The organism is Arundinibacter roseus (genome assembly GCF_004348825.1).
GTDB lineage: Bacteria > Bacteroidota > Bacteroidia > Cytophagales > Spirosomataceae > Arundinibacter > Arundinibacter roseus.
On the sequence record NZ_SMJU01000017.1, the window covers coordinates 1 to 87,047 of the forward strand.

Annotated in this window: 71 protein-coding genes; 15 read left to right on the forward strand and 56 right to left on the reverse strand. The window is 46.6% G+C overall.

Going from position 1 to position 87,047, the window contains the following annotated elements:
* Positions 1-184: 184 nt before the first annotated feature.
* Positions 185-1,561 carry a M16 family metallopeptidase gene (locus tag EZE20_RS20770; protein ID WP_132121358.1) on the reverse strand — a complete coding sequence of 459 codons (1,377 nt, stop codon included), beginning with the start codon at positions 1,559-1,561 and terminating at the stop codon, positions 185-187.
* Between the two features lie 37 nt (positions 1,562-1,598).
* On the reverse strand, positions 1,599-2,918 hold the full coding sequence (locus tag EZE20_RS20775; protein ID WP_132121360.1) for a M16 family metallopeptidase: 1,320 nt from the start codon (positions 2,916-2,918) through the stop codon (positions 1,599-1,601).
* A 220-nt stretch (positions 2,919-3,138) separates the two neighbouring features.
* Between EZE20_RS20775 and EZE20_RS20780 the strand changes: the two genes are divergently transcribed.
* Positions 3,139-3,888 (forward strand): DUF6503 family protein, encoded by a 750-nt coding sequence (locus tag EZE20_RS20780; protein ID WP_132121362.1) that lies wholly within the window; start codon positions 3,139-3,141, stop codon positions 3,886-3,888.
* On the opposite strand, the gene EZE20_RS20785 is transcribed toward EZE20_RS20780, so the two are convergent.
* Positions 3,885-4,367, reverse strand: a complete 483-nt coding sequence (locus EZE20_RS20785) for a hypothetical protein (protein ID WP_132121364.1) — start codon at positions 4,365-4,367, stop codon at positions 3,885-3,887. The two genes, EZE20_RS20780 and EZE20_RS20785, sit on opposite strands and share 4 nt — an antisense overlap.
* A 244-nt stretch (positions 4,368-4,611) precedes the next feature.
* Entirely contained in the window at positions 4,612-5,118 is a 507-nt protein-coding gene (locus tag EZE20_RS20790) for a hypothetical protein (RefSeq protein ID WP_132121366.1), read from the reverse strand.
* A gap of 240 nt (positions 5,119-5,358) precedes the next feature.
* Here EZE20_RS20790 and EZE20_RS20795 point away from each other — a divergent pair, with 240 nt between their 5' ends.
* The 3 genes from EZE20_RS20795 (at position 5,359) to EZE20_RS20805 (ending at position 10,053) form a co-directional block, all read left to right on the forward strand.
* On the forward strand, positions 5,359-8,232 hold the full coding sequence (locus tag EZE20_RS20795; protein ID WP_132121368.1) for a M4 family metallopeptidase: 2,874 nt from the start codon (positions 5,359-5,361) through the stop codon (positions 8,230-8,232).
* A gap of 133 nt (positions 8,233-8,365) precedes the next feature.
* Complete coding sequence (locus tag EZE20_RS20800) at positions 8,366-9,592, forward strand: NADP-dependent isocitrate dehydrogenase (RefSeq protein ID WP_132121370.1); 1,227 nt, start codon at positions 8,366-8,368, stop codon at positions 9,590-9,592.
* Between the two features lie 125 nt (positions 9,593-9,717).
* On the forward strand, positions 9,718-10,053 hold the full coding sequence (locus EZE20_RS20805; protein WP_132121372.1) for a n-acetylglutamate synthase: 336 nt from the start codon (positions 9,718-9,720) through the stop codon (positions 10,051-10,053).
* A 22-nt stretch (positions 10,054-10,075) separates the two neighbouring features.
* Here EZE20_RS20805 and EZE20_RS20810 read toward each other — a convergent pair whose 3' ends face one another.
* From EZE20_RS20810 to EZE20_RS20905, 20 genes are all read right to left on the reverse strand, one after another.
* Positions 10,076-11,593 carry a tetratricopeptide repeat protein gene (locus tag EZE20_RS20810; RefSeq protein ID WP_132121374.1) on the reverse strand — a complete coding sequence of 506 codons (1,518 nt, stop codon included), beginning with the start codon at positions 11,591-11,593 and terminating at the stop codon, positions 10,076-10,078.
* 108 nt (positions 11,594-11,701) lie between these two features.
* Complete coding sequence (locus tag EZE20_RS20815) at positions 11,702-12,004, reverse strand: hypothetical protein (protein WP_132121375.1); 303 nt, start codon at positions 12,002-12,004, stop codon at positions 11,702-11,704.
* A gap of 5 nt (positions 12,005-12,009) precedes the next feature.
* Entirely contained in the window at positions 12,010-12,498 is a 489-nt protein-coding gene (locus EZE20_RS20820; RefSeq protein ID WP_132121377.1) for a hydrogenase maturation protease, read from the reverse strand.
* 72 nt (positions 12,499-12,570) lie between these two features.
* Positions 12,571-14,166 (reverse strand): nickel-dependent hydrogenase large subunit, encoded by a 1,596-nt coding sequence (locus EZE20_RS20825; RefSeq protein WP_132121379.1) that lies wholly within the window; start codon positions 14,164-14,166, stop codon positions 12,571-12,573.
* Positions 14,167-14,196: 30 nt separating this feature from the next.
* Positions 14,197-15,180: an NADH-quinone oxidoreductase subunit B family protein gene (locus tag EZE20_RS20830; protein WP_132121381.1), complete on the reverse strand. Its 984-nt coding sequence runs from the start codon at positions 15,178-15,180 to the stop codon at positions 14,197-14,199.
* A 177-nt stretch (positions 15,181-15,357) separates the two neighbouring features.
* Entirely contained in the window at positions 15,358-15,975 is a 618-nt protein-coding gene (locus tag EZE20_RS20835; protein ID WP_132121383.1) for a TetR/AcrR family transcriptional regulator, read from the reverse strand.
* A 6-nt stretch (positions 15,976-15,981) separates the two neighbouring features.
* Positions 15,982-16,341, reverse strand: a complete 360-nt coding sequence (locus EZE20_RS20840; RefSeq protein WP_132121385.1) for a hypothetical protein — start codon at positions 16,339-16,341, stop codon at positions 15,982-15,984.
* 69 nt (positions 16,342-16,410) lie between these two features.
* The gene (locus tag EZE20_RS20845; RefSeq protein ID WP_132121387.1) at positions 16,411-17,043 is read right to left on the reverse strand and encodes a TetR/AcrR family transcriptional regulator; all 633 of its coding nucleotides are present in this window, start codon (positions 17,041-17,043) and stop codon (positions 16,411-16,413) included.
* A gap of 9 nt (positions 17,044-17,052) precedes the next feature.
* Positions 17,053-17,610 (reverse strand): bifunctional nuclease family protein, encoded by a 558-nt coding sequence (locus tag EZE20_RS20850; RefSeq protein ID WP_132121389.1) that lies wholly within the window; start codon positions 17,608-17,610, stop codon positions 17,053-17,055.
* Between the two features lie 16 nt (positions 17,611-17,626).
* Positions 17,627-17,842 carry a hypothetical protein gene (locus EZE20_RS20855; protein ID WP_132121390.1) on the reverse strand — a complete coding sequence of 72 codons (216 nt, stop codon included), beginning with the start codon at positions 17,840-17,842 and terminating at the stop codon, positions 17,627-17,629.
* Positions 17,843-17,845: 3 nt separating this feature from the next.
* Positions 17,846-18,463 carry an urease accessory protein gene (locus EZE20_RS20860; RefSeq protein WP_132121392.1) on the reverse strand — a complete coding sequence of 206 codons (618 nt, stop codon included), beginning with the start codon at positions 18,461-18,463 and terminating at the stop codon, positions 17,846-17,848.
* 44 nt (positions 18,464-18,507) lie between these two features.
* Positions 18,508-19,635, reverse strand: coding sequence for an NHL repeat-containing protein (locus EZE20_RS20865; protein WP_132121394.1), 1,128 nt, complete (start codon positions 19,633-19,635; stop codon positions 18,508-18,510).
* Between the two features lie 30 nt (positions 19,636-19,665).
* A complete protein-coding gene (locus EZE20_RS24565; RefSeq protein WP_262709667.1) occupies positions 19,666-19,791 on the reverse strand; it encodes a GxxExxY protein in 126 nt (41 codons plus the stop codon).
* A gap of 84 nt (positions 19,792-19,875) precedes the next feature.
* Positions 19,876-20,916, reverse strand: a complete 1,041-nt coding sequence (gene hypE, locus EZE20_RS20875) for a hydrogenase expression/formation protein HypE (RefSeq protein ID WP_228713929.1) — start codon at positions 20,914-20,916, stop codon at positions 19,876-19,878.
* Positions 20,917-20,940: 24 nt separating this feature from the next.
* Positions 20,941-23,178: a TonB-dependent receptor gene (locus tag EZE20_RS20880; protein ID WP_132121396.1), complete on the reverse strand. Its 2,238-nt coding sequence runs from the start codon at positions 23,176-23,178 to the stop codon at positions 20,941-20,943.
* A gap of 71 nt (positions 23,179-23,249) precedes the next feature.
* On the reverse strand, positions 23,250-24,341 hold the full coding sequence (gene hypD, locus EZE20_RS20885; protein WP_132121398.1) for a hydrogenase formation protein HypD: 1,092 nt from the start codon (positions 24,339-24,341) through the stop codon (positions 23,250-23,252).
* Between the two features lie 32 nt (positions 24,342-24,373).
* Positions 24,374-24,664: a HypC/HybG/HupF family hydrogenase formation chaperone gene (locus tag EZE20_RS20890; protein WP_132121400.1), complete on the reverse strand. Its 291-nt coding sequence runs from the start codon at positions 24,662-24,664 to the stop codon at positions 24,374-24,376.
* Positions 24,665-24,685: 21 nt separating this feature from the next.
* Complete coding sequence (hypF, locus tag EZE20_RS20895) at positions 24,686-26,998, reverse strand: carbamoyltransferase HypF (RefSeq protein WP_132121402.1); 2,313 nt, start codon at positions 26,996-26,998, stop codon at positions 24,686-24,688.
* A 48-nt stretch (positions 26,999-27,046) separates the two neighbouring features.
* Positions 27,047-27,751: a hydrogenase nickel incorporation protein HypB gene (gene hypB, locus EZE20_RS20900; protein ID WP_132121404.1), complete on the reverse strand. Its 705-nt coding sequence runs from the start codon at positions 27,749-27,751 to the stop codon at positions 27,047-27,049.
* A gap of 20 nt (positions 27,752-27,771) precedes the next feature.
* Complete coding sequence (locus EZE20_RS20905; RefSeq protein WP_132121406.1) at positions 27,772-28,110, reverse strand: hydrogenase maturation nickel metallochaperone HypA/HybF; 339 nt, start codon at positions 28,108-28,110, stop codon at positions 27,772-27,774.
* A 221-nt stretch (positions 28,111-28,331) separates the two neighbouring features.
* On the opposite strand from EZE20_RS20905, the gene EZE20_RS20910 reads away from it, so the two are divergent.
* Positions 28,332-28,592, forward strand: coding sequence for a hypothetical protein (locus tag EZE20_RS20910; RefSeq protein ID WP_132121408.1), 261 nt, complete (start codon positions 28,332-28,334; stop codon positions 28,590-28,592).
* Here EZE20_RS20910 and EZE20_RS20915 read toward each other — a convergent pair.
* A complete protein-coding gene (locus EZE20_RS20915; protein WP_132121410.1) occupies positions 28,581-30,167 on the reverse strand; it encodes a bifunctional aminoglycoside phosphotransferase/ATP-binding protein in 1,587 nt (528 codons plus the stop codon). The two genes, EZE20_RS20910 and EZE20_RS20915, sit on opposite strands and share 12 nt — an antisense overlap.
* Positions 30,168-30,340: 173 nt before the next feature.
* On the reverse strand, positions 30,341-30,739 hold the full coding sequence (gene tnpA, locus EZE20_RS20920; RefSeq protein WP_132121412.1) for an IS200/IS605 family transposase: 399 nt from the start codon (positions 30,737-30,739) through the stop codon (positions 30,341-30,343).
* Positions 30,740-30,797: 58 nt separating this feature from the next.
* On the opposite strand from tnpA, the gene EZE20_RS20925 reads away from it, so the two are divergent.
* Positions 30,798-31,895: an RNA-guided endonuclease InsQ/TnpB family protein gene (locus EZE20_RS20925; RefSeq protein WP_228713931.1), complete on the forward strand. Its 1,098-nt coding sequence runs from the start codon at positions 30,798-30,800 to the stop codon at positions 31,893-31,895.
* Between the two features lie 53 nt (positions 31,896-31,948).
* On the opposite strand, the gene EZE20_RS20930 is transcribed toward EZE20_RS20925, so the two are convergent.
* Positions 31,949-33,277: a rhamnogalacturonidase gene (locus tag EZE20_RS20930; RefSeq protein ID WP_132121416.1), complete on the reverse strand. Its 1,329-nt coding sequence runs from the start codon at positions 33,275-33,277 to the stop codon at positions 31,949-31,951.
* A 174-nt stretch (positions 33,278-33,451) separates the two neighbouring features.
* On the opposite strand from EZE20_RS20930, the gene EZE20_RS20935 reads away from it, so the two are divergent.
* Positions 33,452-34,588: a cysteine desulfurase family protein gene (locus tag EZE20_RS20935; protein ID WP_132121418.1), complete on the forward strand. Its 1,137-nt coding sequence runs from the start codon at positions 33,452-33,454 to the stop codon at positions 34,586-34,588.
* Positions 34,589-34,602: 14 nt separating this feature from the next.
* Here EZE20_RS20935 and EZE20_RS20940 read toward each other — a convergent pair whose 3' ends face one another.
* Genes EZE20_RS20940 through dndC form a run of 8 tightly spaced genes read right to left on the reverse strand, consistent with a single transcriptional unit; the run spans position 34,603 to position 43,597 of the window.
* On the reverse strand, positions 34,603-35,817 hold the full coding sequence (locus EZE20_RS20940) for a DGQHR domain-containing protein (protein WP_132121420.1): 1,215 nt from the start codon (positions 35,815-35,817) through the stop codon (positions 34,603-34,605).
* A complete protein-coding gene (locus tag EZE20_RS20945; protein ID WP_132121422.1) occupies positions 35,807-36,319 on the reverse strand; it encodes a GIY-YIG nuclease family protein in 513 nt (170 codons plus the stop codon). Before EZE20_RS20945 ends, EZE20_RS20940 begins: the two co-directional genes overlap by 11 nt.
* A gap of 14 nt (positions 36,320-36,333) precedes the next feature.
* The gene (locus EZE20_RS20950) at positions 36,334-37,584 is read right to left on the reverse strand and encodes a DGQHR domain-containing protein (protein ID WP_132121424.1); all 1,251 of its coding nucleotides are present in this window, start codon (positions 37,582-37,584) and stop codon (positions 36,334-36,336) included.
* Entirely contained in the window at positions 37,568-38,188 is a 621-nt protein-coding gene (locus EZE20_RS20955) for a hypothetical protein (protein ID WP_132121426.1), read from the reverse strand. The genes EZE20_RS20950 and EZE20_RS20955 overlap by 17 nt, the downstream gene beginning before the upstream one ends.
* 23 nt (positions 38,189-38,211) lie before the next feature.
* Complete coding sequence (locus tag EZE20_RS20960; protein ID WP_132121428.1) at positions 38,212-39,786, reverse strand: helicase HerA-like domain-containing protein; 1,575 nt, start codon at positions 39,784-39,786, stop codon at positions 38,212-38,214.
* A gap of 15 nt (positions 39,787-39,801) precedes the next feature.
* Entirely contained in the window at positions 39,802-41,901 is a 2,100-nt protein-coding gene (locus EZE20_RS20965) for an AAA family ATPase (protein WP_132121430.1), read from the reverse strand.
* Entirely contained in the window at positions 41,883-42,263 is a 381-nt protein-coding gene (locus EZE20_RS20970; protein WP_132121432.1) for a hypothetical protein, read from the reverse strand. The genes EZE20_RS20965 and EZE20_RS20970 overlap by 19 nt, the downstream gene beginning before the upstream one ends.
* On the reverse strand, positions 42,260-43,597 hold the full coding sequence (gene dndC / locus EZE20_RS20975; RefSeq protein WP_132121434.1) for a DNA phosphorothioation system sulfurtransferase DndC: 1,338 nt from the start codon (positions 43,595-43,597) through the stop codon (positions 42,260-42,262). Before dndC ends, EZE20_RS20970 begins: the two co-directional genes overlap by 4 nt.
* Before the next feature lie 227 nt (positions 43,598-43,824).
* Here dndC and EZE20_RS20980 point away from each other — a divergent pair, with 227 nt between their 5' ends.
* From EZE20_RS20980 to EZE20_RS21005, 6 genes are all read left to right on the forward strand, one after another.
* Entirely contained in the window at positions 43,825-45,357 is a 1,533-nt protein-coding gene (locus tag EZE20_RS20980) for an RtcB family protein (RefSeq protein WP_132121436.1), read from the forward strand.
* 377 nt (positions 45,358-45,734) lie between these two features.
* Positions 45,735-46,859 carry a DUF4249 domain-containing protein gene (locus EZE20_RS20985; RefSeq protein WP_132121438.1) on the forward strand — a complete coding sequence of 375 codons (1,125 nt, stop codon included), beginning with the start codon at positions 45,735-45,737 and terminating at the stop codon, positions 46,857-46,859.
* Positions 46,860-47,098: 239 nt separating this feature from the next.
* Entirely contained in the window at positions 47,099-47,329 is a 231-nt protein-coding gene (locus EZE20_RS24680) for a transposase (protein ID WP_132121440.1), read from the forward strand.
* Between the two features lie 169 nt (positions 47,330-47,498).
* A complete protein-coding gene (locus tag EZE20_RS20995) occupies positions 47,499-48,614 on the forward strand; it encodes a DUF4249 domain-containing protein (protein ID WP_132121442.1) in 1,116 nt (371 codons plus the stop codon).
* The gene (locus tag EZE20_RS21000) at positions 48,611-51,028 is read left to right on the forward strand and encodes a TonB-dependent receptor (RefSeq protein ID WP_132121444.1); all 2,418 of its coding nucleotides are present in this window, start codon (positions 48,611-48,613) and stop codon (positions 51,026-51,028) included. Before EZE20_RS20995 ends, EZE20_RS21000 begins: the two co-directional genes overlap by 4 nt.
* A 118-nt stretch (positions 51,029-51,146) precedes the next feature.
* Positions 51,147-52,889 (forward strand): family 43 glycosylhydrolase, encoded by a 1,743-nt coding sequence (locus EZE20_RS21005; RefSeq protein ID WP_132121446.1) that lies wholly within the window; start codon positions 51,147-51,149, stop codon positions 52,887-52,889.
* Positions 52,890-52,900: 11 nt separating this feature from the next.
* On the opposite strand, the gene EZE20_RS21010 is transcribed toward EZE20_RS21005, so the two are convergent.
* The 5 genes from EZE20_RS21010 to EZE20_RS21030 all read right to left on the reverse strand — a co-directional run bounded on the left by EZE20_RS21010 (position 52,901) and on the right by EZE20_RS21030 (position 58,445).
* Complete coding sequence (locus EZE20_RS21010) at positions 52,901-53,731, reverse strand: aminotransferase class IV (protein WP_132121448.1); 831 nt, start codon at positions 53,729-53,731, stop codon at positions 52,901-52,903.
* 66 nt (positions 53,732-53,797) lie between these two features.
* The gene (locus EZE20_RS21015) at positions 53,798-54,733 is read right to left on the reverse strand and encodes a sugar ABC transporter substrate-binding protein (RefSeq protein WP_132121532.1); all 936 of its coding nucleotides are present in this window, start codon (positions 54,731-54,733) and stop codon (positions 53,798-53,800) included.
* A 128-nt stretch (positions 54,734-54,861) separates the two neighbouring features.
* The gene (locus EZE20_RS21020; RefSeq protein ID WP_132121450.1) at positions 54,862-55,845 is read right to left on the reverse strand and encodes an ABC transporter permease; all 984 of its coding nucleotides are present in this window, start codon (positions 55,843-55,845) and stop codon (positions 54,862-54,864) included.
* 40 nt (positions 55,846-55,885) lie between these two features.
* Positions 55,886-57,385 (reverse strand): sugar ABC transporter ATP-binding protein, encoded by a 1,500-nt coding sequence (locus EZE20_RS21025; RefSeq protein WP_132121452.1) that lies wholly within the window; start codon positions 57,383-57,385, stop codon positions 55,886-55,888.
* Between the two features lie 175 nt (positions 57,386-57,560).
* Positions 57,561-58,445, reverse strand: a complete 885-nt coding sequence (locus EZE20_RS21030; RefSeq protein ID WP_132121453.1) for a hypothetical protein — start codon at positions 58,443-58,445, stop codon at positions 57,561-57,563.
* A 116-nt stretch (positions 58,446-58,561) separates the two neighbouring features.
* Between EZE20_RS21030 and EZE20_RS21035 the strand changes: the two genes are divergently transcribed.
* On the forward strand, positions 58,562-58,804 hold the full coding sequence (locus tag EZE20_RS21035) for a hypothetical protein (RefSeq protein WP_132121455.1): 243 nt from the start codon (positions 58,562-58,564) through the stop codon (positions 58,802-58,804).
* Positions 58,805-59,120: 316 nt separating this feature from the next.
* Positions 59,121-61,535 carry an outer membrane beta-barrel protein gene (locus EZE20_RS21040; protein ID WP_132121457.1) on the forward strand — a complete coding sequence of 805 codons (2,415 nt, stop codon included), beginning with the start codon at positions 59,121-59,123 and terminating at the stop codon, positions 61,533-61,535.
* A 103-nt stretch (positions 61,536-61,638) separates the two neighbouring features.
* On the opposite strand, the gene EZE20_RS21045 is transcribed toward EZE20_RS21040, so the two are convergent.
* The 16 genes from EZE20_RS21045 to EZE20_RS21120 form a co-directional block, all read right to left on the reverse strand.
* Entirely contained in the window at positions 61,639-62,802 is a 1,164-nt protein-coding gene (locus EZE20_RS21045; protein ID WP_132121459.1) for a Gfo/Idh/MocA family protein, read from the reverse strand.
* 171 nt (positions 62,803-62,973) lie between these two features.
* The gene (locus EZE20_RS21050; protein WP_132121461.1) at positions 62,974-64,008 is read right to left on the reverse strand and encodes a sugar phosphate isomerase/epimerase family protein; all 1,035 of its coding nucleotides are present in this window, start codon (positions 64,006-64,008) and stop codon (positions 62,974-62,976) included.
* Positions 64,009-64,118: 110 nt separating this feature from the next.
* Positions 64,119-65,342 carry a class I mannose-6-phosphate isomerase gene (locus EZE20_RS21055; protein ID WP_132121463.1) on the reverse strand — a complete coding sequence of 408 codons (1,224 nt, stop codon included), beginning with the start codon at positions 65,340-65,342 and terminating at the stop codon, positions 64,119-64,121.
* A gap of 7 nt (positions 65,343-65,349) precedes the next feature.
* Positions 65,350-66,432, reverse strand: coding sequence for an aldose 1-epimerase family protein (locus EZE20_RS21060; protein ID WP_132121465.1), 1,083 nt, complete (start codon positions 66,430-66,432; stop codon positions 65,350-65,352).
* 17 nt (positions 66,433-66,449) lie between these two features.
* Positions 66,450-67,247 carry an alpha/beta fold hydrolase gene (locus tag EZE20_RS21065; RefSeq protein ID WP_132121467.1) on the reverse strand — a complete coding sequence of 266 codons (798 nt, stop codon included), beginning with the start codon at positions 67,245-67,247 and terminating at the stop codon, positions 66,450-66,452.
* Between the two features lie 40 nt (positions 67,248-67,287).
* Positions 67,288-68,118 carry a sugar phosphate isomerase/epimerase family protein gene (locus EZE20_RS21070; protein WP_132121469.1) on the reverse strand — a complete coding sequence of 277 codons (831 nt, stop codon included), beginning with the start codon at positions 68,116-68,118 and terminating at the stop codon, positions 67,288-67,290.
* 80 nt (positions 68,119-68,198) lie between these two features.
* Positions 68,199-69,269 (reverse strand): ThuA domain-containing protein, encoded by a 1,071-nt coding sequence (locus EZE20_RS21075; RefSeq protein ID WP_132121471.1) that lies wholly within the window; start codon positions 69,267-69,269, stop codon positions 68,199-68,201.
* Positions 69,270-69,309: 40 nt separating this feature from the next.
* Complete coding sequence (locus EZE20_RS21080; RefSeq protein WP_132121473.1) at positions 69,310-70,164, reverse strand: sugar phosphate isomerase/epimerase family protein; 855 nt, start codon at positions 70,162-70,164, stop codon at positions 69,310-69,312.
* A 102-nt stretch (positions 70,165-70,266) separates the two neighbouring features.
* Positions 70,267-71,037 (reverse strand): 3-keto-disaccharide hydrolase, encoded by a 771-nt coding sequence (locus EZE20_RS21085; RefSeq protein WP_132121475.1) that lies wholly within the window; start codon positions 71,035-71,037, stop codon positions 70,267-70,269.
* A gap of 143 nt (positions 71,038-71,180) precedes the next feature.
* Positions 71,181-73,892 (reverse strand): c-type cytochrome, encoded by a 2,712-nt coding sequence (locus EZE20_RS21090; protein ID WP_199879933.1) that lies wholly within the window; start codon positions 73,890-73,892, stop codon positions 71,181-71,183.
* Positions 73,893-74,183: 291 nt separating this feature from the next.
* Positions 74,184-75,695: a RagB/SusD family nutrient uptake outer membrane protein gene (locus EZE20_RS21095; RefSeq protein WP_132121477.1), complete on the reverse strand. Its 1,512-nt coding sequence runs from the start codon at positions 75,693-75,695 to the stop codon at positions 74,184-74,186.
* Positions 75,696-75,750: 55 nt separating this feature from the next.
* Positions 75,751-78,897, reverse strand: coding sequence for a SusC/RagA family TonB-linked outer membrane protein (locus tag EZE20_RS21100; RefSeq protein WP_228713933.1), 3,147 nt, complete (start codon positions 78,895-78,897; stop codon positions 75,751-75,753).
* A gap of 605 nt (positions 78,898-79,502) precedes the next feature.
* A complete protein-coding gene (locus EZE20_RS21105; protein ID WP_132121479.1) occupies positions 79,503-80,930 on the reverse strand; it encodes a DUF1501 domain-containing protein in 1,428 nt (475 codons plus the stop codon).
* A 66-nt stretch (positions 80,931-80,996) separates the two neighbouring features.
* Positions 80,997-83,282: a DUF1549 domain-containing protein gene (locus EZE20_RS21110; RefSeq protein WP_199879934.1), complete on the reverse strand. Its 2,286-nt coding sequence runs from the start codon at positions 83,280-83,282 to the stop codon at positions 80,997-80,999.
* Between the two features lie 118 nt (positions 83,283-83,400).
* Positions 83,401-84,333, reverse strand: coding sequence for a ThuA domain-containing protein (locus EZE20_RS21115; protein WP_132121481.1), 933 nt, complete (start codon positions 84,331-84,333; stop codon positions 83,401-83,403).
* An 80-nt stretch (positions 84,334-84,413) separates the two neighbouring features.
* Entirely contained in the window at positions 84,414-85,871 is a 1,458-nt protein-coding gene (locus tag EZE20_RS21120; protein WP_132121483.1) for a cellulase family glycosylhydrolase, read from the reverse strand.
* Positions 85,872-87,047 lie beyond the last annotated feature (1,176 nt).

Genomic DNA, 87,047 nt, shown 5'->3' on the forward strand with positions numbered 1-87,047 from the left:
TCAGCAGAGTGAAATAAAAATACGCACTTATAAAAAAGAAAGCCGCTGCAAAAATAATGTTGCAACGGCCTAAACAATCTAAATTAAACTAATCTTAAATCTGTATCTCTATTTTAGGACTAGTCAAAATCCTATTTTTTGACGTCTCGCCGAACGCAAATAGCGCGCAGCGAGACGTCTTTTTTTAAAACCCTTCTTCTTTCAATTCTTTTTCAGAAACAGGGCCGTATTTCTTCACTGATTCCCGGATTTCTTCGGCTTTACCTACAAGTACAAACTGCAAATTCTCTTTTGGAAAGTACGTTTTCACAATGTCGTTGGCCTGCGCTACGGTCAGTCCGTCTACTTTTTTCTGAAAGGTGTTGATAAATTCTTCGGTAAATCCATACACAAACATATCGGTCAACAAGTCGGATAACGCTCCGGCAGACTCGTAGTTGGGGGGAAAATCGCCTTTAACGTAAGCTTTGGCCGAAGCCAGAATTTCTTCATTCAGTCCCGTGCGGTGCAGGCTGTCCACCACTCCCAGCGCCATGTCAATAGCCGGAACCGTCGTAGAATTTTTGGTAAAGGTGCTGATAAAAAACGTTCCACCTTTTTTGTAACGGCCAAAACGACTTCCTGCCCCATAGGTCAATCCCGAATTAACCCGAAGTGCGTCGTTGAGCCATGACGTAAACCGTCCGCCCAAAATCGTATTCACGACCAACACCGGCACGTAGTCCGGGTTATCATACGCAATGCCCTGCCCGCCAATCAGGAATGTGGTTTCGCGGGCATCGGGCTTATTGACAAGCAACACACGGCTTTGATTCAGCGTAACTTTGGGAGCCGGCACAGGTTTGCTTGCTGATTTGGCCGTCTTCCAATCGCCCAAAAGCGCCGTAATTCGTTTCTTCATATCGGCCGTTTTAAAATCACCCACAAGGGCAATTGCGGCGCGGTCGGTGGTGTAGTATTTCTTATAAAATGCCTGCACATCAGCCGGTGTTATCTTTGAAACCGTCGAGCCGACGCCCGAAGTTGGGGTAGCATACGGGTGCGCACCAAAAAGCATGGAGTTAAAATAATTTCCAATAACTGCCCGGGGGCTTTCTTTCTGTTGTATGAGTTCGAGCAGCGTGCGTTGTTTGTGTTTTTCAAATTCTGCGGCATCAAATACGGGCGCCGTCAGCACCTGCTGCAACAGGTCAAACATCAGATCGGCGTCTTTAACGGCAAACGACATATTCACTTTGGCGGTTTCTTTTCCTGCGCCGCTGTTCAGGCTTGCGCCTACAAAGTCGGTCATCTCTTCCAGCTCTTCCTTTTTATACTTTTTTGTACCAAAAAGCAGCGCATCTGCCGTCAGGCTAGCGAGACCGTAGCTTGCCCCATCCTGAACAGAACCCGCATCAAACACCGCCGAGGCATAGATGAGCGGCACCTCGTGCTGCTCCATGAGGTAGACCGTCAGGCCATTTTTGAGCGTAAATTTTTCGTAGGCCGGAACCTTAAAATTATTTTGGGCGGAGACGGAGAACGTCAGGAGGGCAAGCCAAATCCCTAGTATATTTTTCATAGATGTATCGTTTTTTATGGAAAAATGAAGGGCTATATTATTCGCCTTTTTCAGGTAGTAAATAACCAACGGTTCGGTTGCGGGCCGTAAAGTATTTGGCTGCTACACGCTTAATGTCTGCGGGCGTAACTTTTTCATACAACTTTGGCGCTTCGTACAATCGGCGATAATCTCCAAAAAACACGTCGTAGGTACCGATACTATTGGCTTTGCCATTGATGGTTTCCATCGTGTGATAAAACTCCATTAGTTTTTGATTCTTCACTTTTTGAAGTTCTTTCTCAGGCACTTCCATGGCAATCAACTGATCCAACTGCGCCAGAACCGCCTTTTCCAACGTTTCGGCAGACACACCTTCCCCGGCTATGGCATAGATATTGAACAAATTAGGGTCGAAGCCTTCGGCCATAAAACTAAATACCCGGCTCGCCAGCGTCGTATCCATCACGAGCGATTTGGTCAGACGTGACGAATTGCCCGAACTGAGCAGGTTATTAAGCAAATCCAATGCATAGTAATCTTCGTGGCCGGTTTCGGGAGTATGAAAAGCTAATAAAATGTTTGGCGTAGAAATATCTTTATACGTAGTGACCCGCCGCTCGCCATTTTGAACCGGCTCAACCGTCCTTACTTTTGGCGGCAGTCCGCGGGCCGGAATAGGCGCCATGTATTGCTCAGCGAGTTTTTGTACCTGTGGTAAAGTCACATCTCCGACTACTACAACTGTCACATTGTTAGGCGAATAGTACGTTTTGAAATAGTTTTCAAGATCGCTCTGCGTCCAGCTTTTTATATCCGATTCAAAGCCAATCACCGGAAACATGTAGGGGTGTTCCTGAAAAGCCGCTCCCTGAACCAGTTCGCCAATTGTGCGGTAATTGCTGTTTTCGAGTCCGGTACTCCGCTCGGAAAGTACCACGCCCCGCTCACTTTCAACCATCATAGAGTCAATACTGAGATGGGCAATTCGGTCAGATTCGAGTTTAAAGATCGTTTCCAGTGCATCTTTCTGAAACCAATCGGTATAAACTGTTACATTTTCAGTCGTGTACGCATTATTTGACCCTCCGTTTGCTTCCATGACGCGGTCAAATTGTTTGGGGCCATAGTTTTTGGAGCCATTGAACATCATGTGTTCAAAAAAATGAGAAAGCCCGGTGATGCCATGTACCTCATTTTGGGAACCAACTTTCCAGAATAAGTACATGTTGGCCGTTGGAATGGAATGATCTTCCAGCACCAGGAATTTCATGCCGTTGGGCAAGGAAAACGTCTTGACATCGTCAGGAGAACTTTGGGAAACAGCGACGAACCCTGTGAGACAAAGCAGAAGTCCGGGAATAATTTTTCGCAGCATTGGCTAAATTGTTTGTTGAATGGAGGTTTAAATGTATAAAAAAAGTAACATAACAGGAAGACCGTAGGTCAGGCGTTAAACGACTATTGGCAAAACCGTCTGCTTTTGGAAACACAACCGGCAGAATTCGTGCAAAGGATGAACTTTGTCGTAAGATTATATAGTTTAGTTTTCATTAGCTATTTTACCATCTGATTCTTAACCACTCACATTTATCTGTATGCAACGTTCCTTACCTGCCCTTCTGCTACTGTCGCTACTTTTTGTAGCCTGCCAGCCCACCGATCCTGCCGAACGTGCCTTAGAAAAAGCCATCAAATTTCATGGAGGTGAGAGTTACGATTCTTTTTCGCTGGAATTCGAGTTTAGAGATATGCGCTATCTGATTCAGCGGGATGGAGGCACTTTTGAATACATTAGAATTCAGAAAGATTCGACGGGAACAGAAATTCGCGACGTTCTTACCAATACCGATACCTACCGAACCATCGGAGGTGAGCGGCAAAGTGTGCCGGACTCGCTCATGGATAAATACAAATATTCTGTAAACTCGGTAGCCTATTTTTTACTTCTGCCACAGCCGCTGCAAGACCCCGCCGTTCAGAAAGAATACATTGGAGTTGTAGACATTAAAGGAAAAAAATACGACAAAATCAAAGTTTTTTTTGCGCAGGAAGGAGGCGGAAAAGATCATGACGACGTGTTTGTCTACTGGTTTGATCAGGAAGACGGCTCCATGGATTACCTTGCCTATCTGTACCACGTCAACGAAAGCGGCATGCGTTTCAGAGAAGCCTATAACCCGCAGCGGGTAGGTGGAATGTTGATGCAGGACTACATTAATTTTGCTCCCAAAGATTCAACGCTTGCCGTAACTGACGAAAATCTGCTGTCAATGGACAAGTTGTACCTTGGCGGAGAACTGAAACAATTGTCACGGATTGAAAACAAAAACTTCATTCTTCACTAACCTTCTTTTACAAATCGATCCGTGATTGTATACGTTTTTCGATCCAGCGTATTGAAGAACGTATACCGAAGCGTCATGTGTTCGGAGGTCAGCTCCACTAGTTCGGCATTTGGAAAACTCTTGACAAAAAATTGGTGCGTCAGGGTAAAATACAAGATGCTTCCCTCGTCGTTCAGTGTACAGGTGCCGCCCTGATTAAACTGCGTGGTGAAGTAAGTGGTACATGCCTGCCCGGCCTGAAATTGAAAGGTATTGTCGGCATTGAAAATGATTTTACTTCCTTGATAACAATCTCCTTGTAACCTTTCGAGCCGAGCATGTAACGTGTCCAGCGAAACACTTTCGATGAGCCGATCGGTGGTATCTCCCTGCGCATTTACCCGATCTGACTGAATAAGTACCCACGTACCGATCATCTCCGGTTTCAGGTCAAAAGAATGGGATTTGGCGCTTGAAAGGCATAATAATGCCAAAAGCATATAGAAATAGACAGGCTGCTTTTTCACTCCACGAAATTTAAAAATACGACTGTTTTTGGGCGTTTGTAAGAATCGTGTGTGTGTTGCTTTCTGGTAATTTTCTTTGGTAGGTGGATTTTCAAATATAAAAAATTTTCTTATTTTTCTTACTGATGGTTATATTTTATTTTTATCAAAATGTCACTTTTATTTTCAAAAATAAGCTTCTCTTCCCCATGAAAGGTTTTGAGAGAAAAGTAGTTGGCTAGCGCAGGAAAGTATCTGTAACCGTATATTTTTTCTTATCCACAGGACTCACAAACGGATACCGAAGTTGAAGTTTCTCAAATGTTAGTTCCTGAATAGTAGCATCAGGAAAAGTCTTGACGCTAAAAGTGGTTTTGCCCGTAAACACAATGGATTTCCCATCTGCAAGCACCCGGTAGGTACCGCTTTGAGTAAAAAAAGAGGTGTTATTTCTGGTACAGGCACTCCCTGCAACCGTCGCAAATGTACTGTCTGGCAAAAGCAAAAGCCGGCTTCCCACGTAACAGTCCGCCTGTTGTTTTTCGAGCAAGGCCGAGATGGCGCCGCTGGAAATATCTACGGACAAACGATCAGAAACCGTTCCCTGCTCATCTACACGAGTGGAGGCGGTCAGTTTCCATTCTCCCGCAAGGGAAGGCTGCGGTTCTGCCTCCTGATCTTTTTTGCAGGCAGTCAGAATGGCGCCAAATAAAAGCACTAGACACAGAATATAGTAATTTTTCATGAAGGGTTTTTTCTAATCAAAATCCAAAACCGTGCCACTTTTGTAGCCGATTGATACCTTTGACCATCCATCCAAAAAGAATCTCCAAAACTTACGACAATTCAGATTCATGCAGTCACTCATTGTGAGTAGCCAACGACTCAGTGGATTTCTTCTCCCTTTTATTTTTATAGTAAATTCCGGTCAAAGCCCATACGTGAGCGATTGATTTTTTATTCGCCTACTTTATTAAAACATTTCATGAAACGGACCTTATTTTTTCTTAGTTGTGTACTTCTGCTTGGCCTTCCTACGCTCTCGGAAGCTCAGTTGAAAGTGAACCGAAAGTCTGCGCCTCAACAAAAAACGGCCGAAGAAAAAGAGCAGGAAGAATTGCTCCAAAAGTATCAACAGGCGATGCATCCGGATACGTTGATTAAGCAGCTTGACCTGCAACTTAGTGAGTTTAAAAAACAGGGCCTTGCCACACCCGAACTGATTCAGGAATTTGAAAAAGCCAGGGAAGAAATCCGAAAGCAGTTTGGTGGAACACGGCAACCACCCCGACAAGAGGAAGTTGCCGAATCCGAGCCTGAACCACTGGAAATAGCAGCGGCTCCCACTCCGGCCCAACCTGAATTTGAAGTTGCTTTTGATACACAGTCCAATCCCGCGTCGGAGGTTCCGCTTTCGGTACGTTTTTATACCGAAGCCGCTATGAATGCTGCAAAATTTGTGAAGTGGATGGAAAAGCAGCACAAAGTGACGCTTCGGGTGACGGATAGCCTGCAAACCGGAGACGGCCCCCGCTACGTGCATTTTCAACAGGAAGTAGATGGATATGTAGTTGAAGGAACACGATTTACTTTTACAGTTCAACCAAAAACCGGGGCGTTTGCTACGGGTATGGCCTTTACGCCCTTTACCAAAAAGAACCAGCTAAAACTCAGTGAAGCCCAGGCTTTTCAGAAAGTACAAGCGGTGGTCAGCGGTGGTTCGGCACTTAGGCTTACCAAAAAAACTACGACCGCATTTGCTGAGCCAATCGCTCTTGCTTCGTGTCAGGCAGAAGGTTTGGCATGGGTTCAGAAGGATCCGGGAATTTCCAGGCCTGAATTTTGGCTTTGCCATCGATTTTATCTCATGAAAAGTGATGAAAAAATATATATCAATGCCGAAACCGGGGAGGTTTTCCGCCGGGAAAATACCTTGCTGGAATGCCTGCCAACGATACAGCCCGAACAACATTTACCTGCTTCCGGGCCAGGCGTACCTGCACGGGTAAACACGCTTTTCTATGGTGTGCAGCCCATCGCTACGTTGCAAAAAGATACGGCCTTCCTCCTCGCCGATCCGCAAACGCCACGCATTGCGGTTTTTTATACCGATACGCTACAAGGTGTAAGGCAACCGTTTTGGGATAAATCCAATAGCTGGGCCAACGCTGCCCTGCGCGAAACGGGCTCTTTGGATGTACATTGGGCCTATCGGCAGGTTGCCAATTACTACTACACAAGGCACAACTGGATGGGTACTGATAATTTAGCCTCGGATATTCACATTTTCTATGACCCAGAGTACGTAGGTGCGTCCTTTAATCCCAATGATTTTACGTTTAAATATGGGGTAATTAGCCCGACCATTATTGATAATCTGGCGGCTGATAAAAATTGGCTGGGCGGCGGCCGCTCGGGCTGGATGAAAGGCTCATTGGGGCGGTCGAAACCTTTTGCTTCACTGGATGTGTGCGCGCACGAATTTACCCACGCCGTAGTAGAAAGTATGGGAGGAATGAACCGCGCCGGAGAATCTGGTGCACTCAATGAAGCCATTGCAGACGTGATGGCGGCAGCGGCAGAAGCGGCTATTGACCCGATGGGTTCTAATCCATGGCTAATTGCAGAAAAACTCTTTATCGGGACAGGAATTAGAAATCTTGCCACGCCCAAAAGCAGTACGATTCAGGCACAACCCGATACGTTTGAAGGGAAATTCTGGATAGAGAATTCTGGAACCTGTGATTCAGGCAACGACAGGTGCGGCATTCACGTCAATTCCGGGGTAATTGCCCGCTGGTTTTATCTGATTTGTAATGGTGGCATGGGCACCAACGATTTCAACGAAAAGTATTCCTTAAAAGACGGCGAACAGGTGAGTATTGATGAAGCCGCCAAGCTTGTTTTCCAGACGATTCCCCTACTGCATCCGGCTTCTGATTTCGAGCATTTTTCGGATATGACCCTTGAAGTTGCCAACAATCTATTTGGCAAATGTTCCAAAAAAGCACGTGCCATAGAATACGCCTGGTATGCCGTGGGCGTTCGCGAAGATCCGCCCGCCCGCTGCGGCGACTGGACGTTTGACCTGGTCATTAGTATGGAAGGCCAAAGTTCAACCATTAATTTTTTTGTGAAAGATGAACGCATGGTCATGACTACGCAATCGGAAGACGGCCCCACCAAAGTATATACCTCCCGCCACAGTGCCCTGATGACGGCGGTTGTCCGAAACGAAGAGGGTGGTTATGAGAGCCATACGTTGCCAAAAAATATCTTGAAATACAACCTTGAAAAAATGGATGAAATGATGCCTGAAATGGAAAAACAGGCAGAAGAAGAGTTTGCCCAAATGCGCCGGAGCATTGCAGCGGAAGAAGATCCGGCCGCAAGGGCCATGAAGCAGAAAGCACTGAATCAGAGTATGGCAGAATATGAAAGAATGAGAGCTGAAACTTTGCCTGAAATGCGTAAAAATATGGAAGAAGGATCCAAAGAAGTAAACATTAGCGAGTCGGAGTTTTTTGGCGCCAATAGCCGCAAGTCGCGCCGAAAAGCGAAACGTGAGTTTGACAAGCAATTCGTAAAAGGCTTTGGAGAAGTAGAAGGCTACAAATCCAAACATTATGTCATGAATGAAGGCATGGATTGGTGGTCTACGCATGAAATTCCGCTGAAATTTTCTGACCTGTCCCTTTTGGCACCGGGCTTTTTTGGGTCGGGCTCAGGCCTGCCCCTCGATCACTACATGCGGGGCTTTCCGCTGAGATTTGGACAAATGCTTAAAATCACCAAAATCCGGAATTCTGCGGCTGCCAATTTTGAACAGTTGTATTCTTCGAGCCCGGTTTTTAGGTGATGCTCACGCAAAGTCCCGGAATTTTATGCCCATGAATTCTTTTATAGCTTCGGCTTTTAGCTTAGTTTTTGTACTTTTGCGCGGTCTTTTGTACAAATCTTATTTGGCATTTATTCCTAATTAATTTACAAGCATGAACAAAATTAAAGTAGCTAATCCGGTCGTTGAACTCGACGGCGATGAGATGACCCGTATCATCTGGAAATTTATCAAGGAAAAACTCATCCTTCCTTATCTTGATCTGGATATTAAATATTATGATTTAGGTGTTGAATATCGCGACGAAACCAACGATCAGGTTACGATTGACGCAGCACACGCCATTAAGCAATATGGAGTTGGGATTAAATGTGCGACAATTACGCCCGACGAAGCCCGCGTAAAGGAGTTTGGCCTCAAACAAATGTGGCGCTCACCCAATGGAACAATCCGGAATATTCTGGACGGAACCGTTTTTCGTGAGCCAATCGTAATGAATAATGTGCCTCGCTTGGTTACTACCTGGACCGATCCCATCATTGTGGGTCGTCATGCCTTTGGTGACCAATACCGCGCGACTGATTTTGTGGTTCCCGGAAAAGGAAAACTTACCATGAAATTTGAAGGCGAAGACGGAACGGTTCAGGAGTTTGAAGTATTTAACTTCCCCGGCGGCGGTGTGGCTATGGGCATGTACAACCTCGACGATTCGATCATCGGTTTTGCCCGTGCGTGTATGAACATGGGTCTGCAAAAAGGCTGGCCGGTGTACCTTTCTACAAAAAATACCATCCTGAAAAAATATGACGGTCGCTTCAAAGATCTGTTTGAAGAAGTGTACCAAAACGAATTTAAGGCCAAGTTTGAAGAAGCCGGTATCGTGTACGAGCACCGCCTGATTGACGACATGGTTGCTTCTGCTTTGAAATGGAGCGGCAAGTTTGTGTGGGCCTGTAAAAACTACGACGGCGACGTACAGTCTGACTCCGTAGCACAGGGCTTTGGTTCATTGGGTCTGATGACTTCTGTGTTGGTTACGCCCGACGGCGGCACAATGGAAGCTGAGGCAGCGCACGGCACCGTGACTCGCCACTACCGTCAGCATCAGCAAGGCAAGCCTACATCAACCAATCCGATTGCCTCGATTTTTGCGTGGACGCGTGGGTTGGCATTCCGTGGCAAACTTGATGACAATCAGGAGCTTATTGCCTTTGCTGACGCCCTGGAAAAAGTATGTATTGATACTGTACAGAGTGGCAAAATGACCAAAGATCTGGCCATCATTGTTCATGGCAATGACGTGAAACACGGGGAGCATTACCTATATACAGAGGAATTCCTGGATGCAATTGATGAAAATCTGAAAGCTGTTCTGGCCTAAGCATCCCGTTTTTCTTTACTAAAAAAAGCCGTTGGTTTCTTTCTGAGACCAACGGCTTTTAGGTTTAAAAAATATTTATACTATCCTGATTTTAAACAAAATACAATTTAATTTACTCCATCCACATGAATTATCATAACAAACGATTCCGGCCCGTTCAGAACACAGAAAATGGCGAAACTTCTGCCGAAACTATCTTTCACTACATTCAGGAAGGAAACATCCTGACGTCAGAATATAGCGGCGGGCGCATTCGCAAGGGCCACCTCATTGGGCTAGTTGATCCACAAGGGAACATCAACATGCGTTACCATCAGATTAATGACCGGGGCGAACTACTAACCGGCATCTGCGAATCCCGACCGGAACAAATGCCAAATGGCAAAATCAGGCTGCACGAAACCTGGCAGTGGACTTCGGGCGATCACTCGGCGGGAAGCTCTGTTTTGGAAGAGATTTGAAAGAACTTAATTTCTGCCTTTCCTACGAAAAAGTAAGCGATTCTTTCACTTTTTCCAATCTCTCCTGATGAATCTGCGCTTCTTCCCCTAATTTTGGATCAGGTACGAGGGTCGGGATCTCCCGGCAAAAAGCGCTCATCTCAGCAAACAATTGCTGTTGTTGCTCTTTTTCGGGCACAGCCACAAACCACGCTGCTTCCAGAAAATTCAGGATCGTCAGGGCGCGCTCGTACGGATACTCATCGGCGGTACGCACTTCCAGCGCTTCGCGGTAAAATGTAAGGGCTTTGGTGTAATTATCGACGAGTGCAGAGTCCGGAAATTTGGTCAGCGCGTTGGCATAGCTTGTGCAAATGCGGGCGTATTCGTACGGATTTGTTTCACGGGTAAAATAGCTCAGCGCTTCTTTGAACGAACTAACCGAAACGGCCGCCCAGATACTCTTCACTTTTACTTCGTCGGGTACTTCGCTGTAAATTACCCCCAAATGATGCTGGATTTCGGCAAAAACTTCCGGGCTTGCCTCCTTCGTAAATACCTTAATTGCCTGCTGATACGCCTCCATTGCCGGACGAAAAAACTGCGGATTTCCATTTTGCGCCCAGGTGTACAGCAGCGTTGCCTTGCGGTATTGCGCATTGGCCACCAACTCCGGGATTTCGGCGGCTTCCAGCAGCTGCACTGCCCGATTGATATAGCCCAACGATTCCGAAAAGCTATCCGAAATATTGGCCACCTGCGACGCATCAATCAGCAGCAAAGCCGTTTGTACCGGGTTATTTCGTTGCTCATTGTATTGCAAAATAGCCCACAGGCTTTCTTTAATTTTGGCCAGCAACGCTGCGTCGTACGGAACGGTGAGCTGTTTCATCCACACACCATACTGCACATTCATCAGCTCAAAAGTGGCTTCTTCCGAAATGGCAAAATCAATACATTCCGTCAGCAGGCGTTCGGCAGCGGTTAGCTCATCGGCATCGAGCAACAGCGTGGCCCAATGCTTGCCGGTAAAAGCCTTAAACTCATCGTTTGGCGCTAAATCATACGCCCGTTCGTAGTAGCGACGAATCACGCTGAAATGCACAAAGTGCGTCAGTTCGGCATAGTGCGCCATGATGGCGAGATTGTGCCAGAAGCGATATTCATCAAAAGCCGTATCAAACGTTTCCGGTTCCGGCGGCAGCCCTACCGCAACTCCATGCTGAATGCTGTTGATCCGGTCAATGTCACGCAACAGTTCCGGGACGGATTCTGCTCTTGGATAGGCTTTTTCGTAATTAAATAGCCGGGCATATACCACCGCCAGCAACGTATCTGCCGAAAACGGGATAGGATTAGGCAACAAATAAGGCGGTGCTTCATTGTACCAGTCAATGGGTACACCAATTGATTTATTTCTCAGGATCAAGTGCTTATGTTCTCCATCCGTTCCAACATCGGCGAGATCCTTCACATCGACTACTTCGTTCAAACGAAATTCAGAATCAATTATATGTTGAACGAGCGCCTTTTCGTCAGAAGTTACGTACAGGGAAAGCATACAGTAAAGGAGTTTTGATTGAATGAAAATTTTTCAAAAACGTACCCGAATTCAGGTTGATACTATTCCAGAAAACAAAAATAAGTGGCTGTTCAAATGCTCGCTTTCTTACAATTCTACCGCAATAATTGACGTATTTTTCACAGAATAAGTCAAGGGTCGGTCAGAATCATCAAGGTCATAGTCAAGCAGAATTTCCCGGACAAAAAGCGCTTTATCGCCCTGTGCATTTTTACTTTTCAGTCGCATCCATTTGGTTGCGTGCAATTTTTCAAAAAACGTTTTTGATTTACCCGCAAACAACAACTGACTGCGCTCGGGATAGTACACAAGGTTGATCTGTTCCTCGCCCTGCAAAACCTGTTCTACAAGGCTCACGGGAATAATGATATGACCATTTTTCAGTTCCATGTGCGTCAGGCTATATCTTGTAAAATGTACTGCACCACGGTATCTCCTGCTGTTTTTACTTCCTCCGACAGTTCAATTTCCAGCTTTGTATTTTCGACCGCAATCAGATAGACTGTAATATCTTCGGGGTAATCGTCCCGCATAATTTTGCGGGCGTAGCTCAGGGCCTGATCCCATTTGATACTGTGCAGGAAAACCATCGGGTCGTCAATCAAAGCCGATTCTATTTCCTGTGCAGGCACTTTGTAAAGCGTACCGATGGGCTCATTGGTATTGACAACTGCATCCACGATGATAATACGCTGATGTCCAAGCAGTTTGAATAACACCTCAAAAGCCCCCGTACCCATGTCGAAGAGACTGATCAACTCAGAGGCTACTCCCTTTTTTTCTAACTGTTCAATCACATAGCAGCCGACGCCATCGTCGGAGCGCACGGGATTTCCGAAGCCCATGATGGCCGTCCTTTTGGTAGTTATCACTTCCTGATTCATAGAGTTTACGAACTAAAACACCCGCAAATAACTTTGCGGGTGCGAGTTACACGCCGGGTGTAATGTAGTAGATTATAACTTAAATTTCGCCAATTGTTTCCCTGTTTTCTGATCGTGTGCGTGTACAGTACAGACCAGGCAGGAGTCAAACGAGCGGGCCACCATGCCTACTTCTACGGGATCGTGCGGATCTTCGATTTCGGTTCCTTCGAGGGCTGCTTCAATTGGGCCGGGGTTGTTCTTTTCATCGTTCGGGCCAACATTCCAGGTCGTGGGAGCCATTACCTGATAGTTTTTGATGACGCCGTTTTCTATTTCAATCCAATGTGCCAACGCCCCACGAGCCGCTTCGGTAGCCCCAAACCCTTTGCCATCGCGCTCTTCGGGTTTGATATAAAACTCGCCGTTGAGGTCAATTTGCCGCAGCCATTCGTCGATATTTTCATACAAACGGCAGGCTTCGTGCATTCGGGCCAACACACGGGTAAAGATATTCGGGCCCATTTTTTCCATCACATCCCCAAACAGCGGGTCGTAGATTTGGTGCGGCAGCAAATTATCAGGATTTGCATTCATGAGCACGCGCGCCAACGGCCCGGCCTCGGCGGCATAGTCCATGTAGCGGGGTGCTTTGGACCAGGAATATTTTCCGGCAAAATCCGAATGTTCCAGCGGTTGCGATACCAGCGGCGTAGGCAGCGGCTCGTCCCAGGGGTGAGCAGCGGCTACATCCTGATACCACGCATGATTGACGTGTTCTTTGATTTGGAGGTGGTCAAATTCATGGTATTTTTTTCCATCATAAAAACCGGAACGGCTAATCAGCGCGGCGTTGCGGCCTTCTATGGTTGGTTTTTGGTAATGATCTTTGTGCAGGTAGGTGCCCGTAGCAATAAATTTACCCACACCCTGACCAAACTTGTGCAGGCCAAATTCGATTCCTGCCCGTAAGAACAGCCCTAAATCTGAATTGCGCTGCGATTCATTTTCTTCGGACCAGGCCATCAGGTCATCCCACGACTGAATCTGCATATAGCGCTCAATAGAGCAACCCAGCCAAATAGATTCGAGCCAATCTTTCCGAAACTGATTCATGATCGCATGCGCCCGGGTTACATCTTTCAACGTAGGAGCGCACATGACGCCACCGGGCACCATGTAGGATGAGTGCGGCCACTGTCCGCCAAAAATAGCGTACACCTCCACCGGACGGCCTGATGCTACTACGCCCTGCTGAAACGACGTGCCGACGTAGGCTGCAAATCGCCGGACTACTTCATCGTACAACGGCTTATTGGCAAACTTTTTATTGGCCATATCCGTAGCAAAAATGGCATAAAACCAGCGCGGAATAGACTGAATCGTTTCTGTTGCCTGACCAATTGCCCGCAGCAGGAGTGCATTGGGTGGCAGGGTAGTTTTCCATACGGTATCAAGCGCCGAGGACGCGCAGTAAAGGTGAGAACCCCCACAAATGCCACAAATACGCGGCGTTACGATCAGGCCCGCCTGCGGGTCTTTTCCGGCCATAATGCGTTCAAAACCACGAAACATAGCCGCTTGCGTATGCGCACGCGTCACGACACCGTCTTCCATGTACACCTTTACATCGAGGTCGCCCTCTACCCGTCCAACGGGCGATATATTAAGTTCTTTTTTGATTGCCATTGTCTTTTTTATATATTAATTCCGTACGAATTATTTAGAACCATCAGAATGAGATTTTTCAACGCCCACCGCCACTTCCAGAGCATGCATGGTTTTTTCAAAGCCTGCGCGCATGTAGTAGCCCAGTTTTGAATTTCCCGACGGAACTTCCTGCGGCAGAACTCCCAAATACTTCATGGTTTTGAAAATACTTCCTTTGACAAGATCATTGTGCGGAAAGCCCGGTTCGGTACAGCCCAAACACGGGTGATTGGCTCGGGTTTTGGACGAATGACGGTTCCACAAAATCCGATTACAGCTTGCGCGGGTCATGGGCCCACGGCAACCGACTTCATAGAAAAGACAGCCGTTGCCACGTTTTCCAAAACCACCATCTATTTTATTGGCAAAATTGACAACGTTGGTACAGCCGGTTTGTACAAAATCAGTAAAAAACGTTTTAGGGCGATGGTATTCGTCGAGCAGTACGTCGCCGATGCGGCCGGTAGAAATTGCTACCAGAATCTGCGTAATCCAGTCGGGGTGAGCCGGACAGCCGGGAATGTTGATGACCGGAAGACCACCTTTGGAGGTGTAGCCTGCGCCCAGAAAACCACCTTTTTCTTTTTTCAAAAACTGCATTCCGGTAGATTCGGATGGATTAGGCTCCACGGCCGGAATCCCTCCCCAGGTAGCACAGTCGCCAATAGCTACCACAAAGCCCGAAACGGCGGCCAGCTCTTTTACCCAGTCTTTCATGGGGCGGTCGCAGAAGTAGTTCATGGTACCGGTGCCGTGCGGGCCTTCAATAATACTGCCTTCATAGACAAGAATATCACAGACGACAGTTCCGGCGATGATGTCGCGCAATAGTTGAGTAACCTGTTCTCCGATTTCGAGACCAATGGATGGATGCCAAAGAATGTTTACGCCAAAATCTGTAACCAGATCGATGACGGTGGGCTCTTCGGCATTGAGAAAGGACATGGTATTGCCACTACACGCGCCTCCCTGAAGCCATAAAACGTTTGCCATAAGTTGCAAGAGGGTTTAAGATGATAGCCAATCGTTATTGTACTTTGGTGATAACATTTATCACTTGTGCAATTTAGAAAATGGTTTCTAAATTTAGAAATTATTTTCTAAATATTTTGACAATTTATCTTTTCCCCGAATTCTATGGAATGACGCGTATCAGTTTTGTAAAAATTATTAGTGCAATTGCGGAAGAATAGTAGAGGTATATTCGCTGGTTCCCTCTGACGTAAAGTGCGGCTGAACGAGATTCCAGACGCTTTTCTTGTAATGCGCCAGTTCCAGCGGTTGACCAATCATATTGCATTTTGGAATATAAAATACCAGCGACATCCAGATTTGTTCTGCCAATTGCTCATACTGACCAGGCTGTGTAGCGGGTAGCATGAGGCCGTTCATGACAAAAAACTGAATCCGGCTACGCAACTGAATCATCATTTTGACTACGTACGTTTGCCATTGCTGCAATTGTGGGCTTTTGGTAAGGCTAGCTTTAAAAAATTCGGAGAGGTAAAAATGGTTTCTGGTAAAAAAGTGATAAAAATTTGTAACCTGATTATCGAAATCATGAAGCGTTGGCGCAGCCAGGTAGTTTCGGAAAATCTGATCAAATTCTTCAAATACCTGCTCGTATACGGATTCAATAATCGCTTCTTTGTTCTTGTAATGATAGGCCAAATTGCCAACACTGATGCCTACCTCCTCAGCAATTTGCTGAAGCCTGACGCTATCAATGCCATTTTCATTAAAAAGGCGAACCGATGCTTCCAGTATTTTTTGTTTGGTATTATACATTCCTGTTCAATTCTGACACATTTCCAACGATTGAATACTGACAATTAACGTTCCGCGCTGATCTTTGGCCGCCAATCGCCGCATAAATTCTGCTTTCTGCGCGGCTCTTTTGGGGCAGGGATGCGACGTAATGTAGCGCCTGATAAACTTCAAGGGATTGTGAATATTTGCAAAAATTAAATCTACGGCCCATTCGCCTTTGCTGCGGTGAACCACATCAACGACAGCCGTGTCGGCCAGCCACAAGTCATCGTAGTATAATCTGAAATCCAGAAGATTCCCTTTTTTTTCCACAAAGTACTGCTCGTTCATACCCTGCATGAGGGCAGTGTAGGCAGCAGCATCCATTTGGAATTTGGGTTTCATAGACTTTCGGGTGCGTTAAGTAAACAAAGCTAAACAATGCCCGGCTAAATTGGAAAATTTTTTCTAAACTTACCCTTGCCCATCAAATGGCAGATTTCTCATCTGCTGATATTCATTCAGGCCGGTAAGTGAAAAATACGGGGCTAGAAGTGCCCATACGGCAGATTTAAAAATTTCGGCTGAAATATCCTGCATGCTATGCCCCGACACGATTTCATAACTTAGCCAGGCATTGGTATAAAATACGTAGCGACTAGCCAGTTGCCCCAGGCTGTCGGGTTCTTTGGAGGGGAGCAACGCCCCACGCGCTACATTGAATTCGAGAAAAAGACGGGTTTGGATCGTCTGCCACTGCAAATGCTCGCGGTGCTTGCGCTTGATGCTGCCGTAGGCCCGGAGGACTTCCAGCGAATCGGTAAAGAAAAAGCTGTATTTCTGCTGAATCTGAAAGATATTTTGCAAATGTTCATCCAGGTTTACGAATAGCGGAATCATGCGCAGGTCTGAAAGCAGACGTTTTTGTTCTTCCACAATTTCTTCGTAGATATGCTCCACGATGTCATCCTTGGTTTTGAAATGATACGCCAAATTGCCCACACTGATACCGGCTTCGTCGGCAATGTGTTGCAGGCGCACATTCACAAACCCAAAGCGGTTGAATAAAAATAAGGCTGATTGAATGATAAGTTGGCGGGTAGTCATGCCACAAAGTTAGGACATCCCGCCCGCTTTTCGGCGCTCGATTGCTTCTCTTACACGCACAGCGCTTTCGTAGTCTTCTTTGGCAATAATTTTTTTGAGCAATTCTTCCAGTTCATCCAGCGTATACTCGGCGTAAGAACCTTTTTTGTCCCGGGTTTTTTCATCAAAATAGTAGGCCGATTGCTCAATGATTGCTTCTTCTGCAAAAATCGAACAGCCCATTCGTACCGCTAACGCAATGGCGTCGGACGGGCGGGCGTCTATTTCCATAAGTACAGCTGATTTTTCTAAAAAAACAGAGGCAAAAAACACGCCCTGCTCAAAGCGATTGATGACCACATGCTTCACCGTCGCATCGAGTTGACGGATTACCGTAGCCAGCAAGTCATGCGTTTGCGGGCGACCGGGCGTCATTTTTTCCATCGGAATCGCAATCGCCTGCGCTTCGGCCACGCCAATAATCAGTGGAATACGGCGTTTGGAAACCGTGTCTTCCAAAATCAGTGCGTAGCGATTGGGCACCGATTGGCTTTCTGAAAGCGCTACAATCCAAAGTTCGTGAAGCATTGGCAGGTTGTTTAGATTAGCTTGCATTGGCCTTTATGAAATTACAAAGAGCGCCAATGTCGTGAAAAGGAGAAATGACCCAACCGGCATTGGAGAGCCGGTACAAATCTTTTCCCTCAACTTCTACCTCAAAATTATTGGCCAGAAAAAAGTACTTGCCCTCCCGTTTCAAAATGGATATTCCCATTTCTTTAAAGGCATATTCGACAAAATCGGCTTCGTTATATTCCATTTTTTACAACAAATTTTCAAGTAACACCTTTCCTCCCAATCCAATACAAAGTACCGACGAGAAGATCGTCAGCGCTTTTTGCACCACCGGATTCTGCATTACTTTTTCTGAAAATGGAACGCTGAAAATCCCCGCAGCAAGGATCATTCCGGCCACCGAACCTATACCAAATATCAGCAGGTAAGCCATAGAACTGGCAGCATCGGTGAGTGTAGCCAACACGGACATCATCAGGGCCCCGCTTCCGGCCAGGCCGTGCAGCAGGCCCACGCCATAGGCCAGCGAGTGCTGGGAGTCATGTGCGTGATTGTGGCTATGGGTATGGGATTTTCGGCCCATCTGCATCAGACGAAATCCACCCAAACCAATGAGCATGAGGCCAACTCCTGCTTCCAGAAATCGAAATAATTCTTCCTGAACAACGAGCCGGCCCAACACAAATATACTGCCAATCAGTAAAAGCGTGGACGTGTGCCCAAGTCCCCAGAAAAAGCCATCTTTAACAGCCAGGCGGGCGTTGTTTCGGCGGGTAACGAGCGTACTTACCGCCACGAGGTGATCGGCCTCAAAGGCATGACCAAACCCAACAAGTGCCGCAAAAAGTAAGGGAGTTGCTTCCATTCTGTAATCAAAGTTGAGGGTTAGATTTTTGGGTTAAAGGTTAACTAAGCAGGATCATTGAGTTCATAAAGCATAATCCGGTGGTTTCCGGTATCGGCTACGCCCATCCACGACCCGGCAACGCTCAGGGAAAACGGCCAGTAAAGCTGATGTTCCGTTCCGTAGCGAGAGTTTGAATTTTCGCTGCCGGTAGCAAAATTCAGGTGCCCAATCAGGTTGTCGGCAGGCGCTGCGTTGTGCGTGGGAACCTTCTCAAACCACAGCAAACGGCTATTGCCTGTATCGGCCACGAAAAGTCCATTTTTATAAAAAAAAGCATCATACGTCCAACTGAGTGAGTTTTGTTTAGGAATAAGACTAAACTGATTCATTCCATTGGCGTCAAAATCAGGTTGGCCAATAATCACATCGGCGGGTTTCAGGGGTGCATCCTGCCAGCGATTCCAAAGCAAAACCCGGTAATACTGTGTATCAGCAATTATCAGGCTCCCTGCCTCATTGAGTCGTACAGAATACGGCCAAATGGGCTCATGATTTTCATAATCCCGTACATTAAAGGCTGGTTTTCCGATGACTCCACTTGCGGCGGTAAAATTTTGAGTCGGAATTTCTTCAAAAAACAGCACCCGCCGATTTCCGGTATCAGCGATCCACAGGCTTTTGCCATCCGAAAAAACACCATACGGCCAATGCAGCGACTGCGCAGAGGGTATACTGCCGATGCCCATCACATTGGGTTGATTTTGTTCAAAATCCGGCTGCCCCAGTACTACATCGGCGGCCTGCCCGTGAGTGGTCGGAAACGAATTCCAGATCAGCACCCGGTGATTCCAGGCATCGGCTACGATTAATCGCGTTCCGTCGGACCATACACCGGAAGGATATTGCAACGTATGGCTCGTTACACCGGAGCCGGAGTTTCGTCCGGTGTCGGTTGTATCGAGTTGCCCAAGCACCACATCGGCGGTGGCATATTCTGTACCAGGAATTTTATTCCAGATAAACACCCGATTTTGACCAGTGTCAGCCACGATCAGCCCGTTTGTGTGTAACCAAACACCCCGGGGTGCCAAAAAAGGACTGTCAGGATCACCCTTAAAAACCGTTATTTGGCGCACAACAGGAGGCAGGGTGTTCAGCGAAGCAGTGTAGGTTTCGGAAGTAATGGTCATTGATTAGTCTGGTAAAGCTCTATAAATTCATTAACCATTGGTTTTAAACTGCTGGTAATTGATATTTTCCATAAGTCCGGGGCCCAGTTCTTTATGCACCTGAATACTGGCACCTACAATGTCGTAGGAGAGTTGAGTTACTTCTTTTTTTGTCATTTGAGGAGTTTTTGAGGGTTTAATTTTTTCTTTGAAACAAGTTGTGCTTACTTTTCTTAATTCCTTAATGGTGAAAAAGACCTATTAACAAATACGCGGGAGTTGCTCACCTACCAGCATATTAACAACCCGTTTGCCGCCAATGCGGCTTGTCAGTACTACCTGTGCGGGGTGCTCCGGCACTACTTCGCCAATGATTGCGGCCTGTTTGCCCACGTCAGTTTCACGCAACTTTGTCAATACCTGATCGGCTACGTCAGCGGCAACCAACGCCAGAAAAATGCCTTCATTGGCTACATACAGCGGATCAAGTCCCAGCAGTTCGCAGGCTCCGGCGACATCGTCCAAAACCGGAATTTGCTCTTGCATAATATCAATTCCCAGGCTACAATCGCGCGCAATTTCGTTGAGAACCGTGGCAACGCCGCCGCGCGTAGGATCGCGCAGGAGATGAATAGCGGAACCAAATTCGTCCAGAAGACTCTTGACAGCATGATTCAAATTGACCGTATCACTCACTAGATCCGTCTCAAAATCAAGCCCTTCCCGCACCGACATAATGGCAATGCCATGCGTAGCCACGTAGCCCGACACAATCAGTTTATCGCCCGGCTGAATATAGGTTGTCGAAATTTTTGCCTGCGGATGCACTTGTCCGATACCCGAGGTATTTATAAAAATCTTATCACCTTTTCCTTTCTCCACCACCTTGGTGTCGCCCGTCACAATGGAAACTCCGGCTCGTTCGGCAGCAAATTTTATAGCGACCAGAATCTCCCAGAATTCGCTCATGGGCAGACCTTCTTCAATAATAAAACTAAGGGAAAGATACTTCGGTACGGCCCCGCACATGGCCAGATCATTCACGGTACCGTTCACGGCTAGTTCTCCAATGTTTCCTCCCGGAAAAAAAATCGGTGAAATGACGTAGCTATCGGTAGAAAAAGCCAACGGGCCGGACAGTTCAAAAACGGCGCCGTCGTGGTGCGTGTCGAGTAGCGGGTTTTTGAGTAAGTCAAATACACCCGCTGCAAGTAATTTGGACGTCAGAATACCACCGCTGCCATGACCGAGGGTAATCACATCAAAATCAAGCTGAGGCATGGGGCAGGTAAGAGCGATCATAGGAAGGTTTTGAAGTGGAGTTGATTAAAAGAATTTGGTAAATGAAAGCCGGGCAAAAAAAGGACTTCCTGCCGTAAAATGAATCTCTTCCACGGGTTGTGCTTCGTCAAACAATCGGCTTTCGGTCGCAAATTGAGTTTCTTTCCATTTGGTATTGAGCAGGTTATTGACCGTCAGCCCGAGCACATAATTTTTGCGGGTATAGTTGAGTTGTGCGTCACTGATCAAATACCCTTTTGCTATCAGGCTATTGTCTTCATTGGCGGGGCGGTCGGCCATGTAGCGGTAGCGCAGCGAGCCACTGAATGCTTTTTTACCCTGAATCGTGAGGCCGCCAATGGAAGTAAACGTTGGAGCAAGTGGAATATAATTTTGTCCCGCTTCCTCGCCCAAAGCGCGCGGTTTGGTCAGATTTACATCGACATCCAGAAAAAGTACCGGGAGAATCTGATAGCGGGCCGAAAGTTCTACGCCCTCCCGCCGGGTTTTTCCGCCGGGCTCCACTACGCCCGCATCGCCTACGTACACAAATTCCTGATCCATCCATAAGTACCAGGCGGCGGCATTGATATATAACCGTGGAAAAGGTTTCCAGTTAAGCCCCAGGTCGGTGCCATAGGCAGGGGGTAAAATCTGCCGGCCTCCCTGCGGCACTACCACCCGCGTATCGTTGGAGTGGTACCCTTTGCCGCTATTGACGTAAAATTGCAGCGTGGAATTGGGTGTATAATAGACATTCAGTTTGGGCAGGAAAATTCCACTCGACGCCCGCCCGGAAATTACTCCGAGTTTATCTTCATAGCGATTAGTAAAAATATCATATCGCAGGCCAATATTGACACCAAGCTGAGAATTTATCGTCAGGTTATGATCTACATAAACTCCCACAGCGGCCTCATTGACATCGCCATATTGCAGGCGATTTCGGATTTGGGTTCGGTTCAGAGTTTGCGAAAGTTCCGAATCCTGCGTCAGATCGTGGCGGTAGGTGACGCCCACGGTGCTTTCTGAACGCTTTCCCTGCACGGTGTAGCTGCCGTTGTAGCCAAAAAGGTTTCGTTTTTCAAATTGCCTGATCTGATCACCGTTGATGGGATCATCCAGAAAAAAAGTGAAATTGGAAAAAAGCTCAAACGTATAGTTGGTGTAATAAACCTGATTTTTCATTAAATGCCCCCGAGGCGTAGTCGTCAAAAATTGCAGGTTGACATTCGTCCGTGACGTTTCGCCTCCTTCGGTATCGTCAATTGCGCCATAGTGCGAGATTTGCCCGGACTCAACCGCCCGGTCCGGAATTTGTCCGGAGTGATTCCACTTGCTCCAAAAGGCCGAAAAAGAAGCGTTCAGGTACGTAGATGGGCTGATTTTCCCAAAATATTTCCCCAAAGTATTGAACCGATTAAATCGTTGCGGAGAATCAAAATAGCTATTTGAGAAATTGTATTCCGTAGCGAGAAACGCCGATTGGTTATTTTGTTTGGCTTTTTGACTCAGCAAATCAACCGCACCCAGCACGCGAAAAGTATCAAACTGCCCGATTTCGGCTTTCACAAAACTCCGGTCCAGTACGTCCCGGGTGCGAAAATCGACCCAGCCTGCGGTGGCAAAATTGCCGTGTTCTGCCGAGTAAGGCCCTTTTTTGAACGCTACCTGTTCAATCAACTCAGGGATAATAAAGTGCAAATCGGCATAGCCCTGCCCGTGCGCATGCGAAACCATATTGACCGGCATGCCGTCGGCGGTGAGTTGTACGTCTGTGCCGTGGTCAATATCAAATCCACGCAAAAAAATCTGCTCTGCCTTGCCGCCACCCGCATGTTGCCCAATAAAAAGCCCCGGTACCTGCCGAAGCACTTCCTGAGAATTAATGATCGGCCGCAGGCTAATATCAATTTTATTGATTAGCTGTCGCTGATGTGCCTGTTGGGTATGCACTTTAACCTCTTCCAGTTCAACGGATTGGGTTGTAAGCGAAAAAAGGACGGGTTGCTTTTGCGGAACACTCACACTTTTTTGCACACGTTCAAAGCCAATAAACGTTACCTGCACCTGATAAGAGCCTGCCGGAATATCCTGAAAAACAAATTCCCCTACTTCGTTGGTCGTACGAATCAAGGCCGGATCATCGTCTAGCTGAACGGTGGCTCCGGCCAAAGGCTTGTTGGTAAGTCCCTGAAAAACAATCCCTTTTAATGGAAAGTTTTGAGCGTAGGCGACCACACCAAAAAGTAAAAACAAAACTGTGGTACAACCTTTTCTCATACGTAAGTGCATCTCCTTTTAACTAGTATTTCAAGAAAAAATTTATTCATAAAACATTGACTATCATTTTATTAAAGCCCAACTCCCGAAAAGTGAAAATAAGCTGCGCAGGCTCCTTCCGACGATACCATGGGTGCGCCTAGCGGATTTTCGGGGGTACATTTTTTACCAAACTGACTACATTCATAGGGTTTTTTGATCCCTTTCAATACCTGTCCGGCAATACAATCGACGCACTCCGGTACTTTCGGAATCGAGACCGAAAATTTACGGTTCGCATCAAAAGCCGCAAGCTCAGGCCGCACTTCCAGGCCACTGTGCGGAATGGTGCCAATGCCCCGCCACTCGCGGTCGGTAACTTCAAAAACCTGCTGTATGACCCGCTGCGCTTCGGGGTTTCCTTCGGCAGGAACTACCCGACTGTATTGATTTTCAAGCGTAGCCCGTCCTGCTTCCAGCTGCCGGACGGTCATCAAAATGCCCTGCAAAAGATCTACGGGCTCAAAACCCGTGACGACCATCGGGATTTTGTGTTTTTCTACCAATCCATAATATTCGCTGATTCCCATAATAGTACAGACGTGGCCCGCTGCCAGAAAACCCTGTATCCGTACGTCTTCGTCATTCATGACGGCATCAATTGCGGGCGGCACGAGTACGTGCGAGGCCAAAATGGAGTAATTGGTGAGACCCAAACGCTGGGCGTGAACGACCGACAGTGCATTGGCAGGAGCCGTAGTTTCGAAGCCAACAGCAAAAAACACAACCTCGCGGTCCGGATGCTGCTGCGCTATTTTGACGGCTTCGAGCGGCGAGTACAAAATACGTACATCAGCCCCGCCGGCTTTGGCTTCCAGCAGGCTTTTTCGGGAGCCCGGCACGCGAATCATATCCCCAAACGAGCACATAATGACACCTTTTTCCTCCGCCAAATAGACCGCTTTGTCGATCAAATGAACGGGAGTTACGCATACCGGACAGCCCGGCCCGTGCACCATCCGTACATTTTCGGGTAGTAAATCGAGCAGGCCGTTTTTGACAAGACTGTGGGTTTGTCCACCGCAAACTTCCATGATGGTCCAGGGGCGGGTCGTGATTTTGTGCAACTCACCAACGTAGCTTTCGACCACTTCGGGGTCGCGGTATTCCGTTAAGAATTTCATAGGGTAAGGAGAAAATAAGGTTCAATCGATGATTACTGATCCAGACCGGGGCCGTCGTGGCGGTCAATTTGCGAAGCTTCCACCAGTTCGTCCAGTTCTCCGATTTCTTCCAGATACCGGAACGTCTTTTGGGCTTCCTCTTCATTGACCACACTAATGGCCACGCCCACGTGCACAAGCACATAGTCGCCGATTTCGGCATGCGGAACCATTTCCAGACTAGCCTCTTTGGTTATTCCTCCAAAAAGAATTTTAGCCATTTTTACGGCTCCATTATACTGATAATCAATTGATTTTATTTTTCCGGGAATTGCCAGGCACATACGTATAAGGGTTTAATGAGATTAGAAATAAGTAAGAAGTCCATAGGCCATTTGACCATACGAAACCGATTCATCATTGGGTGATAATTCTTTGTGAAAATAAAGTTCAAACTCCTTTCCCAGGGTAGCCAACAGCAAGTCAACCAAAACGGCATTCTGAAAAACACCGCCACTGCATGCAATTTTCGTTACCGCCTGCTGCCGCGCAAATGCTGCAATACACCCAACGAGCGACAGGTGGAATTTTGCGGCGATCCAATCCTTCGGCTTTTCGTCTGCTAAATCCTGTACAACGCCCCGAATCATTTGCTGCGTGGATAGTAGCCCGGTAGCGGTAAAATCCGGGAGGTATGAATCCAAAGACGACAGCCCGTGCGTACGAAAATAGCCCGCTGCCAGTTGTTCCAGCCGAAGGGCGGCTTGTCCCTCGTAGCTTTGGCGGTCGCCCAGGCCGAGGAGCGAGGCGACGCCGTCAAAAAGCCTGCCTGCTGAACTGGTTTTAAGCGTATTTTGTGCAAGCATTTTTTGATAAATCTGTCGTTCTTTTTCGGAAAATTTAGGTTTCAATAGTTCTGTTGCCTGCGGAATATTTTTACAAAGACACAGCGCCGAAATGCGTGGTTCGCGCGCCATTTTGTCTCCCAGCATCGACTCGAAATAATCGAAATGTGCAACCCTTTCTATTTTTTTATTGGAATAAATAAAAAACTCGCCGCCCCAAATCTGCCCATCGTCCGGGCCAAAACCGGCACCGTCCCAAACAATGCCAGCCACGGACTCAGAGATATTCAGCAGATTATTTTCGGCAAGTACGGCACAAAAATGAGCCGCATGATGCGGAACTTTATGAACCGGTACCGACCATTTTTTACCTAATTCCAGCGCCAGCTGCGTAGAAAAGTAACCTTCATGTGCATCGGCAAAAATACCTTTTACCTGTTGTTCAGGAGAAACAGCAAGAATATGCAGCAAATGAGCCAGCGATTGACGGAAACTTTGCTGCGTTTCGTAGCTTTCAAGGTCACCCATGTACTGACTTACGTACAATTGTTTCAAAGTATAGAGCGCAAAAGTCCCTTTCATAGAAGCACCCATGCTCAAAAAACAACCCGAATGATCCGGCACGCCCGCAAGGTTCAGCACAAGTGCCGCCCCGCGACTCCGGCGAACTACAATTTTCTGGCCACTTCCTTCCGTGAACCGTACCACCGAATCATCCTGCGGAACCACAATCCGGCGATTATGCGTCAGGATAAAATCCGCTACCTGCGGAAGTTGCGCCAGCGCTTTTTCGTCCTCAAACACAATCGGATTTCCGCTGAGATTGCCGCTTGTCGCTACGAGTGGTTTGCCAAAATCAGCCGAAATAAGCGCCAAAAGCGGCGCATACGGCAACATGACCCCCAACTGTTGCAGGCCGGGCGCTACGTCTTCTACCACCGTAGCTCCCGACAAACGCCTCAGCAGCACTATCGGCGCCGCCGAACTTAATAGAGCTTCGGCTTCCTGCTCACGCACAAGTACCTCTCGCTGAGCAGCTTCCAAATTGGGATAGAGTAGCGCAAAAGGTTTAGTGGGCCGATGCTTACGGGATCTGAGCTGCTGTACCGTTTCGGCGTTAGTAGCGTCACCAAGCAACAGATACCCGCCAATCCCTTTGACGGCTACGAGTTTACCCTGATTGAGTACCTGCGTCACCTGCTTTAAAATCATGTTTGAATCCTGCCCTATGGAAAGAACCGCCTCGCCATTTTGCACTTCGTACCAGGCTAGTTGAGGCCCGCAGGCCGGACAAGCCGTGGTTTGGGCATAAAACCGCCGCTCGGTGGGCGCATCGTATTCGGCCTGACATGCTGCACAAAGCGGAAACTCGGCCATCGTTGTTTGCGGTCGGTCGTAGGGTAGCTGCGTGATGCTCGAAAACCGGGGCCCGCATTGCGTACAACTGATAAACGGGTACCGAAACCGGCGGTCGGTCGGGTCGGTTAGCTCGTGTTGGCAGGCCGGACATAGCGCAAAATCGGGCGTAAGCAGGAGCGTAACCTGCGCTGTTTCGTGGCTTTGAACGATTGCAAAATTTTCAAAGAACTGATTATTAATTTCTTTTACAGTAACTTCTGTAATTTGGGCCAAAGCCGGTGCCCGGAGGACAATCTCGTCTACGACCTGTTGGGCGGCTTGCTCGTCTTTCAGCAAGAGCGTCAGACGTACGCCTTCTGACCCGTTACTCACCGTGCCCCGTAACTGCTTTTCACGCGCAATCTGATAGACCAAAGGCCGAAACCCCACTCCCTGCACAAGTCCTGAAAGCTGAATGAGGAAGGTCTTTGTCACGCTGAAAAGGAAAAATTGGAGGTTCGTTTTTAATTAAAAAAGTACACACTATGCCGGTATGAGACTCGCCTTTTTTTCCTGCACTTTTTCTTCCAGCCATGCGCACCAGGCGTCCATTCCTTCGCCTTTCAGGCTCGAAAGAGTAATTACCTCAATATCAGCATTCACAGCGCGGGCATCTTCCGTTACGGCCTCTACCGAAAAAGGAACATACGGCAGCAGATCGGCCTTGGAAACCAGCAGCAACTCGCTTGTCAAAAACATGCGGGGATATTTGCGGGGTTTGTCGTCGCCTTCGGTACTCGCCAACACCGTCACGCGGTAATCTTCGCCCAGATCAAATGCAGCCGGACAAACCAGATTGCCCACATTTTCGATGATGAGCACATCTACACCCGTCAAATCCAGGTGATCGAGCGCCTGATAAATCATCTGCGCTTCGATGTGGCACATGCCGCCGGTAACAATTTGCAGCGCATTGATCCCGACGTCACGCATGCGAATGGCGTCGCGCTCGGTTTCGGGGTCGCCCACGAGAACGGCCATATTCAGGCGGTCTTTCAGCCGTTTGCCGGTTTCCTGCAGCAGCGTAGTTTTGCCGCTACCGGGCGATGAACAAATATTTACCACCAAAATACCCGGCAGTCGGTCGCGGATAGCTTTGGCCACAAAATCGTTGACTTTCAGCAAGTTCATGGTGGTGTTGTCGCACTGCACCGACCCCACCGCTGCTTGATTTGATTTAGGTTTCATAGATATTTTTTGTAATTAAATTAGTCAAAATCAATGGTACTGATCAACAACTCTTCGCCCTGCACCACCTGTCGGCTGGGTTTGCCACAGCTGCACGCAAAGCGGTAATTATGCACTTCGGTGGTTTTGTCGCAGACGTCACAATAAATCAAAATGGGCAGAACCTCAACTTCCAGGGACGTTTTGCGATAGCGGGGTTCGTCTTCGAGCACTGCCTGAAAAGCATTTTGCATCAGAATCGGCTGCACATTGGAAAGCAGACCAACTTTAAGCCGAATGGTTCGTACTTTGTCAATATCGTTTGGAAACTCTTCTTCAAGCGTGCGAAAGACGTTTCGTACCAAAGAAATTTCGTGCATAAAAATGTAGGAATTCTGTTTCTTCAAAATTATCTCTTTTAAAAAGGATGGCGAAATAAAAAACGGCACATTAGAAAACTTTTTCTAATGTGCCGTTTAGCCTGTAAATTTTTAATAATCGTAGAAATCTACGCTATCCGCGGGCAAGCTCGCCATCACCTCAAAAGTACGGGTATGACTTTTGAACAAAATCAATTTTTACTCACCTTACTATTTTATATATGACAAATTACCTGAGAATCGACGGCGAAGACGAACTGTACAATATGGACTATATCCGCAAAATGTGGAAAGCAGATGAGCCAACGGAGGATTCTGAGACGGGTTTGGCCGTTATTTATATGGAATTGGATACAGCCACAAAACTTCACATCAAGTTTGAAAACCGCCTCAAACGTGACTCCACCTTTGATGAACTGTTGACCAAAGTCTCAGTTGTAGAAATTACCACCAAAGCCGAGGAAAGTTTTTCAATTGTTTAACTCGCGAAACCACGGCAAAACTGTTTGAAGCAGCAGGTCTTCGGGAGGTCGTTCGGTGCTGACGGTGAGTACCTGCGGCGCAAGGGAATCCGGCTCATAGCCAACCTGAAAGATTTCGGGCGAATAGTCCGAAAGCCGCATATCCGACACGCCCGGCTCCGTTTCTCTTTTTTTAAGCCGTGTCAGCACCACCGCTTCGGGAGCCGTCGTGTGCAAAATCAGCAGGCAAATTCCGTGCGTGTGGCAATTGGCGACAAGCGTTTGGAGGTATTCCTGTTGCCGAAAAGTTGCGTCCAGCACGACCAAACCTTGTTTGTCGATTTGTTGTCGGGCTTGTTGCCAAAGTGCCTCGTACACGTGTTGGGTATTTTCGGGAGTATAAAGTTTGGCGCGCAGGTGATCCGGCAGCCGCGTAAGCGGATCAAGCCCGGCCTGCTGCTTGCGAATCTGATCAGAGTTAAGATGTTGACAGTTAAACCATTGGGCGAGCCTGGCGGCAAGGGTTGACTTGCCGCTTGCCACGCCACCCATGCAAAGCAACACGGTTGGCCCCGCACCCAGTACAGCGTAGCGCAGCGCCAGTTGATAGTAGCCGTAGGCCTTCTGCCGACTTTCTTCGCGCTTTGCGGCGGGCACTTCCTCTTCAACCGAAGTCAGCCCGTTGATCTTCGCCCGCACACAGGCTCGGTACGTTTTGTAGAAAGTCAGGAGATTGGTTACGGGTTCGGTTTCCAAAGCCGACAACCAGGTGGTTTCGAGCCGCCGCGACAGGTCGTTGCGGTGGCGGTAGTCCAGGTCCATCAGCAAAAAAGCTACATCATTAAGCCAGTCTACGGTTCTTAATTTCTTGTCAAATTCGAGGCAGTCGTACACATTGATCTCTTCTGCCCAGGTAGTATGAATATGCTCCGTGCGCAAGTCGCCGTGGCCTTCAACAATCCGGTGTTGTTGTTCGCGTTGGGCAAACAGGATTGCATGCTGATCCAGAAAATCAAACAAATACTTCTTAATTACCTGCGGTATCGGCGCCGACTGAGCGGGCGTTGGCCGTAGCTCAAAGCCGTGAAAAACGTCTTCGATGGTGTGCCGAATATGCGAGTGATTTCCGTAAGGCGTTAATTCCGGTTTGCTAAGTTGAGTTTGGTAAAAGTCCAGCAGGCGGGCCGCAATGTTGTCCAGCCTGTGCAGCGGAAAATCGTCCTGCCGAATCTGATGTACGAGCATTCCTTCCTCCGGCAGGCGGTGCATCTGAATCACGTAGTCGACCAACCTGCCGCCCGGTTCAAAGCTCAGTTGGCCGTTCGCAAAATAAAGCGGCAACAGCCCTACGTACAGCTGTGGACTCAGCCGACGGTTCAGGCGGATTTCTTCTTCGCAGTAGTACAGCCGTTTTTCGAGCGTCGAAAAATCCAGAAAATCAAACAGCACCGGTTTTTTTAACTTATACACATACCGATCCGTAAGCGCTACGACCGAAATATGCGTCTGCCGGATCTCAACCGTTGCGGTAGGTTCCGAAAAAGAAGACGGATTTGTCAGAAAATCAATGCGGTCAGAAAGACTTGGATCATTCATGAGGTACGTTGGCGTAGGTGAAGCGTACCTAAATGTAGTAAAATTTGGCCGGTCAACTTATGACTTTACGATATAAGAGCGTAAAGCCCCCAAGCTTTAGCTGGGGGATATCAGCGATAATATGCCGAAGGATATTGAGGTTGTGTGCAAGCCCTCCGCGCTACATTTGGGGACTATTTTATTTTTTGGTCTTCAATATATTTTTTGATACTATCCTCTGAAATGTGTCCTATACTTTCAACATAATAGGAACGAGTCCAAAGGGTCGGTAAACGAGATTTCAGCCAATCAAATTCCTTTCTCAATACGGAAGAGGTGTAACCTTTGAGTTGGCTGACGATAAAAATAGGAGAATCATTTGGAGTAGTTTTAATGAAAATATGCACATAGTCGGGCATAATTTCCATTTTTTCAATAGTCCATCCATGTTCAGCGGACTTTTGAAGCAGTAACTCTTTTAATCGAATATCCACGCCATTGATTAAAACTTTTCTACGGTATTTAGGACACCAAATAAAATGGTAGGCACAGTTAAAAGTAGCGTAAGAATTTTTAGCCCAACGAGTATCCATCGAATTTTTAGTTATATGTATGACACAAAGATATTGTTATTTTTGTTATATTTGTGTCATGGAAGTCATACAAACCTACAAGTACAAACTCAAACCCACTACCCAACAGGCAAACCTGCTGGATAATTGGATAGGTACTTGCCGTTTTGTTTATAATTTGGCTCTTGATTGTAAAATTCAGTCGTATCAAAAAGGCGTCAGGCTTTCCAAATATGATTTGATGAAGCAACTACCCGGCTTAAAAGAGGTTGAATGGATACAGTCGGTACCTTCTCAAAGTCTGCAAAATGTCATTGAACGCTTAGATGTGGCCTATCAGAAGTTTTTCAGCGGCGGCGGTTTTCCCAAATGGGCCAAGCGAGGGGAGTACAATTCCATACTCTTCAAGTCAGTTAGTCAAACAGCTACGGGCTTTGTATTGCCCAAAGTAGGGCAGTTAAAAGTTTTCAAAGACCGAATGCCCACGGGCAAGTTAAAAACAGCAATTATCATAAAAGAATCAAATGGCTATTTCATGTGTGTAACCTTTGGCATTGAATCAAAAAATCTCTATCCTACTGACGAGAACCAAGTGGTAGGAATAGATATGGGCATTGCCCATTTTTTGACAGATTCCAAGGGTTGTTATGTTGAGAATCCGAAATATACCAAGAAGTACCAGGCAAGATTAAGGGTAAAAAATCGCTCTTTGGCACGAAAGAAAAAAGGCAGCGGTCGGTTCAAAAAGACAAAATCGGAATTAAGTCGGCTGCATTCAAAAATTGCCAACGTGCGCAAAGATTTCTCCCACAAAGTCAGCTTAAAGTACGTCAAGGAAAACACTTTGATAGTGTGCGAAGATTTGAAAGTGAGGAACATGATTAAGTTCGGTAATTTGTCTAAAAGTATCGCTGATGTAAGCTGGTCAGGCTTTTTTGATAAGTTAAGCTACAAGAGCAAGTTGTACGAAAAGAGGTTTGTACAGGTGAACCCTAAGTTCACTTCTCAAAAGTGTAATTCCTGCGGTCACATAGCCAAAGAAAACCGACTCAATCAAGCCAATTTTCATTGTGTGAGTTGCGGACACCAACAGAATGCAGACTTTAATGCCGCTAAAAATATCTTAGGCGAGGGCATCGCCTTAAATCGTCAACGTGAGGCAATAGCCTGTGCGTAGGTTTTAGAACGGCTGCGGCCGACCGTCTCATTCCCTTTAGGGATGAGAGTATGTCAGTCAATTTGCTTTCCGTTTACCTCCACATTTTTAAATGTAAGTCCATTAATGAGGCTGGGATCGTAGGCTGCATTTTGTGCCTCTACCCGCACATTCTCGAACGTAAACTGCGCTAATTTGTCATACTGCGTGATGGCAATATCAAAGAAAACCGCGCATTTCATGGTGATATTTTTCAGGCTAATGTGCTCCGAATACGACAGCGGAACTTCGGTTCGGCCTTTCAGATCAAAGAACTGTGTCCAGGGTTTTACATATATCAGACTGTGGGCTTGCCCCTTGATGTTTTCTACCGAAATATACTCATACTTCTGCGGCGTATCGGGTCGCATTTTGAGCCACAGAACCCGCATCGCCTCATTGACATAGCAGTTTCGCATCACGATATTACGGTTATGAATAGCTTCGCTGCCGCAGGTCAGGGCAGCGTGGCAAAAGCCAAATTCACAGTTTTCGATCAGGATGTTGGTATTAGCACCGTTGGCCGGGTCGGTGTCGGCCCACGGACCTTTGCCGCCTTTCAGCGCAATGGCGTCATCATTGACCGACATGTAGCAGCCTTTCACGAGCACATTCGTGCAGGCGTCAATGTCAATGGCATCGGTACTGGGAGCTTTCACAGGCGCATGTGGTGAAAAAATATGCAGATCCAGAATCTTCACGTTGGTACATTGGTAGTAGTGGCTCGTCCAGAAACCCGCATTATGCAACTTCACGTCCTGTACCTGCACGTTGGAGCAGTTCCAGACAAACACAAGGCGCGGCCGGGATACTTCCAGATTGGTGCACTGCGGGTTTTCCTTGCGGCGCTGCCAAAACGCCTCCCAGTATTTCAGGCCGTTGCCGTCAATCGTGCCCTTGCCCGAAATCGTGAAGCCATCGACCCCGTAGGCATTGACAAGCGCCGGAAAATAGTCGAGGTTTTGGCCTTCCATCCGGGAGGGGCGGCTGGGGTAATCTGCAATATCGTCGGAGCCTTTCAGTTTGGCACCTTCCGATACGTACAGGTTGGTGTTAGGTTTGAAAAACAGCGCGCCGCTCATAAACGTCCCCTTCGGAATCACGACCACGCCGCCGCCCTGCCGGGATGCCTCGTCGATGACTTTTTGCAACGCCGCCGTTTGGACGAGCGTACTATCCGATTTTACCCCAAAATCCGTAATGACATACGGCTTGCCCAGCTCTGACAGCTGCACCTTTCGGGCATCCAAAAACCATGCAGACATAGGCGTACCGTCAGGAAACACGTTTTTTTGCGCCTCCTGCGCTACTACCAACACACAAGTACTCAGGAGAAAAAGGGCAATCAGGCAGACGTTTTTCATCAGACAATGAGGTTTCTAGTAAGTGCCTGCAAATTTACGAGGGTTTTTGGGATTGATTGTAGGGCGGGGGATTTCGCTCAGGTAAAACTCAAACTGCACATTCCGTTGTTAGTAAGAATCTGTCGCCCTCAACATCTATCTTTGCATCGCAGGAAAACTTAGAATTTCTGAATCATGATTTATCTGGATAATAACGCCACTACCCGCATTGATCCACTGGTACTGGATACTATGATGCCATTTCTTACCGATACCTTCGCTAATGCTTCTTCAACGCATCCGTTCGGGTTAAGTGCAAGTGAGGCAGTTAAGGTAGCCCGGCAACAAGTGGCCACTTTACTTGGGGCAAAACCCAATGAAATCGTTTTTACTTCTGGGGCGACGGAAGCTATTAACACTGCAATAAAGGGTGTAGCCGAGAATTATGCAGGTAAAGGAAAGCATATTATTACTGTCCAAACTGAGCATTCTGCGGTTTTGGATGTGTGCAAATATCTGGAAACCAAAGGATTTGAAGTTACATACCTGCCCGTACTGCCCAATGGGTTGGTTACTCCTGAGTCCCTTCAAAAGGCGTTGCGGACAGATACCATACTGGTAGCAATCATGACGGTTAATAATGAGATTGGCGTGATACAGCCTATCCGTAAGCTAGCAGAATTGACACATGCCGCCGGAGCGCTTTTTATGACCGATGCCACACAGGCCGTCGGGAAAATGCCGCTGAATGTACACGAACTGGATGTTGACTTACTAGCCTGCTCGGCTCATAAGTTTTACGGCCCAAAAGGTGTGGGCGCACTCTACGTCCGACAGCGCCGGGTGAAACTGGAAGCCCTTCTGCACGGTGGAGGACACGAAGGCGGGCGACGGTCTGGAACTCTCAATGTGGCCGGTATCGTAGGGATGGGAAAAGCCGCAGAACTTGCCGATAACCTGCTCATGACAGACACTGAGCGAGTTGGCAGGCTTCGGGATACCCTTGAAAAAGAATTACTTACCATTGAAGGCACACGAGTAAACGGCAGTTCGGAACATCGGCTCTACAACATCACCAATATCCTGTTTGAAGGCTGCGACTCCGAAGCCCTCATCATGGGCCTCGATAACATTGCCGTTTCTAATGGTTCTGCCTGCACCTCAGCATCTCTTGAACCCTCCCACGTCCTCACCGCCCTGGGGCTGACTGAAACGGAGGCTTTTTCGTGCCTACGGTTTAGTTTAGGACGCTTTACTACCGCTGAGGAAATACCGCAGGTAGTACAAGCGGTAAAGCAGGTGGTGGAGAGTTTGAGGGCGATGGTTGGGTGAACTACTTTGTAATTCTATGGCCTCTCTGGTAATGGAATTAGTGTGCTTTCCCCTTCACCCTTCATTTTTGTATAATTTTCGATAATGTACTCATGATCGTGATCTAAATCTAAGAGGTACTTAGTGTATTCACGAGTAAATTTTAAAGAAATAGATTTTGCCATTGTCTGAGCTGCACTATCCCACAGAATATGGTTCCAATGTATACTGTCCAAATTGTCTTGTATTTTATTGAAATTGTTCCAAAATTCTTTTTTTGATCCTTTTTCTGCAATCCAATTTACATAAGCCTCTGCCATTATTTCAATTCCAACGGGCCTTAAAAGCATTGACCCACCCTCTCGGCTTCTAAAATCAGATATTTTTTTTGATTTATCAATAAAAATTTGCCTATATACTGGTACCTCTTCTATTGCTTGTGACCAAAATTCAAAAGTCTTATCATATAACGAATTTAAGATTTTCTCACTAGGTCTAACATTGTTAAAATTGTATTCAGACTTATATAAAATCTGATTTACAGATTTTAAGCAAAGAATCGTAGTAAATTCACTATCTTCTGCCCCTATCTGCTTTGTACCGTTTAATTGAATAAAATTATCTTTTTCAAAGTAATCAAATTCAGCATAAATTTTTCGAGCATTAATGTCAGAAGGATTATCTTCGTTTGTTATTAATTCATCCAGACCAGATACTCTGACAGCTTTTGTGTTAATTTCAGAAAACAATCGTCTAGTTCTTATTTTACCTTCTTTCGTGTCACGATGTGCAACAATAATCATTGGTAACTCATCATTTTGAAATTTTTCAAAATTATCATTGAGAGCTTGTTTTATACCTTCAACTCTATGCTGGCCGTCTATTGAAAATAATTTTTCATCTCCTCCCAGTTCTAGTACACCTAACGTATTTAATACGAAATCATCTATTTCTAACTCTGGAACAGCAGTTGGCCCAAATGCAAAATTATACCAGTTAGGATTTCCACCAAAGATCCCTATAACTGCAGAATTGAAAAACCTTGTTTCTTCTCTTATTAAGTAGCTTGCAATTTTCTTTGACCTTTTTGAAAGTTCACGTTGTAAATAATCATCTAAAGATTTATATTCTCTTATAGAATGATCGTTGTCAATTCTATTAACAACTTCGTAAAATGGCATAACCGTTTGGTAATAAACCCAATCACCAATAATGCCTTTAATTGCCGGAAGTAGTATTCTATTGTCCATAAGCTCCCTCTATAATACTTTGAAGTTGTTGCGGAAATCTTGAATTAATAGGTGGTAAAAAGGCTATTAGAAATTGTGTTTCTAATTCTCTTCGCTTTTTCATATCATATCCTTCTAGTTCTATATATCTAAAATGAAGGTGTTCAGGAAAATCATCAATTATAGTATACACCTTATATTGTCCAGACTTAGGACTGTCTCTCTTTCTTAAATAATCTCCAAAGCGTCGTCGTAAATTGTCTGTTTCACCAACGTATAGAAGATAATTCAAAAATGAGGCATTCAATTTCTTAGGAGAAGCCATGAACATATATAGCCCTTCTTTTTCAGGAAGACTTTCTTGGTTACTTGGCTGAAAATGCACTTCCTTCCAGTCTAATGTCTCATGTTGACCCTGTAGTGTTTCCCATTGGTCAGGACAAATAATAAATTTTCGCCTATATTTTAAGAACATACTTCTTGTATCCCTTTCTGTGGTTGGATCAAAGTATTGTATTCCCATATACTATTCTATTTTTAGTTATCAATTGTGCTAAAAATCATCATTTCTAAATCTTTTTTCAACATATCACTACCTTTGCTAGTATAAGGATACGGTCTACTTCCAGACTCATCTACAAGTCTGATATTTTTTGCTTTGCCTAAATACTCTTTAAAAAAATCGATAGAAATATTTTTGTTTTGGAGGCAAAATGGAAAAATTCTAGTCAAAATATTAATTAGTGCAAGAAATCCAATTGTTCGATGTAAAGCATTTTCTGGTGTTTGGCCAATATCCCAATAACTCTTCCCTTGTTCATCCACAAAAGTTTGTTGTACTGCAATAAAATAATTAAGAAGTGTTCTATACATATTATTATCTTTATCATTAGCATACCAATCTCTAAAAATAGTTCTTTCATTGCCACCACTTAGAAATTGCTTACGGTTATCTAATCTTTCTCTTTCTGCCTTACTAGGAGTAGGAGAGATTAAATTAAGTATTGTTTTTACAAAAATCCCTTGTGAAATAGGAGAATCAAACCCCTTTTCTTTCTTTGCCAGTAATCGAACTCTCTTAAAAAATGGCCCTTTATCGCCTTTATCAGTAATTTTCAATCCATTGAGTTGTAACACGATTGCTAATGCCGTTTTTTGGGGAGAATCCTTGGTAGTCAATCCAAATAAATCAAAGACCAAATCTTGTGAAACTTTAACAGGTGTCCTATTAATTATTGAAAAGAGCATTGCTTGAAATTCTATTTCAGCATCAATAAAATAAGAAACTGTGAATTCAAAATTTTCAAGCTGGTTTAGTTTTTCAGGATCAGAATTATTTCCCCTTAGTTCTTCAATAGCAACCTGAACTCCTCGAAACCTATGCTGACCATCAAAAATTTGAAGATACAAAGGTTTATCTGTCGACAATACATCTACTTTGCTTTTATCGATGAGTAATTCATAAAGTTCATTTTTTTGGAAAATTAACTCTGGCTCTTTAAGTAGAAGTATAGATGGTATAGAAATAAGTATATTATTAGGAAAGCAAGCTTCTTGGTCGGAAAGCAAGTACTCTTTAATACTATTTACGCGTGAGGGATTTGGCTTTCTTTGGATGTAATCATTGTATAGTGGTTGTCCATCTTCATTAAATCCAGTAATCGCACGATTAGTCACTGAAACAATAGTGATTAATTCTTTTGCTGTTATTTTCCCTATAAAAAACTCTACTGAATTTTGAATTACTTTTTGAGAAAAAATAGATAATGTATTAATTTTTGAACTCATCGTCGTCTTTATCTAGGTTTTTTTTTGTATTTGATATTGCATTAGCATAGTCTTCTAACATACTATTTTGAAGCAAAAACATCTTTTTAGCACAGGAAATAGAGTAGAAAAATAATATTAGAGAAACAAAAAATGAAACTAGATAATGCTCTGGCTTGTAATTATTAATAAAATTAGATTGAAATATATACATTATTGTAGTAGTAAATAATATAACAATTCCTACTACGCTAACTTTAAGCTTCATATTTTCGTATAACTCTTTACCTTCTTTTAAATTATCTGGAATATTCTCCATTAGGTAAAAAAAATTAGTAGCTATAATACCAAATGATAATATAGGTAAAGTACCATTGTTCAAAAAACAGTTTAAATTATCGTTGTGTAAATAAGCCTCTAAAAGTGACGCAAGAATAAAAGGGACAAGATTCAATATCACTGATACATAAAACCATTTTTGTGCTTTACTAGCATTATTAATTCTCAAAATATCAAGAATATTTTTCTGTTCAGTAGTGGGTGTAAACACCCAATTAAATGCCCAAAAATAGATAGACTTTAAGAAATCCATTATTATTCTAATATAGAATTTTGTCTTTTTCATATATACTTTTAGCTTTTAGCCTTTTACAAACTCTTCCAAAACTGTCCAACCTCAAATAACTCCCCTTTCTTGAACTCTTTCATATTTGATACTGCCTGACCCTTTTCGATGCGCTCCATGCTGCGGGCCAAAATCGTGGCGTCGCGTTCGCTGAGGCCGAGGAATTTCTGCATCGTTTTAAGGTTCTTGTCCTTGATATTTAGCAGGAACGCATTTTCGCATTCACTTGAAAAATCGAAAGTCGGTTGATTGAACTCGTCGATACCCTGCGAAAGCAACATCACGACCACTCCTTTTGAGCGGATTTCGCGCAACAAACTTTCTAGCAATGCATGGCTTTTTTTGTCCTTGAACAACACATGTGCTTCGTCAATCAGTAATACGTAGCGCAAGGACTGGTAATCGCCGCTGATGGGAGCGTTTTCCATGTTCATGAACGTATTATAAATATAGTTGATCGTCAGAAAGGTAGCGGTAAAGCGTACCGTTTTGTCCAGATCTCCTGATAGGCTGAAATAGTAGTTTTTATTCAGAAAATCGAGATTAGGATGGGGCTGAGAGTCAAACAATTCATAATCGCTAAGACTTTGGATAATCTGCGTCAAGGTATCAGGACGCTGCCCTGTGACGGCAAAAAGCCGTTCTGCAATATCTTTTATACCAGGATATTCGCCACTTTTTGCATCCGCAAACGCTTCTCTCGTAGCATCTTTCAGGACCTGTGCCTGTGCCGGACCCATGCGAGGCGCATAGGTTGTTACGATGTCAACAAATTTACTGATTCCCATGAGTCGTTCTTTCTCATTAATCAGGTTAATAAACGCCAGCGGATTCAGCGGAAAAGGATCTTTGGGCGCATCAATAAACGTAGTATTAGTGCGCTCAAAAAACGGACGCATAGCAATCTCATCATCCTGTTTTAGTCCCTTGAAATCCAGGTACATAAAATTGATGGCACCGCCCGAAATCTCGGAATACTGCCTCAGGATTTCGAGGGCAAATTGCGTCTTGCCGGTACCGCTGCTCCCGGCAACGGCCGTATGGGCATTGTTGCGTTCTTCTTTGTTGTTGATTTCTACCTCCACAGGTTCTTCCGAATTGAGCTGCTTCCCAACCCGCAAACGAACCGGACCTGCAAAGGCACCTTTTTGTATATTCTGCGAGCTATTCCGAACGCTCTCCTGCACCTCGGCTTGTTCGAGAATGTCGGTTCCACGCTCTATATGTTCCATCAGAAAATCAAAGCCGCTGTACCGTGGATTATCTGTAAATATCTTATAAAGCCGTTCCAAACCATCGTCGATGTGCATTTTCAGGTATTTGGTGATGTCCCGGTCAGAATGATGCAAGCCGTAATGCTGGCATACAAGGGCTACGTACAGGTCACGGTTTGAGCCAAACAAAATATCTTCCTTGTACTCTTTTCCGCGGCTATCCTGCACCATTTCTACGGACTCAAACCGAATGCCTTTTGAAAGAGAATAAGATAATGCCACCCGGGCGACAAAGTTTTCGGGACCGCCCTGCGGAAAAAGCTTACGGGTTAATTCGGTAACTACGGTTTTATTGGCTTCGGAGGTTTTTATATTAATGAGCATGGAAAAAGGCTAAAATCAGTGATACATTTCGTCATATTTTTGAAATAGTTCCTCAGCACCTACGGGCACAAACTCGGAATGATCCGCGCTTCGGTTAACTATAAAATAAGCCCCGGCTACGCGATCCGCCAACAGCGAATACTCACTCTGTATAAGTTCTTTGTTCATAAGAGGAAAAATAACTACCTGTTCTGAAATGCTGGGATAGAAAAACTGAATGATATTCAGCGCGTGTTCATCGTCAAACTTTTGCATGGGAGAATCAATGAATACAGGAAACTCAATTTCTGATTCCTCTACCAATCCCCTAAGCAGGGCCGTAGCGTACATTTGCTGTTCTCCTTTTGACAAAGCTTCTTTTCGGATGCGTTCCCCCCGCTTGTTGAGCAAATGAATATCAATGACATCCCGACTTATCTCAACTTCTACGGCGTGGATAAAGCCTTTTTTGTGCATCAGTACCTGCAACCCTTTCAGGATTTGATCTTCCAGCGATTTCTTTTTGCGCTGCTTGAATTTTGCTAAATAGTCACTAAGTCCAGATGATAGCTGAGTGGAAAGAGCGTTCTTGGATTTATTGCGGTCAGAAATGGCGAACTTCTTGCCAAGCTCACTCAGCTGCCGTTCTTTCTGAGCAATCTCGTTATGTTTTACTCCAATCTCGATGTCAAGCGTCCGAATTTTCCCATCTATCTCAGCAATACTCTTTTCCAACTCGTTTTTTTTGTCACGATCTGCACGAACAACGGCGTCATCGGCAATTGCTTCGGCATCTGCTACCCGACGACGAACCTGTGCCAAGTCGTTCTTGACCATATTGTAACCCTGCGTTAGCCGTTTGAATTTTTCTCGGAAAGAAAATCGCAGATTTTGTAAAAGTGTAGTTAATGATTGATGCTGTGAATCAGAAAATTCGTGGAGTACTTTGAAATCAATAGGCTTGTCAATTGTATCAGGAAATAAGTGTTGTTTAACAAGTTTCTTAATCGTTGAAAAATAAAAATTCTGAACTTCAAGACTCAGAACACCTTTAAAGTTTTTTTGCTCATTCAACAAATCATTAATTATTTGATCTGCTTTTTCTTCAACATCTTCAAATCGATATTGGTTTTGTTTAATTTGAAGTTCTAACTCTACTTGTTGAACAATTTCTAGAAACTTACCCCCGGCAATTGCAAAGGGTACTATATCGTAAGATTCTTCCAATTCTCGTTGGAGCTCTCTCATAGAAAGATTCAACTCTACTTCTTCACGTTTTATCGCTTCTAATTCTTCAATTGTTATTGAGTCTCCAAGACGAATTAACTTACGCTGTATTTCATCAACGTCAAATTTTATACCGGCTCGTTTTTCCTTTAAATCATATATAAAAGATTCATTATTATTAATAATCAATCTTGCATTTTCTACATCAGCTTTTAAGCTATTGTACGCCATCTGATCCTTAGGACTTGCCGATTCAGCAGCTAATCGTAATCTAGTTTCTTCATATTCTCTTTTTAAATCTTCATACTTTTTAATTCCAAGTATTTCGGAGTATGCAAAACTAAGTTTTTTACGTTGTTCGGCTGTATTTATTTCGGCAAGAGTTACAATTTTTTCTGCATCAAAGAAGAAAAATTTTGCAATTTCAATTGGCAATAAAAAATCTCTAATGAAGATCTCTTCACCTTTAAATCTGTCTGTTCCTAAATCTGAAATTAACTGATTTTGAAAACTATCAATCAAGATGGTTAAATTTTCACCAGATCTTGTACTGTATTCTCTTTTGATTCTTATTTCTTTACAAGTCAATTCAGGGATTATTGCATCAGCAATTGTAATCTCTACTGAAAAGGCTTCGGTACCTTCTATCTTTGCTTGTCTATTCAGGCTATTTGCAATATATTTAGGATAACCTCCCTGACTTTCAATTTCTTTTGCATATAATTCATCTACATCGGGCATTTGTCTACCGTACAAACACCATACTAAAGACATTAAAAATGTTGTTTTACCAAAACCATTCTTTCCGCTAATGACAAAAATATTTTTCTCTTCACTAGTATGAAGTGCTATTTCATTCTTTCCGTAATAAATCCGAAAATTTTCAAGTACTATTTTTTGGATAACCATTCGTTTATTTCTTCAATTTGAATTTCCATTCTTATTTTTTTTCGTTCAAGCATTATATTGAAGACACCTTTTTCACTTTCTGACATTTTTAAATCAATAGCGAAAGGTTTTTCACATACTCGATCATTTAACCAATCTGATAGAGACTCTGGCAAAACAGAATCATCACGTGCTTCAAATTGATCAGTCTTATAAACCTTACCTTCATAGGTAAAGAATGGAGAATGTGGTGGTTGATCTACATCAATAATTGGCCTTGCCACTATCTGATTTTTATCTTCAAATACAGCTAGATCGAAAGGAGAGTAGGGGAAATGTAGATAAGCAAAGGTGAAATCGTATTTCTCTTTATATGCTATCATTTTTTCCTTTGTTTTTTCTTATTCAAAAATTCATCCAGAAGATTTTCGATATCATTTTGGAGGCCTCGTTTTCGGACCATGAGCGATTTGGTTTTCATGATTTTGAGGGATTTCTGGATTAATTCAACGTGGTCGGGTTCAAATACTTCGTGAAGGAGTTCTTCTTCTTCCCGAAACTTGTCTTCGTGCTTACTCATGTCAATAGGCGTCTCGTATATGCGGTTATAAATGTCGGATACTTTCTGATTAAAAATCCCGTCACGGTACCACAACACCTGAATGGCTACGAGTTCCTGATGAGAGATGAGTTGAGTAGTTTCGCCCTGCGATTGTTGAATTTCCCGCTGAGCGTTCAGTACCATTTCTAATATTTTGGCTCGATAGTCGGGTGTATAAGGTCCCCAGCTATCTTCCTCCTCGGCCTCCCTCATTTTAAGGCGGTCTTGCCGCCGAAATACTTCCCGCACCTCCCGATTATTTCTATTGAGCACCAATTCGTCCCGAAGTTCCATCAAAGGCCACATCCATTCTTCCCCATTCTCAATCAGCCCTTCCATAGATTTATCCCGACTGACAACCGTACAAACCCAGCAACCAAAGCGGCTGTTCCCACAGGAAGGTGTAGTATCATCAATTACCAACGGACAATCTCCACTGTTGGCGTTTCGGTACAGGGTTACCAATTCTTTATGCGTTCCGCCCCAGGGAGGTGGTACTTGCATGAGGTATTGCCACACTTCGTTCGTTTCAATATCCTTTATGGGTGCATAAACAAAAGCATTTTGCAGGATGTGTTTACGAAGGCGCTGTCCTTTAACTTCATATTTTTTGATGCTTCGAGCGCGATTTGAACTTTCTGCCGAACGGGTTCCCAGCAAAATAATAACCTCTCCTTTTTGACTGATCTGACTTTTGATAAAACGGGTAGTCGGATCAATTTTGAGGCGTTCGGTACACCAACGGAAAGTATTATTTGGGGCAGGATAGCCAAGCCCAAGAAGTTTTACCCAAAAAGTATCCTCCAATACAGGCGACGTACGCTGTACTTTAAAAGGTATGTCCTGAGAAACGGCTGCTTCTTCAATTCGATGCAGTGTTCGCTCCACAAATTGCACGATCCTTGGATTTTCAACCAATGTATCGTTACAAACTATATAGATATCACGCTGATAGCGAGTCCCATCCGGGATTTTTTTGAGCGCATTCCAGACCAGTTGTAATAAAAGCGTAGAGTCTTTCCCCCCGCTAAACCCAATAACCCACGGACGATTATTATCGTCAATAAGGTATTGATCGAGGATTTCCTGTTCTATGAATGGTATTTTGATGGACATGAGAAGGTACTAATTTTCGAAATGCGGTAAGTTACTACGTTTTTCTGAATTTGAGAAAATGAAACTCCTTTGTTTCTTCCACCTTTACCTTCTTCGCTTCAAAGAAATGCCACTCTCTCCCCGCCAACCCATCTGGAACAATTTCTTTAGAAATAAAGAAAATAATCCCGGCAAAAATAGGGCAGGTCTGCCGCTATCCTTTGTTTTGTAGTAAATAGGATCACTTTATGGAAACCCCACTGACACTGGAAGAAATTTTGATGTTGGCCCCCATCCCGGCTAACCTGCACGCACCCTTTTTGCGGGTGGCCAATGGGCTGGTGCAGCGGGCCAATTATCCCAAAGAAAAAGCGCTGGGCCTGCTGGCGCAGATGCTGCAAAATCCTAAAAAATATGCCTTTTCAAAGAATAAGGTTACGAATCTGGCAAGGGCCATTTATGATCTGCACAAGCAGGGCACGACCGTCCCGCTAAGCGAGGCCGGAGCGGCTTACCTGCCGCCGGAGCCGTTGCCCTATGTGTCGCAGGCGGAGGGTAGTCAGGCAACCCGGACATTTGATTTGCGGGTTGAGCAGCTGCCCTACGCCATTTTTGGCCGGGAGCATATCGAAGACGGCGCGCTCAAACAAATGGAAACTGCCGTTAGTTTGCCTATTTCGGTAGCCGGAGCGCTCATGCCCGATGCGCATCAGGGCTATGGTCTGCCCATTGGCGGGGTGTTGGCCACGGAGCCTCACACGATCATTCCGTATGCCGTGGGGGTTGACATTGCCTGTCGCATGTGCCTGTCTATTTTTGATTTATCGCCCGATTTTCTGAAACGGGAGCCGCATTTGCTGCAAAAAACTCTGCTTGAACATACCAAGTTTGGCATCGGCGGCGAAATACGGGACAAATTTGATGAGGACGTGATGGACCTGCCGGACTGGCAGGCAACGAAGGTGATTCGTGGCCTGAAAGACAAAGCCTACCGACAGCTCGGCACGTCGGGTACGGGCAATCACTTTGTGGAATGGGGCATCGTGGATGTCTATTCGGCCGAAGCAACCGACGGCTTTGACTTGGCGCCCGGACAGTACCTGGCGCTGTTGTCGCATTCGGGCTCCCGGGGGTTTGGGGGCAATGTGGCCAATTATTATTCCAAACTCGCCATGCAAAAAACCAAATTACCCAAACAAGCCGCCCACCTTGCCTGGCTTGACCTGCATACCGAGGAAGGACAGGAATACTGGATTGCGATGAATTTGGCGGGTGAGTATGCATCAGCCAATCATCACGAAATCCACAACAAAATTGCCCGGGCGCTTCGTGAAAAACCGCTGGTGATGATTGAAAACCACCACAATTTTGCCTGGAAAGAACAACTCGCCGATGGCCGCGAGGTGATGGTGCATCGCAAAGGCGCCACTCCCGCCGGGCAGGGCGTGTTGGGTATTATTCCCGGCTCTATGACAAGGCCGGGGTTTGTGGTACGGGGACGCGGCCACGCCGCTGCGATTCAGTCGGCTTCGCACGGGGCCGGGCGGCTGATGTCGCGCACGCAGGCGCTGAACAGCATCACGCAATCCCAACTAAAAAAAGCCTTGCTTGAAGCTGATATTCAACTTATTGGAGGTGATCTGGACGAAGCGCCGATGGTGTACAAAGACATCGAAACCGTCATTGGTGCCCAACGTGAGCTCGTGGACATTCTGGCAAAATTTACACCCAAAATCGTACGCATGGCCGATGCCAACCGCAAGGAAGGGCGCGAAGATTAAGAATGCCTTACCATGAATTCAATTTTTGATAGTAGCATTATTTTCTGACCGGATATAAATTGCATTATATCGGTACGTGATGTTTGGAGAAAGTGGCTGGGTAAATTTGTAAACTCGGGAAGAAAAAGTAAATTTCTAAGGAACAAGAGGCAGAATCTTAACGCTATCTAAGGTTACTTAAAAGAAAAGCGCTTTTTATGCCTGTCAAAAGGAACAAAAAACCGTGTGAACTAATCATTGGTTAAAAGCTTTCAAAGGCATTCATTTTTGTATTTTACAAGTACATTCAGCCTAGTTTGTGTGTTAGAACATATTTCGTAAATAGTCAGATTTTAAGTAAAAAAATTCATGAAAAAACAACTACTACTAACCATTTTATGTACCAAAAACTAACCAGAGCTGCCGCTCTTGTGGCCATGCTGTTGCTGGTTCAGTGCGTAGATCCGTATAGCAGGTCCTTTGAATATGAAGACACCCTTCTCACGGTAGAAGGCTTTGTAACGGATGATGGGCCTATTCGGATAATCCTTCAAAACACACGGAGCACCAAAAGCACCAGTTTTCTGCAAGCCGTTGGCGGTGCTAAAATAGAAGTACGGGCCAAGCAAGGTCTGGTGATTCCGCTGAGGGAAACCGCCGCCGGCGTGTATGAGTCGGCCCCGGATTTTCGGGGCAAAGCCGGTGAAACGTACAGCCTGCATTTTGAACTTCTGAATGGGCGCGTGTACGAATCTACCGCGGAAACCCTCGTGCCGCTCCGGTCCCGGTCGAGCTATTCAACACGGTTTAATCCACGGATTTCGGTTTCGTTTCAAAATTTTAGCCAACAGACGATGTCTTCGTTGGATATCTATGCTAAATTCAACGACCCGGCTGACGAGGAAAATTACTACCTCTGGCAAACGCGCCTGTTTGAGCAACAGCCCATCTGCCTGACTTGTACAAACGTGGAGTATAACCCGCGCATTCAGGATTGTAATCCTCCTCCTCCCAATCCTCCGCAGCCTTCTGTATTTTATGATTATCAATGTGATGGCGACTGCTGGGAAATTTTGAGCGACGAACGTATCAATATATTTTCGGATGTACTCATCAATGGTAAGGATGTTCAGGATCTTTTGATACGGCAGGCTCCTTTTTATAATGGTCGGGGTGCCTTACTTGAACTCACGCAGTATAATCTCTCCGTGGGTGCTTACCGCTATTTTGAGCGCCTCAGACAGCAGGTAGAAACCTCCGGAACATTTGTCGATACACCTCCGGCACCTCCCATTGGCAACATCCGAAATATAAATGATCCGGGCGAACTGGTAACAGGTTTTTTTGGGGCAGGAGGCATTGATGTACAGCGTATATGGCTGGACAGACGGAGCTATCCCAGTCCGTTTATTGTGCCTCTGCTGGGACGGGGTGTTCTGGAAGCTCCTCGATTTGATTTTGTAAAAGTTCCGTGCAGGGCTTCCAGTACACGCACACCCAACAAACCCATCGGCTGGCAATGAAACAGACTTTACTTCTTTGTGTACTATTCATTTCCTGTAAGAACTTAGCCTGCGCAAAATATGGTTAGAAATTTGCATATAATACTACTATCGTTATGCTAGTAGAAGAATCAGTACTCTACCCGATTATTTTTATTAGTTTTTGATAATGAGATAGTTGCATTTAAATCCGCCGAATAAAGGATTGAACTAGGCTCTTGGTAAATATAGTTAAATCACTAGAAAATCAACTAGGTACGATGGAGAAGCGATTTAAATGTTTGACCTTATTTGAATTTCAGGAAAAGTTTCCAGTTGATGATAGCTGTAAACTCTATTTGGCTAATTTAAAGTGGAGTAACGGATTTTCGTGTTCAAAATGCGGACACACCAAGTATAGGGCTGGAAATGGCCCCCATGATTGTCCTGGCAATATAAATGGTCAACTTAAATTGAAGAGAATACTTAGTTGCAATAATTTTCTCATTTGACTCCGCCAAATGTAGGCTTTTTCAGTCAGTTGAAGAGCTATGCAACAAAGCCCATAAGAACTACAAATTTCAGCCTTTTTTTTAATTCAAATTTTTCATCGGGTAGAGTAAAAGTAGGCCTAAGTTTTTACGAAAAATTTATGAAGGAACAACTACTACTAACCATTTTATGTACCAAAAACTAACCAGAGCTGCCGCTCTTGTGGCCATACTGTTGCTGGTTCAGTGCGTGGATCCATATAGCAGGTCCTTTGAATATGAAGACACCCTCCTCACGGTAGAAGGCTTTGTAACGGATGATGGACCCATACGGATAACCCTCCAAAACACACGAAGCACCAAAAGCACCAGTTTTCTGCAAGCCGTTGGCGGTGCTAAAATAGAAGTACGGGCCAAGCAAGGTCCGGTGATTCCGCTGAGGGAAACCGCCGCCGGCGTGTATGAGTCGGCCCCGGATTTTCGGGGCAAAGCAGGTGAAACGTACAGCCTGTATTTTGTACTACCTGATGGCCGTAAGTACGAGTCCTCAGCCGAGCTACTGCTTCCCCTTAGGGGTAGAGCCAGTTATACCACAGAGTTTGTACCACGTACGCAGGTGGCTTTTGAGAACTTTGGCCAGAAAACAATGTCTGCCATAGAGGTTAAGGCCGACTTTGACGATCCGGCTGATGAGCGAAACTATTACTATTGGGAATCACGGCTTTTTGAGTTTCAGACTATTTGTTTAACATGTATTAATTCCTCTTTGAATCCTCGTGCGGGCCAGTGTGGCACACCTACACCAAGTGCCCCATCCATCATACGTGATTATCAGTGTGATGGTGACTGCTGGGAGATTCTGGGAGATCCTAGAATTACGGCCTTTTCGGATGTATTCATCAATGGAAATCAAGTGCGGGGCTTGCTAGTCCGTCAAGTCCCTTTTTACGATGAGCGTGGGGGGCTGCTTGAGCTTTCGCAGTACAATCTTTCAATTGGAGCTTTTCGATATTTTGATCTGCTCAGACGACAGCTAGAAACTTCCGGTACCTTTGTAGATAGTCCGCCCGCACCACCCATTGGGAATATCCGAAATGTGGATAATCCGAAGGAACTTGTTTCGGGCTATTTTGGTGCCGGAGGCAAAAATATCCAGCGGATCTGGATCAACAGGCGTGGTTTTCCTTCGCCTATTATCATACCACTTTTAGGCAGGGAACCAGCTATCAGCGCAGCTTTTGGATTTAGTCCCCCCTGTCGGCTTTCTACTACACGAACACCCAACAAACCCATCGGCTGGCAATGAAACAGACTTTACTTCTTTGTGTACTATTCCTATCCCTGCTGAGTACCGCAACGATTGCCCAAAAACGCCCGCCCGGCAAAAGCCACATGGTGCGGTGCGTGTTGTCTGATTCGCTCTCGGGGCAGCCAATTGTGAATGGCATTGTGCAGTTCAATTATAACCGCATGGGCCTTTATACCGACAAAAACGGTGTATTTGAGATTTTTCATCCCGAAGGCGAAGTGGTGCTTACCATCCGAAATCTGGGCTATCGGACATACTTTTCCAAATTTGACCTCACGCGCGACACGACCCTGACGGTGCGCCTGCTGGCCGTAGCAAATGAGCTGGACGAGGTAACAATCTCGACCCAAAGCGTGGATCAGACCATCCGCAAACCGCTGCTTGGGGTTACACGCCTCAACATCAAAACGATCAAAAATCTTCCTGCCGTCATGGGCGAGGTAGATATTCTGCGTAGTCTCCAGCTGCTGCCGGGCGTTACGTCGGTAGGCGAGGCTTCCAATGGCGTAAATATCCGCGGAGGCACGGTCGATCAAAACCTGATGCTTTTTGACGACGCCCCGATTTTTAATCCAACCCACCTGTTCGGCATGTTTTCGGTATTTCCGCCGGATGCCGTCTCTTCCATGGAGGTCTACAAAGGCACTACACCTGCCCGCTATGGAGGCCGTGCCGCAGCGGTCATGGATGTAGCTATGGCTAACCCCAGCCTTGACCAGTTCAAAGTACAGGCAGGTATCGGGCTCATTTCCAGCAGACTTACGGTAGAAATGCCGCTTCTCAAACAGAAAATAGGTCTGCTGGTGTCGGGAAGAGGATCGTTTAATGATTTTTTGTTCAAATATGGCCCTCCACGGATTCGGGGTATTCGGGCCAACTTTGGGGATGCTGCCGCCAAGTTATTTTGGGTGATTAATCCTAAAAATACGTTATCCGTTTCCACCTACTTCAATACTGATTTTTTCCAGACGGAGCTGCTGGGAGGTGTAGACAACATTGTGTCGGAGTCCACGCAGTTTCAGTTCAAAACCCTCAACTTTTCGGCGAAGTGGTTTCATGCTTTTACCCCAAAACTCGACATGCAGGTGGTAGCTACTCAAAGCGACTACGCCCCCAGTATTCTTTTGCCGGAAACGACCGGCGACAATACCGTCGAAATTATGTCCAACGTGCTGCACCGGCAGCTCAAAGGCAATCTCAACTATACGCCCAACGAAGCGCACAAAATCGAAATCGGGCTTGGCGTGGTTAACTACCTGCTGCACCCCCCGGGAAGGCTCAATCCCGGCAGTAGTCCGTCGGTCAATGCCATCAACCTACCGCAGGAAAATGGCCTGGAACTTGCCGGTCACATTGAAGATGAGTTTAAAGCAACCCGATGGCTGACGGTTATGGCCGGGCTGCGCTACTCTTACTTTCTGGATCTCGGCCCCGGCACGGTGCAAACCTACCGCCCCGGCTCCCTGCGGGAGGAGTCGGAGGTAACGGGCGCTACGCAGTACGGCCGGGGAGAAGCCAAGGCTACCTATGGCGGCCTCGAACCCCGGCTCGGGCTCAGCCTCAAACTGAACGACAGGGCTTCGCTCAAAGGCGGGTACTCACTCATGCGGCAGTATATGCAGGTGATTTCCAACACCACTACGCCCCTGCCCACCTCCCGCTGGAAAACGAGCGATGCGTACATCAAACCGCAGGTAAGCCAGCTTACTACGCTGGGCTATTTTCAGTCGTCCAAAAGTTCTATTTTTGAATACTCCCTGGAAGCGTACTGGCGCGAAACCAACAACATTCTGGAATATAAACCCGGCGCAGATTTTTTACTTCGGGAAAACGTCGAAACCCAGCTCCTGCAAGGGCAGAGCCGCGCCTATGGTATTGAAGCGATGGCCACGAAGAAAAAAGGGACAACCACCGGCTGGATCAGCTATACCTACGCACGTGTGCTCAACCGTGTGGACGAGGGGCCTTCGTTTATGGAGCGTATCAATAATGGGGAGTGGTTTCCGGCCAATTTTGACCGCCCGCATTCGTTCAACCTGTCGCTCACCACGATTCCCAACAAAATCACTACGTTCTCGGCGACCTTTACGTACTCTTCCGGGCGGCCTTTCACGGCACCCACGGGAGTTTTGCGCTACCAAAACCGGAGCATTCCGTACTTTACCCTGCGCAATCAGGACCGGATTCGGGATTACCACCGACTGGATTTTTCGCTGCAACTCAACAACCTGACCGAAAAAGACCGCCGCTGGCAGGGCAACTGGGTTTTTACGCTCTATAATGTGTATGGCATTGATAATCAGTATTCGGTCTTCTTCAAGCAGGTCGGGACAGGCTTCCGGCCTTACCAACTGACGGTTTTTAATGCCCCGATTTTTTCCGTGACGTTTAATATCAAGAATATTCGGTAGGGCTGGTTGGTACAAATTTTTTAAGCAAGAATAAGAATCTGTTGTTTCATCACTAAACAAAAAACCGTTTGCCAGTATCTATTTATATTTGAACTCATGACTTGATTCCTTTGGCATAATGAAACATCTGATTGCTTTTACAGCTATACTCCTTCAACTCGTTTACCTTTTTAACTCGGGTCAAGTTCTGGCCCAAAAAACCTACTGCAACCCCATCAACCTGGACTATGGCTATACGCCTATTCCGAATTTCTCGGAATGGGGCCGCCACCGCGCCACGGCTGATCCGGTGATTGTGAACTACAAAGGCACCTTTTTTCTGTTCAGTACCAATCAGTGGGGCTACTGGCACAGCAGCAATATGTCCGACTGGACGTTTCACTCCCGCCGGTTTTTGCGCCCCTGGAACAACGTCTACGACGAGCTGTGCGCCCCTGCGGTAGGAATTGTGGGCGATACGATGCTGGTGTTTGGCTCTACCTATACCGGTGAATTTACGATTTGGATGAGTACCAATCCCGAAGCCAACGAGTGGAAACCGCTTGTAGAGCGCTTCGGAATTGGCGGCTGGGACCCCGACTTTTTCACCGATACCGACGGGCGGTTTTATATGTACAACGGGTCGAGCAACCGCTACCCGCTCTACGGCATTGAGCTGAACCGCCAAACGATGGCACCTATCGGCACGCGTAAGGAAGTATATCTGCTGGAATCTTGGCGCTATGGATGGCAGCGCTTCGGCGAGCACATGGACGATACCTTTCTGGATGGTTTTATGGAAGGTGCCCACATGACCAAACACAACGGAAAATACTACCTGCAATATGGCGCACCCGGTACCGAAGGCAGCGGCTATGCCGATGGCGTGGCCGTAGGCGACTCTCCGCTGGGAAATTTCAAAAATCAGAGCGATCCGCTGAGTATGAAACTGGGTGGTTTTGCACGCGGTGCCGGGCACGGGGCTACGTTTCTGGACAATGACAAAAACTACTGGCATGTGTCTACGGTGGTAATGAACCGCAAAAATAATTTTGAACGCCGCCTCGGAATCTGGCCCGCAGGCTTTGATCAGGATGACGTCATGTACTGCAACACCGCCTATGGCGACTACCCGCATGTTCTGCCCTATGCCGATAAGCCCGGCGTATTTACAGGCTGGATGCTGCTCAACTACCAAAAACCGGTGCGGGCGTCGTCGTCGCTCGGTGGGTATCAGCCTAATCTCGCGGTTGATGAGGACATAAAGACCTATTGGAGTGCAAAATCGGGAAATAAAGGCGAGTGGTTTGAAACGGATTTGGGCGAACTATCGACCGTGCAGGCCGTGCAGATCAACTACGCAGATCAGGATGCTGGCACGTTGGGAAAAGTGACCGATCAGTACCATCAATATATTCTGTATCATTCCAAAGACGGCAAAAAATGGGAAGTGCTGGTCGATAAATCAGCTAACAAAAAGGACGTACCCCATGACTACGTGGAATTGCCAACGCCCGTATCAACCCGTTTTTTGAAACTCGAAAATATCCACATGCCGCAGGGAAAGTTTGCGCTCAGTGGTTTTCGGGTGTTTGGCAAAGGAGCCGGGCAACGCCCCGATGCCGTGAAGCAATTTATGGTTTTGCGTACCGAAAAAGACAAACGCAGCGCCTGGATTCGCTGGTCGCCGGTGGATGGGGCCTACGGCTACACGATCCGCTACGGCACGCATCCCGACAAACTCTACAACAATATTATGGTGCTTACCCATAACGAATACTGGTTTAAAGCCATGGATAAACTCGCCACGTACTACTACACGATCGAGGCCTTCAACGAAAACGGTATTTCAGAGCAGTTTCCACTGGTGAAGGTGGAGTAGAGCTCACCCCCCTACTTCCCCCACTGCTCCACCAATTTCACAAATAATTCCTGAATTTTCAGCGTTCGGTTTCCGGGCGTGCCGTTGCCAATTGTGTGCTCGCCCACCTGTACAATGGGCATCGCCCATTTGGTGGTGCTTGTAGTAAAAACCTCGTTGGCATGCAGCAGTTCATCAAGAAGAACGGGACGTACCTGCACATCAAAATGCGGAGCGGCGAGTTCCAGGACGGTTCGGCGGGTGATGCCGTTGAGAATGTTGCGGTCGGGCGTAATGAGGCTATCTCCCTTGAAGAGGAATACATTGCTGCGGGTCAATTCGCTGATTTCGTTGTCTTTATGAAAAAGTAAGTCTGCCGCCTGCTGCTGTTTCATTTCGTCCGCCATCAGAATCATGTGGACGTAGTTGGTGGTTTTTATTTCGGGCAAATCGCGTACGTAGTCGTACGGAAGCACTTTGATGCCTTTGAGCAGTCCCGCCGGATTGTCTTTGGGAAGTGGCTCGCAGCGAATCAGGAAATTGGGCTGTACCACGCTCACGCTATCGGCCGAGTAGCCGCCGGTCAGCACAAACCGAAAGGCCACTTCGGCTTCACCCGCACGGGTGTGCAGCTCGGTCAGAATAGCGGCGGTTTCTTCCTGCGACACCGGAAGCGGAAGTTTTAGCAATCGGGCTGAGTTTTCGAACCTCGCCCAGTAGTCATTCCAGCGAAACGGTACGCCGTTGTAGGTACGGAAATAGTCAAACATCCCGTAGCCACGCAACAGGCTAAGGTCGTTGGTTTGAAACAGGGCCGACTCAATCGGCAAAATCTGACCATTGAAATACAGGTGGTACGACATGAAAAGGGACTTTTTGAAAACGGATACTTTCCAAATATGGCAAGAAAATCCGACAATAAAAGCCCTTTATTTCACGAATTCAGCCACATTTTGCTTTGTCACAAGCTGAAAAGGAATGAGAACTTCCTGTTCGTAAGGTTGTTTGTTCAAAATCTTTAAGGCCGTTTCAATCGCCTGCGAACCTTGCTGCTTCGCATTTTGATACACGGTTGCGTCGAGCGTCCCCTTTTGTACGGCCTGCAATGCGTCTGGAATGGCGTCAATACTTACCACCAGTATCTTGTCTTTCAGGCCGGCGTCGGTCAGGGCTTTCATGGCTCCCATGCCCATTTCGTCGTTGTGGGCAAATACGGCATTGATTTGGCTGCCGTACGACTGAATCCAGTTTTCCATCAGCGACATAGCCTTTGCCCGGTCCCATTCGCCGGTTTGGCTCGCCAGAAGTTTGAGGTCAGGATAATTTTTCAATATTTCCCGAGCGCCCTGTTCCCTCTGAATTTGCGCCGCCTGACCCATATAGCCGTGAATCATGATGACATTTCCTTTACCGCCCAATTTTTCCGCAATGTATTTCATGGCGATGCGCGCCGATTCCACGTCGTCGGAACCCACAAAAGCCGACGGTTTTGTAGCAGTTGCAGAGTTGACGTTGATGATCGGAATACCCGCAGCCAGCGCTTTTGCCACCGCCGGTGAGCTTGCTTCTACTTCGCAGGGATTCATGATGATGGCATCGACGCCCTGTGCAATGAAGCTTTCGACCTGTTCGATCTGTTTGAGGGCCGAGCGCTCGGCATCCACCGTAATGAGTTCCACGCCAGCTTCCTCCGCTTTTTTATCGATTTCATCGCTCACATTGACGATGAACTCATTCTGCATACTGAGCATCGTGACCCCAATGACGGGTTTGTCGCCCGAGGCGGTGTCTGAACCGGATTGATTGCAATTTGTAAGAAAAAATGTACTCAGGAGAAAAAAGCTAAACGCTGAAAGACGGTTCATCAAGGAATTATTCATTTTGAATTATTTATAAAAACAAGATTATAATGGTTCAGGAAGTGCATTTTTGAGAAATTATTAAATTCTTTTCCTGTCAATTTCAAAAAACAAAAAGTATACAAACCTACTAATTAAGCTGCTTTGCGGTTGAGGCCATCGAGAATGACGGCGCCAATGATAATGACACCCATAACGACCTGTTGGTAGTACGACGTAACGTTGAGCAGGTCAAGACCGTTGCTGATGACGCCAATGAGCAACGCACCAATGAGTGTGCCCGTCATGCTGCCGCTACCGCCCGAGGTGCTAGTACCGCCGATAATCGCTGCTGCAATCGCATCCAGCTCAAAGCCCTGCCCGGCGTTAGGCTGACCGGTCGTGATGCGGGCCGTCAGCACGAGGCCCGCCAGTCCGGCGAGCGTTCCACTGAGCATATAAACCAGCATTTTGATTTTTTCAACGGGAATTCCCGAGGCACGAGCGGCTTGTTCGTTTCCACCGACGGCGTACATATATCGGCCCCAGATGGTTTTGCGCAGCAGTAAAGAGCAGGCGACAAATACGATGAGAAGAATAATGATCGGAAACGGAATGCCCAGGATTTTTCCTCCCCCAATAAAATTAAACGAATCGGAAAGATTGGAAATAGGTCGCCCCTTGCTCAAAATCAGCGCCAGGCCACGGCCAATCGTCATCGTGCCCAGGGTGACAATAAAGGGCGGAACTTTACTTTTGGTAATCACCAGGCCATTAAACCCTCCCATCAGCAAGCCGGCTCCAAGTGCAAACACCAGCGGAACAATCAGCGGGAAGGTATCGGGATGGGCAAACATAGCCGCCACCACACCCGTTACCGCCACGAGCGAGCCCAGCGACAGATCTATACCTCCGGTGATGATCACGAACGTTACACCAAACGCCAGCAACGCATTGATAGATACCTGTGTAACGATGATCGTCAGGTTGGAAACCGTCAGAAACCGGGGCGTGCTGAGGGCAAGTGCTACGCAGATAACAATAAACGCCAGCAAAATACCATAGGTACCAATACCTTGTACACGTTTTTTGTAGGAGGTTCCGGCTTGATTATAAAGAGAAGTAACGAGTTGTTTCATGAGTTAAAATCAGGTTTTGAGCGCATGAGTGCTTACAATTTCAGGCAGGTACGGCATATTGCATGATTCGTTCCGGGTTTGCTTCCTGCCCGGAAAGCAGAGCCGTTTGCCTTCCCTGCGAAAGAACCAGTACGCGGTCGCACAGGCCAATGATTTCGGGAAGTTCCGACGAAATCAGCAGCACGGCAATTCCTCGCGCGGTTAGTTGACGGATCAGTTTATAGATTTCGTGCTTGGCACCAATGTCAATCCCGCGCGTGGGTTCGTCGAACATCACGACGTCCGGGTTGGCCAGCAATACTTTGCCCAGCACGACCTTTTGCTGATTGCCCCCACTGAGCTGCATTACGCCCTGATCCAGTCCAGAGGTTTTTACGTGTAATTCAGACACAGTGCGCCGGGCGGTTTCCTGTTCGTTGGTCGCTTCAATAAAACCCCAGGTGGCAAAACGCGCCAAGCTCGATAGCGTGAGGGTATGCTGAACCGACATACCCGGAATACAGCCCAGCGCTTTACGGTCTTCGCTCAAATAGCCTATGCCATGACGAATGGCATCCTGAGGCGAATGAACAGCTACTTTTTGGCCTTTCAGAAAAATTTCTCCGGCTGTTGCGGCATCCAGCCCATAAATAACCCGCGCCACTTCCGTACGCCCGGCCCCCATGAGCCCGGCCAAACCCAGAACTTCACCGGCCCGAATATCAAAAGAAATATCGCTGAAAGCCCCCGCACGGCTGAGGTTGCGGACCGACAGCACCGTTTCTCCTTTTTGGGTGGTAGCTTCCGGAAACAGCTGATCGATTTGGCGGCCCACCATCAAGGCAATCAGCGATTCTTTATCCAGTTCAGCGGCAGGTTTAGTAGCGATGTAGCGGCCATCGCGCAGCACCGTGATGGTATCGGCAACTTGCGCAATCTCTTCCATTTTATGAGAGATATAAATAATGGCCACTCCCTGCGCTTTCAAATCGCGAATGATTCGGAAAAGCGTTGTTACTTCCTTGTCCGAAAGTGCCGAGGTCGGTTCGTCCATGATGATGATCCGGGCATTGTTAGATATGGCCTTCGCTATTTCCACCATTTGCCGCTCGGCTACGCTCAGATATTTCATTTTTGTCCGGGCACTGAGGGTCAATCCCAGCTCTGCCAACAGAAGATCCGTTTGGTGATACATGTGGCGATCATCAACCCAACCGGGCAGCCAACGGGTAGTTTCACGGCCCAGAAATATATTTTCGGCCACGGTCAGTTCCGGAACCATTAGAATTTCCTGATGAATCATCGAAATACCCCGGTCCAGCGTCTGTTTCACGTTGCTGCTTTTGAGGGGCTTTCCTTCAAAAAGTATCTCGCCGGAATCTGCGCTTTCCAGTCCGATCAGGATTTTCATCAGGGTAGATTTCCCCGCGCCGTTTTCACCCATCAGGGCCAGTACTTCGCCCCGTTGCAGCGACAGTTGCACGCCATCCAGCGCTTTGATGCCCCCAAAGGATTTATGCAGGTTGCTAACTTGTAGAATATACGTTTGTGGAGCACTCATGTATGTAGCCCAAATTGTACACGCACCGAGGGTAATTTTTTCCGCTCAGCCCGTTTTTTCTAATAAAGAACTGACATCATCAAGACTACTACCTGAATCAGGAGTGAAAATTGGCTTGTGCAGTGTGATTGGGGAATATATGGTATTTTTTCGGCAGATTAAATTATAATCAAACTTAGTTTTGAAGTGAATTAACTACCCGATACGTACTTGAATTCAACGTTTGCATGGCACTGCCCATTACCTGCGCCGTAGTGGTAGATTCCCGCATCAGTTCCGCTTTATAAATCAATCCTGTACGAGCGTCTACTTCAAGTTGTCCTTCAAAACTTGAATCTTCTGTCGAGCCCGTTACTCCCTGACTAAGCGCCGGAGTTTTTGGTTTAGTAGCCTGATCCTTTTTTACAAAACTTGCGGCGATTGTCCACCGATTGTTTTCCAAAGCAACCATCCGATACGTATTTTCCCAGCGCACACCTTCCGCCGTCAGGGTATCTTTACGAATAGCACCTGTACGTGCACCCTGAAAGATATACGAGTTCAGAAAAATACATGATAACTCTACCGCAGCGTGGGTTTGAGGCAATCCTCCCACCCAATCCGCAAGAAAATCGGGTGAAACCGCCTGCCCGGTATTGGCATGTGGTGAGGTATGAATGGTTTTCTTCATGGGTTTATCAATATTTTGATCGAGCCTGTCATACATTTCCTGCAAGGCGGGATTTCGTTCAAAGGTATTTTCTGAATCATACTGCAAACCAGCTTTACCAGTAGCTTCCAGTTGAATCCGCTGGATGAGAAACGTACATTGGTACTCATCAGCCGACCCCAGCTTTCGAAATGTCGTTTGGCGGGTAGTTCTACGAGTGGTTTTGGTTGCTTTTACTGTGGTGGGTACACCATTGATAGTAGTACTATTTTTGCCTTCACTTTTTCGCTCCGCTTCGCTGACGGTCTTGATTTTCTTTCCTGCATAAACATCCCAAATGCCTGGATTTTTTTGAGAACTAGCCGAATGTGCCGCAAAAAGTGCTAAACAGAACATGAAAAACTTACTCATAATTTAAGTCAATTAAAAAGTTTAAATTTTTCTTGCATAATAACAATAATAGCTTTCAAGGGGGTTTACTGATTATTTTTTTTGAACTATTTTTTTACACCTAAATAAACCTAAACATGAAAAAAATTGTAAATTTTATCCTCCTGCTTTGCCTAACTTTTGGCATATTTGAAGCTTATGGTGAAAATAAGCCATCGAATCTTTTTTCTACCGTTGTCGATTATTTATGTAGTGTTAGCTATTTCTCCTATTATGAGGATGGCAATCTTGCTGGATTTGGAAGCGTTAGTACTTATTGTGACGCCTATGGAAATACTACTAGTCAAGAAATAGAGATCCATCGAATTAACGAAATGTAACTCAATCATGTAGTATTCATCAGTAAACCCCACCTTTACTTTGAGAGTTTCTTTTGGCCTATTTTCAGTTTTCTATTTTTTTGTTAGTTTCCTTGCCAAAGGTCAGAGAATTCCTGTTTGCCTATCTTTTTCTGATTCTTCCAAATTTACAACCCCTCGATCAGTTGCTATCAAATGGCAAAAAAATATACACACATTTTATGTAGTCAGCGATACATGTATTGATCTTTTACTAGAAAAAAATAAAGCTGAATTTACATTTTCTATTTCTGCGCCAGGTTACCTTTCTTTTGAAAGAAAAGTAAAAACTGATTCGTTGGTAAGCTCAGGAAGTGTTTATGTAATTTTAAAAGAAAAAGTAATTGAACTTGCACCACTAACGATTAAACCCATTCCGCGAGTTACTATACAGGGCGACACCCTCATCATCAAAACGGAAGGCATCGAAACCCGTCCATATAGCGATGCCGGGGAATTGATGCAAAACATGCCGGGGGTCTATTTGGACAATAATGGCAGGCTTACGGTTATGGGTAAGACAGTAAGTCGTATCACAGTAGATGGAAAACTTCTTTTTGGGGGAAATGTTAAAGCAACGCTAAATGCCCTAAAAAGTGATATGATAGACCAGCTCGAAGTTTCGGGAGTCACCTTAGGGACGAATTCACAGGGCGTACATCTAAACTTAACAATAAAAGAAGACCGGAAAAATGGCTGGTATGCCGACCTTCCGGCAGGATACGGAACGTCTAATCTTAAAAGTATCGGTGTAAAGGTAAACAGAATTAATCCTAACTATTTTTTCAGCAGTTTCATCAATCACAACACGATCAACGAAAATCCGATCAGTCGCCAGGAATCTACCTCCATTCATCGTTTAAGTTATAATCACAGTACACAGGGTGCATATTCGGTGGTAGCAAATGCTGAGAATAGTGTCATGAAACTACCCGACACGCGGCTATATACACTACCCCTTGCAGCGCTTGACGATGGAGAAAATGTGCTTACCTCTGCCGGAGGAAATTATTCAAAATCAACGGAAACACTCGAACTTAACGTTTATTTGTTTGCCACGCAGCTACGGCAAGTGGTTGTGCATCAGCAACAAATCTACCGACAAGTCAATAACCTTAGGCAATCCGTCGAATCAGTGCGTAGTAATCAGATTCAGGAGAAACAGATTTGGGGCGCTGTAAGTGGCACGTATCGGCCTGATCAAAAGAATTCCATTAAGTTTTCACACCAAATCTCCTGGAATACCAACCGTAGCCATGGATTTGATCAACAGCAAGTTGTACAAGAAACCACAGCTCCAAGGAGTTTAGAACAGTACTTTACTAATTCACAAATTCCCCGGTTGACGTCAAATAGCCTGACCTGGACTCGTCGCTATACCAAACCTGCGCTTGTTTCGTCGGTGTATGTCAGCCAATTTACAACCTCGTCTGCGGTACAACAGTCTTACAAAAATGACTATGAACAAGTAGTTTTTGACCGAAAAATCAGTCGAAACTTTCAAACAAAATACCTGCAACTTCAAGGAATTCAATCATTCCCACTTTCCAAAAAATGGCTTTTGGAGGCAAACCTAAATTGGGTCAAAGATATTACCCGGACCGATCAAACGGCATTTCAACCCATAATCGGTAGTATTAATCAGGCTATTCCGACCCAAAATCTGGCAGATTTTCGGGTTTCTGACCGGAGTTTCAGCACAACTGTTTCAGCTTATTATAAAACCAAAAAACTGACTTCGAGTTTGGGTTTTGGTGTTTGGAATGGAAATTTAGTCCGTTCGGGTTATAATTTAAATAAAACTGTACTTTCTGTGGGCTTACCCAGGCTTTATGCGAGCTATTATCTCAAAAAAAGATTGACCGTATTTGCACGCTATGCACATCAGGTAGGGTTACCATCGGCGGGGCAGTTATTTCCACTTCCCGATAGTACCAGTCTTCAGGTGATTGAACAGGGTAACCCGGCATTGACAAATTATTTAATCAGGACATTTGATTTGGGCATGAATTACAGTTCCCTTCATGGGAAAGTCCTTATGGGAAATTTTACTATTAACCAGGAAAATCAGGGAATTATTCAGGTAAATAAAATTACCGAAGGTGGCTTACTATTTAGAGGTTTTGGTCAAACGGATTTGCAACAACCTACCTATTCAGCTACATTCATTTATTTGGTATTACCGCAAAAAAAGTGGTCCTATAACTTAACAAGTTTTATTTCAGAAAAACGAGCCTTGGTGCAATCGGGTGAATCGCTTTCAAGATTTAGTAATCAATCCGGTTTAGCAAGTTTAGATTTTCGTTGGAATATCAAATCATTTACTTCATTAAATTTTATCAGCCGAGTGCAACTATTTCGGCAGAAATCACTTAGCACAGGTACTTCAACTTCTTCAAATAGATTCGAATTAATTATGCAGGGAAAACATCGCTTTTCTTCACGTTTATATGGCGATTTTTCTTCGCGACATATTTTAGCCCAATCCACTAATACACATATTACTCACTACCCATTTGCTGATATAAATTTTGACTATTACTTGCTAAAAAATCAGCGTGTACGCCTTTCATTTTTAGTAAATAATATTTTTAATTCCTCACAACAAGCAGCTATTAGTAGCCAAAACAACGATATTTCCCGAACCTTTTCTAATCAATTGTCTCGCTATTTTATGATTAAGTGTACCATATTTTCACAAAAGTGGTACTAGTTTTTTTTTTAAAATTTCCCTCTCCCAAAAAAACAAAATCGTCGCCAACCTGCACTTTCAAAAAAGTACGGATTGGCGACGAATGACTTTTCAACTCAAAAAACTAGCTTATATCGTTCTCTACACCCGTATCTTTCCAGCTACGCGAGGCGGCAGAGGCTAGTACGGCTTCACATACTTTCTGGGTTTCGAGCGCATCCTGAAACGTCGGGGCGCAGGGCTCTCCGGTTTCGAGACTTTTGAAAAAATCGGCCACTTGATGCACAAAAGAATGCTCGTAGCCGATGCTCGTACCGGGAATCCACCAACGGCCCATGTAGGGTTGGTCGCTATCGGTCACCAAAATGGAGCGCCAGCCACGCACGATGGCGTCGTCGTCGTGATCAAAAAATTCCAGCCGGTTCATATCGTGCAAATCCCAGCGAATGGAGGCATGCTCGCCGTTGATTTCGAAGGTATAAAGCGCTTTATGTCCGCGGGCATAGCGAGTGGATTCAAACAGACCCAGGGAGCCATTTTTAAAATGACAATGGAAAATACAGGCATCGTCAATGCCGACTTTCTGCACCTGTCCGCTTGCCTGATGCACGCGTTCTTTGATGAAGGTTTCGGTCATTGCCGACACGTCAGTAATAGCACCGTTGATCCACATAGCCGTGTCAATGCAGTGCGCCAGCAAGTCGCCGGTTACACCCGATCCGGCAGCGTCGGAGTCCAGGCGCCATAGCGCCGTACCGCCCTGCGGCAGGTCGGGGCTGATGGTCCAGTCTTGCAGGAAGTTGGCACGGTAATGGAAAATTTTGCCCAATTTGCCGGAATCGACGATTTGCTTAGCCAACGTTACGGCAGGTACACGGCGGTAGTTATACCACACGGTATTTTTTACACCTGCTTTCTCGATGGCATCTACCATTGTTTGGGCTTCGGCCAATGTACGGGCAAGGGGTTTTTCACACAAAATCATTTTTCCGGCAGCCGCCGCTGCAATGGCAATTTCGGCATGTGTGTCGTTGGGTGTACAAATGTCGATTGCGTCGATGTCGTCACGGGCCACGAGGGCTTTCCAGTCGGTTTCGTACGACTCGTAGCCCCACTGTTCGGCAAAGGCTTTTACCTTGTCTTCACTTCGTGAGCAGGCGGCTTTCAGGACGGGGCGGTATTCGTATTCCGGGAAAAAATCTCCGAGTCTTTTATAGCCATTGGTGTGCGTGCGGCCCATCAAACCGCAACCAATGAGTCCAATTCTAATCTCTTTTTTATTGCTCATAGATGTAATAGCTGTTTAGGTAACCCAAGGTTCAATCAGTCGTTTACAGTTTTTTAATGTAATTTTTTCCGCTTTTAGACCAGAAAAGATTTTTAAATTGCCTTTGCTGTTCGCTGATTAACTTGTGGTTAAAGATTATTTATGTAAAAGAAAAAAGGTTAAAAATAGCTATCAGGCTTCATACCAGCCGTGGGCATTCCGAACCTTAATGAGCATCGCCAGAATGTCGTTCCAGGTTTGCTGCATGTGCATCACGCTATTCGGGAACATACATCCATCCCAGCAGATATGCTTCATTTTCTTGGTAAGATTGCCGTTTTCATCGCGCAGCCAGAAGCCGGCGTCCGCCGCAACGTCCAGCTTTCCGTTAGGATCTGTCGCCAGACAGTGGCGGCCCGTTTTGTCGTGCGAGCCGGTGCCATGCACCGTGCCGTCATTTTGCGCAACGTGAAAATCAATGGTCCAGGGACGCAGCGCATCGGTCAGCGTTTTGAGCGCGGCAGTCAGCGTTTCGCGGTCGTTCCAGTCAAAGTCTACGGGCAAAATACGGTCTTCCGGGCGGTTGTAGCCCATCGTATAAAGCAAGGTATGCGACATATCAGCCTGAAAACCAATGTTCGGACGGTCTACCGCTTCGAGCGTATCGATCATGGTTTTCCAGCTATGCATTCCTCCCCAGCAGATTTCGCCTTCGGCGGCGAGCTGCTCATTAAAATCGGCGGCTACGTCACAGGCTTCGCGGAATACGCCGGCAATAATTTTGGTATTGGTGGCAGGATCTGCCGCCCAGGACTCAGGACTTGTGGCTGAGTCGATCCGAATTACACCGGATGGGCGAATGCCCGCTTCGCGGAAAATCTTGCCAAAATTACACGCCTTACGCACCATTTCGACAAACGTCCGGCGGTCGTCATCAGTACCGAGTGTGGGCCCACCCCAAATCGGTGCTACGAGGCTTCCTACATTCAGGCCGTGTCCGGCGATTTTATCAGCCAGGCGTTTGATGTCATCATCAGAGCTATCAATATCGACGTGCGGACCCAGCAGACCGAGGTCCACTCCGTCAAATTTGACGCCGTCTACTTCGGCATTTGCGGTCATTTCGAGCATCGTGTCAAACGGAATCACGGGCTCTGAGTCGTCGCCTTTTCCTACAATACCCGGCCAGGTGGCATTGTGGAGTTTGGGATAATTATTTTCTGGCATGTTCCTTAGGTTTTTAGGTGTTAGGTAATTAATTAGTTGTTTTTAATTTTGACAGGTTTGGTCAGAGTCAAATTACTAGCTAAAATTTAATCCTGACCATTTCTTACTGATTATAAAACTAAATCGGGATTATTGGGGCCAAAGTGTTTGAGCATTACGAGCGGATCTACTGACGAGTGATTGGTAATCGTTACACCGGCCTGCGCTGCGCTTTCTGTGACAAAAAACTCATCGTTGGTCAGTTGCCCGTAGCGAATCAGCGCGGGGGTTTCGACGTTCCACTCGCCCATTTTGCCGTGCCCCTGCATCATAATCAGACCATAGGCAGCGGCGTCTTTTATGGTTACGGTAGCACCGGGAGCAACCGTCAACTCTTTGGCACTAAACGCATCCGATCGGTAGCATACCCAATTTTCCACATAGCCTTCGGCCTCCATTTCGGCCAGGTCACGCACGGGTTTTGGCCGCATAAAGCGGGTTTCGAGCAGGTTAGGATTTGTATTTAACTCCCAGTCAATCACCTCCATCAGCTGATCGTAGTCGCCCATGCGGTCGGCAGGCGTACCATTCCACAGAAGTTCTTCGGGAATAATGGCCTCATTGACCAGCGACTGATACATGGCAAACACGTCAGAAGCCTTTTGAGGCTCGTAGGTACACAGGCTACCGGGCGCGTGCAACATTCCGGGAGGCACGTCCCAGCCGGTGCCGGGAATCAGCGGAAAGGCCTGCGAGTACATCGTGATTTTATTATCACCTTTGGTAAAATTCATCAGGCATTCTTTAATCTCCTCTTTGGTAGTTCCGGGAGCAATTCCGAAAAAAGTGTAGGGAAAATCACCGCCGTGGTTGTTGAGCTGTGGGGGGAAATAGTACGCTTCCGGCTTGCCCAACTGCCCGATTTTGGCAGCATGCTCGTCGTTGTGGTGAATATGGTGAGGCAACGGACCCATGTTATCAAAAAACTTGGAATACATTGGCCAGCTTTGGTACTCATCCCACAGCCGATCACCGATGACCGCGCCTTTGAGTTCGTCGATGACGTCTTTTAACAAAATCTGCTTTTCTTCTCCACCATCCTGTACCACTACGGCACTTAGTCCTTCGTTCTCACCGGTTAGCGGACCATTTTTTGCGGGAGTTGTAGAAGACAGCCACCGCTCGTCAATACCGCCGCGCACACCGCCGAGTACATAGTAATCGTCCGGATGGAGTTTGATCCGGCGACCAGGTACACAAAAAGAACGAGGTACCCACGTAGGCGCAAGGCGCAAAATCCCTTTGCCCTGTTCGAGTGCCTGTGCGGCTAAGCTGCTTTTATTTAAAGTTTCCATTACTTAATTAGTTATTTGTTAGGCTCGATTGATTTAAAAAAGAAGAAATAGTTTCTGGTTGGTGTAGTACCTCCATCCGCAGGTTGTAGCTACGGCTTTCGCCAGGCGCCAGCTCAATCAGCGTGCCGAGTTCGCGGGCTTTGGCCTGCCCGATTGGCGGATGCGTACCCGGTTCGAGTCCGGTGACGTACTCGCCTTTGCCCCAATGTTGCCAGTTGGTCAGGCTCGGAAGTTCATTTTTATTGAAATGCACAGCAACGGCAAGGCCGAGCATCGGATTATAAATCCCGCAGTGGCAGTGCCCGGTTTCGTCGGGTGTTGGGTCAATAAATGCTGCTTCTTCGCCCGTTCCGGCGTGTGCATCAAGGGGAGCCGGACAGGTTTTGAACGTACCGCCTTCATGAAAAATCGGATTGTCCGGATTTCCGTCCCGCGACTTCCAGCTTCCGTTCCAGACGATAGATGCCCCTTCGTCTACCAGCGGATAGCCAAAATTGAGATGGTACAGCAGCATGTGTGAAGCGTTGGTATTGCCCCGGTTGATCACCTCATCGTGAATGTGCAGGTACGGTTCGCCCAGCGTTCCGGAAATGGTCCGGCGGAGTTCGAGCACGGGACCAAAAACGCAAACTTCACGGATTCGCCCGGTGATGCTCATGCTCAGGCGCCCCCGCTGCGGGTCAGGCTGAACGATGGATTCCAGTTCGGTACTACTGTTGCTGATGCGGCCATGCAGCCCGCGAGTTCCATAAGCGTCCGATTCGGGGCCGCCCACGTGCGATAATCCGCAGGTAGTAAGCAACCCGCCGCCAAAGGTTCGCAACCAGTTGATGCCCGAATCTGAAAATGGCGCAGGAGGCGTTATGCCAACCTGACTAAGCCAGGCCAGGCTATGTTGATTGTAGAAGGCATCGGCAATGTCCATGGCCCGATCCAGCACTACTTTGTAGCGCAGGCCGGTGCCCGTGTTGATCCAGGCGATGCGGGTACCTCGTCCGGAGCCATTGTCCAGCGTAGCGGTTTCGATTCCGCCAAGTTGCGCCGGATTTCCTGCTTTGTTGTTCCAGTGGATTACTGTTTCTTGATCCATAGCTAGTTAGATTTGGCTCAGTGTACACTTAACCAATCCAGAATTCGGGAATTAAAATCTTCGGTAGCTTCAAAATGGAACGCGTGTCCCAATTTTTCGTATAAAAACAGCTCAGCGCCCGGAATCGCTTCGGCGATTTCCTGCCCCATCCAGGCGGGAGTAAAAATATCTTCCCGGCCACCAATCACAAAGGTCGGAACCTGTATGGAAGGGAGCTGATCCAGTACGTCATGATTGATGCAGGCGGCCGCCTGTCCCTGCAGGCCGTGTAGCGGTTGCGGAAAGGCCGGATTTACCAGCCGTCCTGCTTCCAGTTCGGCACGTTTTTCGGGATTGTCCCAGCTGGACTTAGAAAAAATAAGGAGTTGTATATAAAGACTAAATTCCGCCGGAGTAAAACGTGCCTTGCAGTGCATCATGTGTTCAAAAATACCTTTGGCCATGGCGTCGCAACGCGCCCATGGACACATCAGCACCAGTGAGCGTACTTTTTCGGGATGCCGAAGGGCCAGTTGCATGGCAATGGTACTTCCCATGGACACGCCCACAACCCGTACTTTTTCAAGATTGAGGTGATCCAGTAGTCCGGCATAATCGTCGGCCATTTGTTCGGTGGTATAGGGTCCGTCGGGTTTATCCGAAAAGCCTACGCCCCGGTTGTCGACCAGGATGCAACGGTAATGTTTTTGCCATTCGGTGGCGTGCGGCTCCCACACGGATCCGGCGGCGGTAATACCCATGATGAGCAGCAGCGGCTCACCTGTGCCTCGTTCTTCGTAATACAGGTTGATTCCGTTGGTAGGTATGGTTGGCATGTGGTATTTGTCAAAAATCACTTTGGACGATACAATTCGTTTAGTTTTTTAAAGCCGGAACAAGTTCCTGATTGATCCACTGTCCATCGTGCAGCGTAACAAAATCAGGATCTTCCAGCGCTTCTTTTCCTTCATCTTCACACACAATCCAGCCACTATATTGGATGTCTTTGAGCCATTGCGTGATCGCCAGCAGATCTACTTTTCCTTTACCCATGAGGGCAAATTCCGGCTCGCCGTCCCAATCTTTATAGTGCATGTGGTTGATAAGCGAAGCATATTCCTGCATTTTTTCGAGCGGGTCCATGCCGCCATTGATGATGTGCCCTACATCGGGCGTCCATCCGGTTACCTTTGTATCCAGGCCTTCAAGTACCACTTTATAATCATCTGCCGTGCGGATAATGGATGTATGCGGAGAGTTAGGATGGAAACTACACGGAATACCTTTGGCCACCGCCCTTGCTGACACCGCATTGACAATTCGGATCAGGTTTTGCTGACGCACGTCGAGGTCGTGCCGACCGGTTGGAATTTGAACGGTACACAAAATAGCGCCCGGAAAATGAGTCAATAGTTCGATGGCAGCATCTGCTTCGGCCCGCTCAGTTTCGGTTTCTTCGGCACCGTTCCATTCGAGCGCTAGCGAGAGGGCGGCCAGTTCCAGGCCCTGCTCCTGAAGCTTTGCTTTGAGCAACCTGGCGTCACGCAGCTCGCCCATCCATGAAAAGATGGGCTGAATACCTGTAAAACCTGCCTGAGCAATAATTTCTATCATGTGGCCTAAGCGCCCTTCGTGGGTTTTCCCGTTTCCGCTCATATACCAGGTATAGACCTCTGAACCAAAACGAAAGGGAAGATTTGTACTCATGAATTACTAAAAATTTTGACGAATAACCGCCGTGATTAAAAAATGGTAATAGAACTAACTACGTATGTATTTGTATCAATTTACTTTTTCTTTACTACTACTTCTCCCGGCATAATCAACGCGTCCCAACCTGCCAGCATGGAAGGCTTTACTTGTGCTTTGTACCCATCAAAATTGAAGGTAGTAGGTGTGTAAGGCCCGACAAATGCAATGGGATTGGAAGCTTTAATCTGCTTTTCCATGCCCATTGCCCAGAAGGCCGCGTTGATAAGCATCCGTCTGAATCCCTCATTCAGAATATCTTCCGAAGCACCATGTGTAGTTGTAAAAGAGCGTCCGCTTTTGCCATTTTCTACCTGATAATTTTTGGTCCAGGCTACGGGTACGGGCTTTTTTGAAAGATCAGCGGGAGAGTCGGGCTTCATGCCATTAAGGGGTTGGTCGTAAGCCAAAACGGTGCCTTTGGGCTCAGCCGTGTAAGCCCCCGACTGCACCCACATATCTTTTACCCCTTTGAATATAGGATGATTTTTCTGCGATTCATCAATAATCAGCCGTGACGATTGCTTATGATTGGTACCATAGTGGCTCACCCAGGTTTCGCCCAGAATATATTTACCAAACCCATCTTTCCATTCTGTTTTGGGGCCGTTGTAGCGATAATCGTAATGTTGCCATTTCGGATTATTCTTGATATTGAACGCATGTGTCGACGTACGCAGCGCTACAATAGGCCCGCCCCGCCTGACGTAGTTGTCGATCTGCTGCATTTCCTGATCCTCAAAATCAGAAAACCGGGTAAAGAGTACCAGCAAATCTGCCGTTTCAAGGGCACTAAGTCCTTTGATAGCAGACCCGCCCGGCAGGATGTACCCTTCGTCGTCGAGGGCAAAAATCACGGTACAGGTAAATCCGTAGTATTTAGCCAGGATTCGTGCCAACGCGGGTAAACTTTCTTCGCCGCGGTATTCGTGATCGGAGGCAATGAAAACAATATTCTTGCCCAGACCGGGCCCTTTATCTCCCCGATAAACCACCCGAAAATCGCCCGCATCCAACTCGCTCGTCGGTCGGTTTCGGGCTGATTGTGTAAGGCTCAACGAAAAAAGAGCCACACAAAACGGCAGTATCCGACTCAGTAATTTTTTCATAGGGGGTGGTCAAAAACTTTATTTAAAAAACAATGAAGACTTACAGCCCGTACTTTGCGCTCATGCTTTGAATGAACGTAAATCCATTTTCTGCAATGTCCCACGGATCATTATATTCCCTCCACACGCCAATAGAATTGGCAAAATTTGGGTCGTTTCTGGAAAAAGCTTCAATCGTTTGCCAGCCCGAATACGAAATTGCCGCCAGGCCAGCATAGACCTCTTCCCAGGGAATATGTCCATCGCCGGGGGTCCCCCGGTCGTTTTCGCTGATGTGTACATGCGCCAGTACGGGTTGAATAGTTTGCAGCGCCGGGCCATATTTTTTTTCTTCAATGTTGGCATGATGTGTATCAAACATTGCCCGCGCATGCGGATGATCGATGCGCTGCACCAGTCCGGACAGTTGGTCCATCGTATTGCAGAGGTAGCATTCAAAACGATTCAGGGCTTCCAGCGCCAGCAATACATCAGCTTGTGCAGCATACTCAGCCGCTTCACGAAGCACCTCCGCCGCCCAGCCCAGCTCCTGCTCCTGTGCAGGATGTTGAGCAAAAACGGCATGCGCCGAGTGGAACGGCCCACACAAAATGCGCGCGTTGAGGTCATGCGTGCGATCGATGCTCCATTTGATACGGTCGAGGGCCTGCGCCCGGATGGTAGCCGACTCACTAATAGGATTTGTATCAGGGCCAACTACCGTAACAGCGGTTGTTTCCAGCCCAAGTTCAGCGGCATGAGCCCCGAAGCGTTTGTAGGCCGATGGGTCTTCGGCTGCGCCCACAAAACATTCTACGCCGTCATATCCAATTTTTTTCAGTCGGTCAACGATTGGAAATAGTTCATCTGAGACAACCGCCGACCAGGCAAGCACGTTAAAACCAATTTTTGTCATTCAATTTGTAATTTTTAAAATTCAGGAAAAGCTAACTTTCCTAAATATATTGCCTTAATTCAAGGCCTACAATAAAAATTTTGGAGAAAGTTAAAAGGATATTTATTGTTTGATTTGCAGGTCGCGATACTGCACCTTCATGGGCGGGCCTACATGTACCTGCACACCGAGTTTGCCTTTATTTTTGCCATTAACGGTATCATTGTCCGTTACATCGCTCATCAACTTTCCATTGATGTAATGCTGCAAACGATTGCCTTTGGCGATGATGTGAAAGGTATTCCAATCTTCTTTTTTGATTGATTCTTTCAGCGCATCCGACGTGCCCAACGAGCCGGTTACCTCACGGTTTGTCCAATTATTTCGGGCAACTTTTGAGCGTACAGCCGCAGGATCGGCATCTCCATCGTAGGGTTTTATTACCGATATTTCGCCACGATAGGCCAGCGTTGTGCGCTTGCGTTCTTCGTAGTTTTGCCCGGTATAATTTATTTTTCCATCAATATCGGCCTGATAGCCCCGAAGCGCAAACGGTACGTCCGTTAGCTGATCGCTGCGGTAATTGATGCCGGAGTTTCCTGCTTCGGTAATTTTGAATTCACCTTTAAACTCAAAATCAGCGGGCTCGCCGCCTTTCCAGATAATGAAGGAATTGGTTTTGAGCAGCGTCGTGGGGGTAATTTCTCCCACCAAATTGCCGTCTTCTACCCGCCAATAAGTTGGATCACCGTCCCATCCTTTGAGGGTTTTTCCGTCAAAGATTTTTACAAATCCGTCTTTACTCTTTTTTTGTCCGACACAGGCAGTAAAGCTGAGAAGAACCAAGGGCAGCAGGAAGCTTAGCGAAATAAGCGAAACAGTATTTTTTTTCATGAAATGTATTATATAAATATTTTTTTGAAATAAACCCGATACTCACAAGCTCCGTGTTTCTTATTTATTCTTCACCTAAGTTTCAATTGTTGCATAAAAAAAGGACAGGAAACCCCGTGAGCTCCCTGTCCTTCTGTATAGTGTTACTTACCTCCCTGAGGTTTTGCAGCCTGTGCAGAGAAGATCGGATTTTTCTCGTTTCCACCGGCTTTCAAATAGGCCACGAGGTCTTTCAGTTCTTCTTCATTCAAGCTGTTGATGAGTCCGGGGAGCATAATTGATACACTCGAATACTTGCTTGAAACGACATCTTTTTTGAGCACTTTTTCCACCATGTCAGGCGCAAATGGATTTTGCGAAACGTAGTAAGCCGTTTTGTCTTCATTAGTTATCCGGCCAACGATTGACTCCCCGTTTTTGAGCACGAGTTGCGTAGCTGCGTACTGATCGGAGATTACCTTGTTAGGCTCAATGATTGATTCGAGGATGTCTTTGGTAGAAAAACGGGTGGCAAGCTGCGTCAAATCGGGACCAATATTTCCACCTTCACCTGCCATCACGTGGCAACGACCGCAGGTAATGGCATTGTACATATCTTTTCCCTGCTGAAAATTCCGGTTCGCCAGGTTTTCCACCAACGGCAAAGCGGTTTCTGTTTCCCACCGTCTTCCGGGGCCTTTTGGATACACGCTTTGGGCGAGGTCGTTGCCATTTTTGGTCAGTAGATCTCCACCTGACAATTTATCATACGCTTCGCGTTTTCCTTCGGGGACATTCGCCAGCGCCATTTTACGGGCTTTATCCATGAAACCAATGTAGCTTCGGCCAGCCTGATACGAGAAGGCCTTGCGGAACCATTTCATGTATTTCTCCTGGGTTTGGGGAGTCCAGCCGGTTTTGGCGGCGCTCAGCATCGTAGCCAGGTAGGTTTGCTGAGCGGGCGGCATTTTTTCAAGCGTTTTGGCAATATCGAGTCCATACTGCGGGTTCCGCATGATGAGGTCAGCTGAAGACGTAGCCGTTTCGCCACCCGGCATGGTATTGCCCTGATCGTCCTTTTTATCCATCAGCGCCAGTGTTTTTTCAATGACGCCGGGCGCTTCTAGTGTAATCAGGATTCGGGCAAGGGAGCGATCCAGTTCGGCAGAATTCGACGGGTAACCGGGATTCAGGCTAGCCACAATTTTGCCTTTTTGTGCAGCGTCAGGCTGTCCCAATCGCAAAATCACCAGTTCATAGGCACGGATCAAATCAATTTTCTGTGATTCGCTCAGGCCTTTGAAATTAATTTTCAGAAGATTTTCATTGAGCGCACTTTTTACACTTGCGTCGCCGGCACGGGCCAGCGCAATTGCTGCCTGAATAGCCGTCACGGGATCTTTTTCCTGCAACGCTTTATCTTTCCACTCACTAACGGGCTGATGCTCCACAGCAATGCGGGCCGCATAGCGGATAAAGCGATCGGGGTTTTTGAGCTCCGGCCAGGCTGCCGCCAATGCTGCGCTGTTGGGGCCTTCATGAAATTTTTCGAGGCTTCTTCGTAGTAGATTTTCCTTGTTTACAGGCGGTACAGGTGCCGAAGAAAGCAACGGTTCGTTACCGGTATAGTGTACCCGATACAGGTCTGATTCGAGACGACGGCCGCCGGTCAGGAAATAAAGCGCCCCGTCAGGACCAATGACACCGTCGGTGAGCGGTAGCGGCACGCCCGACAAAAACTCTTCACGCTCGGCAGCAAAGGTCGATCCCGAGGGTTTCAGGTGAATAGCATGTACAATACCAAAGGACCAGTCGAAGGCCAACAGGGTATTTTTATATTTTGCAGGAAATTTGGCGTTGCTTGCGTGCAGCATGCTCGTGGGTGAGCCTTGCCCGATATTGATAATAGCAGGAAGGTTGTCGGGCAAGGCAGGTGACCACTTGCTATTTCCGGTACGCCAGCCAAACTCGCTTCCGCTCGTTGCGTGAGAAATACGCGTAGGGCGATACCAGGGCGAACCAATGTCCCATTCCATGTCGGCATCATACACAAACAAGTCGCCGGTTTCGTTAAATGCCATGTCAAAGGCATTACGGTAGCCGGCACTTACGAGTTCCCATTTTTTACCTTCGGGATCAACATTAGCCACCCATCCACCGGGCGCCATGCGGTCGTTGGCGTGGCCACGGGGATCTTTGATAAGCGGAAACAGGTTGTCTTCCTTCCAGGTTTTTGGCAGGCGGTAGGCATCCATTTCGGGTGCGTCGGTATGGTTTCCGGAAATTACGTACAGCGATTTTTTGTCGGGAGACAAAATTATGCTGTGCGGGCCGTGCTCGCCATTTCCTTCCAGTTCTTTCAGCAGCGTAACTTTATCATACTGATCGTCGCCGTTGGTATCCTGCAAGCGATAAAAACCACTGTGCCGGGGAAGTTCAGGCGTTACACGGTTGTTGACCATCACATACAGGCTATTAAACGCATATAGCAATCCATGAGCCGTACCCATGCTTTGGCTAACAGAACCGTCTCCAATTTTCAGTTTTTCAACCTTAGGCGTTGTGGATGCTGCACCAATCGCCGGAATCGTGATGCGGTACAAAGCTCCATACTGATCGGAAGCAATCATGCGGCCTTTGTCGTCAAACGCCATAGCCACCCATGAGCCTTGTCCATTTTCCGAAGGGCTGTACAAATGCTCTGCTGTAAAGCCCGGTTGCAACTTTAATTTATCCGCTTTGGAGTCATCCGGACGGGGATGTGTCGGTGCAAACGGCGCCATTTTTGTGTAAAAGGCTCCCAGCAGGACCACAATTCCTAACCCCAAAAGAGCTTTGGACAGAAAAGTACCAGCTGATGATTTTTTGTTAAACATGTGATTGTTTTTTAATTGGTAAAAAAACGCTTGAAAGAACGTACTGATTTTGGGCTCGAATTGGACAAAACCTTAATTTTCTAAAACTTGTGTGAGGACTTAGTTCTGCTAAAAAAGCGTAAAAATGTGGATACATACTTGTTTTCAGGAGGGCGATTCCGAGAAACCTTATCTTTGGTTATTATCTAATTAATGGCTGTTTACGAATAATTTAATCCTTCTTTTGTCAAAAAAAACCACGTTTTTCTTATAAGGGAGAGAGCCTGATTTCAGATTCTCTCCCCCAATCTCCTAAAAATTAGGACTCAAATCAGCCTCTGCGGCAGGAAGTCCGTAGTACAGATCCAGATTCGTGAATGCATCGCCCGGTACAAATCCATCCTTCGGATAATAGTACTTTGCTTTGTCGGCTTTGACGCGGTTTCCATAGGCAGTAATTACTTCCACGAGCCTTCCGGTTCGTACGAGATCGTGGAGACGCTTGGCCTCAAAAGCGAGCTCAACCCGGCGTTCCTGATATATTGCGGCGCGTAGTTCGGTTTGAGAAGAAGCCGTTGTGTTTTCAAGACCCGCACGGTTTCGTACCTGATTCAGAAACGGAATGGCTTCACCCAATTTGTTTTGCTCCATTAAAGCCTCCGCCATAAATAGTAGTACTTCTGAGTAGCGGTAAACGGGCCAGTTCATGCCGTGGTTGTTATGCAGCGAATGAGGCTTGGCGTATTTCTTAATGTGAGGAAACGTTTTGTTTTCATGCAGTGCGCCCGAAAGCGTAATGAAGCCGACCGATACATCTTTTCGCTTATCACCCGGCTCGTACGCAGCGATGATATCGGGCGTAGGTATATTGTTTCCTTCGCCTGTAATTGGCTGAGGGTTAGACGTTCCTGTAATCGTCACCAACTCATTTGGCGCCATTGGCGAAGGCAGCATTCCGTACAGAAACGTACCGTTCAAACCCTGTGCGCCTTCCAGATACTGTACTTCAAAGACTGACTCGCTGTTGTTTTTATTTCCGGAAGTAGTTGAAAATACATTTGCATAGTCCGGAATGAGACTGTACTGATTACTGGTAACAATAGTTCTCAGCACGGCCTCGGCTTCGGCCCATTTTTTCTGAATCATATAGACATTAGCCAGCAAAGCCCCGGCCGATCCCGACGTAGCCCGGCCTGCTTCCTGCACAGATTTCGGCGGCAGTAACGTCAGTGCCTCCTGAGCATCTTTAATTACCTGAGCGTAGAGTGCTTCTCCTGTTGCCAACGGTAGGGCAGCTGCACTGCGTTCGGCTACAGGGGTTAGATGCAGCGGCCCCCGGTTGAAATACCGCACCAGATCAAAATAGGCAAGTGCCCGCAGAAACAGCGCCTGACCTTTCAGGTTGTTTTTGGAAGCCGCCGGCATATCTACCCCATCAATCAATGCCAATATTTGGTTGGTCCGGGCAATGATCTGATAGTTTTGTCGGTATACATTCAGTACGTGAGAGTTAGTCGTAATGCCATTGGCTGTCGGTACGTTAAAGTCTGCGAGGTTTCCCTGATTCTCGGTTGCGCCAAAGAGGATATTCCGCACATACCGGGCATTGTCTGAATGCTGCTCACTCAGCAACATCGAAGGTCCATTGTGTATCGCCCGCAGAGGCACGTAAGCGCCATTGACGGCTTGCTGAAAGTCAGCTTCGGTTTTGAAAAAGGTAGCTGAGCTGAGGGCGGTTTCGGGCGTAATGGTCAGAAAGTCCTCTGTGTCGCAACTTGCCAGTGCGAAGCTCAGGAAACAGGTTAATATAAGTGCTTTTTTCATTCTATATATTCGTTAGAATTAGGAAAGTAAAGAGTAAGTAAATCAGGCATTTTGCCTAGAAATTGAGGTTGATACCAATGGTTGACGTACGTGGAACCGGGTAGTTTGATAAATCTACGCCGGGACTCAGGTTGCCACCATCGCCCTGTCCATTTTGCTGAGCACTCGTTTCAGGATTTGGTCCACCCCAGTATTTGGTAAATACCGCCGCCTGCTGAATAGACGCATAGAGACGGGCTGATTTGAAAAATTTATTTTCAACCCCAATCGTATAGCCTAACGTAATGTTCTTAATCGTAAAGAAGGAAGCATCGGCCACGAAGCGGCTGTTTTGCCAGTCACGCTCGATACCCGTCACAGTCCCGCCACCGACAGTCGTTCCAAAAAATCCTTTCCCGGGATTCTCCACCGAACGGAAGCGGTGTTTTACTTCTTTCATCAGGTTAAACACGCCGTCAAGATTGGTCGTACTGTATAGGTGACGAACCCACAGTTGATTGCCATACGAACCGGAACCTACAATGCTCAGGTCAAAGTTGCCGTACTGAAAGTTGTTGGTAATACCGTAGATGAATTTTGGAAAAGGATTTCCCAGGATCGTGCGGTCGTCGTTGTTGCCACCGTTGGTGAGTACCCCATCTCCGTTAACATCAACCAGCTTGATACTACCCACCGTTGAGCGTCCCGGCACAATGGGTGAGTTTCTCAAATCTTCTTCATTGAGATATACTCCGTCGGCCAAATGCCCGTAGAACTGCCCGAAGGGCTTGCCAACCTGTGTAATGTGGTGCAGGCCGTACACCCGATCAATGCCATCGGCCAGGGCAATTACTTTGTTTCGGTTGAACGAAATGTTGGCGTTGGTTGTCCACTGAAACTTTCCGGTGGTATTGCGGGTCGTAAGGGCTACTTCGTGTCCCCAGAATTTAATTTCTCCAATATTGTCATTGAAGTTCCCAAAACCTGATTCCTGTGGAATTTGCACGGCATAAAGCAGGTTGGTGGTGTTTTTGGTGTAGTAATCGTAGCTCAGCTGTATGCGGTCGTTCAAGAGCCCAAGGTCAAAACCCAAATCAAGCTGTCGGGTAGTTTCCCAGCCAAGGTTGGCATTGGCCAATGAGGTAACCACGGCACCGGCCGCCACGTTGTTTCCAAATACGGCATTGACCGTATTATTGATCAGAGCGTATTGGGTATAATTTCCGATGTTGTTATTTCCGGTTACTCCAAAACTTGCACGTATCTTGGCAAAAGAAACTTTTGTCTGATTTTGCATGAAATTTTCATCCGACAACACCCATCCGGCCGACACGGATGGGAAAGTTCCCCAGCGGTTATCGGACCCAAAACGCGAGGAGCCGTCACGACGAATGGAGGCCGTAAACAGGTATTTTCCTTTATAATTATACGTCAGGCGCGAAAGCAGCGAGGTAAGCGCCCACTCCTGTACGCCGCTATTGGTACCTCCCCGGTTGACGTTGATCGCTCCCTGAATCGTGGGAAGACGGTCGTCAGAATACGTATCGGCCTGAATCCGGCTTGACTCTCGGCGGTATCTTTGATTGGTATATCCGGCCAGAATTTCAAAGTTGTGGTTATTAATGCTTTTGGCATATGTAGCCAGGTTTTCGTTCAACCAGCCAAAATCCTGAATATATTCCCGAATAGAAACCGCCGTGGTAGGTACGGGCGTATTAATGGCGCTCGTAGCCGTAGAAGGATTAAAAAAGAAGAAATTGGTATTTAATAACTCCGCATTAATGGTCGATTTCAGTGTCAGTCCTTTGATAGGACGGTATTCTACGTAGCCATTTGAAAGAATGTTGGTAGTTGTGGTTTCGTTAATCAACTCGTCGGCGGCCCGCACCCAGTTGGCATAGGCAAAGATATTACCCGTACTTGACGGGAAACGGTTGAACTTGGTCAGCTCTCCATTGTCGTCATAAATAGGCATAACAGGCCAGGTATGCAAGGCATTAAACAGAATACCCGTGCCCCGGTCGCCGTCTGTTCGGGGAGTGTTGTCGTAGATGTATGAAGGAGCAATATTAAAACCAACCGTCACTTTATCGGACACTTTGTAGTCCGAGTTCATCCTGAGCGAATACCGTTTGTACGAGTTATTAAGCACTACGCCCTGCTGATTGAACACCCCCGCTACAACGGCAGTGTTCAGGCGCTCTTTGTTGGAAGTTAGCGTCAGGTTATAGCTTTGGATGGGTGCACGGCGCAGCAGAGCATCGTACCAATCGTTGTTTTTCCCTTCATAACTCGACGGATTCTGAAACTCGGCGGGTACGGGTGAGCCCTGATCTTCGTAGTATTCTTTTTTGAATTGGGCAAATTCCACGGCATCCATCATCTGCAACCGTCCTTTCATAGGCACAACCTGCGTACCTACGAAGGTGTTGAAACTTACGTTGGTTTGGCCACTTTTTCCACGTTTGGTTGTAATCAATACTACACCATTCGCCGCTCGTGAACCGTAAAGAGACGTTGAGGCCGCATCTTTCAGAACCGTAATGTCCTCAATTTCATCGGGGTTAAGTGCACCGATATTTCCCGCAATGGGAAAGCCATCAATGACGTACAAAGGTTCGCTTCCACCTGAAACCGATAGCTGACCACGAATCCGGATGTTCATTCCCGTTCCCGGCTTTCCGGTGGTTTGGTTGATCTGAACACCGGCCAGGCGTCCCTGCAATTTCTGACCGATTTGCGATACCGGAATATCCATTAATTCCTTCCCGGTTATTGTTTGTACGGCTCCTGTCACCTCCTTTTTCGTCTGACTACCGTATCCTACCACAATCACTTCCGAAAGCGCTTTGGTGTCAGTGGCCATCGTTACGTTTACGGTAGTACGACCGCCAATTGCTTCCTCAATACTCGTAAAACCAACATACGAAAACACAAGGGTTCCGGTAGTAGCAGGAATCGTTAACGTATATACGCCATTGGCATCGGTGGTGGTTCCGGTAGTTGTTCCTTTCAGCACTACACTTACGCCGGGAAGTGCCACACCGGCTTCGTCTGTTACTTTGCCCGTTACCGAGGCAACGGAGGCCGATACGGGAATCGCTCTTAAAGTACTGATTGACAACGGAATTAGAAACAAAAACACAAGCATAGTCTGTAAAAACCGGGATGGCAACGACTGACGCCTGACTCCAAATAATTGGATAGGTAGCAATTTTTTCATAATTTTGAAAGTTTTGTTTTGGTAAAAATGGAACAAATCGCCCTGCATGCTTCTCCCCAGAAAAATGCAGAATGACGGGTGAACAACGCAACCGGTAGTGGTGGAACACTATCGGTTGTTTTTTTAGGTACTCATAAAAAGTTTAAGTTTTAAAGTGAAACAACTTCATAAAGTACAATTAATTAAGGGTTAGGAATAGTCAAATAATTATTAATAAATGGGTACAAACTGATAATTTAAATTGAGTGCCGGATACAGTTGAGAGCTTACTACCACAGCTAATCACTTATATTTTATTATAGCGGTAAAATATATTTTGCAATTATTCAATTGTTACCATTTAAAATTTACTAAGTGCAAATCTAGAACAATCCCACAGGCAACTGTCCTACACTGTCTACTTTTTCAATCTTTTTATTAATAAAAAATCAAGATATAATATAAAAGCTCCCACTCACTTTGTATGAGGCTGCGCAAGAATGAAAAATAGGTAGGCATATATAGGACAACCCTCCAAAACTTACAGTAAAGGAGGGTTTCGAAGCAGTAAAAAGACTTTTCTACTTGTTTTAAGCGCTATTTTGAAGAAAACAAATAGCCATTGGTTAGACCAATAAATCCAGCACGGCTTTTCCTTTCCCGTCAGGAGTTGTATAAAAGGGCCGCTCTTCGATTTCGTAATGTGTGTCGGGCGCAATGCCCAGCGCATGGTAGATGGTTTGATGAATTCCGTCAATTTTCACCGGATTCTCAATCGTCTTACAGGGGCGTTCATCAGCTGTTTTTCCATAGACCGACCCACGTTTCACGCCCCCGCCAAACATCAGTATGGAGCAACCATCGGTGAAATGTCGGTGCATGCCATAGAATTTCATGTCTGTCAGAATTTCGGGTTGATTGACCTGCTCCTGAACTTTGGCATCCGGGCGGCCTTCCACCATCATATCGCGACTAAACTCACTCGCCAAAATAATCAGCGTGCGATCCAAATGCCCGGTTTTGTCCAGGTCCTGAATAAGTTGGGCCACCGGGCCATCGATCATTTTCTTCATATCAATCAGCCGCGTATGCCCATTTTCGTGCGTGTCAAAACCCATAAAAGGTTCATATTCAGTAGTTACACTTATAAAACGGGCACCTTGCTCGGTAAGGCGACGGGCCAACAGGCAGCCGAGTCCAAAGCGACCTGTGTTATATTTGTCATAACTTTCTTTGGGTTCGGTACTCAGGTCAAAGGCTTTGGCCTCCGGAGAATTCAGAAGCATGTAGGCCTGTTCCATGGAGCGCCGCAGCGACTCTTTCTGATAATCACTCCCAAACTCCCCCACGGGACTATTGCCGATGAGCTCATTGTATAATTGATTGCGACGTTCAAAACGCCGGGCATCCATCCCCACCGGTGGCCTCACGCTATCGAGCCCCTGCGTCGGGTCGGGGATAAAAAACGGACCGAATTCATTGCCCAGAAAACCAGCTGTATGAAACGCCTTCAACTCTTCGGCTTCGCCTACCGTAAAGCGCTGCCCAATGTCAACGAAAGCGGGAATCACGGGATTTTTTGGGCCAAGCTCCTTAGCAATCCACGAGCCAATATGCGGCGCAGCCACGGTTTGCGGAGGTTCGTAGCAGGTATGCCAGTTGTACTGATGCCGCGAGTGCAGAATATGCCCCAAATCCGCAGCGACGTAGGACCGAATCAACGTACCTTTGTCGAGTACTTTCCCGATAGATTCGAGCCCTTCTGAAAAATGAATCCCATCGAGCGCGGTAGGTACCGATTTGAATGTACTTAATACCCGGTTACCCTCCATTCCTTTTTCGAAAGGCGTAAAGCGCTTGGGATCAAAGGTTTCTGTATGCGCCATACCACCGGCCATCCAAAGCAGAATCACGGTATCAGCGGTTCCGTTGGTCTGTCCGGTTTTCCGACATCCTGAAAGCAAATTAGATACAGGCGCACCAGCCGCCAAAGCTGCCAGGGTGGCAGCACTTGCACGCTGCAAGAATTCACGTCGATTCCAATGATTTTTCATACCTGATTAGTTGTATAGGCAACACGGATTGTTGGGATGCTGCATTTTTCTTTTTGAATACTATTTTCAATAAATCAGCTGAAATTCAGGATGTAACGCCAGCGCCCACATCAAATCCTGTACACCTTCTTCGCCCGGCCCCAGCAGGCGTTTGGCGGTATCCATTTCTTTGGGAAGCGGGTTTCGTCCCAGGGCTTGCAGATACAGATTTTGAATGAGTGCATGCTGATCTGAAAAACGTCTTTTCCATATTCGGGAGCCTGCTGCGAGCGCTTCATTGAACTTGATGCCGTTGGTTAGTTCAAGGGCTTGCAGTAAGTTCGCCTGTGAGGTACGGTTCGTGCTGACGGTCTCGCGATTGGGACGCCCAAGTGCTGTCAGAAACGGATCATTCTTGACCAGAGAGGCCCGTGCGAAAGCCAGCTCAGTGGGCAATCTTTCAGGAAATAATTTATACATCACCGCCGAATCCGGATAAATAGGTGCAAAGGCTACACTGACGGCATCCGCAAACTGCTCAGCCGTGAGACGGCGGCGGGTCATGCCTTCAAACACGTAGGAAGGTGAGGCAATGAGCTCAGGCTCCTGAACGCCTACGGAGGGCAGTTGATACGTTTTGGAGGTAAGAATGATGTAAATAAGCCGCTTGATGTCGTAGTTGTTTTGCACAAAATCGTAGGCCAGCCAGTCGAGCAAATCCTGGCTCCACGGCAAATTGTCCATCGCATCTACCGGCTCCACAAGGCCACGGCCCATCAACTGCGCCCAAATCCGGTTGACGAGCGTACGGTACAAACGGCCATCTTTGGGCTGAACCAGAAAATCGGCAAGCTCGCGAAGCCGCTGTCCGATGGGAGCATCTACCGAGATTTCTCCTAGTTCCTGAAACAAAATGGCTCGTCCGGCCATTTTTCCCGTAGGTTTATCGCAGCGATTTATTTCCAATAATGAATCCGAAAATACATTCGCAAACGCGTAGGCATCAGCTAATTTCCAGTCGCTGATGAAGCTGTCGTGGCAGGATGCACATTTTAAATTTAACCCTAAAAATACCTGCGCCACGTTTTGTGCTGCCTGCATTTCCGTCCGCTGACTTGAATTAATAGTACCCCGCCATTTGATTCCTTTCACAAAGCCTTCCGATTCTTTGGCAGGGCTAATGAGCTCACGTACAAACCAGTTGTATGGTTTATTGGTTTTCAGAGAGGTATATAACCAATTCGTAATATCGCTGCGGCCACCCGTAATGTAGCCCGTACCGGAATAATCGTTGCGCAAGGCATCGTTCCAAAACGTGATCCAGTGCTGCGCGTAGGCGTCGTTTCGGTTGAGCAACTCTCTGACCAGCTGCTCGCGTTTGTCGGGACGGCGATCGGCCAGAAAAGCGTTAACGACCTTTGGCTCGGGCAGCAGACCGACTACATCCAGATACACGCGCCGCAGGTACGTGCGGTCGTCCACTGATTTTTTCCAGGAAATGGAATTTTGTTTAAAATAAGCATTTACAAAGCGGTCTATGGGCTGTGAAAACTCTGCCGTTGCCGGTGGGATTTCGGGCAAACGCGGCGCAAGATCAGCCACGCGGTAGATACTTCTTTCTGCACCATCAGGCCACGGGGCTCCTTGCTCAACCCAGTAGGTCAAAATCGCTACTTCTTTTTCAGTTAGTCGTTTGCCTTTGGTAGGCATCGCTTCTTTGTGTCCATCGGGCAGCGAAATACGTCGAATCAACTCACTTTCCTGCGGCCTTCCGGGCACTACTACTACGCCATGCTCGCCTCCCTGCATGATGAACTCCCGCTTGTCGAGTCGCAGCTCGCCCTTCATTTTTGTAGCACTATGACAACTATAACAGGAATGCGCCAGAATAGACCGGACTTCCAGATTCAAGTCTTCGACCTGCTGCCCGGTCAGGGGCTGACCGTTGGAAATGAAAGAAACGGGCAACTCAGACGAAGGCGAGGGATCATCAAATGGAAGCACTTCGGTGAGGTAGCTTTCGCCATGCGTAAGCATTGCGCCATAATGCCCCGCAACTATTACTCCGCTAACGGCCACCAGCAACAAGCCCCGGTAAAGGCGCTGCCGATGAGTGCGCAAGGCCCAGGCCGTAGCGAGTGTAAACACGAGGGTAGCAATTCCTGTCCATTGATGAATCTGCACGGTATCGCCGCCATAGTCTTCCTGATTGGCGAGAATCAATCCAAAGGCTACCGAAACGAAAGCAGAAATAGCGCTGATGAATACAAGAGCCGGAACGCCCGCCCGAAGACCAGCCCAGGCTTTTCGCCAGCTGAGCACTTCGAGCAGCAACGCTACACAAAGCAAACTCACCGGAAAATGGACAATCATAGGATGCAAACGGCCTAAAAACTGCCAAAGCCAGAACGAGGTGGTTGGTTCCTGCACGGGTACAAAAAGATAAGAAATGAAGGGTATTTTTTACATACAGAAAAAATCTGTTTTCAGGCTATTTGGAGCTGACAATTCCCCGGTAGGGTACCTGAATATCTATCTTTCCTTTCCATTTTTTTGGCACATTTTTACCTAATTCCCAATGAATTGCATTAATTATCAGCCGCTGAAAAGCTTCTACCTGAAAATCTTCGGGATGGCCCAGCGTAGTCATAAATACGCGCGCACCGGCGGGGTTTTGCCAGGTCCAGGCTACGGGATTATCAATAGCTTTCTCCGTGTTTGGATTCACAGATTTTCCCATGAGCAAGGGCGAAGCACCCGCTGCCGGGTAGGCGGGCAGAACCTTATAAAGCCACGACGCTACGTGAAAATCAGATGCAACGCCCCGAAGAATCGGGTGTTTGGCAGCGGCTTCAATCACTTTTACGTCGGTAGTGCTTTCGTGTCCATAGTGCGTGTGGTTGGCTTTGCCGCCCCAACCGGGAGGTGCACCAAACGCCCGCTCGCCGAAGGCGTTCCAGGCTTCCAGTTCGTGGCCTTTGGGATAATTAAAAGCATGCGTACTGGTTCGGAAACCCATCACAGGTTTTCCTGAGTTGAGGTATTCATCTATGTAAGCCAGCTGCTCTTTGGGCAACCGCCGCCAGCGCAGAAAAAATACGGCGAGGTCAGCCTCACGCAGGACTTCCAGCCCGGGGATATTCTCTTCGCTGTTCTGATCGGGTGACGAAGAGATCACTTTTGTTCGGATGTTATAGTTTTTTTCAAGCTCTGCTGCCAGCAAAGGCAAGGTTTGTTCACCGCTATACTCATGATCGCCCGCCACAAATACAACAAGGGGCCGCTTGTCTTGGGCAGACTGCGCTGAGGATAAAGTACTAGCGGTTAGAAAAAAGGCAATTAGTATGAAAAAGTACGAGCTAAGGCAAAAACCACGGGCAGGTCCGGGAGAAATACAGGTTAAAAACGAGCGAGTGCGTTTCATAATTGATTCTTAGGAGTTCAGAAAGACTATTTTTTGTACATAAAGCCACAGGAAATAAAAACATACCCAAAAGCCCGGAATTACAAGGCGGGCTGTATCCTGACAACTTTATCAGATGCGCCTGCCGGACTTTCAAGCTGAAACTCAGAACCAGGTAGTTTTTTCTTTTCTGTTGATAAAACCTCTCCTGTACGGACATCGGTCCATACCAGCTGATAGGTTCCCGCCGGAAGTTTTACAGTAAGCTGAGCCGGAGTTGCCAGAAGAGGCTCAATGTAGGCAATCCATTGACCGGCGTCGCGCATGCCATAGGCAAATGCACCCTGTGTATGTATCAACCAGGACTTGTCGGGTTGAAGTGTAGATAATTGTAAACTTTCCAGATAATTTTTCAGGATTTTAAACTGCCTGCGCAACGCAGGGCTCCCACCTCCGGGGGCGTTGTTGGTGAGGTCTGTTCCGGCTTCACTTCCCACTGAGAATGAATAGTCAAGATGATTGAATAAGCCTCCGCCAGCCATCATAAAACGCCAGGCCTGCCGACGGTACGTTTGATCGTCTTTCCCGGCAAAACCTGTTTCATTAAACCCAATGACTTTGTTTAATCCGTAATTCAAAGATACCGCCTCGGGCGAAGCATAATGAAATGTGTACAAAGAAATGGCAGGATCAGAAATGGATACCGGAAGTTTGAAATTGGCAATGTTGTGCGAAATCAAATGCTTTTTAGGGAGTTTTTTTTCTTCGTCTACAATCCAGCCCGAAACCGTCTTATGCCACTCGGCAGAGGCCTGAGAAGCTATTTCCAGCGTATTTTTCCATTGGTTGCCGGGCTGTTTCAAATCAGTAGCAGCGAGGTAGTCATTCCAGACCAACGCCGTATCTTTTCCTTCGGCCCAGGGTTCGTTCTGAATTTCAAAATAAAAATTATCAAAAGCATTTAGCTTTTGAACCAACTTTCGGGTATAAGCTTCCTGAAAGCCCAGGATAGAACCATTGTTTAGTGTATTGACCAACTGAGGCGCCAAATCAGCGGGTGTATTGTTGCTGTTGTTCGCTCCATGAAACGGATGATAAGCCCAGCCTGCGCCATAGTACGCAGAGAAAAGCGTGATTTCGACGATAATTCCCCGTTGCTGCGCTTTGTTCATAAAGTCTTCCAAACGACTGAAAAAGGCGTCATTCCATTGGGTAAGGTCGTAGGTTTGTTCCAGCTTTTTCCAGGGAAGTACCAACTTTTCTTCGGCAGGTGCCAGCGTATTTTTTTCTATCCCAAAAGCCCCGGGCCGCTCGTAGTAGGCGCCTGTAAACAGACGCGTGGTATTTAATCCGTCATTTTTTAGCGTAGTGAGGTAAGTGTCATAGTCAAAATCAAGGTTAAGAACGGCTCCATAATGCTCGCCCGAGCCAACAACCACCAACGGTTTGCCTTTGTACTGAAAGTAATGCGGGTTTTGTGGCAGGAGTGTGAGTGTCTGAGCAATGCCTGTAAATGCTAGAACAAGCAGCAAAATGAGTAGAGATAATGACTTTTTCATGAATAACCTAAGTATTTATTTCAATTTGCAAGTACATCTATTTTCAAGAAAAAGCCTGAATGTGATCTAATTTCCTTAAAAAATCTTGTACCGGATAATGCCATTTTACAAACATCTTGCTTTGTATGAAGCTTTATGCGCTACATCAGCCTCGGAGAGGCGTAACGTTTGTAGTAGTAAACAATATTTCAAATCAACCGACAAGCCTCGGAGAGACGTAACGTTGGTAGTAAACAATATTTCAAATCAACCGACAAGCCTCGGAGAGGCGTAACGTTTGTAGTGAACAATATTCCAAATCAACCGTCAAACCTCGGAGAGGCGTAACGTTTGTAGTAGTAAACAATATTTCAAATCAACCGACAAGCCTCGGAGAGGCGTAACGTTTGTAGTAAACAATATTCCAAATCAACCGACAAGCCTCGGAGAGACGTAACGTTTGTAGTAGTAAACAATATTCCAAATCAACCGACAAGCCTCGGAGAGGCGTAACGTTTGTAGTAAACAATATTCCAAATCAACCGACAAGCCTCGGAGAGGCGTAACGTTTGTAGTAAACAATATTCCAAATCAACCGACAAGCCTCGGAGAGACGTAACGTTTGTAGTAGTAAACAATATTCCAAATCAACCGACAAGCCTCGGAGAGGCGTAACGTTTGTAGTAAACAATATTCCAAATCAACCGACAAGCCTCGGAGAGGCGTAACGTTTGTAGTAAACAATATTCCAAATCAACCGACAAGCCTCGGAGAGGCGTAACGTTTGTAGTAAACAATATTCCAAATCAACCGACAAGCCTCGGAGAGGCGTAACGTTGGTAGTAAACAATATTCCAAATCAACCGACAAGCCTCGGAGAGGCGTAACGTTGGTAGTAAACAATATTCCAAATCAACCGACAAGCCTCGGAAAGGCGTAACGTTTGTAGTAAACAATATTCCAAATCAACCGACAAGCCTCGGAGAGGCGTAACGTTGGTAGTAAACAATATTCCAAATCAACCGACAAGCCTCGGAGAGGCGTAACGTTTGTAGTAAACAATATTTCAAATCAACCGACAAGCCTCGGAAAGGCGTAACGTTTGTAGTAAACAATATTCCAAATCAACCGACAAGCCTCGGAGAGGCGTAACGTTGGTAGTAAACAATATTCCAAATCAACCGACAAGCCTCGGAG

Coding starts and splice junctions, on each gene's coding strand:
- EZE20_RS20930 (WP_132121416.1), bottom strand. CDS start 33,277: ATGAAAAACGTCTGCCTGATTGCCCTTTTTCTCCTGAGTACTTGTGTG.
- EZE20_RS24565 (WP_262709667.1), bottom strand. CDS start 19,791: ATGACAAAAAAAGAAGTAACTCAACTCTCCTACGACATTGTAGGTGCC.
- EZE20_RS20790 (WP_132121366.1), bottom strand. CDS start 5,118: ATGAAAAATTACTATATTCTGTGTCTAGTGCTTTTATTTGGCGCCATT.
- EZE20_RS20910 (WP_132121408.1), top strand. CDS start 28,332: ATGACAAATTACCTGAGAATCGACGGCGAAGACGAACTGTACAATATG.
- hypB (WP_132121404.1), bottom strand. CDS start 27,751: ATGAAACCTAAATCAAATCAAGCAGCGGTGGGGTCGGTGCAGTGCGAC.
- EZE20_RS21055 (WP_132121463.1), bottom strand. CDS start 65,342: ATGGAAACTTTAAATAAAAGCAGCTTAGCCGCACAGGCACTCGAACAG.
- EZE20_RS21095 (WP_132121477.1), bottom strand. CDS start 75,695: ATGAAAAAAGCACTTATATTAACCTGTTTCCTGAGCTTCGCACTGGCA.
- EZE20_RS20925 (WP_228713931.1), top strand. CDS start 30,798: ATGGAAGTCATACAAACCTACAAGTACAAACTCAAACCCACTACCCAA.
- EZE20_RS21045 (WP_132121459.1), bottom strand. CDS start 62,802: ATGAGCAATAAAAAAGAGATTAGAATTGGACTCATTGGTTGCGGTTTG.
- EZE20_RS21020 (WP_132121450.1), bottom strand. CDS start 55,845: ATGAAACAACTCGTTACTTCTCTTTATAATCAAGCCGGAACCTCCTAC.
- EZE20_RS20780 (WP_132121362.1), top strand. CDS start 3,139: ATGCAACGTTCCTTACCTGCCCTTCTGCTACTGTCGCTACTTTTTGTA.
- EZE20_RS20825 (WP_132121379.1), bottom strand. CDS start 14,166: ATGGCAATCAAAAAAGAACTTAATATATCGCCCGTTGGACGGGTAGAG.
- EZE20_RS20805 (WP_132121372.1), top strand. CDS start 9,718: ATGAATTATCATAACAAACGATTCCGGCCCGTTCAGAACACAGAAAAT.
- EZE20_RS21075 (WP_132121471.1), bottom strand. CDS start 69,269: ATGAAAAAATTACTGAGTCGGATACTGCCGTTTTGTGTGGCTCTTTTT.
- EZE20_RS20810 (WP_132121374.1), bottom strand. CDS start 11,593: ATGCTTTCCCTGTACGTAACTTCTGACGAAAAGGCGCTCGTTCAACAT.
- EZE20_RS21035 (WP_132121455.1), top strand. CDS start 58,562: ATGAAAAAAATTGTAAATTTTATCCTCCTGCTTTGCCTAACTTTTGGC.
- EZE20_RS21005 (WP_132121446.1), top strand. CDS start 51,147: ATGAAACATCTGATTGCTTTTACAGCTATACTCCTTCAACTCGTTTAC.
- EZE20_RS20845 (WP_132121387.1), bottom strand. CDS start 17,043: ATGACTACCCGCCAACTTATCATTCAATCAGCCTTATTTTTATTCAAC.
- EZE20_RS20950 (WP_132121424.1), bottom strand. CDS start 37,584: ATGAGTTCAAAAATTAATACATTATCTATTTTTTCTCAAAAAGTAATT.
- EZE20_RS20785 (WP_132121364.1), bottom strand. CDS start 4,367: ATGCTTTTGGCATTATTATGCCTTTCAAGCGCCAAATCCCATTCTTTT.
- EZE20_RS20770 (WP_132121358.1), bottom strand. CDS start 1,561: ATGAAAAATATACTAGGGATTTGGCTTGCCCTCCTGACGTTCTCCGTC.
- tnpA (WP_132121412.1), bottom strand. CDS start 30,739: ATGGATACTCGTTGGGCTAAAAATTCTTACGCTACTTTTAACTGTGCC.
- EZE20_RS21025 (WP_132121452.1), bottom strand. CDS start 57,385: ATGAGTGCTCCACAAACGTATATTCTACAAGTTAGCAACCTGCATAAA.
- EZE20_RS20940 (WP_132121420.1), bottom strand. CDS start 35,817: ATGGACAATAGAATACTACTTCCGGCAATTAAAGGCATTATTGGTGAT.
- EZE20_RS20775 (WP_132121360.1), bottom strand. CDS start 2,918: ATGCTGCGAAAAATTATTCCCGGACTTCTGCTTTGTCTCACAGGGTTC.
- EZE20_RS21100 (WP_228713933.1), bottom strand. CDS start 78,897: ATGAAAAAATTGCTACCTATCCAATTATTTGGAGTCAGGCGTCAGTCG.
- EZE20_RS20995 (WP_132121442.1), top strand. CDS start 47,499: ATGTACCAAAAACTAACCAGAGCTGCCGCTCTTGTGGCCATACTGTTG.
- EZE20_RS20855 (WP_132121390.1), bottom strand. CDS start 17,842: ATGGAATATAACGAAGCCGATTTTGTCGAATATGCCTTTAAAGAAATG.
- EZE20_RS21090 (WP_199879933.1), bottom strand. CDS start 73,892: ATGTTTAACAAAAAATCATCAGCTGGTACTTTTCTGTCCAAAGCTCTT.
- hypD (WP_132121398.1), bottom strand. CDS start 24,341: ATGAAATTCTTAACGGAATACCGCGACCCCGAAGTGGTCGAAAGCTAC.
- EZE20_RS21000 (WP_132121444.1), top strand. CDS start 48,611: ATGAAACAGACTTTACTTCTTTGTGTACTATTCCTATCCCTGCTGAGT.
- EZE20_RS20840 (WP_132121385.1), bottom strand. CDS start 16,341: ATGAAACCCAAATTCCAAATGGATGCTGCTGCCTACACTGCCCTCATG.
- EZE20_RS20860 (WP_132121392.1), bottom strand. CDS start 18,463: ATGGAAGCAACTCCCTTACTTTTTGCGGCACTTGTTGGGTTTGGTCAT.
- EZE20_RS20980 (WP_132121436.1), top strand. CDS start 43,825: ATGGAAACCCCACTGACACTGGAAGAAATTTTGATGTTGGCCCCCATC.
- EZE20_RS20850 (WP_132121389.1), bottom strand. CDS start 17,610: ATGCTTCACGAACTTTGGATTGTAGCGCTTTCAGAAAGCCAATCGGTG.
- EZE20_RS24680 (WP_132121440.1), top strand. CDS start 47,099: ATGGAGAAGCGATTTAAATGTTTGACCTTATTTGAATTTCAGGAAAAG.
- EZE20_RS20985 (WP_132121438.1), top strand. CDS start 45,735: ATGTACCAAAAACTAACCAGAGCTGCCGCTCTTGTGGCCATGCTGTTG.
- EZE20_RS20890 (WP_132121400.1), bottom strand. CDS start 24,664: ATGTGCCTGGCAATTCCCGGAAAAATAAAATCAATTGATTATCAGTAT.
- EZE20_RS20865 (WP_132121394.1), bottom strand. CDS start 19,635: ATGACCATTACTTCCGAAACCTACACTGCTTCGCTGAACACCCTGCCT.
- EZE20_RS20905 (WP_132121406.1), bottom strand. CDS start 28,110: ATGCACGAAATTTCTTTGGTACGAAACGTCTTTCGCACGCTTGAAGAA.
- EZE20_RS20820 (WP_132121377.1), bottom strand. CDS start 12,498: ATGAATCAGGAAGTGATAACTACCAAAAGGACGGCCATCATGGGCTTC.
- EZE20_RS20965 (WP_132121430.1), bottom strand. CDS start 41,901: ATGGTTATCCAAAAAATAGTACTTGAAAATTTTCGGATTTATTACGGA.
- EZE20_RS21015 (WP_132121532.1), bottom strand. CDS start 54,733: ATGAACCGTCTTTCAGCGTTTAGCTTTTTTCTCCTGAGTACATTTTTT.
- EZE20_RS21010 (WP_132121448.1), bottom strand. CDS start 53,731: ATGTCGTACCACCTGTATTTCAATGGTCAGATTTTGCCGATTGAGTCG.
- EZE20_RS21120 (WP_132121483.1), bottom strand. CDS start 85,871: ATGAAAAAGTCATTATCTCTACTCATTTTGCTGCTTGTTCTAGCATTT.
- EZE20_RS21060 (WP_132121465.1), bottom strand. CDS start 66,432: ATGGATCAAGAAACAGTAATCCACTGGAACAACAAAGCAGGAAATCCG.
- EZE20_RS20880 (WP_132121396.1), bottom strand. CDS start 23,178: ATGAGAAAAGGTTGTACCACAGTTTTGTTTTTACTTTTTGGTGTGGTC.
- EZE20_RS20835 (WP_132121383.1), bottom strand. CDS start 15,975: ATGTATAATACCAAACAAAAAATACTGGAAGCATCGGTTCGCCTTTTT.
- EZE20_RS21115 (WP_132121481.1), bottom strand. CDS start 84,333: ATGAAACGCACTCGCTCGTTTTTAACCTGTATTTCTCCCGGACCTGCC.
- EZE20_RS21050 (WP_132121461.1), bottom strand. CDS start 64,008: ATGCCAGAAAATAATTATCCCAAACTCCACAATGCCACCTGGCCGGGT.
- EZE20_RS20955 (WP_132121426.1), bottom strand. CDS start 38,188: ATGAAAAAGACAAAATTCTATATTAGAATAATAATGGATTTCTTAAAG.
- EZE20_RS20970 (WP_132121432.1), bottom strand. CDS start 42,263: ATGATAGCATATAAAGAGAAATACGATTTCACCTTTGCTTATCTACAT.
- EZE20_RS20945 (WP_132121422.1), bottom strand. CDS start 36,319: ATGGGAATACAATACTTTGATCCAACCACAGAAAGGGATACAAGAAGT.
- EZE20_RS21105 (WP_132121479.1), bottom strand. CDS start 80,930: ATGAAAAATCATTGGAATCGACGTGAATTCTTGCAGCGTGCAAGTGCT.
- dndC (WP_132121434.1), bottom strand. CDS start 43,597: ATGTCCATCAAAATACCATTCATAGAACAGGAAATCCTCGATCAATAC.
- EZE20_RS21065 (WP_132121467.1), bottom strand. CDS start 67,247: ATGCCAACCATACCTACCAACGGAATCAACCTGTATTACGAAGAACGA.
- EZE20_RS21110 (WP_199879934.1), bottom strand. CDS start 83,282: ATGATTGTCCATTTTCCGGTGAGTTTGCTTTGTGTAGCGTTGCTGCTC.
- EZE20_RS20960 (WP_132121428.1), bottom strand. CDS start 39,786: ATGCTCATTAATATAAAAACCTCCGAAGCCAATAAAACCGTAGTTACC.
- EZE20_RS21070 (WP_132121469.1), bottom strand. CDS start 68,118: ATGAGTACAAATCTTCCCTTTCGTTTTGGTTCAGAGGTCTATACCTGG.
- EZE20_RS20795 (WP_132121368.1), top strand. CDS start 5,359: ATGAAACGGACCTTATTTTTTCTTAGTTGTGTACTTCTGCTTGGCCTT.
- hypE (WP_228713929.1), bottom strand. CDS start 20,916: ATGATCGCTCTTACCTGCCCCATGCCTCAGCTTGATTTTGATGTGATT.
- EZE20_RS20915 (WP_132121410.1), bottom strand. CDS start 30,167: ATGAATGATCCAAGTCTTTCTGACCGCATTGATTTTCTGACAAATCCG.
- EZE20_RS20800 (WP_132121370.1), top strand. CDS start 8,366: ATGAACAAAATTAAAGTAGCTAATCCGGTCGTTGAACTCGACGGCGAT.
- EZE20_RS21080 (WP_132121473.1), bottom strand. CDS start 70,164: ATGACAAAAATTGGTTTTAACGTGCTTGCCTGGTCGGCGGTTGTCTCA.
- EZE20_RS20830 (WP_132121381.1), bottom strand. CDS start 15,180: ATGGCAAACGTTTTATGGCTTCAGGGAGGCGCGTGTAGTGGCAATACC.
- EZE20_RS21030 (WP_132121453.1), bottom strand. CDS start 58,445: ATGAGTAAGTTTTTCATGTTCTGTTTAGCACTTTTTGCGGCACATTCG.
- EZE20_RS20935 (WP_132121418.1), top strand. CDS start 33,452: ATGATTTATCTGGATAATAACGCCACTACCCGCATTGATCCACTGGTA.
- EZE20_RS20815 (WP_132121375.1), bottom strand. CDS start 12,004: ATGGAACTGAAAAATGGTCATATCATTATTCCCGTGAGCCTTGTAGAA.
- EZE20_RS21085 (WP_132121475.1), bottom strand. CDS start 71,037: ATGAAAAAAAATACTGTTTCGCTTATTTCGCTAAGCTTCCTGCTGCCC.